Source organism: Acetobacter oryzoeni, assembly GCF_004014775.2.
GTDB classification, from domain to species: Bacteria; Pseudomonadota; Alphaproteobacteria; order Acetobacterales; family Acetobacteraceae; genus Acetobacter; species Acetobacter oryzoeni.
The window spans coordinates 2,562,672-2,655,000 of record NZ_CP042808.1 but is presented as its reverse complement, the minus strand read 5'-3'; the positions used below and the strand labels follow the sequence as shown (position 1 = coordinate 2,655,000).

Below are 92,329 nucleotides of genomic sequence, written 5' to 3'. Positions count from 1 at the left end.
GTAGCTCAGCTGGGAGAGCACCTGCTTTGCAAGCAGGGGTCGTCGGTTCGAACCCGTCCGTCTCCACCAAGGATCCAGAGTGGTTTTGTGGTGTTGAGAGTATCTGTTGCAAGGGAGTTTGTGGATCGGACTTCATTTATACGGCGCTGCGATAGCGGCACGTATGATTGTGTGTCTGGTGTTGATCTTTGTCAGTGTGAATCGGTTGGTGCGCGTCTGGGCGTATCAGAAATGTGGGTTGGTCTGACCCGTATTGAGTAGAGAGATTTACTCATGCGTTAAGCATTTCTGGTGTAAGCGTTCAGAAGCGTTTTGAAGAAGTAGACGTACTCGGATGCGTCATGCTTTGGAGCTGTTTGTATCTGCGTTTGTAGGTATGGATGGTTTCTGTGCATGGGGTGAGTGAGTATGAGAAGGGCATTCGGTGGATGCCTTGGCACTAGGAGGCGACGAAGGACGTAGCACGCTGCGATAAGCTGTGGGGAGCCGCGAGCAGGCATTGATCCGCAGATTTCCGAATGGGGCAACCCACCCAGCGATGGGTATCGTGATCTGAATACATAGGGTTACGAGGCGAACCCGGGGAACTGAAACATCTCAGTACCTGGAGGAAAAGACATCAATTGAGATTCTGCTAGTAGTGGCGAGCGAACGCGGAACAGGCCAGTCATTTTTGAAGAAGAAGCAGAACAGTCTGGAAAGGCTGACCACAGTGGGTGATAGTCCCGTATGTGTAGTGTCTTTGAGAATGCTTGAGTAGGGCGGGGCACGTGAAACCCTGTCTGAACATGGGGGACCACCCTCCAAGCCTAAATACTCCCTAGTGACCGATAGCGAACAAGTACCGTGAGGGAAAGGTGAAAAGCACCCCGACGAGGGGAGTGAAAGAGACCTGAAACCGGATGCCTACAAGCAGTCGGAGCCTCTTATGGGGTGACGGCGTACCTTTTGTATAATGGGTCAGCGAGTTTCTGTTTGCAGCGAGCTTAAGCCGATAGGTGTAGGCGTAGCGAAAGCGAGTCTGAATAGGGCGCATAGTTGCTGGCAGAAGACCCGAAACCGAGTGATCTAGCCATGGCCAGGCTGAAGGTGCGGTAACACGCACTGGAGGCCGAACCCACGCCTGTTGAAAAAGTCGGGGATGAGCTGTGGCTAGGGTGAAAGGCCAATCAAACTCGGAGATAGCTGGTTCTCCGCGAAATCTATTGAGGTAGACCGTCAGGTGGTTACCCCGGGGGGTAGAGCACTGGATGGGCTAGGGGGGCCCAAAGCCTTACCAAACCCAACCAAACTCCGAATACCCGGAAGTATAGCCTGGCAGACAGACAGTGGGTGCTAAGGTCCATTGTCGAGAGGGAAACAGCCCAGACCACCAGCTAAGGCCCCAAATCGTGGCTAAGTGGGAAAGGATGTGGGGATTCCATAACAACCAGGAGGTTGGCTTAGAAGCAGCCATCCTTTAAAGAAAGCGTAATAGCTCACTGGTCTAATAGAAACCCTGCGCCGAAAATGTAACGGGGCTCAAGCCACGTGCCGAAGCTGTGGGTGCATATCTATGATATGCGCGGTAGCGGAGCGTTCCGTAAGTCTGTGAAGGAGATGGGGTGACCCTCTCTGGAGATATCGGAAGTGCGAATGCTGACATGAGTAGCGACAAACAGTGCGAGAAACACTGTCGCCGAAAGTCCAAGGGTTCCTGCGCAAGGTTAATCCACGCAGGGTTAGTCGGCCCTAAGGCGAGGGCGAGAGCCGTAGTCGATGGGAAACAGGTGAATATTCCTGTACCTGCCAGAAGTGACGAATGCGATATGTTGTCAGGTCTTAACGGATTGACCTGGCTTTTGGAGCATTCCAGGAAATAGCTCTGGCGTATAGACCGTACCCGAAACCGACACAGGTGGACTGGTAGAGAATACCAAGGCGCTTGAGAGAACGATGCTGAAGGAACTAGGCAAATTGCTCGTGTAACTTCGGGATAAGCGAGACCCGTTGGTGGGCAACCATTGGCGGGTGGCACAGACCAGGGGGTAGCGACTGTTTATTAAAAACACAGGACTCTGCGAAGTCGAAAGACGACGTATAGGGTCTGACGCCTGCCCGGTGCCGGAAGGTTAAGAGGAGGTGTGAGAGCGCTGAATTGAAGCCCCGGTAAACGGCGGCCGTAACTATAACGGTCCTAAGGTAGCGAAATTCCTTGTCGGGTAAGTTCCGACCTGCACGAATGGCGTAACGACTTCCCCGCTGTCTCCAGCATCGGCTCAGCGAAATTGAATTCCCCGTGAAGATGCGGGGTATCCGCGGTCAGACGGAAAGACCCTATGAACCTTTACTGCAGCTTTACAGTGGCATCAGAGACATTCTGTGTAGGATAGGTGGGAGGCTTTGAAGCAGGGGCGCCAGTTCCTGTGGAGCCATCCTTGAAATACCACCCTGAATTTTTCTGATGTCTAACCGTGGTCAGTTAGCCTGATCCGGGACCCTGTATGGTGGGCAGTTTGACTGGGGCGGTCGCCTCCCAAAGTGTAACGGAGGCGCGCGATGGTGGGCTCAGGCCGGTCGGAAACCGGCTGTTGAGTGCAATGGCATAAGCCCGCCTGACTGCGAGAGTGACAGCTCGAGCAGAGACGAAAGTCGGCCATAGTGATCCGGTGGTCCCGCGTGGAAGGGCCATCGCTCAACGGATAAAAGGTACTCTAGGGATAACAGGCTGATCTCCCCAAGAGTCCACATCGACGGGGAGGTTTGGCACCTCGATGTCGGCTCATCACATCCTGGGGCTGGAGCAGGTCCCAAGGGTTCGGCTGTTCGCCGATTAAAGTGGTACGTGAGCTGGGTTTAGAACGTCGTGAGACAGTTCGGTCCCTATCTGCCGTGGATGTTGGAGACTTGAGAGGATTTGTCCCTAGTACGAGAGGACCGGGATGAACATACCTCTGGTGCACCGGTTGTCGCGCCAGCGGCACCGCCGGGTAGCTAAGTATGGAAGGGATAACCGCTGAAAGCATCTAAGCGGGAAACCCACCTCAAAACTAGGTCTCCCTGAGGGTCGTGGTAGACCACCACGTTAATAGGCCAGGTGTGAAAGCGTGGTAACACGTGCAGCTAACTGGTCCTAATCACCCAATAGGCTCACTCTCTTACTGTCCCCTTAAAAGGACAGCCCGTGCACAGAAATCATCCATATAACGCCTACTTCTTCATAACCAACCGTCCTCCACACCCCTTACAGGGTGGACTGGATGACCTGGTGGCCATGGCGGGGAGAGATCCACCCGATCCCATCCCGAACTCGGCCGTGAAAACCCCCAGCGCCTATGATACTGTGGCTTAAGCCACGGGAAAGTCGGTCGCCGCCAGGTCTTCCAATCCACCCTACACAAATCTTACCCCTACAAATTTCAACACATCTTCAACCGCGGGGTGGAGCAGCCCGGTAGCTCGTCAGGCTCATAACCTGAAGGCCGCAGGTTCAAATCCTGCCCCCCGCAACCATCTCAAAAGCCCCGCTCAACCAATCGGTTGGCGGGGCTTTTTGTGTCTCAAAAAAGCCCTGGCTAATTTGGTGTCCGCGGCGGGATTCGAACCCACGGCCCCAGGATTCATACCACTTCAGCTTTCACTGCCGTTGCATCTTATTGTGCAACGTTCGTGGTCTGGACTGTCCCTTTACCATAAACCTAATCATCTCAGGTCGTTAGGCACTGCCCGTCCAGTCTCTACACCTTCCTTGATCTATAAAGGCCAAGGCTTGGCTCGGGATTGGCACAATCTGGTTGCCCAGATTAAGCGTTCCCCGACTTTGAGCAGATTCACTATAATGTTTCCAATTATAGTGCCCAATTCAATAGGAATCCTGTGCTCTATCCTGCTGAGCTACGCGGACACACGCTTTTCGTATACTGAAAGAGGTTATCAGGAACAAGAGATAAAACGAACAAGCCTATCGTCTCGCCTGCATGGCTGCCCGTGCTGTTAAAGTGGAAACATACCGTCGGCACAGCAAAGCATCGGGGCTTCCTGTTTGTTTACAAGCGTATTCCAGTGCCTGCGTTTCTTCCACGGCTTTAGTAAGGGCCGGGAGAGACCACAACTCTAATGCCCTGTTAAAACTTGCTGTACGTTTAAAAAAAATTGGGGGACGAAGTAATTTAATAGCATCACTCCGACTAATCCCCGCAGCCATAGCAGCTCTTACACGGCGAAGCCTGTGCAGATGCCCTAGAAAAGACCTTGCGATGGCAATGGGGCTTATATCTTCAGCCAATGCTCTTTCTAGGGCCGTATCTGCAGCAACACGGTTGCCCTCTGTTGCTGCAAAGGCGGCATCTTCCAAAGAGACACTACCTGCATCTCCTATGCTTGCACGAACATCATCTAATGTCAGATTGCCAGCATCACCGGCATACAAGCATAATTTTTCTATTTCGCTACGCGCTGCTGCACGGTCTGCACCAAGCCGACTGGTTAACCAATGCAGAGCATCAGAATCAATACGCACATTATGCTCTGCGAGCATACGCGTAATAGAGGATTCCAGATTGCGACCTTCTTCAGGGTAACAGCCTATACTGGCGCAGTTAGGGTGTTTTTCCAGAAAGTTACGAAGCTTGGAGCGGGATGAAAGACCCGGAGCTTCCAGAATAACAAGCGTATCACTGTTTTGAGCCAGAAAGGCTTCTAATGGCTTGAGCAGGGAATCGGACGCATCACGCACACGCACCACACGGCGCCCTCCCATAAGGGAAAGGGCCGTGGCTTCTTCCATCAGCTTGTCATGAGTTTCACGGTCAAGAACAGCAACCCGAAATGGATCATCAGCTGACTCGGCTATTTTAATAACAGCATCCTGAGCGCGTTCTTTAATAAGCCCTGTATCTTCACCATGCAGAAGAAGGATGCGCCATGCGCCGGGGTCAGCCAGAACGCGGGATAAGTTGCGGGCGTCTATCTTCATGAAATAAAAGCCGGTTTAATACTGGCTGGGCCCACCACGTCCGGTTGCCATATCTGGAATCGCATCTGCACCTTCCTGTTCCATAGGCACTTCTTTGTCGGATTCTGGCATGGCTGTTGGAATGGGATAAAAAGCTTTTGGCCCTTGGTCACGTGAGACAGCAGGGGCTGCCTGAGTACGGAACCACGTAGAAACCTGCTGAGTAATTTGCTCACCAAGGGTTTGGGCTACGCGTCCCATAGCTGTTTCATTGTTCAATGTCTGAGCAAAATACTGTTCGTACGTATTGGTGTAACCATCCATTGTGGTGGTATCACCCTGTGCCAGCAACTTGGGGTTTTGCTCTACAGTAAGCAATTGCCAATGGGCATGGCCGGTAATACGCGTGCGCCCAGATGTGTTGTCTGAGTGAATGTCGATCGCTTCTGCATTGAAGGAAGGCATTACCATCAATGTGTATTTATGTGGATCTTCTGGCCCATCTGCAGACATTTGTTGTTGCAGGGCCAAACGCAACTGTTGGCCTGTGCGTTCTGGTATATTGGCAACGTAGATTTCTTTAAGCTCAGAATTAACATCTACGTTGTTCTTCCCGTTTTCTCCATACAAAGGCTGAAAGCCGCAACCGCTCAGCACAACTGGCAAAGCAACCAGTGGCGCCATTGCCAGCGCAAGACGTGCGGAGCGAAGGAGAAAACGGGAATGAGCCATTAGCCTGCCGTTACAAAGTTAACAATACGGTTAGGAACATGCACGCGTTTTACAATGCGCTTGCCTTCCAGAAGCCGCGCCACGTTAGGCTCTGCTTCTGCGCGGGCTACAACAGCTGCGGCATCTTCATCTGGTTGCGCTTCAATAGTGCCGCGCAGTTTGCCCATAATTTGCACAGCAATTGTAATATGCGTTGCTGTAAGCAGTTCCGGGTTGGCTTCTGGCCATGTTTGCTGAGCTGCCAAGCCAGCAGAAGGCAGAACCAGTGCAAACATTTCTTCAGCCAGATGCGGCATCATCGGTGCACAAAGAAGGCACAGTGTTTGTGCAGCTTCACGGCGTGCAAAGGCCATGCCAGAAACAGTTGCGGATTTTTCAGCTTCAGCTAGAGCAGATGTCAGTTCGTGGATACGGGCAACAGCCACGTTAATGGCAAAACCTTCCAGAGCTTCCGTTACAGCAGCAATGGTGCGGTGCGTGGTGCGGCGTAGCGTATCGGCCTGACGGTCAATGTCTGCGGGGCATTCTGTTGTGGCGGGAATATCCTGTGCAACTGTACGAATGGTGCGGAACAGGCGCTGGCTAAAGCGGGCAGCACCAGCCACACCAGCTTCTGTCCATTCCATGTCGCGTTCAGGCGGGCTGTCAGAAAGCACAAACCAACGGGCGGTATCGGCACCAAAGCGCTCAATAATGGCCACAGGCGCAACCGTATTCCGCTTGGATTTGGACATTTTTTCCACACGGCCAACGGTTACGGGCTCGGTGGTGCCGCGTTTCACACAGCCATTTGCTGTGCGCTCCACTTCTTCTGGATACAGCCAGTTACCTGAAGAATCCTTATAGCTTTCATGGCTCACCATGCCTTGGGTGAACAGTCCGGCAAAGGGTTCGTCCACATCCAGATGCCCAGTGCGGTGCATGGCGCGGGTGAAGAAGCGAGCATACAGCAGATGCAGAATGGCGTGTTCAATACCGCCGATATACTGATCGACAGGTAGCCAGCCATCAGCAGCTTCTCTCACCGTGGGGGTAGGTGCATGCGGTGCTGTAAAGCGGGCGAAATACCAGGAGCTATCTACAAATGTGTCAAACGTGTCTGTTTCACGCGTGGCGGGTTTGCCGCATTTCGGGCAGGTCGTGTGCTTCCATGTGGGGTGATGGTCCAGCGGGTTGCCGGGTTTGTCAAAGGACACATCATCCGGCAGCTCAACAGGAAGTTGCTCATCCGGCACAGCAACCGGGCCGCAATCTGCGCAGTGAATGATAGGGATAGGGCAACCCCAATAACGCTGGCGGGAAACACCCCAATCACGCAGGCGCCAATTAACCACACCTTGCCCGATGCCCAGACCTTCCAGGCGGGAAATAGCTTCTTTCCGGGCTTCTTCAGTAGAAAGGCCATCAAGGAAGCCGGAATTGATCATGGTGCCATCGCCGGTATAGGCGGTGGTGGTGATAGCAAAATCAGCCTGATCTTTGCCGGCAGGCAAAACAACAGGTGTGACAGGCAGGTTGTATTTATGTGCGAAGTCCAGATCGCGCTGGTCACCGGCCGGGCAGCCAAACAGCGCGCCTGTGCCATAATCCATCAGCACAAAATTGGCGATCCAAACCGGAAAGCTTTTATCCATAAACGGATGGTTTACCCGCAGGCCCGTATCAAAGCCGCGTTTTTCCGCTGTTTCTACAGCTTCTACAGATGTGCCAAGCCGGCGACATTCCGCCACAAACTCTGCGGCTTGTGGGTTCTGCTGAGCAGCCCATGCAGCCAGTGGGTGATCTGGTGCAATAGCCAGAAAGGACATGCCAAACAACGTATCTGGCCGGGTGGTGAACACTTCTACAGCGTTCAGGTTTTCATCAAGCCCGGCAGGTGGCTGATGCAGGGAAAAGCGCAACTTTGCCCCTTCAGAACGGCCAATCCAGCGTTCCTGCATGGTGCGCACGCGTTCTGGCCAGCGGTCTAGCGTTTTAAGCCCGTTCAGCAGATCTTCGGCAAAGTCAGTGATTTTCAGGAACCACTGTGAAAGCTGCTTTTTCTCAATAGGGGCGCCAGAACGCCAGCCCTTGCCATCAACCACCTGTTCATTTGCCAGAACGGTCTGATCAATCGGGTCCCAGTTGACCCAGCTTTCACGCCGTTCAACCAAGCCACCTTTCAGAAAATCCAAAAAGAGCTTCTGCTGCTTGCCGTAGTAGTCTGGCAGGCAGGTTGCAATTTCTCTATCCCAGTTCAGAGAAAAGCCCAGACGCTGCAATGTGCCGCGCATGGTGGCAATGTTGTTCAGCGTCCATTCCTTGGGGTGCACGCCACGTTCACGCGCTGCGTTTTCTGCTGGCAGGCCAAACGCATCCCACCCCATGGGGTGCAGCACAGAAAAACCGCGCGCACGCTTATAGCGGGCAATCACATCCCCCAGTGCGTAGTTGCGCACATGCCCCATGTGCAACTGCCCAGACGGATAGGGGAACATTTCCAACACATAGTATTTGGGCTTGTTCGCTGGGGGAACGTCAGGAACGGTGAAAATACCGGCATCTGCCCAGGCTTTCTGCCATTTGGGTTCAACCGTATTGAAATCATAGGACGTGGGCGTGCTGGAAGACTGGGACATGAATATTCTGTGTCTGAGACCTGAATGAAAGGGAATGTGAAAAAGGCGCCGGAATAAAATCAGCTATCCCGGTTGCCATTATCGGCCCGCAGTTTACGTGCGCGGGAGAGAATACGTGCTGCAATATCAGATGCAGTATTGGGGGCAGGTGGGGTATCTACCCATTCTTCCCCTTGCTTGATCTGGCGGAACACGCTCAGGCGCAACGCATCGGACCGCAGGCGCTTGTCCAGAATAAAGGCGGTCACCTTAAAGCGTTCATCATGTGCAGCAGGTGGGGTGTACCAGTCTGTCAGGATAATACCGCCTTCTGCATCTGCGGTAGAAACCGGCAGGAAGGAAAGGGTATCAAGGGTTGCGCGCCACAGATAGGCGTTTACGCCCCCTTTGAGTTCTGCATCACCACCAGATGCTCCGCGGTCTTCGGCCAGCAGATGGTTGCGTGGTGCTGTCAGACCATTGTCTGATCTATCACCTGAAGAGCACGCAGCTAACAGGCCAAGGCCTGCACATGCGGTAAGCATGGTGCTGGCGCGGCGGAACCCGGCAGGCGCATGGCTGGCGGCGGGACGGCAGGGCATGAGACGACGAAGCATGGTGTCGGTACGGCTCCTTCAGCGCTGGGTATCCGTGTTTCCCGGTCGCCTTTGCAAATGTTCAGGTCTGGCTTCGGGGTCAAGAGAGTATTCTGCTTATCTCATATCCTTTCAGTTCTGTCCCGCCAAGCATTTGCTGGGGAGAGATGTTCAGCCGCGTGTTGAAAACGGGGGTAAGGCAGGAGAAATCACGCCTCGGATACGTATGCGCGGTTGATGCCGAAGGGATGCAATATAACTCAGCGCGTCACGGCCACACAGTTTAACCCTTGCTGCTTCAAGGACATGCAAATTGTATCTGTCTGAGCAGAGGGAAGGCCTGCCAAGCGTGAGCGCCACACAGATTGCCCGCTATTTTTAAGGGCAATCCGGTCTATGCGATCTTCTGCGCCAGCGAGAGCAGGCGTGGCTTGATGCGCGATCTGGATGGCATGCTGCGCTCTCTCCTGTGAGGAAAAAGCCCCAATTTGGATAATGGCTCCACCAGAGGGCGTATTTTGCTGCCATACCATTGCAGGCCCAGAAATGGGTGCGGTGTTGGCGGCCGGATAAGCTGGCGGGGTGTCTGTTACTGGTTGGGTATCAGCGGAAGATGATACCGCAATAGCATTGCCATCAGTAGCAGAGGGCGCTGGGGGCTGTATGTCATCTGTAATAGGCGGCGCAATGCCCGGTGAGGCAATGCTGGCAACCTGTTGAGCGGGCGCCACCGCCACAGCGGGTGCGATTGTTGGGGTTTGCGTGTCTGCAATGGCAATTGCGCTTGCGGGCGTAATGCCATTAGGCACCGGATCATTCAGATGCGGAGAAACGGACGCCAGATAAGCTTTGGCATAAGAAGGCAGGGCTGTATGGCGAGAACGGTGGTTTTCCATACATTGGGGGCCGCAGCTATAGGCCGCCAGAAAATCGGGAGAACCAAACCTGTCATACAACTGGCGGATGTAACCACTGCCCGCCATAATGTTGTCGTGCGGATTATAGGGATCCGAGCCAAGCTGGTAGCGTTTGGCAAGCTCCCGGTAGGTATCTGGCTTAATCTGCATCAACCCCACGGCACCGTGCACAGAGCGTGTGAGATGGCCATGCATGTATTGGTGGCCCCCAGATTCCTGTTGCATGACAGCCCTGATCCATGCCTGTGGAATGGAAAAGCGGGTGGAGGCTTCCTGAATATAAGGCCCCCATTTATCTACGGCGGGGCCGGGTGGATTGTAGCTGGAACGAGGTTGGTTCGCGCAGCCTGCCAACATGGCAAGGCTGGCAAAAGCCATTAAAAACCGCTTTTTCTGACGCAAGAAAACAGCCAAAGAACAACCCATACGCAAAGACATGCTGCTTATGGTGCGCTGTGCGCCTGTGTGATGCAATCCTGATTTTACGCGAATAATGAAGAACTGGTATTTTACGGCGTTTTATGTGTTTTGGCCGCGACTTGGCGCATCAGATCCGGGTTGGTCCGGCGGATCTGCCCTGCCCGTAAAACACTGGCAGTGGAATAGGCAGGAGAAGCCACCCATTCTTGCAGAAACTGCAAGTCGGACAGGCTATCCCGTGTTTTATGCCCAGTGGAAATATTTGTGTTCTGGTGTGTCATGTTCAGTGTCGTATTAGGTTTACGCAACATGGCGCAGATCCTGTGATTATCCTGTATTTATTGTTTGATTGTCAGGCAAAGGCCCAAAAGAGGTTTGGGTTCACCCAGCTTTTGAAAAACTGGGGTTTGTAAGGCAATAAGATTATGTCAATTTCAAGAACAGAAGCTCAAAATAACTTTTTTATTATCATGTTATTCAGCTGATTTCTTTTTTAGGTCACGAACGCTTTTTATTCTGACTTTTCAAAATATCCGTGCCCAAAGTTTCCAAGGCCTGCCGTAAAGGGCCTTCTTCCATTTCTGGAAGTGTGCAAATTACGCCGGTTTTCTGGGGTTTTTTGCGTTGTGGGCGGGGGCGCATACCTGCGGCTGGGTCCTGCACAAAGCGCAGGCGGCTCACCAAAGGCTCTCCACACCATGTGTTGATACGTGCAATGAGCGTATCTCCCAGATGCTGAAGTTCCATGGCAACAGGGCCTGCGCATGCAATGGTTAATGTGCCAGCAGAAAGACGGCGCGGGCTTGTAACCGCCGCATGTGCCGGGCCCACCACATCTGGCCATTGGCTCATCAACAAAGCGCCTGTAGGAGAACGCCGCCGAAAAGCCGGTGCCGTAACGGCTGGCAGCAGTGCGGCAAGGCTGCGCAGGTTTCTGGCCCGTGGCGGAGGGGCTGCTTCCGTCTTTTGAGGGCTGCGGCGCGTGCTGCGGCTTTTAGGTGTTGTTACAGCCTTGCCGCCGTTGGCTTCCTTCTTCATAACTGCCTCCGTGACACATCCATCAGCCCATGCATTGCTTCATTGGTATGACCGACACCGCCGCACTTTGCCGTGGCGTGTTGTTGGCCAATCTCATCCAGACCCGTATCGGGTATGGATGAGCGAGATCATGCTACAGCAGACCACTGTTAAAGCGGTTGCCCCATATTATCTACGCTTTACGGAAAAGTTTCCGACTGTGCAGGCGCTGGCTAGTGCTGATCGGGATGACGTTTTGGCAGCATGGGCCGGACTGGGTTATTATTCCCGCGCGCGTAATTTGCACGCCTGTGCGCAGGCCGTGGTGGCGCTTGGCGGGTTTCCGCAAGATGTTGAGGGTTTGCGCGCCCTGCCGGGTATAGGCCCATATACGGCGGCTGCAGTGGCGGCCATTGCTTTTGGGGTGCCCGTGGTGCCTGTAGATGGCAATGTGGAGCGTGTAACGGCGCGCTTGTTTGCCATTACGGAACCATTACCCCCAGCCCGTAAAAAATTGGCGCAACTGGCCAGAACATTAAATGCAGACGCAGAAGCGCAGGAACGGCCATCGGACTTTGCTCAGGCTTTGTTTGATTTGGGTTCTTCCCTGTGTTCCCCACGTGCACCTGCATGCGGCTTGTGTCCATGGCAGGGGGAATGCGCAGCCCACAAACAAGGTATTGCAGCCGAATTGCCGCGTAAGCTGCCTAAGGCAGAGCGACCCGTACGCTATGGCGCAGTTTTTCTTGCGCAAGATGCTGCAAGGCAGGTTCTGCTACGTAAACGGGCGGAGAAAGGACTTTTGGCAGCCATGACGGAACTGCCTGGCACCGAATGGCGATTAGAAAACTGGAGCGAGGCAAATATTTTGCAAGCGGCTCCATTTGCAGCAGGTTGGAAGTTGGCTGGGCGTATTAAGCATGTGTTTACACATTTTACCTTATATCTGGATGTGTATGTGGCCCAGATAAAGCATTTTTCCAATCAGGCTGTGAGTGATGGTTTTTTGGTGCCTGTGGAATGTGTGAAAGATACAGCGTTACCTTCTGTGATGCAGAAATGCTTTGAAAAAGGTTTAAGCTGTTTGAAAGAAAAGAAGTCATAAACATGGTTTTTCATCATATTCCGACTCAGCCACAACATGCACAGGCTGCTCCGCGCGTTGGTATCCTACTGGTTAATCTGGGCACACCGGATGATACAGGCTACCGGGCTGTTCGCCGTTATCTTTCCGAATTTCTGTCTGACCGCCGGGTAATAGAAGGGCCCCCAGCACTTTGGCAGCCCATCTTGCAAGGGGTTGTGCTAACAACCCGCCCGCGTAGGAGCGGGAAAGCCTACGCGCGTATCTGGAATACCCATAAAGATGAAAGCCCCTTACGCACCTATACGCGCCATCAGGCTGAAGCACTGAGTGAACGGTTTGCGGCACAAAACGTGCCTGTTGCGTGGGGGATGCGTTATGGCACGCCCACTATTGCGCAAGCGCTGCACGAATTGCTTGAAAAAGGGTGTGATCGCGTTTTGTGCATGCCGCTTTATCCGCAATACAGTGCTACAACAACAGCCACTGCAAATGACCAGTTGTTTCGTGCGCTGATGCGTTTGCGTAATCAGCCTGCCATACGCACCCTTCCATCATTTCCGGATAATCCAGCTTTTATTAAAGCTATTGCAGATTCTATCCGTCTGGCTGAGGCAGAAGCTGATATTCCTTTCCAGATGGTTGTCGCCTCCTTTCACGGTTTGCCAGAAGAATATGTGCGCAAGGGTGATTCCTATCGGGCGGAATGTGAAAGAACTGTTGTGGCTTTACGCAAGGAGTTGGGGCGGGATGAAACAACCCTGCCCATGACATTCCAATCCCGGTTTGGCCCTACCAAATGGTTGGAGCCTTACACGGCGCCATTTATTGCTGGTTTGCCGGAAAAAGGCATTACCAGCATTGCCGTTGTAACGCCCTGCTTTATGGCGGATTGTCTGGAAACACTGGATGAAATCGGCAACGAAGTGCGCGAAGAATTCATACAAGCTGGTGGGCAGGAATTTACGCTGGTGCCATGCCTGAATGATACGCCTGCCAGCATTGATTTGCTGGAGGCTTTAGCGCATCAGGAACTTGCAGGCTGGCTATAAGGGTTTTGCCATCTGGTTATGTAGGGCCTGTGTGGGCTTCTACTCGGCTAGGGTTTTGGGGGCCTTTACACGTGGCGCGGGTGTTTTGTCTGGAAACAGGCAGGGGTTTTTAGCATTGCAGCGCCAGCACTCAGGTTTTCTGGCTTTGCAAACATATCTTCCCTGAAGAATCATCCAATGGTGGGAAGGCTGGATCATTTCCAGAGGAATGCGGGCTTCCAAAGCTTTTTCAACAGCCTCTACTGTTTTGCCTCGTCCCAGCCCGGATCTGTTGGCCAAACGGAAAACATGCGTATCTACCGGCACGGTAGGTTTGTGGAACGCAACATTCAGCACGACGTTTGCTGTTTTGCGCCCTACACCAGCTAATTTTTCCAATTCCTCTCGCGTGCCGGGCACTTCCCCACGATGGTCTTCTACAAGTTGGCGGGAAAGTTCGACAACATTCTTCGCCTTATTGCGCCATAGCCCAATGGTGCGAATAAGTTTGCCCACTTCTTCTTCCCCCAGTTCCACCATGGCGGCAGGGGTGGGGGCGGCGTCAAACAAGGCGGGTGTTACGCGGTTGACGGATGCATCTGTTGCTTGAGCTGAAAGTACAACGGCCACCAATAGCGTAAAGGGTGTGGTGTAAAGCAGTTCCGTTTTGGCATCTGGCCATGCTTGGGAAAGGTCTGTCAGAAAACTGTATATTTCCTGAGGTGTCATATCCCGTGGTGCAATAGCAGCAGGTTTATTCCCCGGTGTTGCTGGGGCCGGTTTTTTGGCTGCCGTACGTTTTTTTGCGCGCGGCTTATCCGTCGGTTTGTCTGAGGTCACGGGGGCTGCTGTGGTGGGTTTTTTGGCCATGGGGCAGTGTAACGCGTCTGGCCGTATGGCGTCCATGCTGATGCGTATTCCAGATTTGCAGGGCTTTATGTCTCGGGATACACAGCGCATCGGTTCTGTTTTTTCAGGTTTTTATCATGTCACAAACTTCAGAAAGTCATGTCGAATCCGGGCGTAAGGCATCGCTTTTTGTAGATGTGCTGAAGTTTGTGGTGCGGCGCTGGCTGGCGTTTCCTCTGCCTTTAACCATAACAGCCGGAAGCATTTTGGCCGCAACGGTAGCTGATGTGCTGATGCCTTTGGCCGCCGGGCGTTTGGTAACAGATGTTTCCGCCCCGGCAGTGCAAGCAGGCAAAGTGCATGATGCGCTCTGGATGCTTGGCGCCATGGCGGCATGTGGGTTCGGGAATGTGCTGTTAAAGCGGTACGCTTATTTGGGCATTACGCACCTGACCACTCAGGTCATGCAGAAAATAGGTTCTGAAGCTTTTGCGCATGTACAAAAGCTTTCTGCAGAATGGCATGCCAATACGTTTGCAGGTTCCACGGTGCGGCGGTTAACGCGCGGTATGTGGGCTGTGGATATGCTGGATGATACACTGCTTTTAATGCTGATACCCGAAGCGTGCCTGCTCGTGCTGACAACCTTGGTGCTGGGGTGGCATTGGCCGTTTATGGGGGCCATTCTGGGCGTGCTTTCCATTTTGTTTATTGTGCTTTCCTGCACGTTAACGCTGCGTTACGTGGCACCATCTGCTCGCGCTGCCAATGCGTGGGATAGCCGTATGGGGGCAGCTTTGGCAGACGCCATAACCTGCAATACGGTTGTAAAAGCTTTTGGCGCAGAAAAGCGTGAAGAAAGCCGACTACAGGCACTTATTTCTAAATGGAGAGAGGCCACCGTTCATACATGGACCAAAGGCACAAACAGCGCCAACATTCAGGCAACCGTTGTAATGTGCATGCGCCTTGTACTGGCCGGTGCTGCTGTTTGGTTGTGGTGGAAGGGGCGTGCGGGCCCGGGTGATATCGCCTATGTGCTGACCATGACCTTTTTGGTGCAAGGATACCTGCGCGATATCGGGCAGCAGGTTTCTGTCGTGCAGAGATCTGTGAATGAAATGGAAGAATTACTGGCGTTGTGGCGCACGCCTGCGGCGGTAGCAGACCCCGCCAACCCAGTGCCCTTGCAAGTGAGTGCGGGGGAAATCCGTTTTGAACATGTCTTGTTCAAATATCCGCGGCAGGAGCGGGCTCTTTTTACAGATCTTTCCGTTACCATTGCAGCAGGTAGCCGGGTGGGGTTGGTGGGGCCTTCTGGTTCAGGAAAATCAAGTTTCATTAAACTGCTACAGCGCTTTTATGTGCCGCAGTCAGGCAGAATTTTAATTGATGGCACAGATATTGCGCGCGTGCGTCAGTCTGATTTGCGGGCCAACATTGCTTTAGTGCCGCAGGAAGCTGTGCTGTTTCATCGGAGTCTGGCAGAAAATATTGCTTATGGCAGGCCGGATGCCACGCCAGAGCAAATTGCGCAGGCGGCTCAATTAGCCAATGCCGCTGGTTTTATTGATAGGCTTCCCGAAGGATACCAAACGCTAGTGGGTGAGCGAGGGGTCAAACTTTCGGGCGGGGAGCGTCAGCGTATTGCCATTGCGCGCGCCTTTCTGGCTGATGCCCCCATTCTTGTGTTGGATGAAGCCACTGCCAGCTTGGATTCCGAATCCGAAGCGTTGGTGCAGGAGGCAATGGAGCGCCTGATGACAGGCCGCACAGTGTTGGTGGTGGCGCACCGCCTTGCCACTGTTGTGGGGCTGGATCGGATTCTGGTTTTTGAACACGGCCAGATTGTAGAAGATGGCGCACATACAACGCTGATTCAGCAACAAAATGGGCTGTACCGTCGGCTGTATGACTTGCAGTCTCTTTAACGCGCCTTGGCGCGGAAGAGACCAAAAAATATGTGCATAGGAAGTTTGGGGAGATTTTCATCTCTGGCGGAGGGGAAGGGATTCGAACCCTCGATACGACTTGACATCGTATAACGGTTTAGCAAACCGCCGCCTTCAGCCACTCGGCCACCCCTCCGCCGAAGAGTGCGAACATACACGACGTTTGCACCGCTGCTTTTAGGGGGTTCAACGCGTTCCGTCAAACCCCCTGAAAACTTATTTTTTCAAATTGTAGATTTTAGCCGTCTAGCTGAGCCTTCAGGGCCGAATTTACCAGGGCCGGGTTTGCCTTGCCTTTGGTTTCCTTCATGACCTGACCCACAAAGAATCCGAACAGCTTGTCTTTGCCGCCACGGTATTCTGCCACCTTATCCGCATGTTTTTCCAAAATAGCGGCAATGGCAGCATCAATCACACCTGTATCGGTGACCTGCCGCAGGCCTTTGCGTTCCACAATGGCATCCGGGCTATCACCGGTTTCCACCATGTCTTCAAACACTTCCTTGGCGATCTTGCCGTTGATGGTGCCATCAGCAATCAGATCAAGCATTTTGCCCAAGGAGGCCGCGCTGACAGGGCTGGTTTCAATGATGTTGCTGGTGCGGTTAAGGGCCGCAAACAGATCACCAATCACCCAGCTTGCCGCCAGCTTGCCATCGCGCCCTTTGGCCACGGTTTCGTAAAAATCCGCCACAGCCTGTTCTGCAACCAGCACGCCAGCATCGTAGGATGGAATGCCGTAGTCTTTCTGGAAGCGCGCACGCTTTGCATCAGGCAGTTCTGGCAGCTTGGATTTCAGCTCATCCACCCATGCCTGTTCTACCACCAGCGGCAGCAGGTCAGGATCTGGGAAGTAGCGGTAATCATGCGCATCTTCCTTAGAGCGCATGGTGCGGGTTTCACCGCGGCCCGGATCAAACAGGCGTGTTTCCTGATCAACTTCGCCACCGTTTTCCCAGATTTCAATCTGGCGCGTGGCTTCCACTTCAATGGCCTGCATAACAAAGCGGATGGAGTTGACGTTCTTGATCTCGCAACGGGTGCGGAAAGGCTCACCCGCCTTGCGCACAGAAACGTTTACGTCCGCACGCATGGAGCCTTCTTCCATGTTGCCATCACACGTGCCCAGATAGCGCAGAATCTGGCGCAGCTTACGCAGGTAAGCCCCAGCTTCTTCTGGTTCGCGAATATCGGGTTCGCTCACAATTTCCATCAGGGCCACGCCGGCGCGGTTCAGGTCCACGAAGGATTTTGTGGGGTCCTGATCATGCAGCAGCTTACCGGCGTCCTGTTCCAGATGCAGGCGGGTAATGCCAATCTGGCGCGTTTCACCGCTCTGAAGCTCAATTTCGATAGAGCCCTTGCCGATGATGGGGTGCTCGAACTGGCTGATCTGGTAACCCTGCGGCAGGTCGGCGTAAAAGTAGTTTTTACGGTCAAACCGGCTGAACAGGTTGATCTGGGCATTCAGCCCCAACCCGGTGCGGATGGCCTGCGCCACGCATTCTTTGTTGATAACAGGCAGCATGCCGGGGAAAGCCGCATCAACAAGGCTGACCTGTGTGTTCGGGTCACCCCCAAACTTTGTGGAAGCACCGGAAAACAGCTTGGACTGGCTGATAACCTGTGCATGCACTTCCAACCCCACCACAATTTCCCACGGGCCGGTTTTACCTTCAATTACGTAGCTCATGCGCCTGCTCCCGCATGTACGGACGGAAGGTGCGTAAAGCCTGCCGCCGCTTCTAACGCGCCGCCAATGGACAGCACGGTTTCTTCATCAAAATGTTTGCCAATGACCTGCAGCCCCAGCGGCAGGCCATTACCATTCAGCCCAACCGGAACGGAAAGGGCAGGCACCCCGGCCATGCTGGCGGGCACGGTAAAGATGTCGTTCAGATACATCTGCACCGGGTCATCCATGTTTTCACCCTGCGCAAAGGCAGTAGACGGCGCGGTGGGGGTTAGCAGCACATCCACATTTTCAAACGCCTGTTCAAAATCGCGCTTGATAAGGGTGCGGACTTTCTGGGCTTTCAGATAGTAAGCATCGTAATAGCCAGCAGAAAGCACGTAGGTGCCCATCAGGATACGGTTGCGCACTTCTGCACCAAACCCTGCGGCGCGTGTGGCTTCATACACACCATCCAGCGTAGGCGCATCCTTGCGGATACCAAAGCGGATGCCATCATAACGCGCCAGGTTGGAGGAGCATTCAGCCGGAGCAATAATGTAGTAAGTGGTCAGGCCGTATTTGGTGTGTGGGAGAGAAACATCCACAATCTCGCAGCCTGCTTCTTTCAGCCACGCAATGCCCTGTTCCCACATGGCCACAACTTCTGCTGGCAGATTGGGGGAGCGATATTCTGTAGGAATACCCACGCGCAGGCCCTTTACGCTTTTGCCAATAGCTTTGCTAAAAGCGGGCACAGGGCGGTTTGAGCACGTGCTGTCTTTTTCATCAAAGCCAGCCATGGCTTCCAGCATCAACCCGGCATCTGCCACGCTGCGTGTCATGGGGCCTGCCTGATCGAGCGAACTTGCGAAAGCAATGGTGCCCCAGCGGCTGCAACGGCCATAGGTGGGCTTCAGCCCCACAATACCGCAATACGCGGCAGGCTGGCGGATGGAACCACCTGTATCCGTGCCTGTGGCAGCAAGGCCCAAGCCCGCAGCAACAGCGGCGGAAGACCCACCGGAAGATCCACCCGGCACCAGTGTGGCGGAGGGATCATCCTTGCGCTTCCACGGGCTTGCCACGGGCCCGAAAGCTGATGTGATGTTGGCAGAGCCCATGGCAAATTCATCAAGGTTGGTTTTGCCAAGGAAAACCGCACCCGCTTTCAGCAGGTTGGCCGTTACTGTGCTTTCATAAGGCGGTACAAAGTTTTCCAGCATCTTGCTGGCAGCCGTGGTGCGCACGCCTTTGGTGCAGAACAGATCTTTTACGCCAATGGGCAGACCATCCATAAGGCCGGCAGTGCCTGCGGCGTAACGGGCATCTGCTGCATCTGCCGCGGCCAGAACTGTTTCTGCTGGCAACACGGTAATATAAGCGTTCAGCACCGGGTTCAGGCGGGCAATGGCGTCCAGTTGGGCTTTGGCCAGTTCCCGTGCAGAAAATTTGCGGGCGGCAAGCCCTTCACGCGCTTGGGTGAGCGTCAGTCCGGTCAGCATTATTCCACCACCTTGGGTACTGTATAGAAGGGGCCAGATGTTTCTGGCGCACAGGCCAGCAGGGCATCACGGCAGTTGCCGTCTGTTACCTTGTCTTCCCGCTGGCGCAGGGTTTCGGTTTCTGTCCCCACCATGGGGGGAACGCCTTCCACATCCACTTCGGCAAGCTGGTCAATCCAGCCCAGAATACCGTTCAGCTTCTGGCGTGTGGCTTCAAGCTCATGCTCTTCCAGCCCGATACGGGCCAGTTTGGCAATGCGGCGGGTGGTCGCAAGGTCTAGCGACATGAAAGCGGACCCCTCTTTTCTTGATCTCAATAGGAAGAAAGCACCTAGCATAATCGCGCGAAAGGCAACATACCGTCCGTATGACACTGCTTAGCCTGACAGACCTTGTTGCAACCCTGCCCAGACACGCACGCCTGCTAGGGATAGACCCCGGCAAAAAGCAGGTGGGGCTGGCGCTTTCCGATGTTTCCCGCATGGTGGCCTCACCATTCCAAACGGTAAAACGCGGGAAACTAGGGCAAATGGCCAGCTTTATTCGTGATCTTGCCAAAGAACACGAAATTGGCGGCATGGTTGTGGGGATTCCCCTTTCCTTAGATGGGTCCTTTGGTCCAGCGGCGCAGGCCAGCCGAGATTGGGCGCTTGCGCTTTCAGAACAGACAGGCTTGCCTGTATGCCAGTGGGATGAACGCCTTTCTTCATCCGCAGTGAATCGTATGCTTATTGATGAAGCTGATCTCTCCCGCGCGCGGCGGGCAGAAATGGTGGATCGGCTGGCTGCGGCCTATATCTTGCAGGCCGCGCTGGACTCTCTGCCGCGTTAAACGTGTTTGGCAGAACTGCCACGGATGTGGCGTACATTTGCCATAAAGCCTTTGAATACTTACCTTTAGCAATAAGGTTTTCACTTAAGAGGATGTATCTCGTGTCTCATAATTCTTTTCGGACGGCCGCTACAACTCTGCTGGGTGCTGCCATGTTTGCTTTAAGCCTGCCTTGCGCTCACGCTGAGGAAGGCATGCTGGGCCGCGCATGGGATAACACCCGCCAAGGAACCGAGCATGCTTGGAACAAGACCAAGGAAGGCACGAACAAGGCTTGGGAAAAGACAAGCAACGGCACAGAAAAAGCGTGGGACAAAACCAAGGACGGCACCCGCAAAACTTGGGACAAGACCACCGAGGGCAGTGAAAAGGCATGGGATAAGACCAAAGAAGGCACCCATAACGCCTGGGATAAAACCCGCGAAGGTACGGAAAAAACTTGGGACAAAACCAAAGAGGGCTCTCACAAGGTTTGGAACAAGACAAGCGAAGGGACCGAGCACGCTTGGGACAAAACCAAGGACGGTTCTCGCAAAGCTTGGGATAAAACAAGTGAAGGCACCGAGCACGCTTGGAACAAGACCAAGGAAGGTACAGAAAATGCCGCGCACGATGTTGGCCGGTGGGGTCAGAACACGTTTTCTGATGACAAAAAATAACGCTGCATAACGGCGCTAAAAAAGCCCGCTCTACCTTTGATGGTAGGCGGGCTTTTTTGTTGTTTGCGCAAGAACAGGAGGGATGGCGTATTTAATGTTTGATATGTGCGGCTTTGCGCATTTTTAAATTGTGCAAAGTTTGCAGTAATTTGCGAAAAGAATTTTGTATTTGCAGCCAATACGCGCCAAATGCTGTCATTCTGGCCTCCTGTTTTTCTTGATCGTTATTTTCAAGAGTAAGCAGGAATGATGGCCTGACTATGACGATATATTTGGTGAAATGAATTCTGATTTTAAAAATATATGACAAGGCAAAGAAAAAGGCGGCCCCAAGAAAGGCCGCCTTTTTGCTGATGACTGCAGAAAAATGCAGATCAGGCTTTTGCTTCTTCCAGCAGAATCTGTTCGATGATGTCCAAGCCTTCATCAACCAGTTCATCAGATGCGGTCAGCGGTGTCAGAATGCGGATGGTAGCGCCCTGCACACCACAGGCCAGAAGGATCAAGCCTTTTTCACAGGCACGGGCACATAGTTTGGAACCAAAGCCTTTGCGCTGTTCCACACCAGCATGATGTTCCAAAATATCAAAGGCAACCATTGCGCCCAGCCCACGTGGCATGCTGACAGGCAGCATATCTGTGCGCTTGTGCCAGCCTGCAATGCGGGCTTTCAGGCGTTCACCCATGCTGTTGGCGCGGTCCAGAAGCTTTTCTTCTTCAATAATATCCAGCACGGCCAAGCCAGCAGCACAGCCCAGCGGCGCGCCAGCATATGTGCCACCCAAGCCACCCGGAGGCACGGAATCCATCAGTTCTGCACGGCCAATCACGCCGGAAAGCGGGAAACCGCCTGCCAGAGATTTGGCAATGCACACCAGATCGGGTTCTACGCCAGAATGCTCAATACCAAATAGCTTGCCAGTACGGGCAAAGCCGCTCTGCACTTCATCTGCAATCAGCTTAATGCCGTGCTGGTCGCAAATAGCGCGCAGGTGTTTGAGCAGTGCTGTAGGGGCAACGCGGAAGCCGCCTTCACCCTGCACAGGCTCAATAATAATGGCAGCCACATTGTTGGGGGAGATATCAGCTGCAAACAGGAAGTTCAGCATCTTCAGGCTGTCTTCCACCGTGATGTCATGATCATCGGGGAAGGGGATGTGGTAAACTTCGCCCGGCAATGTGCCGAAGGGTGCTTTGTAAGGCAGAACCTTACCCGTAAGCGCAGAAGCCAGCAGCGTGCGGCCATGGAAGCCGCCGCAGAACGCAATCACGCCATTGCGGCCAGTTGCTGCACGCGCAATTTTTACGGCGTTTTCTGTAGCTTCACCACCCGTGGTGAAAAAAATGGTTTTGGCATCGCCAGAAAACGGTGCGCGGGCATTCAGCTTTTCAGCCAGCTCAATATAGGGCTCGTAAGCAGAAACCTGAAAAGCCGTATGAGTAAAACGGTCTAGCTGCTTTTTAACAGCATCCATCACTTTTGGGTGGCGATGGCCAACGTTCAGAACGGCAATGCCGCCGGCAAAGTCAACATAGCGCTTGCCTTCCACATCCCAGATTTCGGCATTTTCTGCGCGGTCTGCAAAAACGGGGGTGGAGGTAGCAACGCCGCGTGGCACAGCATTGGTGCGGCGGTTCAGAAGGTCTTTATTCGTGGCCATTAATATGGGCTCCCGGGAACTATGTTGCGGGCAAAGTTGTTTCTGTTCCGTAAAATGTTTCGCGGGGGAGGGGGAGGAGATTTTTTGTTGCCTCTGTGGTGATAAAAAGTCACCAGCAATTAAGCACGTTCATATCGTTGCGTAGGCGCTTAACTGCATTTTAAGGGAGGGTATGTGTACTTTGCGTTTTCAGTTCCACCTGTTCTAAAAGCCAGTTTCGGAACGTGATGAGAGATTTTTTCTCCCATGTGGCAGTAGAAGCGCGCAGAAGATAGGCCCCTAGGGCTACTTCTCGCAAAGGGGTTTGCGTAGGCTGCACCCGCACAAGGTGGCCTGTTTCAAGATCATTTCCCAGCAGGAAAATATTGCCAAGAGCAATGCCTTCTCCGGCGCGGGCAGCCGCCAATGTAATATGGGCCTGCCACAGGCGTGTTGCGGCAGGTAGTTTTGTGCAGGCTACATTTTGTGCGTGAAACCAAAGTTTCCACTCGGCTTCATCTTCTTCCTGCAATAAGGGTGCGCGGAGCAAATCTGCTGTTGTGCGGGGCTGCCCGCCCAGTTCTGTAAGACATGTGGGGGCAGCTACCGGAAAAACATCTGGCCGGGCAATAATCATGCTGCGTGTGTTGCGGGGTTCAGCTAACGGGGCATCATCACGCACATAACCGATATGAGCATGATTATCTGTTTCCACGCCCGTAACGTGGAAAGCCGTATTCGCATCTACTGGGCGCAGCATGATTTCCAGTTGAGGGTGCGCGCGCCGAAAGGAGGAGAGCCGAGGTAGCAACCAATGGTATGCAAAACCATGCGCGCAGGTAATGGTAAGGGGGGGCGTGTGGTTGCGGATATCTGCCGTGGCCGTGGCCAGTTCTTCCAGCAATGGGGTGATGCGGGAATAATAAGTGTGACCCGCTAATGTAAGGGTTCCTGTTTCCTTATCCCGTAAAGGTGTGCCTAAAATATTTTCCAGATCCCGAATGTGGCGGCTTATGGCTGCGTGATCTACGCGCAGTTCTGCTGCGGCCCGTCTGATACCGCCTGTGCGTGCAAACGCCGTAAAGGCATTGAGCATGGCTAGTGGGGGAATGCGGTATCGTTGGTCCATAAGTCGCCAGTCAGGGAAAAGTCTGCAGAAACAGGTGGGTTAAAATGGCGGCTCTGGCAAGAGTTATACCTGCATAATCAGGCAAAGATTGAAATATGAAGCAAAAATAAGGTAAGGGTTGCGCCATCTTACAACGGTCCCGCGCAAGCGGGTTTGAAAGGGAATGCCGGAGGTTCCTGCTTTGGAACCCAGTCGGCAACTGCCCTCGCAACTGTAGGCGGAGAGCCTATTACTCCTTAGCCGCATAAAGCGGCAGTCACTGGTGTTCGCATCGGGAAGGCTGAGTAATGCGCAATGACCCGCAAGTCAGGAGACCTGCCGTTGTTGTCTTGTTTAATCGCCGGGCGAGGGAACCGGAGATGGATGATTTGCGATGTTTACTCCTCTGCCCTCGGCAGATTTCTCCTTAAATACATTCTGGGCTTTTGTCTTCACGCGGCGTGGTGAAGTGTAACAATGCTTTGTGTTCCAAATAGAATTTGGAAGAGGTTTTGGTATGCTCTGCACCGTTGATTGCTGGTTGGTGAGAGGCTGACGGATGGAGCAGGCAAGTATCTCACATGGAATGACGTTCCTTTCGGGTGCCTCTTTGCTCAAGGTGGGAGAACAGCAGGCGTGTTCGGAATGCCCTTGCTGTTAGGCTTCGTCCTTCTATGATGAGGGCCGACCAAACCATGAAGTTCTGTTTCACACTCTTTTGTGCCTGCTCTGGCGGGCTTTAAATTTAAAAAGGATACAACATCATGAGCACATCTGTTCATACAGCTATGCCGGTTGCGGCAGCGGGCCAGAGCATTCCGGTTCGTGCCATTCTGCCTTGGGCTGTTTTCGGCCTGATTGTTTCTGCACTGCTGATCTACTTTGTAGGCGCAGAGCAGGGCGCCACTTCCCTGATTTCCGGACATGCTGTGCATGAATTTGTGCATGATGGCCGCCATCTTCTTGGTTTCCCCTGCCACTAAGGCACGAGAGGAAAGTTTTACTCATGGTTGGTCGTCTTTTAGCCCGCGGCATGGTCGCGGGCATTCTGGCTGCATTGCTTTCTTTTGTATTTTCAAAAATTTTTGGTGAACCGCAGGTCGCTTTGGCTATTGCGTTTGAAGCCGCTCAGGATGCTGCCGCAGGTGCCGCGCCAGAACCTGAACTGATAAGCCGTGGTGTGCAGGCATCTTGGGGCTTGCTTACTGCTGTGCTGATGTACGGTGCCGCATATGGCGGTATTTTTGCGATTGTTTTTGCATTTGCCTATCAGCGTCTTGCAACATTAAGCCCACGCGCTATGGCATTATTGCTGTCTGGCGTTGGGTTTTTAACGTTTGTGCTGATACCAGATTTAAAATATCCACCTAACCCACCCGCAGTTGGGCAGGAAGAGACCATCGCGCTGAGGACAGAAATGTATTTTGCAATGGTTGGCCTTTCTATCGCCATTTCCATGATTTGTTTGTTGGTGGGGCGCGCACTGTCTAACGTAATCGGGCATTGGAACGCTGCTGTATGTAGCATTATTCTGGGTATTGCGCTTGTCGCTGCTGTGCAATTTGGTCTGCCAGATTTTAATGAAGTGCCAGACAATTTTCCTGCTGTAGTGCTTTGGCGTTTTAGAGAAGCATCTATCGGAATGCAGATTGTTTTGTGGTCTGTATTGGGGCTGGTTTTTGGCGCTTTGGCTGAAAAATGCCTGTCATCAGCAAACGGTGTGGCGCGGAAGACGCTCTGATTTTTCCGAGCGGCCTTCTATACAAATTTTGCGTGTATAAAAAAGCATTTCCTAACGTTGCCACTTTTTCCATTTATGAAATGGCAACCGAAAGGGAATGCTTTTTTATTTATAATTTTTAGAAAGTGATGTTGGAATGGAGCCCAAAAATGGCTTCATTCCCGACAAGGCGGTTGCCTGTCCAATCCGTTACACCGCCAGAGGGATGCCAGACATACTGGAAGTCTGGCTGCATGACCCACCAAGGGGTGACCTGTGCCTGATAGGTAAGTTCCAGATGGTTTTCATTGCCTTGTACAGGTGCGCCAGAGTTGCGGTCATACCGTCGCTGGCCAGAAGAAGCACGGCCAATGCCCCAGCCTAGGCCCACCGTATCATTATCACGTCCCTTGAACGGGGCTTTAAGGTTGATGCCCGCATCAATGGCAAAGCTGATCATGTTTCGGTCCCCACCATTACCTGTGGCGCGTGCAAAAATGCCAACAGATTGTGGAGATTGGAGTGAAGGACGCCAGATCATCTGGTCAATAATACCATAGACCATCCAGTTGCCCCGGTCCCACCGCGGAATACCTGTGGTGTCAGCCGCACTACCTAAAGCTTTCCCCTGATTGTTGTAGCGATAATCAGGGAATTTTGCCGTATCGTAATATCCACCCAGCTTGTAGATGCCCGGCAGGCCGGGATCCTTGGTGACATGTGACATGTCATCAGGCTGAGGGTTGAGAGCATACTGCAATTCGGTAATCAGCAGTGCGCCAGTGCCCATGTTGAAGTTGGCACCATCCTCATCATGAGTGTTCTGATTGGTGGGGTCTGCGCTGTTACCACCGTTCTGGATGCCAAAAGAGTTGTTGCGGTTGCCCGGTGGGTTGTCATCTGCTGCCGCAAACATGAATGTAAACTTGTCTGAAGGACGGTAGCGGATGCGGATAGCTGGCGAAGACAGGGGCCAAGATGGTCCACCTGCGTACAGGTTAACCGAAGGTGCCATGGGCCAGCCAAAGTTGGAGTTTAGATATAAGGCCCCGTAATCACTGATCAGGAACTCGGTATCCAAATCCTGCTGCCCGATTTTGACATCCAGTTTGCCGTCCAGAAAAGACTGCTGATACCATAGCTCGAACAGGCGCGTGGAACGATCGGCCTCAAATCCACTGACCGGGTTGAAGTTGGCCAGATGATCCTGAGAGATGGAGCGCCCGCGCAACTGTAGGGCGCTGACATTAAATGTGCCCCCTTTCAGGCCAATCAGTTTTTCCAAATCTACCGTCAAGGTTGGCATAGTTACACCGTCATAGGCTGGGCCGGTGCCCGAACCACTGGCGCCATCGGCCCCTGATGCTGTGCCACCTGTGGCGTTGCCCCACAGTTCATCCACTTCCTGAATATCAAAGCTGATACCGTGTTTGGCCATCCAGTCCCGAGCGCCCCACATATTACCCAATAGGTGGTCGCTCATGTCTGGTGTGTCATCGCCCTTTTTCTCGGTAGCTGCCGCTTCTGCTGCGCGTTGGGAATCTCGCACTGTTGCTGGATCAATTTGCTCAATCAGTGGCCCAGAATTGCCCAACCGGCGGCGGTCCTGCTCAACCTGCGTCTCTTCTGCATGTGCTAAAACAGGGGTGGTGGTGAGAATGGTTGCGCAAAGACAAAAAAATTTCAGAAATGTTCTGTTATATCTATGATGTTTTTGCATGGTCACAGGTTGCTCTGATGGTAGGTATGGATGATTGATATTCGGTAATGGAGAATCATTCTCAATTAGAGCGTCTCAAAATGCAATTAGAATACGACCTTCATAAGTGCAGGGCAGGGGTGTTAAAAAGAGAGGGTAAAGCCCTCTCTTTTGGAAGTTTCTTATTATTTCTCAGGGTATGAGAAAGTGAATGATTCCGTAAAGGGCTGCCAAAAGCCGGGTGTGCCGGTTTCTTTATCTGTGTGATGAAGGAAACCATTGGTTTCTGGTGAGCTATAGCTGAACACCACCGTATAGCTGCCGGGGCCATCCATTTTAACATTATTGGCGTAATGCGGGCCATCTTTTGCTGTCATCGGGTGCAGCGTGCCCTGGTTTTTCCAGTCAGATCCCTTTTTGGTAAGGGTGTAATCAACCTTCAGGTAGGGAACCCATGCACCATCGGGAAAGCCCCACTGGTTATCTGCTGTAGCATGTACATCTGTTTCCAGATGGATGGTATCCTTGCCCATGGCCATGTCTGATGTCATAGGCATCATGTCTACATCAAGCAGATAGTTTGCGGCTATTTCCATGTCATGTGCATGTACGGGGCCACCCACCGGGTATTCACGCGCGGCAGCGGGAAGCGCAATGGCAAGGGTAAGAACCGATGCTGCGGAAAGAATTGAAAGATAGGATTTCATATGTCTGCACCTCAAGTTTTTGTAAGGCACAGTGGCAGATATTTTCTGCACACCTGTGACAGATTATGAAGCGCTGGATTGAGGACGTGTGCGAACAAAGCGTTCAACCACAATCAGTCCGGCAAGTGTCAGCACCCATACAAGCAGTTGAATGCCCATTGGTCTGTCTGTGTATCCAATCAGAACTTTGGCCGTACGCCCAAGCATACTACCATCAGACAGCAGCCAGGATGTATCCCAGATATCGTATCCCAGAGCGGGGATCAGATCATCATTTGCCAAGATGGCAGCGGCCTGACTGGCCATGCCAGCAGCCAGAAAGGAGACCAGAACATTCGTGACTGCAAAAAGATGTTTTAGAGGAATGATAATCAAGCCTCTATAAAGCGCCCATGAAAGTGCAGCTCCGCCCACAACACCAAGCAGGCCGCCTGTAAACATGGGCACAAAACCAGTATGTGCGGATACGGCAATACCATACAGGAACAACACAACTTCCATACCTTCACGCAAGACAGCTACGGCAACAACTGTAGCTAAAGCGAAAAGGGAGCGGCTTCCTTCTGATACTTCCTTACCAACACTACGCATTTCCTGAGCAAGCTCACGACCGTGGCTTGCCATCCAGATAACATGCCAAGAAAGCATAAGAACAGCGATGCATAGGATAGAAGCAGAAAAAATATCCTGCCCGTTGCCAGAAAAAGCCTGAGAGAGTTGCCCCGCAAACATGGCCACAATGGCTGCGCCAACAACACCTGCTCCAATGCCGCCGGAAACCCACCATCCGCGCCCCGGAATGCCCCGCGTGGCTGCAAGCACGATGCCAACAATCAACCCGGCTTCCATAACCTCGCGAAAGACAATAATCAGGCTTCCAAGCATAATTTACTTCTTTTCTTCTGCTGTAACGGTACCCTTGGCCTCGTCTGGATGGTAATCATCAAAAAAAGTATAGGTTCCAGGGTGTAGAGGCCCGGCATGAACTTTGATTGTTCCTTGTGGAACAACAATTTTTTCAAATTTCATATCGTAGCTTTCGAACTCATCAGTTGTCGTGTCCTGATTATTGAGTTCGATCATGAATCGCTCACCAGCTGGAACGGTGATATGATCAGGCTCGAAATGATGATCTTTGACAGTAAGCTGAAAAACTGTTTGAGAATGGGCCTGCTGAGGGAAACATATCCATGCACCTGCTAACAGAGGAATGGCTGCTACAAGCAGTTTCATTGTATGATACTCCATCAGTCATGCCGTTTGGATTAGTGCGAATCATTGTCAAAGTCAATCACACCAGATAACCCGCGAGCCTAACGCTTATGTCATCTCATCCCTTGGCGTTCCTACGCCTGCCCAACTCCTTGCTTATGGCGTTAGATAGTCGGGCTTATCATTTCTGGTTCCAGCCAGTGCATTACCTTGCAAGAATTGTGCATATTCTTACAATGGCAGCGTTTTTTGGTCTGGAATTTCTGTTTATTCTTGCTGTTATTCAAAATCTGGATCGGCCAACAGTGGTGCGTATTTCACGGTTTATGGTGAAACCACTGCATATCAGTTATGCTTTGGCTATGATCTCTGGCTTTGCTTTGTTTTTTTATGATCCAGTGCATATTGGCAATCGGGCCTATCTTTCCCCCAAACTTATCGCACTGGCCGTGGCTGGTGTTCTGGCGTGGTTTGGGCACAAATCCATTTACTGGCCAGTTATGGCTGGGCGCGACAATGAACTGCCAAAATGGACAAAGGCATTTTGCGTGGCATCCTGTGTGGTATGGGCCGCTGTTATTGTGTTTTCGTGCCTGAATAGTGAAGGCGTGCCGAAAGTTTATTTAAGACACTATTTCTAATAACAGTGATTTTTTGCGACATAAAAAAGCCCCGGACATATTTGCCCGGGGCTTTTTTAGTATCAATTTGGCAACTTACTCTGCTGGCACATAAACTTTGCCACCAGCTTGCCGGAACTCTTCGGTTTTCTGTTCCATGCCAGCAATGCGTATGGCGTCTTCTTTCAAATCCTGACTAATCCGCATTGAGCAGAATTTGGGGCCGCACATTGAGCAGAAATGTGCGCTTTTATGGGCCTCACGCGGCATGGTTTCATCATGATACGCACAGGCTGTATCAGGGTCCAAAGAGAGGTTGAACTGATCTTCCCACCTAAAGGAGAAGCGTGCGCGGCTTAGGGCATCATCCCGGTATTTTGCAGATGGGTGACCTTTTGCAAGGTCAGCGGCATGTGCTGCAATGCGATAGGTAATTACGCCTGTTTTCACGTCATTGCGGTCTGGGAGGCCCAGATGTTCCTTGGGTGTGACGTAGCAGAGCATGGAGGTGCCAAACCATCCGATCATGGCGGCGCCAATGGCGGATGTAATGTGGTCGTATCCTGGTGCAATGTCTGTGGTCAGCGGGCCAAGCGTATAGAAGGGGGCCTCCTTACATTCTTTTAGCTGCTTATCCATGTTGGCCTTGATCTTGTGCATGGGCACATGGCCCGGCCCTTCAATCATGACCTGGCAGCCTTTTGCCCAGGCAATCTCTGTTAGTTCACCCAGGGTTTCCAGTTCGGCAAACTGTGCAGCGTCATTCGCATCTGCAATGCTGCCGGGGCGCAGACCATCCCCCAAAGAGAAGGACACATCATAGGCGCGCATGATGTCGCAGATGTCTTCAAAATGTTCGTATAGGAAGCTTTCACGGTGACCATTTAGGCACCAGCTTGCCATGATGGAACCGCCGCGTGAAACAATACCTGTAACGCGGTTGGCTGTGAGTGGCACATGCTGCAACCGTACGCCGGCATGAATGGTAAAGTAGTCCACTCCCTGTTCTGCCTGTTCAATCAGAGTATCACGGAACACTTCCCAGCTCAGTTTGCTGACATCTCCGCCCACTTTTTCCAAAGCCTGATACAGGGGCACTGTGCCGATAGGTGTGGGGGCGTTTCGTAAAATCCAGTCACGGATATTGTGAATGTTCCGGCCAGTGGAAAGATCCATTACGGTATCCGCACCCCAGCGGATGGACCATACAAGCTTTTCCACTTCTTCTGCTGCAGATGAAGTGATGGCGGAGTTACCGATATTGGCGTTAATTTTTACAAGAAAATTACGCCCGATAATAACGGGTTCCAGCTCTGGGTGGTTGATGTTTGCCGGAATAATGGCGCGTCCGCGGGCAATTTCCTGACGAACAAATTCAGGTGTGATGAATTCTGGAATGCTGGCACCAAAGGATTCACCATCTTCCAGACATTGGGCAGCATCATCCGCTGCCTTCTGGCGGCCCAGATTTTCGCGGTGGGCCACGTAAATCATTTCGTCAGTAATAATGCCAGCCTTGGCGAACTCATACTGCGTAATAAGCTGGCCTTCTCGCCCTTTGAGCACGGTATGTGGGGCAGGGCAGGGTGCGACAAGGTAGTTACCTTCTGCATTGCCATTGTCTTCTGGCTTAATGTCGCGTGGTTTGATGTGCTCAAAGCCACGTGCAGCCAACCACGATGCCCGAATTTTTGGCAGCCCTTTGTTAACGTCAATTTCTACAGTGCTGTCTGTGTAGGGGCCGGACGTATCATACACACGCACAGGTGGTTCATTTGCGGAAGGTTCCAGCATGATTTCGCGGAAAGGCACGCGCATGTCCGGCCGATCGGCAGGGCTGGAATAGACTTTGCATGAGCCACGGATGGCACCGGTTGTAACATGCCCCGGAGCGGGTGCAGCCGTATTGGCGGGTTTAGGGTTGCCCCCTACAGTAGGAGAGGCCGCATTTTGTTTGGAATCAACTGAAGACATGACGTTATCGTCTCCTCTGCCGAGAGGAGGACAGGTCTGAAAAAGACTCCGCTTGTATGGGCGGCTAGGTTCGGAAAGAACATAACTGTCTTTTCAGGCACCAGTCCCTCCGCCGGTATAAGCCGGATCAGGTTCCCCACCAAAACATCATGTTCTGGCGGCAGGGTCGCCACGGTGCCCGAAAGAATCGTGCAAAAAGTGGCCTCTCAGTTCCTTACCGGAACCCCCCTTGGTATCGGACAGCAGATAGCCTTAAGCGCGATTATGTCAAGAAAAATCAAAGGGAAACGAAAAACGTATGCGTGCGTTTTGTAAGGGTAAAATGCGTAAGGCATAAAAGCCTATTTGTGACATAATAAATAAAATTATGTCAGCTATGCAATAATTTTCTGATTGTGGCATAATCACGACATGAAATCTGAAAAGAAACGAGCTCAAGAAGCTATACAAAATCTCGAAATTTCTCCGTATGCCAAGCACGTGTTGTGGATTGCAGCATTTGTTTCTGCCATTTGCGGCGGTCTTTACGGCTACGATACCGGTATTATTTCTGGCGCCCTTCTTCTTATTACAAAAGATTTCCATCTGACTTCTGGTCAGGAGGAAATTGTTACATCAGCTATTCTGGTGGGTGCTGTTATTGGTGCCATGGGCATTGCCAACCTGTCAGAACGTTTTGGCCGCCGTGTTTCGGTTATGGTCGTTACCGCAGTTTTTGTTATTGGCGCATTAGCGTGTTCCTACGCACCTAATCTTACCAGCCTGATTATTGCCCGCGTGTTTTTGGGCTGTGCGGTAGGTGGTGCCACGCAGGTGGTTCCAACATATATTTCGGAATTGGCTCCAGCCAGTAAGCGCGGCAATCTGGTAACGCTGTTTAACGTGGCTATTGGGATCGGCATTTTTCTGGCCAACCTTGTTGGCTTTACCATGCGTGAAAAATGGGGTTGGCGCCCCATGATTTCTGTGGCCGCCATTCCTGCTGCCTTTGTTTTCATCAGCATGTTTTTCCTGCCCAAAAGCCCACGTTGGACTGCTGAAAATGAAGGGCTGGAATCTGCGGTGGAGCAACTGGGCCGCGTGCGTTCTTCCCGCAAGGTCATTCAGCGTGAGATCAATGAGATCCATGCCAATGTTGTAAATCTGGATGAAGATGAACGCGGTTGGAAAGGCTTGATGCTACCGTGGGTGCGCCCTGCACTGATAGCAGCATTAGGGATTGCTTTCTTCACCCAGGCAGGTGGGTTAGAGATGATGATCTACTATACCCCTACCTTTCTGTCTGATGCTGGGTTTGGAAATTCATCCGCGCTGCTGACCAGTTTAGGGATCGCGCTTGTCTATCTGATCATGACTCTGCTTGGCTGCCTGTTTGTAGATAAAATTGGTCGTCGGCGCTTGGTGCTGATTATGGGGCCGGGTTCTGTTGTCAGCCTTATTGGCTTGGGCATTGTGTTTGCCATGCACCCCGCTCAGGGCAGTGTAGGAAGTTGGCTGATTGTGGCCTTCCTGCTGCTGTTCATGCTGTTTAACTCTGGCGGTATTCAGGTTGTGGGTTGGCTGTTGGGCGCTGAACTGTTCCCGCTGCCTATGCGTGCTGCGGCAACCAGCATACATGCGGCCATGCTGTGGGGGGCAGACCTTCTGGTAACATCCACAGCCCTTACGCTGGTGCAAACAGTCTCTCTGGGTGGCACCATGTGGATTTATGCAGGGGTTAACCTTGCTTCGGTGTTGTTTGTTTACTTCTGTGTGCCGGAAACGGCTGGCGCAACATTGGAAGATATTGAAACTGCTCTGCGCCGCGGAGAGTTCCGCCCGCGTGTTGGGCAGGATCCTCGCATTCGTTCTTATGATGAGGAAGAAGAGGAAGCAGTTGGTGTGATGCCCAACGCCTAATGGCTTGTTCTGCTTCCTGAGCATAAAAAACCCGGCGACATCTGGAAAGATGTGCCGGATTTTTTATGGCTGCCAGAAAAGAGCCGAACCACAGTTTAGTGTGGCTTGGCTGTAAACTGTTCCAGCCAATGAATGGTGTAATCACCCTTCTGGAACTCAGGATCTTCCAGAATACGGCGATGCAGCGGAATAACGGTTTTAATACCTTCCACCACAAACTCATCTAAAGCGCGCTGCATGCGGGCAATGGCCTGCTCACGCGTGGGGGCATGCACGATCAACTTGGCAATCATGCTGTCGTAAAAAGGCGGCACACGGTAGCCGGTGTAAAGGGCGCTATCTACACGCACACCCAAGCCACCGGGTGGGTGGTAAACAGCAACCGTGCCGGGGCAGGGGGTAAAGCTGTCTGGATCTTCCGCATTGATACGGCATTCAATGGCGTGGCCAGAAAATGAAATATCTTTCTGCGTATAACCAAGCTGCTCACCAGCGGCCAAGCGAATCTGCTCACGCACCAAGTCCACATCGCAGACCATTTCGGTCACTGGATGTTCCACCTGAAGGCGTGTGTTCATTTCGATGAAGCAGAATTGCCCATCCTGATACAGGAACTCCAGCGTGCCTGCGTTGCGATAGCCCATTTTAGAGAGAGCCTGCGTGGCTGTATGGCCAATGGCATCACGCTGTTCTGCTGTCAGGGCCGGAGAGCCGGCTTCTTCCAGAAGTTTCTGGTGACGGCGCTGGAGAGAGCAGTCGCGCTCGCCAAAATGAACCACGTTGCCGTAATTGTCTCCCAGAATCTGGAGTTCAATATGGCGCGGCCGATCCATGTATTTTTCCAGATAAACGGCATCGTTGCCAAAAGCAGCGCGTGCCTCGGCGCGGGCCATTTTCCAGGCGTCTTCCAGATCGCCAGCCGTTTGAGCCACCTTCATGCCACGGCCACCACCGCCAGCGGCAGCCTTGATCAGCACCGGATAGCCGACTTTGTCAGCAACTTCGCGGGCTTGTTCCAGGCTTGTCAGTTCACCATCAGAACCGGGCACCAAGGGCACGCCCAGCATCTGCATGGTGGTTTTGGCGGTAATCTTATCCCCCATCATGCGGATATGTTCCGCCGTTGGGCCGATAAAGGTCAGACCATGTGCTTCTACCGTTTCGGCAAAATCAGCATTTTCTGAAAGAAAACCATAGCCGGGGTGAATGGCTTCCGCTCCTGTAATGGTGGCTGCAGAAAGAATTGCAGCCACATTCAGGTAGGAATCGCGCGAGGCTGGCGGCCCGATGCAAACAGCTTCATCTGCCAGCCGAACGTGCATGGCGTCTTCATCCGCAGTGGAATGTACCGCTACGGTCTTGATCCCTAGCTCCCGGCAGGCGCGCAGGATACGAAGGGCAATTTCGCCTCGGTTGGCGATAAGGATCTTGGAAAACATTACTCAATAATAGCAAGCGGCTGGCCGTATTCCACCGGGTCGCCCGAAGCCACCAGCAGGGCCTTGAGCGTACCACCTTTGGGGGCCTTGATCTGGTTGAAGGTTTTCATGGCTTCAATCAGCATCAGGGTCTGGCCGGCGGTTACAATCTGGCCTTCGCTTGCAAAAGGAGGGGAGGACGGATCTGGCGTCAGGTAAGCCACACCCACCATTGGGCTGTTGACAGCACCGGGGTGGCGGGAAAGATCTGCCGGAGCGGCAGGTGCTGCGGCTTCAGCCGGAGCGGCGGCGGGAGCCGGTGCCGGAGCAGCAACAGCCTGCGGCGCTGCGGCCACAGCCTGCACAGGGGCTGGCATGCGGGCAACGCGAATGCGGCTGTCCTTTTCCGATACTTCAATTTCAGTCAGGCCTGTTTCGGCCAGAATTTCAGCCAGAGCCCGAATGGCCTCCGCATCCACGAGCAATCCGCTCATCAGTCATCCTCATTCAGAATAAGATCGGTCATTGCCTGCAATGCCAGAGAATACCCCGCCACGCCTAGCCCACAGATAACGCCTGTAGCGGCGCGAGAGACATAGGAATGATGGCGGAATGGCTCGCGGCGGTGAATGTTGGAGATATGAACCTCAATCACAGGCAAGTCTGTTGTCAGCAGGGCATCCAGCAAAGCGATAGACGTATGCGTATAGCCCGCCGGATTGATGATGATGCCCTGTGCCCGCTTGCGGCAGTCCTGCACCCAGGAAATCAGCTCACCTTCAATGTTGGTCTGGCGGAAATCTATGGCCAGGCCCAGCTTCTCAGCTGTTTGCAGGCAAAGTTGTTCCACGTCGTCCAGCGTTGCCCGCCCGTATATTTCGGGTTGGCGCTGGCCAAGCATATTTAGGTTGGGGCCGTTGAGCACAGCAATAAGAGGTCTTTCCATAACAGGAAGGGGCCGTAGCACGATGCTGCCCCGTATCCAAGAGAAGAGGCAGGCTGGGGGACAGGAAAATGCACTCTAGCAAAAAAGCATGCAGCGGAGTTACGCGCTTTAAGGCCATATTTTTGTCACGATAAGCGTGTTGAACATAAGTGACTATAGATCTGTATTTGCAACTCGAAGGTCGAAAAAGATTGCTTTTACAGTGTGAACACGGTCTTCTGGCGAACAGAACGATGTCAGAAAATGGAGTAAACAGGCGGATGTCAGCCCTGCGCCGGGCACTTCTTGGAAGTGTGTTTGTTATGTCTTCTCTTTTGTCGGCTTCAGCTGTTCAGGCAGCAGAGGCTGGGCAAGGCGGCACAGCGTGGGCAGATTCTGTCCGCCGTGCTTTGGCTGGGCGTAGCGCACAGACAGTCGCCACTGCGGATTCTGATACCAATCAGGCCCGTCGCATTTTCCAGAAAGGTGTTGCTAGTTGGTATGGGGGGCGCTTCCATAACCGGCGCACATCTTCGGGTGAACGGTTTGACAAGGGTAGCCTGACAGCCGCGCATCCTACGGCTCCGCTAGGGAGTAAACTCCGCGTTGTTTCAGAAGATACAGGCCGCTCTGTGGTGGTCACAATCAATGACCGTGGGCCTTATAGCCGTGGGCGCATTATTGATGTGTCCAAAGCCGCAGCCGCAGAACTGGGGATGTTGAACAGCGGCATTGCCCATGTGCGGGTAGAGCCTGCTCCGGTTGAAGTGGCTTCTGCACCAGATGATGGTGGTTTGGCGGATAATACCCTTTCCTTGCAGAATACGGCGCCGCACACGGGCCGCACCCTTCATAGGGCGCGTCATCGTCGTTAAGAGATAGCGCAATCAATTTTTACGAGAAGCAGATTGCGGTGAATTAAAAAAGGGTGTTCCGATCGGAACACCCTTTTTTAATGAGTTTTGAGAGGCTGATAGGTCAGACTTCTAAAGGCTGCCGTGTAATGCCGCGGGCATAGCTTTCCATTTCAGCATTCAGTTCGGCGCCCATCAGCACAACCCATGCGGTTACAAAAAACCACATCATGATGGCGATAAACGCGCCTAATGGCCCATAGGTGGCGCTGTAACTGGCAATGTGTGCCACGTAGTAGGAAAAGCCGAGTGATGCCGCAATCCACGTTAATGTGGAACATAAGGCACCGGGCAGAACCCAACGCCATTGGGTGGCGATGTGCCGATTGGGGCCAAATCTGTATAGCGCAGAAAGGGCTAGGGTTTCGAAAGTAAACATCACCACCGGGCCGCTCCACCGGGCCATAAATTCAATGGAACCGGGCGGGGTGGGAATATGCAGCCATGCGGGCAGGTTAAGCAGCAAGGGCATAGCCACCATAAGTGCCAACGTGAGCACAGCCCCCAAAATGCCCGAAAGCGTAAGGGCAAAGGCGGTAATCTGGAACACAAAGAAATTACGATTTTCCCGTGTATTATACGCAATATTCAGGGCCGAAATAATAGAGCGCGTTGCGGCAGAGGCAGACCACAATGCCACACTAACCGAAATAATCAGGTTGAATGTGAGCGAGGATGGCGGCTCAGCTACAAGTGTCTGCACGCGATCATACAGCAGATTGAAGGCATTGGGTGGCAGCAGGCTGCGCAAGACTTCCATCTGTGGCGCCACGGTCTGCACATCAAAAGCCAGCCCGTAAATGGAGATCAGGGAGCTGATGGCGGGGAACAGAGAGAGCGTGGTATAAAATGCGCAGCCCGCGGCAACCAGCGTAGTAGGGCCGGAAATAAGGCTTTTGACGGTGCGCTGTAAAATGATCTTCCAATCTTTCCGCCCCAGTTCAGAAGGGCGAGAAAAATTGGGCTGCACATTTTCATGAATCGTGTGGGGTGGGGAATCCGGGTGCACAGATGGGCGCGTATCGGGCTGACAGATAACCTGCATCGGGATTGGAGCGTCCTTCGTTAAGGTAAAAGGTACCTTCTGCGGCACCAGCGATAAACTTGTAGCGGCACACCAAACACTAACGACCTGGTGTGAGGTAAAGAGGCATACTTTTTTGCAGGAACAAAAAGTTAACACTGCATGCGTTTGCCAAAAACGACATAAATGCCGTGTATAAAGCTTGCCTTGTCTTATCGGGCATGATGGCCAAGTGCCATGTTTTTTTATTTTTTGCGTGTTTTTGACTTGCACTTGTTGCGCTTTGGCCTCATATGCACGCCCCTACGCAGCAACGCACGTGCCACTGGCCCTCTGAGGTTACGCAACGACGTCAAGCGTTCTGGCAATCGGGATGTTTCGTGCATCTGCCTTTGGTCGCTGGTCCGTTAGACCGTTTCGCAACGTCCTTCTCCGCGCTGTTCAGTCGGGGGAGCCTGATCTGGGGGAGTGGGGATATGAATCCCAAAATCACCCGTTTTCTCGCCGAGCAAAAGCCGGCAACGCCTTGCCTTGTTCTTGATGTGGATGCAGTGGCAGACCGCTATCATGCTTTGGGCAAAGCTTTGCCGCAGGCTCGCATTTACTATGCCGTTAAAGCCAACCCGGCGCAGCCTATTCTGCGGCGGCTGGTTGAACTTGGCTCCTGCTTTGATGCCGCTTCATGGGAAGAAGTTTCCCTGTGCTTGCAGGCAGGTGCCAGCCCGGATGCCATTTCCTTTGGTAATACGGTCAAAAAAGTTTCTGCTATCCGTGCTGCTTATGAGGCCGGTGTGCGGATGTTTGTTTTTGACTGCCGGGAAGAACTGGAAAAACTGGCCGCTCATGCGCCGGGAAGCCGCGTTTACTGCCGCCTTCTGGTAGATAACTACGGGGCTGAATGGCCGCTTTCCCGCAAGTTTGGCACCACAGTGGAATCCGCCAAGGAACTGATGTTGGCCGCCAGAGAACTGGGGCTGGATCCGTATGGTCTTTCCTTCCATGTGGGCAGCCAGCAGCTTTCTGCGGAAGCTTATGAGGTGGCCATTGCCCGTGCGGCCGCCCTGTTTACAGACTTAAGCGCCGATGGTCTGGATTTGCGCATGGTCAATCTGGGCGGCGGTTTTCCTATCCGCTACCGGGATGACGTGCCAGAGATTGATCATTTCACCACGGCCATTTTCCGCGCCATGACAGAGCACTTTGGCAATGCGTTGCCAGAAATGCTGGTGGAACCCGGCCGCTTTATTGTGGGGGAAGCCGGCGTGGTGCGCTCGGAAGTTGTGCTTGTCAGTGCGCGTGGGCGCAAGGATGGGCTGCGCTGGGTGTATCTGGATATCGGGCGGTTTGGTGGTTTGGCGGAAACAGAAAACGAATCCATCCGCTACGCGATTCGTACCAGCCGTGATGGGTCTCCCACAGGGCGTGTGGCGTTGGCCGGGCCAACCTGTGATGGTGCGGATATCATGTATGAGAAAACGCACTACGAACTGCCGTTGGACCTGGCCGCAGGAGAGCAGGTCGATCTGCTGGGGGCGGGTGCTTATGTCTCCACTTACTGTGCAACGGGGTTCAATGGTTTTGCACCCTTAACCGAGCATTATATCTGATCCGATGTGAGGGCAGGCCAGCCTTGTGTTTGCCTGCCTTTGCTTTCGTGCTTTCTCGCTTAACAATCAGAACGCAAACAAGGCCATTATGGATGGCGTTCGGAAAGGGAGAAATCATGAAAAAAACGGGTATGCTGTTGGGGGCTCTACTGGCAGCAACAACGGCTGTTGCGCCAGCATGGGCACAACAGCAGGCAGCATCTACGGCTGCTGTGCCTGCAACAAATGCTGCAACTGCCGCAGCAACGCAGGACTTCGGCCGCCTTTCAGACGATGGTAACACAGCGTTTGAAGAACTGATGCTGGCACGCCGCGCCATTTTTGATGGTGATCTCAAAGGGGCTAAAACCCTGATTACAAGCGCACAGCAGGCGCTGGATCGGGCGCGGGCAGACAACACAGCTTTCCAGAAGGCAGAAGCTGAACTGATGCCAGTAAAAACCAAGCAGGCTCAGACAGCTAAAAAAGGTACGGGCAGCACTACGCCAGTAGCTTGGTTGCCGATTGATGGCGAACTGGTTCTGGATGAAACAGTTGAACCCACAACAGAAAAAAGCGCTGCTGTTGCTGCGGCAAACCGCCACCTGCGCGCAGGTGACCCTGACCGTGCTTCTGAAGTGCTGAAAGTTTCTGGCGTAGATGCAGATTACGTGATTGCTGCAGTGCCGTTGGAACAGACACGGCAGGATGTAAATCGTGCTGCTGACTTTATTAAAAATGATCCGTACAAGGCCAGTGAAGCGCTGCGTGATGCAGAAAATTCAGTGCGCTATGCCTCGGTTGATATTCAGGCTGTAAGCCATCAGCAGGCTGCATCTGGCAATACATCTAAGTAATTTTGCCAAACATGCTGCTGTTATGGCCCCTGAATGGGCCATAACAGCAGGTGTATAAATCTCTAGGTTTATTCTGCTGCGGCCCTTAAGCCTGCACCGGCTGCCAGAGGGCAGAGTGGTAAGGCGCCAGCAACAAATGCTGCCAGAAGTTCTAAATCTGGCTGCCAAGGCAGGCCGGTGGATGCGGCATCAATAGCCGCTGCCCCAAAAATCAGTGCAGGAGTTGCAAGCGGCAGCGTGAGCAGCGGCAAGAGGACCCCGCCGCGTCGTGCGCCCAGCACGATAGATGCACCCATTCCCCCAATAAGGGACAGCACAACAGACCCAAGGAAAAGCCCGGTCAAAAGCACAGGCAGGGCAGAGGCAGGCAGGCCCAACATGGTTGCCAGTGGAACAGCCGCCAGAAGCAAGGGGATGCCGGTGGTGAGCCAATGCGCGGTTATTTTAGCCAAGGCTACAAGAGAAGCCGGAACGCCCAAAAGCAGAAGTTGGTCCAGAGATCCATCTTCAAGCTCCGCACCAAATAGCCGATCTAGCGGGAGTAGAGCTGCCAGTAAGGCGCAGACCCAGATAATGCCCGGCGCCATATGGCGCAGCAATTCAGGGGATGGGCCAAGCGCAAGCGGGAACAGGGTGGCTGTGACAATAAAGAAAAGGATGGCCCCCATTGTGTCTGCCCCATGCCGGAGGGCAAGGCGGAGGTCACGCCCAACAATGGCCCAGAACAGCCCGATCATGCGTTATCTTCCTGCTGGTAAAAGGGAGAAGCGGACGAATCGCCCGCGCCCGGCAATGTAAGAGGCTGCACATTTTCTAGCGGCAGGGGCACATGCGTGGTGGCAATAACCAACCCGCCTTGCTGCCTGTGGGCCGTAAACGCTTGCCCTAAAAGGGTAATGGCATTGGCATCCAGGCCAAGGCTGGGTTCATCCAGCAGCCATAAAGGTGCGTTGGCCAGCAGAACACGGGCGAGTGCCGTGCGCCGTTTCTGCCCAGCAGAAAGCAGGCGGGCTGGCAGATTGGCAAGGGGCAACAAATCCATGGCTTCAAGGGCTGCGTGCATATCGCCTTGGCCTGCACGCGCGAACAGGGCGAGGTTTTCTATAACGGTTAGCCCCGGCTTAAGCGCATCCTGATGCCCCAGATAAGCCACCTTGCTGGCATGGGCTGCGCGATCAGTAAAAATCGATTCGCCATGCCAGAGCAGCTGGCCGGAATCGGGTTTGCGCAGGCCCGCCAGAACGCGCAGCAAAGTGGACTTTCCGGCGCCGTTGGGGCCGGTCAACAGCATGGCGGCTCCGGCTTCCATCTGAAAGCTGACACCATCCAGCACCAGTCTTTCCCCACGGAAAACACAAAGATCCTCAGCATAAAGTGCCGGAAATGCACCAGTTTCAGGCCTGGTTGGGGCAGATTGCCCGGCAGGGAAAGGACTGTCGGCGATAACACTTCTCCTTATTGTTACCGTGCAAGGCCGCAAAAGCCGGGGTGCTCGCGTTCTCGTGGTCGCTCCCTGGCTTGTGCCTTTTCCAACTGCCGGTATGTTCTAGGCCCAACGGGATATCAAGCCGGTTGCCCGGCAGATCAGGCAGGCACTCGGCGCCGAATGGCATATTTACGGTGTCCTGAACGCATCACCAGCCATCGGCTGTGATCGGGGAGAGAGCGATTATGAAAACGGTTGGGCACGATACGCTAAAGACAGGCCGCACCCTTGAGGTTGACGGCAAGACCTACCATTATTTTTCCATTCCCGAAGCGGCAAAAACCATTGGCGACGTAAGCCGCCTGCCGGTTTCGCTGAAGGTTCTTCTGGAAAACATTCTGCGGTTTGAAGATGGGCGTTCCTACAATGTGGAAGACGCCAAGGCCATTGCAGGCTGGTTGCCAAAGGGCAGCAGCAGCAAGGAAGTGCCTTTCAAGCCTTCACGCATTCTGATGCAGGACTTCACCGGCGTGCCGGGTGTGGTGGATCTTGCAGCCATGCGTGATGGGATTGTGAGCCTGAAGGGTGACCCGCAGAAGGTGAACCCGATGGTTCCGGTCAACCTTGTGATCGACCATTCCGTGATGGTGGACTATGCAGGCACAAAAGATGCGCTGCAGGAAAACATTACGCTGGAATTTGAACGCAACGCAGAACGTTATGCCTTCCTGCGCTGGGGCCAGGAAGCGTTTGAAAACTTCTCTGTTGTGCCGCCTGATACGGGCATCTGCCATCAGGTGAACCTGGAATACATTGCCCAGGTGGCATGGACCGCTAATGTTGGTGGCAAGGAATACGTTTATCCGGATTCCCTGTATGGCACAGACAGCCACACCACCATGATTAACGGTCTGGGCGTTCTGGGCTGGGGTGTTGGTGGTATTGAGGCTGAAGCCGCAATGCTGGGCCAGCCCATTGCCATGCTGATCCCCGATGTGATCGGCTTTAAGCTGACAGGTAAGCTGCCAGAAGGCGCAACTGCTACCGATCTGGTGCTGACAGTCACCCAGATGCTGCGCAAAAAAGGCGTGGTTGGTAAGTTTGTTGAATTCTTTGGCCCGGCACTTGACCATCTGCCAGTTGCTGACCGTTCAACCATTGCCAACATGGCTCCGGAATATGGTGCAACTTGCGGGTTCTTCCCGGTTGATGCTCTTACGCTGGACTTCCTGCGTCAGACCGGCCGTGATGAACATCGTATCAAGCTGGTTGAAGAATACCTGCGTGCACAGGGCATGTTCCGCACGCATGAAACACCCGAACCGGTGTTTACAGATGTTCTGGAACTGGATCTCAGCACGGTTGTGCCGTCTCTGGCAGGCCCCAAGCGCCCGCAGGACCGCGTGGAACTGAAGAGCGCCAAGACTGCGTTTGAAAAAGAACTCACCAGCTCTCTGGGTGTGGCCGCAAACGATGCCGATAAAAAGGTGCCGGTTGCCGGAACCAACTATGATCTGGGGCAGGGCGATATTGTTATTGCCGCCATTACCTCCTGCACCAACACATCCAACCCGGCTGTGCTGATTGCGGCTGGTCTGGTTGCCCGCAAGGCACGTGCTCTGGGCCTTACGCCTAAGCCGTGGGTGAAAACCTCTCTGGCTCCGGGGTCTCAGGTTGTTACAGATTACCTGAACCGTTCAGGCCTGACGACAGATCTGGATGCCATGGGCTTCAACACCGTTGGGTATGGTTGCACCACCTGTATCGGTAACTCCGGCCCGCTGCCTTCCCACATTGTAGATGCGATTGAAAACAACGACCTGGTTGCTGTTTCTGTCCTGTCTGGCAATCGTAACTTTGAAGGCCGTATTTCCCCCAACGTTCGGGCCAACTATCTGGCAAGCCCGCCGCTGGTGGTTGCATATTCCCTGCTGGGCACCATGCGTAAGGATATCACCACGGAACCGCTGGGCACATCCAAGGATGGCAAGCCGGTTTACCTGAAGGATATCTGGCCCACCAATAAGGAAATTGCAGACCTTATTGCTTCTGCCATCAGCCGTGACGAGTTTATCAACCGTTACAAGAACGTGTCCAAGGGCACGAAGGAATGGCAGGGCCTGAAGGTTGCTACGGGTTCTGAAACCTATAAGTGGGATCCGAAATCTACCTACGTGCAGGATCCGCCGTACTTCAAGCATATGGACGTTGAGCCCAAAGCTCCCGGCAATATTGAAGGTGCGCGCATTCTGGCTCTGCTGGGTGACAATATCACAACTGACCACATCTCTCCGGCTGGTTCCATCAAGAAGGACTCACCGGCTGGTCGTTACCTGATGGAACACGGGGTTGAACCGAAAGATTTCAACTCTTACGGCTCCCGTCGTGGGAATGACCGCGTGATGGTGCGTGGTACTTTTGCCAATATTCGTATCAAAAACGAAATGTTGCCGGGTACGGAAGGTGGGTATTCCAAGCACTTCCCAGATGGGAAGGAAGGCGCCATTTACGATGTGGCCATGGAATACAAAAAGGAACACACCCCGCTGGTGGTGATTGGTGGCAAGGAATACGGCATGGGTTCTTCCCGTGACTGGGCCGCAAAAGGCACCCTGCTGCTGGGCGTAAAGGCCGTTATTGCTGAAAGCTTTGAGCGTATTCACCGTTCCAACCTTGTGGGCATGGGCGTTCTGCCGCTGGTGTTCAAGGATGGCACAACCCGCAAGACCCTTGGTCTGAAGGGTGATGAGGTGATCAGCATCAAGGGTGTTGATAAACTTTCGCCGCGCATGGATGTAATTATGACAATTACAAGAAATGACGGCTCCACGCAGGAAGTACCACTGCTTTGCCGTGTCGATACCCTAGACGAAGTCGAGTATTATAGGCATGGTGGCATTCTTCAGTACGTCTTGCGAGGGATGACGAAAGCTGCCTGAGAACCAATTCGTTCAAGGTGAACGTCAAGATGCCGACCCGGTACGCACCGGGTCGGCGTTTTCTGTGGAAGACCCAGTCGTTTTGAGTGCGGAACATCTGCACAAAAGTTTCGGCGAGGGGGATGTCCTGTGTGGTGTATCCATGCAGGTGCGAAAGGGTGAGCTGGTTTCTATTATCGGCCCATCCGGTTGCGGAAAATCCACTTTTTTACGGTGTTTGAATTTTCTGGAAATTCCCGATAGCGGCAAGATCACCGCCATGGGGGTGACCATAGAGCGCAAAGATGCCGTCTGGCGTCGCGCTGATGAGCATATGGCACATCGCTTGCGCACTCACGTGGGCATGGTGTTCCAGAGCTTTAACCTTTTTCCCCACCTTACAGTTCTGGACAACGTTCTGCTGGCCCCCCGCGTGGTGAAGGGTGAGGGCGGAGAAGTTGAACGTGCCGAGGCCATGGCCCTGCTGGAAAAAGTAGGGTTGGCCCGTGTTGCGCAGCGTTACCCTGTTTCGCTTTCTGGTGGGCAGCAACAGCGTGCCGCCATTGCACGTGCTTTGGCCATGCGGCCAGAAATTATGCTGTATGACGAACCCACGTCAGCGCTTGACCCGATAGTTGCGGAAGAAGTGCTGGGGGTCATGCGCACCCTTGATGATGAAGGGATGACGCAGATTATCGTCACCCACGATATGCGTTTTGCCCAAGTGGCATCGGATACCATTGTCTACATGGATGGCGGCCATATTGTTGAATCCGGCCCGCCGGAGGTTCTGTGTGTGAACCCGGCTCATGAACAGACACGCCGCTTTTTGAGGACACTTCTGTGAAACAGAATGCACAGTATTGCCCGCCCCGCTTTTGGGGTTTGTTTCTGCGCTGTGTCTGTATGCTGCTGGCCGTAAGCTGGTTGGGTGCTGGCGCGCATGTGGCACACGCACAGGAAGAAAAGCCGATCCGCTGGGCTGCGGATGCTTCATCGGATGTGCCCTATACGTTTCATGATCTGAAAGATCAGGACAAGCTGACCGGGTTTGAATATGACCTGATGCAGGAATTGGGCAAGCACATGGGTGCGCCGCTTCAGTTCGTGCAGAATGACTGGGATGGCCTTATTCCTGGCTTGCAGCGTGGTCTTTATGAGATGGTCATCTGTGGCATCGAGATGACAGATGAGCATGCTGAAGGCATTGATTTTTCAGACCCGTACTACATCACATCAGAACGTATTGTGGTGCGGCGTAATGGCCCGCAACTGAAAACCCTTGCGGACCTGAACGGCCATGCCATTGGCACCATTAAAGATACGCAGGCTGAACGTATTCTTACCGAGAACGCCAAGGTTCAGCTTCGGACGTATGATGAAGAAACCGATGCGTTTATGGATCTGGCAAACGGGCGCACGGATGCCATTCTGATTGATGGCCCCATTGCCAAATATTACGGTGATACCAACCCGGCCCTACAGGTGGTGGGTGAACCCATTGGCCGTGTGGAATATGGTATTGCTTTTGCTAAAGGGCAGAATGTTGCTCTGCGCACAAAAGTAAATGCCGCACTGGCAACCATGCAGCATGATGGCACACTCCATCGCGTTTTGCTGCGGTGGGACCTATGGACGCCAGAAATGGCGCAGCTGACCAATGATCACACCACCTTAAACGTTACACCAGCGGCGTGGAACGCATATGTGGCGGAGCTGGAAGGCAAGGGCGGCTGGCGCGTTAAGCTGGAACGCTATATGGGTTTTCTGCCGCAATTGGCAAAAGCTGCATGGCTGACGTTGCTGGTTTCACTATGCGCAATGGTGCTGGCTGTTGGTGCAGGTTTGGCTCTGGCGCTTCTGCGTCTGTATGGCCCTACACCTTTGCGGTGGGTGGCGACCACATATGTGGAAGTAGTGCGTGGCACCCCATTGCTGATTCAGGTTCTGTTTATTTTCTACGGTCTGCCTGAATTTGGTATCAGTCTTACGCCCTTCCTGGCCGGTGTTGTCAGCTTGGGTATGAACTACGCGGCATATGAGGCCGAAAACTATCGGGCCGGCCTGCAATCTGTTGCGCATGGGCAGATGGAAGCCGCATTGGCCCTGAACATGACGCACGCTCAGGCACTGCGTTATGTTGTGGTGCCACAGGCTTTCCGTCTGGTTATGCCTGTCATGACAAACGATTTTATCTCGTTGTTGAAAGATTCGTCACTGGTCAGCGTGATTACGCTGACAGAATTGACCCAGACTTACATCCGTCTGTCCTCTTCCTATTTCGATTATTTTGGAACAGGGCTGATGGTTGGTGCGGCTTATCTGCTGCTGGGCCTGCCTTTTGTGCGTTTGGCACGTATGGCAGAAAAAAAGCTGGCACAGCCGCATATGCGGCGCCGGTAAAACCTGTTTGGGATATCTGTTCCGTCTTGCGAGACAAATGCAAGTGCATCTGTCACATGGCGGAACAGAGCCTGACGGATGTTGTGCGACCAGCCAGCTTGTTCCAAAATTGTCGATAAATCAGGAATACGCGCAACATTAGATACACTTCTTGCTGGTAAGGGGTTGTAATGTAATGTGCGCGTGTTCGCAGGGACAGTGCTGGACTTCAATGGATCTTCTTTCCGCGCTTCACAGCTTTGTTCGCGTTGCGGCTACAGGCTCGTTTTCTGCCGTCTCGCGTGAGACAGGTGTTAGTCAGCCTACAATTTCCCGCCATATTGCGTTGTTAGAGGCGCATTACGGCACAACGCTGTTTGCGCGCACCACACGCAGCCTCACCATGACGGAAGATGGCAGAAGCCTGCTTCCACATGCCTATGAAGTGCTGGAAATTCTGGAAACAGCAGAAACAGTGCTGGGCCGCCGCCGGGCTTCTGTTTCTGGTTTGGTTCGCTTAGGGGTCACCACAGCTTTCGGCCTGTGTCTGACACGGCGGATAGGGGAACTGCTGGAACGGCACCCTGATCTGGCTATTGAAGTGGTTATGCGCGATGCGTTTGGTGATCTGGTAGAAGAAGGGCTGGATCTGGCCGTTCGTGTAGGAGAGATTGCCGAGGGGTCTCTTATCGCCCGCAAATTGGGTGTCGTGCGCAAATGGTTGGTGGCCGCGCCATCTTGCCTGAACCGTTGCGGCACGCCTACGCACCCACGTGATCTGCCGGAATATCCGGGAGTCGTCTATAATTACGGCTCCAGCAGGCTGGACTGGAACTTTGAGCGGGATGGCGAAGAAAGCGTTATTGCGCCTTCTGCTGTTTTCCGTGCCAATAGCAGTGAAGCGGTGCTGTATGCTGTAGAATCTGGGTTGGGCATAGGGCTGCTACCAGAGTTTCAGGTGCGTGAGGCTGTTGCTAGCGGTCGGCTCACCCGTTTGTTTGCAGATTGGCAGATTCCATCTTTGCCGTTTTACGCTGTGCATACTGGCCCGCGCACGCTCCCCTTGCGAACGCGGACGGTTCTGGACTTTCTGATCGAAGTTTCTGCAGATCTTCTGCGTGAAGGCAAACTTCACCAAGCTGTTTAACGGTTTTCTATACCTTACAGAAAGCGTTCTAACGGTTGCTTAACCGTGAAACGCAGGATCTGCCGATACAGTTGTGGGCAGCGCAGTGTCAGGAAGCTTGCTGTCAAACCCTTGGCGCAGATAAGGGCTCCATCCGCGTAGCCATGCGTTGGTGCGGCGGACAAAGTCTGACACAGCAGTGGAATCGGACATACCTGCGCGGGACCAGTTTTCTGGCGCACCCGGTACGGTTTTGCTGCCAGCTTCTGCCGGGCTTGTCAGCATGTGAACACTCATGAAATCCACACCGGGGCCGGATTTGCTTTTTTCAATCCGGTTCCACCCTGCATCCACCAGAACGGGGGGCAGATCAAAGCCCATACCCGTCAGGCGTTGCACAGCCGGGGGAATAAACATCGGGCTTCCCAACAAAGCCTGTAATGCGGGATTGGATGTTAGAAAAACGTTGTTCACCACACGGATGGGGGATGTCATCCAGCATTCTGTATGCGTGCCATCCTGCGGCAAGGCTTCGGACATAAAGTTAAAGTTGCTGTGGCATTCATCCTGCACCAACTGCGTATCCGTAATGGGTAAGGATTGTGTGGTGGCCTGCGCAACCAATAGGCCTGTGACAATGCCTTGTTCAGAACGCACGTAAAGGGATGTCAGAATCTCTCCATGAGCAACATCATCCTGATAATTCAGGAGCGGGTGCCATTTGCCCGCGGGTAAAGGGAGCTGGCGGCCCGCAAAGGATAACGTGCCTTCAAATTGTGCATCCATAGGGGGTGCGGAAACGGTGCGCCGGTCTTCATCCGGCCGCAACGCATCTTCTGACGAATCGGCAGATGATGCACCGCTCGGCAGCATATGGCTGATTTTAGAGGTAAGCTTTGCATAGGCTGGCAGGCGTGATGTTAGCCAAGGGGCTGGAAACATCACGGAAAACACACTGCATGCGCCAGCGGTAAACAGCGCAACACGCCATACAGGAGCGCGTTGCCACAATCGGGTAAAAGCAGACATGCAGAAAGCCTTGTGCCGGAAGAATAAACAGTAAGGGACCGCTTATGGGATCAGGCGCGCATGGATGCTATCGCCTTCATCCGTGCGGTTATCCGCCACTTTTGCAACCACAGCGCCATCATCTTCCTTTACCAGCCGCACCATATTGGCGCCCTGCTGGCGGGCTACAATCAGGGATTCGCTGATCATATCTTCAATGGAGCGCACCAGATCGCGGGCAGAAGCTGCATCTCCCATGCGGCTCTGGCGGCGCATGACATCCATCAGCAAGGTAGCATCAATCCCGCCGGTTTCTACCTTCAGGCCGTAGCTTTCAATCATGGTTTCAATTTCCAGCGCGGCCACGCGGGCAATATCCAGACCCTGTAGCGGACGGAAGACGAAAATTCGGTCCAACCGGTTTAGAACTTCCGGGGCAAACCCGGCCTGACGCAGGGCTTCTACCGATTCGGCACGCATACGGTCCGGGTCATCATGCAGGCGGTCTGCAATTTCTGTGAGCGCATCCGTGGCAATGTTCGATGTCAGCACAAAAATGGCGCGTACGGTAGAAATCTGCTGCCCGGTAGAGGCTTCGGTAATGTGTCCGTCATTCCAGGCTGTCAGGAATTTTTTGAACACATCTGGGTGCGCCTTTTCAATTTCGTCCAGCAGCACCACAGCATCCGGTTTTTCCTTCAGGCCGCCCGTCAGCTTCCCGTAAGTGTCTGAACCTACATAACCTTTGGGGGAGCCAAACAACTGGGTTGCGGCATGGGGGCTGCTCATCTGTGTCATGTCAAAATGCAGCAAGGGGCGTTCAAGCTGGCGGGCAAGCTGCTTGGCCAGATAGGTTTTGCCTGTGCCCGGGGGGCCTGCCAGCAGAAAAATGCCTACTGGTTTACCGCGCACCTGCAAGGCGAGGCGGCGGCGCAACTGCACAGCCACATCCTCACATACCTGATCCTGCCCAATAACGCGGGCCCGCAGGTTGGCTGCCAGTTCTTCCGCATCAATGGTGGTTTCACGCTGCTCGCGCGCCATCATTTCTTCCAGTGCGGCGCGGTTGGTCAGTCTGGCAAGAACGTCCATGATGAATCCCCGTCGGCGTAAAAGCCCTTTGCGCGCTAGCTTTTCGGCGCGTGTTTCAAACAGCAGCCCTGCTACCGTAAGTATAATGCCACTTGCGGCCAAAATTGGCCACGCGGGAGCGCACCACTGCAAAACATGCGTAATGGAATGCAGGGAAAGATGCAGGCTGAGGGCAATCTGTATGCTGGCGAGCACCAGAAAGATGACCATCATCAACGGCATCAGCCGGTTTAGGGCGGGTAACAGTCCCTTCATTGCGCAATCACCGTTAGTGGCAAAGTATCCCCTTTATACATAATCGGCAGTGTTTGTGGGCCAAATACCGTAATAGCGCCGCTACCAATGCCAGCAGGCCCAGGATCTGATGCTGGTATGATATCAACATTACCGCTGATCGTAATGGGTAGAATGACGGTTTGCGGGGTAGGGGACAAATGCACAGTTTGGTGCCATGCTCCGCAAATAAGGGTAATGGTGCCCCCAGCGCCTGTGGCGTCGTAAACAGGCATAGCCACCAAGCGAATGTCCCGCCGTTTTATGCCGGCCAGAATATCTGCCTGCTCCTGATCCGTGTAATTCGATTTTGCCAAGGTTTGAGCCGCTTTTTGCGAGGCAATGAGCGTAAGGGGAATCCCCATCCGGTTGGCGCTGTTATCGTGGTCTTGCGTATTGTTTTCTGCTGCGGGGGTAGAGGTATTTCCATGTCCTCCACCCATAAAATGCACACCAGCTCCAGCCATGATAACGCATGTAGCTAGCCCTATCAGAGCCATGCGCACGCCAGAGGGTTTATCTGCTGCCTGAGGTTGCGGCTGTGGCTTCCATGCGGGTTCTGGCTCTTTGTGCATATTGAAAGGTCAGCCCTTAGTGGTGTGTAGGATGGTAAAAATGTCGCAATAGAGGTAATAAAAGCATGTCCGGCGCACCCTGCAATGCGCAATTTGCATCCAGCCCGTAAAATTGTTTTTTATAAATGGTAAAGATTTGCATAACGGGCAGTAACTTTATTCTGCCCTTGCGGTTTCACTCTGCATCCCTTACATAAAGAACCATCCTTCTCAATTTGTTTTACGTTTCGGGGGGTGGCCTTGACGGCCGCCTTTTTTGCATTGGATACAGACCTTTCTACTCACTCTGGCCTAGAAGCCCGCGTTGCTGCGCTGATAGCCCCTGCCGTTGAGGATATGGGTTATGAGATTGTGCGTGTTGCTGTGCTGGGGCGTGAGCGTCCGACTGTGCAAATCATGGCAGACCGCAAGGACGGTTCCCTGATCAATGTGGAAGATTGTGAACGGATCAGCCACGCGGTAGGTGCCGTGCTGGATGTTGAAGACCCCATTCCCGGGGCGTGGACGCTGGAAGTTTCCTCTGCCGGGATAGATCGGCCCCTTACCCGTGCGAAGGACTGGAACCGCTTTGCCGGGCACCAGGCCAAGGCAGAAGTGCTGCTGCCGGTAAATGGGCGCCGCCGCTTTTCCGGTACGGTTCTGGGGTCTGATGGAACTGTTGCGCGGATGCGTCTGGATGATGGCACGGAAGTTGCCTTGCCGCTGGAAGAACTCCGGCGTGCACGGTTGGTGCTGACAGATGCTCTGATTGAAGCTAGTGCCCGTATGGTGCAATCTGCGCCCGGCACTGATCCCGCCCAGAAGAATGACGACGATTCTTCCGGGCCCAAGGTGCATTGATAAAGCTGCCTGTTTTGGAGAGCTGAGAGTATGGATACCTCTGTTTCCCGTCCTGAACTTTTGCTGGTTGCAGACGCTGTCTCGCGCGAGAAAGGTATCGAGCGTGAAGAAGTGCTGGAAGCCATGGAACAGGCGATCCAGAAAGCCGGACGCGCCAAATATGGGCACGAAAAGGACATTCGTGCCACCATCGACCGCAAGACAGGTGATGTGCGTCTGTCCCGCTGGACGGAAGTGGTGGACGAAGTGGAAAATGAAGATACGCAGATTGCGCTCTCCATTGCCCGCAAGTTTCGCCCTGAAATTCAGGCAGGCGAATATCTGATCGATCCACTGCCTCCGATCGATTTTGGCCGTATTGCTGCGCAAACCGCCAAACAGGTGATTGTGCAGCGCGTGCGTGAATATGAACGCAAGCGCCAGTATAATGAATTCAAGGATCGCGTTGGCGAAATCGTAAACGGTACCGTTAAGCGGACCGAATACGGTAACCTGCTGGTTGAAATTGGTTCGGCAGAAGCGCTGCTTCGGCGTGATGAGCTGATCCCGCGTGAAACGTTCCGTAACTCAGACCGCGTGCGCGCTTACATTTATGATGTGCGTGATGAACCACGTGGTCCGCAGATTTTCCTGTCTCGCACGCATCCGGCCTTTTTGGCCAAGCTGTTTGCGCAGGAAGTGCCTGAAATTTATGATGGCATTATTGAAATTAAGGCCGTTGCGCGTGACCCGGGTTCTCGTGCCAAAATGGCTGTGATTTCTCGTGATGCGTCTATTGACCCTGTTGGGGCTTGCGTTGGTATGCGCGGTTCCCGTGTGCAGGCCGTTGTGGCCGAGTTGCAGGGCGAAAAGATCGATATCATCCCGTGGAGCCCGCAGGCCGCTACTTTTGTGGTGAATGCACTGGCTCCGGCTGAAGTCAGCAAAGTGGTGATGGATGAAGAAGCCGGACGCGTAGAAGTGGTTGTGCCGGATGAGCAGCTTTCTCTGGCTATTGGCCGCCGTGGGCAGAACGTCCGTCTGGCCAGCCAGCTGACTCGTTGGGATATTGATATCCTGACAGAAGCGGAAGAATCCGAGCGCCGCCAGGAAGAGTTCCGTCGTCGGACAGCGCTGTTTGTTGAAGCTCTGGATGTGGATGATGTGATTGCAGGTCTGCTCGTCACAGAAGGTTTCCACTCCATCGAAGAACTGGCTTTTGCTGATCCTGATGAACTGATTGGCATTGAAGGTTTTGACGAGTCGGTGGTTCAGGAGCTGGTTCAGCGCGCTGAATCTTATCTGGTTCAGCAGGAACAAAAGCTTGATGATCGGCGGAAAGAGCTTGGTGTTGTGGACGAGATTGCCGATATGGGCGTGTTTACAAACCAGATGCTTGTGACATTGGGTGAAAAAGGTGTAAAAACCTTAGACGACCTTGCAGATCTGGCTGGCGATGAGCTGGTTGAGATCTTGGGCACCGATGCCATTGAGGAAGATGCCGCCAATGAAATTATCATGGCAGCACGTGCTCATTGGTTTGAGGATGAAAATCAGCAGCCTTCCGATATCAAGGAAGGTGAGGCCAACGCCTGAGGCCTGATATAAAGTGGGTGGTGATTTCTTGCCAGAAACAGAAGAGAAAGGCAGCCTTCGGAGGTGCGCGGTAACGCGTGAAGAAGGCGAACCTTCTTTAATGATCCGGTTTGTAATTTCACCATCTGGTGAAGTGGTGCCTGATCTGGATGCACGTCTGCCGGGGCGGGGAATATGGTTGAGCCCCCGCCGGGATGTGATAGAACAGGCGCGTGCCCGGGGCGTTTTTTCACGCGCCGCACGCCAGCAGGTTAAGGTGCCGGAAGATATAGTAGCCCGTGTAGAAGCGGGGCTACTCCGGCGGATGAGTGAACTTGTAGGGCTGGCTCGCAGAGCTGGTCAGGCTACAAGTGGATTTATGAAGGTGCGAGAATGGCTGGTACAGCGTAAAGCTGCCATTGTTGTTCATGCGCTGGATGGAAGCAGGGAAGAGCGGGAAAGGCTGGTTTCCGGCCAACGCGATATTCCTGTCGTTGAGGCGTTGTCATCTGAAGATCTGGCAAAGATTTTTGGGCGGGAACGAGTGGTGAACGTAGCGCTTTCAGCCGGTGGGCTGGCACAGCGCTTACGTTGTGAGAATAAGCGTTTTACGGGGGTTGCTGAAGGCGGCCCTCGCATGCCCCGGACCTTTCCGGCGCATGGGTGTGAACAGGCGGGTCAATGAGCGAAGGCAAGGATCAGGATCAGGGTAAGGGGCGTTTGTCCCTTCGGCCGGCAGGGCGTTCGGAGGTCGGACGGACGGTTGATGCCGGGTCCGTGCGGCAAAGTTTCAGTCATGGCCGCTCCAAGGTTGTGCAGGTTGAAGTGCGCAAAAAACGTGGTGCCGGGCCGGGTGGCTCTGGCGGACGTGCCGGTGGAGCGCGCGGTGGCGGTCGTACGCTAACAGCCGCTGAACTGGCCATGCGTCAGCGTGTGCTGGCGGAACAGAAAAAAGCAGCGGAAGAAGCCGCACGGCGTGAAGCCGAGCAGCGCGAAGCTGAAAAAATTCGTATTCTTTCGGCTGCTGAAGAAGCACGTCGTAAGGAAGAAGAAGATAAGCGCGCGGCTGAAGAAGCCGAAGCCGCAAAGGCTGCGGCTGAAGAGGATGAGCGCAAATCGCGCATTGAATCCATTCAGCCTATTGCCGTGAAAGAACCAGTTGTTTCTGCTGTGCCCATTCCGGGTGAAGTAACGCTGGCTCCGCCGGTTGGGCGTCTGCGTCCGTTGGCTGAACGTGCAATTATGCCAGCCAAGCCGCTGAAGCCTGTTCCTTCACGCTCTCAGCCTGCTGAAGCCAAGGAAAAAGAACCAGCGTCTGCGCAGACATTGCGTCTGCGTAGTGGTCGTGACATGGAAAGTGATGATGCGCCGCGCCGTGGTGCATCTCGTAAAACACCTGCTGGTAACCATCGCAAAAGTGGTGGCGGTCGTAAGTCCGATGTCGGCGGTGGCCGTCGTGCAGGCCGTATTGACGTGCAGGCCGCGATTGAAGGTGATGACGATAAGACGCGTTCACTCGCATCTGTCCGTCGTCAGCGCGAACGTGAACGCCGTCAGGCTGAACTGGAACGTCTGCGCTCCGATCAGGTGAAGGTTGTGCGTGATGTGGTTCTGCCGGAAAACATTACCGTGCAGGAACTGGCTAACCGTATGGCAGCCCGTCAGGGTGAAGTTATCAAAGCGCTGATGAAAATGGGCGTAATGGCAACTGTCACTCAGACCATTGATGCTGATACGGCTGAACTGATTGTTGAAGAATTCGGCCACCGCGTGCGCCGTGTTTCTGAAGCAGACGTTGAACTGGGGATTGAAGGTGTGGAAGACGCACCGGAAGATCTGCGTCCACGTCCGCCGGTTGTGACAATCATGGGGCATGTTGACCACGGTAAGACATCTCTGCTGGATGCTCTGCGCACAACAGACGTTGCGGGTGGAGAAGCCGGCGGTATTACCCAGCATATCGGGGCTTACCAGGTTACGCTGCCTTCCGGCTCCAAGATCACATTCCTGGATACGCCGGGCCATGAAGCCTTTACGGCTATGCGTGCCCGCGGTGCTTCCATTACGGATGTGGTGGTGCTGGTTGTGGCGGCTGATGATGGTGTTATGCCGCAGACGGTTGAAGCCATTAAGCATGCCAAGGCTGCAAACGTGCCGATGATTGTTGCCATCAACAAGATCGACAAGCCGGGTGCCAAGCCTGATCGGGTGCGTCAGGAACTTCTGAGCCACGAAATTGTGGTAGAATCCATGGGCGGTGACGTTCAGGATATCGAAGTTTCCGCGCTTAAACGTACCGGGCTGGACAAGCTGGAAGAAGCTATTCTTCTGCAGGCAGAAATTCTGGAACTGAAGGCAAACCCGGACCGGGCTGCTGAAGGTGCCGTTATTGAAAGCCGTCTGGATCGTGGTCGCGGTTCTGTTGCCTCTGTGCTGGTGCAAAAAGGCACGCTGCATAAAGGCGATATCGTGGTTGCTGGCACCGAATGGGGCCGGGTGCGTGCTCTGCTGGATGATCGTGGCCGTCAGGTTACGGATGCAGGGCCTTCCATGCCGGTTGAAGTGCTGGGTCTCTCTGGTGTGCCATCTGCTGGTGCTCCGTTCGTGGTGGTTGAAAACGAAAACCGCGCACGTGAGATTTCCGAGTTCCGTCAGCGTAAGCTGAAAGAACATCAGGTGGCTGGTCAGGTGGCGGCTCGTGGTACGCTGGATCAGATGCTGGCCCGTATTCAGGCGGGTGATCAGAAAGAGGTTTCTGTTCTGATCAAGGCAGACGTTCAGGGTTCTGCAGAAGCTATTCAGACAACTGTGCTCAAGCTGGCAAATGAAGAAGTGGGCGTTCGCGTTCTGAATGCTTCTGTTGGTCAGATCACGGAAAGCGATGTGCAGCTTGGTAAGGCGTCGGATGCAGTGATTATTGCATTCAACGTGCGCGCCACAGCACAGGCACGCCAGCTGGCGCAGCGCGAAGGTGTAGATATCCGCTACTATTCCATCATCTATCAGGTTGCTGATGATGTGGAACAGCTTGTGCGTGGTAAGCAGGCACCTAAGCACCGTGAAAAGTTCCTGGGTTATGCCGAAATCCGCCGTGTGTTCGAAATCAGCAAGGTGGGCAAAGTGGCTGGCTGTTACGTTACGGAAGGCGTTGTCAAACGCGGCTGTGGCGTGCGTCTGCTGCGTGATGGCGTAGTGGTTCATGAAGGTGATTTGAGCCAGCTCAAGCGCTTCAAGGACGATGTGAAGGAAGTCAGCAAGGGTTACGAATGTGGCCTTTCCTTTGCAGGCTACAATGATCTGCGCGAAGGCGATGTGGTGGAATGCTTTGAAAGTGAGCTGGTTCCAGCATGAGCCGTAAGAACGGATCAGGCAGTAAAGTAGCAGGACCGGCGGGGTATCTCGCCGGTCTTGCTCCATCTGGCCCCTCCCAGCGTCAGTTGCGGGTGGGGGAAGAAGTGCGGCGTGTGCTGGCTGAAATTTTTGCACGCACCACGTTTCGTGATCCGGATCTGGCAGACGTTGACCTTACGGTTACAGAGGTTCGGCTTTCTCCAGATTTTCGTCACGCAACAGTTTTTATTACTCGTTTGGGTCGTAGCGATGTTGCGGAACTTCTGCCCGCTTTAAAACGAGTAGCTCCGTGGTTGAGAACACAGCTTGCGCATAAAATACGTGCGCGTACTGTGCCGGAACTGCATTTCCAGCCAGATACAGCGCTGGATACGGCCATGCATATGGATACACTGCTGCGTTCTCCAGAAGTGCAGCGTGATCTCAATGCATCATCGGAAGATGAAGAGTCGGAAGACTAGTTATTCAGCTACATTTGCCCTGTTGCACAACGGGGCGAATGGCAAAGTTGCTTTGAATACGCACTACACCCGGCATGCGGGATAATTCCTCTTTGTGGATACGCTCATAATCCTGCATGTCTCGGGCTTCTACGCGTAGTAGATAATCAGCATCACCTGTCATCAGGTAACATTCCTTAACATCAGCACATTCTTTAATGCGGCTTTCAAAACGCCGAAGGCATTCCTCTGTCTGCTTTTCCAGCGTGATCTGCACAATAATGGTGGCAACTGCCGGGCTTTTCTGCCGAGCAATAATGGCGTGGTAGCCTTGTATGGTGCCCTGTTGTTCAAGCATGCGCACGCGGCGCAGACAGGCAGAAGGAGAAAGCCCCACTTTTGCAGCCAGCTCTGCATTGCTCAAGCGGCCATTGTGTTCAAGGTGCCGTAAAATGGCTTCGGTTACACGATCTGGCATAATCTGTCTTTTATGGTCTGGTATTGAAATTTTATTCTAAAATACAGGAAAAATAATATGTTCTGCAACACACAGGCAGGATATCTTACAAAACACCTGTTAAAATTCTGAAACCGAAACAAATAAGGGTGGCGGTTGTGAATACTGTTTCGTCCTCAGCTAGAACAATGTGGCCTGCATCTCGCGCGGGGGCGGTTCTCACGGTTAATCTGTCCGCTATTGCTGAAAATTATCGCTACCTTGTAAGCCGGTTGGGCAAAACGGCTTGTGCTGCAGTGGTTAAGGCTGATGCCTATGGGCTTGGTGTTGCGCAAGTGGCCCCCGTTTTGGAAAATGTCGGTGCAAAGCATTTTTTTGTCGCACATGTAGATGAAGGGCTTGCCCTTAGGCCCTATTTATCTCCTCATACATCTATCACGGTGTTACATGGCCCTCGGCCAGAAGCTGCTGAAGTATGTGTACGCAACAACCTGCGGCCTGTTCTCAATAGTTTGGAACAAATTGCAGTTTTGCGAAATCTGGCTGCCAAGATAGGCAAACCCTTGGATGTCGCCATTCAGCTTGATACGGGTATGTCCCGTTTTGGGCTTTCAGAAGCTGATATTGATACGCTAGCAGCGTCTCCAGAACTTCTTACAGGTTTGTCTGTCAGTTTGGTTATGAGCCATCTGGCTTGTGCCGATACCCCTGAAAATCCAGCAAATACCATGCAGCGTGAACGGTTTGAGGCCTATGCGCATGTGCTCCCCAAAGCTGCTTTAAGCCTTTCTGCATCATCCGGTATTTTTCTGGGGCCGCAGTTTCATTTTGATCTTGTCCGCCCCGGTGCTGCTTTATATGGCGTGGCACCACAGAATGAGGGTGATAACCCGCTTAAGCCTGTGGTTGGCCTGCAAGCGCATATTCTGCAAATTCGTCATTTATCCAAGGGAGACCGGGTAGGTTACGGGCTGACATGGCAAGCCAGTGGCCCGTGCCGTGTTGCCACTATTGCTACCGGTTACGCAGATGGTTTTGCCCGCGCCGGGGCTGCTGCAGGATGCGCTTGGTATAAGGGCTATCGGCTGCCAATTCTGGGCCGAATTTCTATGGATTCCATGACTGTTGATCTTTCTGCGGTGCCGGAAGGCCTGCTGGAGGAAGATAGCATGGTGGAACTTCTGAACGAGTCTTACGGCGTAGCTGCTGTAGCCAAAGCAGAAGGCACAATTGGTTACGAAGTACTGACATCTCTGGGGCGGCGCTATCATCGCGTTTACACAGCGGCTGCCTGAACAGTTTACCCAACAGAAAGATAAGCAGAAATGAAAATTCTGGTTCTGGGAAGTGGTGTTGTAGGGGTTACATCTGCCTGGTATCTGGCTAAGGCCGGGCATGAAGTTACAGTGGTGGACCGCCAGCCGGAAGCTGGTATGGAAACCAGTTTTGCCAATGCGGGGCAGGTTTCTCCCGGTTATTCTGCGCCATGGGCTGGCCCGGGTGTGCCGCTTAAATCCATTAGCTGGCTGCTGATGAAGTATCGGCCATTTGTATTTTGGCCCATGCCAGACCCGCATTTGTGGAAATGGCTTTTTCAGATGCTGGAAAACTGCACGGCCGCTGCGTATGACCGTAACAAGGGCCGTATGGTGCGTTTGGCTGAATACAGCCGTGATGTCATGCAGGATTTACGTGCGACCACAGGCATCACGTATGATGACCGCCAGCAGGGCACGCTACAGGTTTTTAGAACCCAGAAGCAGCTTGATGCAACAGCCAAGGATATTGCTGTTCTTAAACAGTATAATGTCCCCTACGAACTTTTGGATGTAGATGGCTGCGTAGCGGCAGAGCCGGGTCTTGCAGCATCTCGCCAAAAGATTGTTGGTGGTTTGCGTTTGCCGGGTGATGAAACCGGAGATGCCTTTAAATTCACACAGCGTCTGGCCAGCATGGCGCAGGAAGCCGGCGTAAAGTTTCTGTATGATACGGTTGTGCGCCGTGTTCGGTCTGAAAGTGGGCGTGTAACGGGTATAGAAACCTCTCGCGGCGTATTAACGGCAGATTCCTATGTGCTGTCATTGGGCAGTTTCTCTCCCGCACTGCTACGGCCTTTGGGGATTGATCTTCCAGTTTATCCCGTAAAAGGTTATTCGCTCACAGCATCTATTCAAAATGCAGATGCAGCGCCTGTTTCTACAATTATGGATGAAACCTTCAAAATTGGTATTACCCGTTTGGGGGATAGGGTGCGTATTGGGGGCACGGCAGAACTGGCTGGTTTTAGCCGCCGTTTGCGTAAACCCCGGCGTGAAACATTGGAACATTCTGTAACAGATCTGTTTCCCGGATGTTGCGATGTAGAGCAGGCACTTTTCTGGACAGGTCTGCGCCCGATGACTCCAGATGGCACACCGGTTATTGGACGCACAGGTTTGGACAATCTGTTCCTTAACACCGGGCATGGCACGCTTGGGTGGACCATGGCATGTGGTTCCGGCAAAGTGTTGGCAGATCTTATGTCCAACAAAAAGCCTGATATTGATGCGGCAGATTTGAATATCTTCCGCTATCGTCAGTCATAATTCTATCATCTAAAATTATTTTCAGGCACGGACGGAAAGCGCTTTATGCGTTTTCCGCTTGTGCGCACCGCAAAAAATCTACCCTCAAAAGCATTGTTTTTGCATACGCTGTGTTTCATGCTCACGTTTGTGGGAACCTTACACAGTTGCTGGAATGTTTTCATGCGTCTTGCATACAGGCCGCTTAGCTGGGCGGTTGTGTAACGTAATGGTCGGGACGGTCTGGGGTAACAATCGGATTTTTGGCGGTTATGAAAACAAAGTGCGTGCCTGATGTGTGGAAAAACAAGAAGCCGGATATTTCAGAAAAAAGAAAATCCTTTCTAAAAACTGGGGCTTTGCTTCTTGCCGGAAGCCTCTTTCTAGGTGTTGCCAGTGTTGGCGGGCAGGCTTATGCGCTTGCCCCTTCTGTGCAGGCACCACAGGCTTATACGCCCACACCGGCTGATGTGGCGATGGTATCGGATCTGGAGCAACGAACATTCCAGTGGTTCTGGGATTCAGCAGATCCGGCTACGGGGCTTATTCCAGATCGTTATCCATCAGATCAGAAGCAGGATAGTGTTGCATCTGTAGGTTTTGGTCTGACTGCTTATGGTATTGGTGTTAAGCGCCATTATATTACGCGCCAGCAGGCTGTAGAGCGTACGCTTACAACGCTGCGCTATATGTGGAAATTGCCGCAAAATGAGAGTGCGGATAAAGCCTCTGGCTATCACGGGTTTTTCTATCACTTTCTGGATAACCGTACAGGTTTGCGCCTGAACCCAGATATTGAACTTTCCAGTATTGATACCGCATTATTAATGCAGGGTGTTCTGTTCTGTCGTAATTTTTATACGCAGGATACTGCGCAGGAAAAAGAAATTCGCCAGCTTTCAGACCAACTTTTTAATAGAGTGGACTGGAAATGGATGGAACGTCCAGACCATCGGCTGAGCATGGGTTGGTCACCCGAGCATGGCTTTCTTCCTAATTATTGGGAAGGGTACAGCGAAGGTATGATGCTGTACATTCTTGCCTTGGGGGCTCCCGAACATGGGTTACAGCCTGTTTCCTGGCAAGCATGGCTGGCAACAAATGATAAGCGCTGGGGTGAAGAATACGGGCAAACATTCCTGAACTTTGCACCTTTGTTTGGGCATCAGTATTCCCACGCATGGATAGATTTCCGGGGGATTCAGGATAATTGGATCAGTGGCAAGGGGATTGATTATTTTGAAAACAGCCGACGTGCTGTGTATGCGCAACGTAATTATGCTGTGTCCAACCCCGGAAAATGGCAAGGTTACGATGCCAACACATGGGGCTTAACAGCCAGTGATGGCCCCGGTGATGTGACCAAAACAGAAAACGGGCAGACACGTCACTTCCTGTCTTACAGTGCCCGCGGTGTGGGGCGTGACTATACACAGGATGATGGCACCATTGCGCCAACGGCCGCTGGTGGTTCTGTGGCTTTTGCGCCGGAAATTGCCATTCCGGCATTGCGCACCATGAAAGAAAAATATGGAAACCATATTTACGGCAAATATGGTTTTGCAGATTCGTTTAATCCCAGCTTTCATGATGAGAAGCAGGATTACTGGGCCGATAATACTTACTTGGGTATCGACCAAGGCCCCATTTTGCTGATGGTGGAAAACTGGCGCAGCGGCCTTGTGTGGGACACAATGCGGCAAAGTGCTGTTATTCGCCGCGGTTTGCTGCAGGCTGGTTTTCATGGCGGATGGTTGCAGCAGGTCGCGCAGCAGCCTTCATCCGTTGTGCGTCGTAAGAGCTGAAAGTAAAAAGCCCCCCTCTTTTATAAGTTTCAAAGAGGGAGGCTTTTTTTAACCTTGATAAGATGCAATTTCGATCAGATTTTCATCCGGATCATGGCAGTAAACGGATGTAATGGGGCCTAGCGCACCAAGGCGGGCCACAGGGCCTTCTACAATTGTTACGCCGCAGGTTTTAAGGTGTTCGCAAACATCTTCACTGGTAATGGCGGTTACAAAACATAAATCGTTTCCGCCGGGCAGGGCATGTGTAGCTGTTTCCCAGCCTTCGGCATTATAAGCACGCAGGTTTAGCTTCTGGCCCCCAAAACGCAGCGCAGTGCGATTGTTGCGGCCATATTCTTCCCGGTCCATTCCCAGCACGCGCTGGAACCATGAAGCGGAAATTTCTACATCTCTTACAGTCAGCACCACATGGTCTAACCGATCTACTGTAAAACGCATGAAACCGCATCGCTCCCTTGCTGTTGGCCCCTTTGCTGCAAAGGGGCCAAGGCTGCTGTCTTACAGCTCAGCGTAGAAGTCGTTGCCCTTATCATCAATAACAATAAACGCAGGAAAATCTTCCACTTCAATTTTCCATACGGCTTCCATGCCCAGTTCAGGGTATTCCAGCACTTCCACCTTGCGGATGCAGTCCTTGGCAAGCCGTGCTGCTGGCCCACCAACAGAACCCAGATAGAAGCCACCATATTTCTGGCAGGCATCCTTCACGGCCTTGGAGCGGTTGCCCTTGGCCAGCATGACGTAGGAACCACCATTGGCTTGAAGTTCCGCCACGTAAGAATCCATACGGCCAGCCGTTGTGGGGCCAAAGGAGCCTGTAGGCATGCCAGCAGGGGTTTTAGCCGGCCCAGCGTAATAGACGGGATGATCTTTCAGATACTGCGGCAGGCCTTCGCCTTTTTGTAGGCGTTCGCGGAATTTGGCATGGGCGATATCACGCGCCACCACCACAGTACCCGTAAGGGCCAGACGGGTTTTGACAGGGTATTTGGAAAGCTCTTTGCGGATTTCATCCATCGGCCGGTTCAGGTCGATCTTGATGGCTTCGCCTTCCAGATGTTCATCTGTGGTTTCTGGCAGGAAGCGGGCAGGGTCATGCTCCAGCTGTTCCAGAAAGAAGCCTTCTGCTGTTACGCGTGCCTTGATCTGCCGATCTGCCGAGCAGGAAACACCAATACCAACCGGCAGAGATGCACCGTGCCGGGGCAAGCGGATAACGCGCACATCGTGGCAGAAATATTTGCCGCCAAACTGAGCGCCAATCCCCAGCTTGCGGGTAAGCTCCAGCACCTTCTGTTCCATCTCAACATCACGGAAGGCGTGGCCAGTCATATCCCCTTTGGTTGGCAGGGAATCATACCAGTGGGTAGATGCCAGCTTAACTGTTTTGAGTGTCTGTTCAGCAGACATGCCACCGATAACAATGGCCAGATGGTAAGGCGGGCAAGCGGATGTGCCGAGTGTCTTGATCTTGGTATCCAGCCAGTCCAGCAACTGCTGTTCAGACCCCAACAGGGCGCGCGTTTCCTGAAACAGGAAGGTTTTATTGGCAGAGCCACCACCCTTGGCAACGAACATCAGGTCCATCTGCTCATCGTGCTCACCAGCTGGGCTGGCAAAAATATCGCACTGAACGGGCAGGTTGGTGCCGGTGTTCTTTTCATCAAACATGGTGAGTGGCGCCATTTGGGAATAGCGCAGATTGGTGCGTGTATAGGTTTCGTACACACCTTTGGAGAAGGCAACTTCCTCGTTCCCTTCTACCCAGACACGCTGGCCTTTTTTGCCAAACACAATGGCGGTGCCGGTATCCTGGCACATGGGCAGCACGCCCCCTGCGGCAATGCAGGCGTTTTTCAGCAGATCAAGCGCCACAAAGCGATCGTTATCCGAAGCCTCGGGGTCTTTCAGGATGGAGGCAAGCTGTGTCAGATGTGCGGGACGCAGAAAATGCGCCACCTCATGAAAAGCCTGCGCAGTGAGTTCCGTAAGGGATTCGGGCGTAACGTGTAGAACAGTTTTGCCACCGCACTGTGATGTGCTCACACCTGCAAGATCCAGCTTGCGGTAGGTGGTTTTATCCTCCCCCATCGGGAACAGGGGAGAATAGGCAAATTCCGGCACCGGGGGGCGAGGGGGCTGGCTGGTCATTTCTTCGTGTCTTCTCCGTCAACCTGGCCCCGTTTGCGCCGGGGCTTCAGGCGGGTGATGGTCCTTTCTTACGGAAAGCGTCAAGACTCACGACCTGTGAGGACGAGTCGCTTTCCTCCGGCCCGTCCTGTTCGGGCTGGCCGGTGGTGGGTTCTTCCGGCGCGGGTTCCTCTGTTGGCTCCACGGCAGCAAAATGCAGGCTGAACCTTATGGCAGGATCAGCAAACCCAGTAATAGCCTGCACAGGAATAACCAGTATGGAGCCAACACCCCCAAAGGAAAGACCGACAGAAACAGTTTTTGCTTCCCGGTCCACCTTCAGATCCCAGAACTGGTGCTGGAGCACGATGGTCATTTCATGCGGATACTGGGCGCGAAGTCTGGCAGGAATATCCACGCCGGGAAAATCCGTAAGGAAAGTCAGATAGAAATGGTGCTCTCCTGCAAGCCCTTCGCGGCTCACATGTTCGAGCGCATTCAACATCACACTGCGGGAGGCTTCATTCAGCCAGCGTTCATACGGCAGCAGGCTGGGAGCCGGAAAAAGGGATTCGTCCTGTGTGGGGTCGTGGTCATCAGCCATATTATTTGCTCCTTGCCGCCACCGGGGTTGCCCCGGCTTTTTGATCGAATATTTATATAACGCAGGGATGCGCGAAAGATCACGCCAGTGCAAGCACGCCGGACATGTTTGTTGCAACACCAGCCATGCAGGCCAAAGTATAGCGTTTAAAACAGAGCTGAATTTGGAAAATTGAGGTGGGAGGGCTTCTGTTGCCCGGTGCCCTCCCGAACCGCGCTTATCGCTTATGCAGCAACAGCGAGCACCTCAGAGTTATCATTGGCACTTGTAAAAATAGCCCGATAACGGTGGTACAATACCGGGCAAAAAGAATATCTTTACTGCGCGTGTCGAGCCTATTTCGTCCCCATCTGTCCAAACCCTTGAGAGGCCGGATGATTGGTGGAGACGCCGGGTACCGCCCCCGGGTCCACTACGCCTATTCCATATTCCGTTTATTGCCATAGTCAGAAGCGAACTTCTAACACCTCAAACATAGGCGGGAGTGTAAGGCTGCGCAAGGTGTTTGCAGTAAGAAAATTACAGGGTGCAACAGTAGCATCCATGGTGCTCTATGGAGTATGGAGGTCTGAATTCAGACCACGGTTAGGAATAAGGCGGCATGGCACTTACGGAAGAACAGCGGGCGGAAATAGCAGCTCACGGGCAGGAAACCTTTGCCACGCGCAGGCCTACCGTGCCAGCGCTGGAAGCCATGCTGTATGAACCGCAGGAAGTGCTGGATCATGGGTTCCTGCGCGTTATTGACTACATGGGGGATGATGCTGCCATTGTGCAGGCAGCGCGTGTTTCATACGGTCGGGGCACTCGCAAGGTTTCAGAAGATGCGGGGCTGATCCGATATTTGATGCGCCATCGCCATTCTTCACCGTTTGAAATGTGCGAGATGAAATTTCACGTCAAACTGCCCATTTTTGTGGCACGGCAGTGGATTCGGCATCGCATGGCCAGTGTGAATGAATATTCTGCACGTTATTCCATTCTAGACAGTGAATTTTACCTGCCAGCACCAGAACATATGGCCGCACAGAGTGAAGTGAACCGTCAGGGACGAGGACAGATTCTGGCTCCACAGCAGGCTGCTGAAGTTCTGGATATCCTGCGTGACGATGCCATGCGGACGTATCGTGATTACGAAAAAATGCTGGATGCAGAAAACGGGTACGGTCTGGCCCGTGAACTGGGCCGTATTAACCTGACCCTGAACACCTACACCCAGTGGTACTGGAAGATAGATCTCCATAACCTCATGCATTTTCTGGCCCTGCGGATTGACCCGCATGCGCAGTATGAAATTCGTGTTTATGCAGAAATTATGCTGAAGATTCTGCACGCGTGGGTGCCGGTAACAGCCAGTGCTTTTGAAGAATATCGCCGTGGAGCAGTCACATTCTCTGCAACCATGATGCAGGTTCTGCGTCGTATGTTGGCCGGAGAGAATGTGGAGCAGAAAGGTTCTGGCCTCAGCCGCCGTGAATGGGACGAAATGATGGCCAGTTTAAAAGGCTGATTGCCAGAGTGTTACCCTAACCATGACAAGCAAGTTGGACGATAAAAACGCATCAAAGAAGGAAGCCCCCTTCTTTGAGCAGATTAAGAAGGAAGGCTTGCGCGGTAAAAAGTTACGGCAACCTTTTAGCACGGCACATCTGCCGCCGTTGTGGCCTTTCGTGGTTATTGCTGTTGTGCTGGTGGTTGTATGGGGTGTTCTGTTTATGAATGCCCCAGCCACCAAAGATAAGTGGCATTTTGAGTTTTGTGATCAGGCGCAGGGTGGAATGAAAAATATTTGCCCTAAGCTGGGTCCGTAAGAATGGCATGTTATAGATGCCTCGTAATTTCTAAAATTTAATGGAGTATAGAATGACAAATTTTATGCGACGTATCTCTATAGTGTTTTCCGGTATGGCTCTGCTCGGGCTGGCATATCCTGTTCATGCAGACACATTGCGGGAAAAACAGACAGAAGCTTGCAAAGGGGATGCTCTGCGCCTTTGTGCGCTGGCTATTCCCAATGAAAAGAAAATCACACAATGCATGGAGCGTAAGCAGGATAAGCTCAGCCCCAAATGTCGTGCTTTTTTTAAAAAAGGTTCAAAAACACCTTCGGCACATAAGCCAAAATCCAAATAATTACTTGTTCAGTTTGTAAGAAAACCGGCCGCCCGTTGAATGAAGGGAACGGCCGGTTTCTCTTTTAAAACTGTTTACTTTTGCAGTTGTGGCCGCAGCATTTCTGCAACTGTATGTGCGATGTGGCGCCATGCTTTGGCACCTTCACCATCCGGGTTTTCAATAATACCGGGCACGCCTTTGTCCCCACTGGCGCGAATATCTGCCAATAGTGGAACTTCACCTAGGAAAGGCACACCCATGGCTTCGGCTTCTTTCTTGGCGCCGCCATGGCCAAACAGTTCTGTATTGTGTCCGCAATTCGGGCAGCAGAAATAGGACATGTTTTCAATCAGGCCCAATACGGGCACATTTACTTTTTCAAACATTGTCACGCCGCGGCGCGCATCAATCAGTGCGATATCCTGCGGGGTAGAAACAATAACAGCGCCGGTTAAAGGCACTTTTTGTGTAAGAGAAAGCTGCGCATCGCCGGTGCCGGGTGGCAGATCCACCACCATTACGTCCAGATCTCCCCAGGTTACATCTGTCAGCAGCTGATTGATGGCGCCCATCACCATGGGGCCGCGCCAGATCATGGCGGCCTTTTCATCAACGAGCATACCCAGGGAAACAGCTTTAATCCCCCATGCTTCAACAGGCTGCAGTTTGCCGTCTATAACCTCGGGCTTGCCTGTTGCGCCCAACATGCGGTGCAGGGAAGGGCCATGAATATCTGCATCCAGCAGGCCAACTTTCAGGCCCTCCAAACCAAGCCCAACGGCCAGATTGGTTGCAGTGGTGGATTTGCCCACGCCCCCTTTGCCCGAGGCCACGGCAATAATGGTTTTTACACCGGGAAGAATAGGGGCATTGCCATCAGCCGGGGCCACACCCCCTAAAGGACGATGCCCACCAGATGCTGCTTTGGGTTTTGCTGCGGCTCCGGCAGGGCGATGTGCTGTAAGAATAATACTGGCACTTTGCACACCCGGAAGGGTTTCTAGCTGACGGGCAGCGCCATCGCATAAAGCAGAAATGGTTTGGGCATGTTCCCGCGCGACAGCAAAAGCGACAGAAAGTTTGCCTTCCGTAAGTGAACAGCCTTCCAGATGCCCATAAGCCAGCAGGTTTTTGCCCGTTTGTGGGTCTTTTACATTTTCCAGAACACGAGTGATGTCCTGAGAGGAAACGGAGGGAGGCTGGGCCACAATTTTGCTCCTGTTAAGGGTGATGAGGTCTGTTGTGTTGGCAACAGCAAGTATGGCTTGCCGTCAAGGGGAAGGCCTGCGCGGGATGTTGTGCAGGTTCAGTATGTTTCCTGCGTGTGACAGATTTTTTCTGGCACAGAACAGGCGAGGCCGGTAGATGACGCACATGGTAAATGCAGTGGCGGATGGCCGGGTGGATAAAATGACCTCACAGGCTGAAAAAACTTCAGGATCTGGTGTTGTCTCTGCACCGCCTTCCAAGTTGACTGTTGGCCGAGGGCGAGATCATCGGATTGATGCCATGCGTGGTGTGGCGTTGCTGATGATGTTTATAGACCACATCCCTCAAAACCTGCTCAACCGTTTTACCATGCGCAATGTCGGGTTTGCAGATGCGGCGGAAGTGTTTGTGCTGCTTGCGGGCTATGCATCATGGTTGGCATATGGGCGTGGCTTTAAAAAATATGGTGTGCCCACAATTCTCAAGCGGATTTTCCGCCGGTGTGTGCAGCTTTACATTGGCCAAACCATTATGGTGGCAGCTTACGTCTTTACTGTACGGGCATGGCGCCATTTTACGCCGGTTTCAGTCGATTATCTGGAGCCAGAACTAGCACATGGCATGGGCTGGGTCTGGCGTGTGATGATGTTTGATGCCTTGCCCAGCAATCTCAATATTCTGCCACTTTATATCGTTCTGCTGGGTGGGTTCCCGCTTTTTTATGTGTTGATGCGTGTGCACCGCTCACTTGCGCTCGTGCTGTCTGGTGCTGTGTGGCTGTTTGTCAATTTTGATCCGGAAATAAACTTTCCCAACTGGCTGGACCCGGATGGATGGTATTTTAATCCGTTTGCATGGCAGTTTCTGTTTGCGCTGGGGCTGACTGCTTCTGCCGAAACAGAACGGCGGGGGGGGGATCTGCCACGTAAGCGGTTACTGGTGATCGCCAGTATTTTGTATCTGGTGTTTTCTGCCATTCAGGCGTTCCCATGGACATTGTGGGGGCTGCCAGATTTCCGCCCGTTTGGAGATTCCATAGCGCCTGCCAAAACATGGCTTTCTCCGTTTCGTCTGCTGGATGTTGTGGCCATTTTTTATCTGGTTCAGTCTTCAGATAAAGCGCGGCAGTGGGCAGCAGAAAGCAAGCTGGGGCAAATTCTGGCGCGGGTTGGCCGTCATTCGTTGGAAATCTTTGTGGTTGGCACGGTGCTGGACCTATACGCGCGGCTCATTTTCAGCACGTTTGGTGAAGGCTGGGGCTTGCAGGTGGCGGTTAACATTGTGGGGCTGGCAGTTCTGTTCTGGCTGGCAGCTTGGCTGGATGCCCGCCGCACACGCCAGCGTGCTGCGTTGGCGGCCAGTAAGTAACGCAGTGTTGGCCGTATTACGTAAGGAAACACCATGTCTTTCACCAAGCTTTCTTCCCTGTCGCATGTGGCCCGGCTTTTGCGGCATAAAAAGCCTGTAAAAATGACGTTGTTTGGCTCTTCCTCTACAGAAGGCGTGGGCGCTTCATCAATTGCGGCCAGTTACGCAGGTGTTTTTGAGCAAACATTGCGTGCTGCCGTGCCGGATAAGCTGGAAGTCATCAATCGCGGTATTGGTGGGCAAGGGGCTGTGCAGATGCATGCTCGCTTGGCGCAGGTTCTGGCAGACAAGGCTGATCTTGTAATCTGGCAGGGCGGTGTAAATGACCCGCTAACAGGCGTAAATCTGGCAGACTTTGAGCAGCTAACGCGAGATGATCTGCAAGCGCTGCGCGAAAACGGAGCAGACATTGCGCTTATGGATTTGCAATGGTGCCGTTTGCTGGATGAATGCCCTCTGGCCCCGGCTTTTCAGACATCTGTGCATGCACTGGGGCGGGAACTGGAAATGCCTGTGTTCCCACGTTTTGATTTAATGAAACAGTGGAGCAAAACATATGGTTTGGGGCGGGAAGATCTTTCGCCCGATGGCATCCATATGGGTGATATTGGTTACCGATTGTTAGGTGAGGCCGTAGCGAAGTGGGTACTGGAACTGGCGGAGGGGTAACGGCTTTAAAACCGGGCTGATAGAAGCGGAACAACAAGCCGCCTGTGCAAAGCGGGCTGACCTTTCAGCATGTTCATGCCATAAACTCAGAATACATTTTCCTGCCGCTGTCTGACAGAAAGACTGTTTCTTCCATGCATATATCTGTCCGTTTTGCCCGTGTTTTTTCTCTGTCTGGCCTTTTGCTGGCAGGTGCAAGTTTTGTGCATCCTGCACAGGCAGATCAGGCTGCCACGGCTGCGCCGCCTGTAGTGGTTGCGCAGCGCGTGCCAGAAAGCTTTGCAGATCTGGCCGCAAAACTTCTGCCTGCTGTGGTGAATGTATCTACCACCCAGACTGTGCGGGCAGATTCGGACGATGATGAAGAAGATGACCAACTGCCACAGATGCCCAATTTTCCGCAGGGCTCTCCGTTCGAGAAATTCTTTCATGATTTCATGAACAGGCAGACAGAACCGGATGCACCGCCACGGCGGATGCAGGCATTGGGTTCTGGCTTTATTATTGATCCTACCGGTTACATTGTAACCAATAACCACGTTATCCGTAAGGCAGACCGTATTACAGTTACCTTGCAGGATAACACGGTGCTGACAGCCAAAGCTGTGGGCCATGATGACAGAACAGACCTTGCCCTACTGAAGGTGGAAAGCAAAAAGCCTCTGCCTTTTGTGCAATTCGGTAATAGTGACAGCCACCGGGTAGGGGATTGGGTGCTGGCCATTGGCAACCCGTTTGGTCTGTCTGGCACTGTTACGGCAGGTATTATTTCCTCACGCGGGCGCAATATTGATCAAGGCCCGTATGATGATTTTATCCAGACGGATGCGCCCATCAACAAGGGCAATTCCGGTGGCCCGCTGTTTGATATGAATGGGCAGGTTATTGGCGTAAATACAGCCATTTATTCGCCCTCCGGTGGGTCTGTTGGTATCGGGTTTGCCATTCCTTCCAACGAGGCCCGCAATGTGGTCGAACAGCTGCGTAAAACCGGTAAGGTGTCACGCGGGTGGCTGGGTGTCAGAATCCAGAATGTCACGCAGGATATCGCCGATGGTCTGGGCCTTACGCCAGCACGTGGCGCTTTGGTGGCTGGGGTGGAAAAAAATGGCCCAGCAGCCAAAGCAGGATTGCAGACAGGGGACGTGATTCAGGCGCTTAATGCGCAACCGATTGAAGGCAAGGCATTGCCACGCCTTTCTGCCCAACTGCCGGTGGGAAGTGTGGCGCATCTTGGCGTATGGCGGCATGGCAAAACTCTGGATCTGCCTGTTACTATTGCGGCCTTGCCTGAACCTGCGGATGAAACGCCTCAGAAACCAACGGCTCCATCTAAAACCAAGGAAACTGTCAGTTTTGCAGATTTTGGTTTTTCTGTTGGCATCATTGATACGGCAGCCCGGCAGAAATACGGTCTGTCTGCCAATCAGAAAGGGGTGCTGGTCACATCCGTGCAGGAAGATGGCCTTGCCGCAGACCGAGGGCTAAAGCCCGGAGATGTGATTACCGAAGTGCAACAGGCTGAGGTGAACACACCAGCAGATCTGAAAAAGCGGATTGAAGCCGCCAAGAAGGACAAAAAGCGGTCCGTACTGCTTCTTGTGCATGATTCGGACGGTTTGCGCTGGATTCCGTTTTCCTTAACGGGTGAAGATACGTCTCAATAAATGGTTCCATTTTCTATTCAGGCGCCATGGCTGAACAACGCCGTGGCGCGGCAGACCGTACGGCTACTGAGTGCCGTTGGCCTTTCTGGTTTTATGGTGTGGCTGACTAATCTGCAGGAGCCGGGCTGGGCCATTATTACGTCCGTTATTGTCACGCAGAACAGTATCACGGATACCATTTCCAAAGGACGGGATCAGATTGTTGGCACCCTTATTGGGGCGGCTGTCAGCATTGTACCTATTACACTGATGATGTTTTTGCATTGGCCTTTGTGGGAGGCCTTTGCCATTGCTTTTATACCACTTGCCGTATTGGTAAGCTGGAAGCCCGCCGCGCGCATGGGTGTGGTGACACTCATGATTGCGACTTTGTTCCCCACAGAGGGAGATCCCTATCTTCGCCCCATCGAGCGTGTGCTGGCTATTCTGATTGGGGTGGGGGTTTCCACGTTGGTAACGTACGTTGTGCTGCATGAGCAGGCACGGCGAGATGCTTTTCGCAACGCAGCGGAAACAGTGACGCAAATTGTGGCCATGTTGCAGAAAGCCCGTTCTGGAGACACAGATTGGGTGACCATTCAGGATATGAATGATGATTGCGCAGCTTCTTTGCGCAAGGTGCAGGCCGCGTTGGAAGAAGCGCGGCGTGAACACTGGAAGCCGTTAGAGCAACGAGACCCCATGCTGGCGCAACTTCCCAAGGAAGTGCGGCAATTGCAAATGGACGCATTGGTGGTGGCCCGTGCCATGCTGCGTTTTCCACACTCTGGCGCCACTATTCCTGCACAACAGGTGGCCACCATTAGCGCTGGTCTTTTGCGTGGGTTTCAGTGGGTTATCCAGCGTTGTAATGATGAAGCCACAGCCCGTTCAGGGGATGACAGCCGCGTGGCCGCAGAAGTTATTTCAGCCCTTCCGGCTGAAGATGAAACGGCAGACCCTATTATACGTTTTGTTGTGGGAATCCTGCTGACAGATCTGAAACATATTATCAGTTTTCTGGGCGAGGATGATGCAGATCGGCCTTGATCTTCAGGTAGGTCAATCTGTTTGAAACGCTATAAACCTGTCTGGCGGCCGGAGTGCTTGAGGCATGATGAAGCCCCATTGCGGCTGACAGCGGAGAAATGGGGCAGGCAATGGTGAGTGATCTCAACACGGTTGTGCGTGTGCATCAGACAGGCTCCCCCGAGGTATTGCGTGTTGAAACGTTACCTGTGCCAGAACCTCAAAAAGGAGAGGTTCTGCTGCGGCAGGAGGCCATAGGTGTTAATTTTATAGATACTTATTTCCGTTCCGGCCTCTATCCATTTCCGACTTTGCCAGCAACTCCCGGAAATGAGGGGGCAGGTATTGTGGAAAAACTGGGTGAAGGCGTACAGCATCTTCAGCCTGGAATGCGGGTTGCCTACGCTGGAGTTTTGGGGGCCTATGCCCGTTATCGCACCATTCCAGCAGACAGGCTTGTGGTGCTGCCAGATACTATTCCGTTTGATATTGCAGCAGCAGTGACCTTACGTGGCCTTACGGCCCATATGTTGTTGCGCCAAGTTTACCATGTGCGGGCAGGGCAGGATATTCTGGTTTATGCCCCAGCCGGAGGGGTAGGGCAGCTTGTCTGCCAGTGGGCGCGTCGCTTGGGGGCCCGTGTGATAGGCGTAACATCTACAGAGGAAAAAGCGGTCATTGCCAAAGCGTGTGGCGCTTCAGACGTTGTGATTGGAACGTCAGATTTACCTGCCCGGATAAGAGAGCTGACTGACGGGAAAATGGTGCCTGTGGTATATGATAGCATTGGGCGCGATACCTTTGAAACCAGCCTGAACTGCCTTGCCCCACGTGGGCTTATGGTCAGTTATGGAAATGCATCCGGGCCGGTGACGGGGATATCTGTGGGCACCTTGAGTGCGCATGGCAGCTTGTATCTGACACGCCCTTCTCTGACGACATATATTGCAGATCGTAAGGAGTTGGAGGCAAGCGCGCAGGAATTGTTTGCGATGGTAGCGCAGGGTGTGTTGAAGCCAGAAATTGGCCAGCGTTTTGCGCTTAAAGAAGCAATGCAGGCCCATAGGGCGTTGGAATCGCGCAGCACAACAGGCAGTACGATTCTGACAGTCTAGGTTTTTGCGCAGCTGTCATGAACATGCGCCAACACGCATTTCAATGGCATGACGTGCAGGCGCGTATAGGGTAGGATAACTTATCTGCCTGATTGTAATGGGCGGAATAGATCAAGGATAACAGAACATGTCCAAGTGTGCGGTTAAGTGCCCGAAATCTCCGTGTGTGCGTGGTCTTCTGGTTGCCGGACTGATTGCAACAGTGGTGTATTTCCTGCGTAAGAAGAAGTCCTGCGCATAAAATTTGCTTCTTGCAGATTTCATGCAGCAAAGCCCGTCTGGTCTGCCAGACGGGCTTTCTGTTTTCTGCTCGCGCCGTTGTCAGACCCCATAACATGGCGTCATGGCTTGTGTTATGGTGAAACCATTGTATCACGGGCATTAAAATAACCCAGTGTCTGGCGCATGGCTGCATCAGACTGATGTTGGAAAGGATTAAGAGCGTTGCATCCTCTCGTTTCCCGTATGTCTTCTTTGGTCACAGGTTCAGTGGCCGTGTGCACGCTCGCTGTAGCTGGCTTGGCTGCTGCTCCTTCCGCAGCTCATGCTCAGGCTTCCGTGCTTCTGAAAAACCAGACCGCAACCGCTGTGGTTGAAACAGTGGACCGTGATGCGCGTGAAGTGCTGCTGCGCGAAGGCAATGGGCATCTGATTACCGTTGAATACGGTAGCGCTGTGCGTGATCTGCCGCATTTGCATGAAGGTGATCACCTCAAGATTCGGTTTGTGGAAACGCTGGGCGCACAGATGGCTCCGCCGGATAGCCCGCTGCCCGAATCCACGCTCACAACAGCACGTGGTTATGCGCATGGTCATCCACGCGGCGTGATTGCAGCTTTCAACCGTGAACGTGGCACCATCAAGGCAATCGACCTGAAAACGCACACGGCTTCCTTTGTGACGGACGATGGCGCGCTGCATGTTGCTGTTCTGCGCACACAGGCCATGCAGGATTTTCTGGCGACCCTGAAAATTGGCGATGTGGTGGATATTACGCGTGCGGAATCCATCTCCTACGTTATCACCAATGAAAACGTGCCGCAGCCGCCAACCAATGGTCAGCAGCTTGCTGTTCCGGCTGGTGATAGCGTAGCCGCTACGCCTGCTCCGGCAACACAGGCTGCCCCTCCGGCGGCTCCGCTTGAAGCGCCTCCTGTCGCTGGTCAATAAGTTTCATTGTGTTCGGGATATCATCTCTGTTGCGGTGATATCCGGCTTGTTTGAAACATCATAAAAAAAACCCCGGTGGATTATTTTCCACCGGGGTTTTTTGTAACTTATACGCTCACAAACTGCGTTTTAACGAGGTGTGCGCCGCGTAAGCTGGCTGACATCCCTTACAGCACCACGGGCAGCACTGGTGGTGAGGGCTGCATAGGCTTTCAGTGCGTTGGAAACCACGCGGTTACGCTTGGGCTGCCATGCCTGATCACCCTGATCATCCATGCGGGCGCGGCGGTCAGATAGCTCGCTTTCTGGTACAGCTACAGCCAGTTTGCGGTTCGGGATATCAATTTCAATAATATCACCTTCCTCAACCAAGCCGATCACGCCACCTTCGGCAGCTTCAGGGGAGATATGGCCAATAGAAAGGCCAGAACTACCGCCTGAAAAACGTCCATCCGTAATCAGAGCGCATTTTTCAGCCAGCCCTTTGGATTTCAGATAGCTGGTGGGGTAAAGCATTTCCTGCATGCCGGGGCCGCCTTTGGGGCCTTCATAGCGGATCAGCACTACATCACCAGGTTTGATTTTGTCGCCCAGAATGGCGGAAACAGCGGCATCCTGGCTTTCAAAAATACGGGCCGGGCCAGAAAATGTTTCCAACCCTGCGGCAACGCCTGCTGTTTTAACAATGGCGCCATCTTCAGCCAGATTGCCGTACAGAACAGCCAGACCGCCATCCTGATTATAGGCGTGTGCCCCGTTACGGATGGCACCGTTTTCCGTATCCATATCCAGTTCATGATACTGGCTGGACTGAGAGAACGCTTCCGTAGTGCGCACACCGCCCGGAGAAGCACGGAAGAAGTCTCGCGCTGTGGTGTTGGTTTCAGCACCCGGAGCACGAATGTCCCATTTTTTCAGGGCTTCGGGCAGGTTGGCAGAATGCACCATAGGCACATCGCGGTGTAACAGGCCAAGCCGATCCAATTCACCCATAATGGCCGGAATGCCACCCGCACGGTGCACGTCTTCCATATGCACATCCGGGCGGGAAGGCGAAACCTTGCACAGATGCGGCACCTTGCGGGAAAGGCGATCAATGTCCTTCATGGTAAAGGGCACATCGCCTTCATGCGCAGAAGCCAGAAGATGCAGCACAGTGTTGGTGGAACCACCCATGGCGATATCAACAGACATCGCATTTTCAAACGCATCCATGGTGGCAATGCTGCGTGGCAGCACAGAGGCATCTTCCTGCTCATAATAACGGCGGGCCATATCCACAATGCGCTGCCCGGCTTCTACAAACAGGCCACGGCGTGCGGAATGTGTGGCTACAAGGCTGCCATTGCCGGGCAGGGAAAGGCCCAGAGCTTCTGTCAGGCAGTTCATGGAATTGGCGGTGAACATGCCGGAACAGGAGCCGCAGGTAGGGCAAGCCGAACGTTCAATGGCGAGCGAATCGGCATCGCTTACATTCGGGTTGGCTGCAGAAACCATGGAAGTGACAAGGTCTGCCCGCTGTTCAATATCCGCCAGTGTTACGCGTCCGGCTTCCATCGGGCCGCCGGAAACAAAAATGGTGGGGATATTCAGCCGCATGGCGGCCATAAGCATGCCCGGCGTAATTTTATCGCAGTTGCTGATGCAAACCAGTGCATCCGCACAATGTGCGTTCACCATATATTCCACGGCATCGGCAATCAGCTCGCGCGAGGGTAGGCTGTACAACATGCCGCCATGGCCCATGGCAATGCCATCATCCACCGCAATGGTGTTGAATTCACGGCCAATTCCGCCAGCTTCGGCAATGGATTGGCACACAAGCTGGCCCATATCCTTAAGATGCACATGGCCGGGCACAAATTGGGTAAAGGAGTTGGCAACCGCAATAATGGGTTTGCCAAAATCGGAGTCTTTCATCCCGGTGGCGCGCCACAGGCTGCGAGCGCCTGCCATGTTGCGCCCGTGTGTGGTGGTGCGGGATCTGTAACCGGCCATGGTGGGGTCTTCTCTCTGGTTTCTGTCTGCTGTGTGGTTCCGGAGCAATCTGGCGTCCGCCAGATATATGGGGGCTGCACATTAGACTACAAAGAAACTTCTGTCAGGCCAGGATTACGGCCGAAGGGCGGATAGTGGTTTTTCCTGCTACAGTTTTATGACAAATCTGCTTTTCTCCAGCTTTCTTGCGGGGATTATGTTGCAGGAGACGGAGGCGTTCAGTATTCCTCCTCGCATCCGGCGGACGTTCGGAACGGAGAGCAGATGGAAATTTCCGCAAGGCAGCCCCTGCCCGCAACAAAAAAGAACCACCCAGCCGGAGGTGTTCGCACAGCAGATCCTTTCTTTAGGATGCTGGTGATGGCAACCGGTATTGGTGTTCTGGTGGTGCTGGGGGCCATTATTGGTGTGATGGCAGTAGGAGGCTGGAAAGCCTTTGCTGTTTTTGGCCCTGAATTCCTTATATCTGCGGTGTGGAACCCTGTTACCCAGCATTTTGGGGCAGCGGCACCCGTTTTTGGCACCATTGTTAGTAGTGCGATGGCGCTTGTTGTGGCCGTGCCATTGGCTTTTGGTACTGCATTCTGGCTTGCAGCACTTGCCCCTCCGGCAGCCGCAGCTTTTATTGGCATGGCTGTGCAGCTTCTGGCTGCTGTGCCTTCCATTATTTTCGGGATGTGGGGCTTTTTTGTGGTGGTGCCGTTGGTGGCCCACTATGTGCAGCCTACGGCCCGGCATCTGTTCGGGCACGTGCCTGGGCTTTCTGCGCTTGTAGCTGGTGCACCATTTGGCACGGGCTTGTTCACCGCCAGCCTTATTCTGGCAATCATGATTACGCCTTCCATTACCGCCGTGATGCGGGACGTGTTTGTTTCCATGCCAACGGTATTGCGTGAAAGTGCCTACGGCCTGGGCGCTACGCGGTGGGAGGTTATGCGCAACGTGGTGTTGCCGTGGTCTCGGCAAGGTGTGATTGGCGCGGTTGTGCTGGGCATGGGCCGCGCCATGGGTGAAACAATGGCTGTGACCTTTGTTATTGGTGATAGCAACCATATCGGTTGGTCACTTTTCGCCCCGGCTAACACCATTGCTTCTCTTATCGCTCTGGAATTCCCTGAAAGCGCGGCAGGTAGCTTGAAGTTGGCGTCTCTCATGGCGCTGGGGGCTATCCTGATGGCAATTTCATTCCTGACACTCTGGTTCTCTCGCTGGCTTCTGGCCCGTGGGCAAAAAGCTGCGGGAGGTTAAGAATGGCTACGTCACGTTCTCTCCTTCGGTCTGATCGTTCTGCCTCGCTTCTATTGCGCAGAAAAATCACCGACAGAATGGCAACCGGTCTGAGCTGGCTGGCCATGCTGATTGTTGTGTGTGTTTTGGGGTCCATTTTGTGGACACTGATTAAAAACGGGTTGGCTGGGCTGAGCATTAACCTGTTTACGCATTCCATGGCGGCACCGGGCCAGAATGGTGGGCTGGCAAACGCCATTATGGGTAGCCTTTTGCAAACCGGGCTGGCCATTTTGCTGGGCACACCAGCCGGGCTGCTGACAGGTATTTATCTGGCAGAATACGGAGCAAATAGCGTGCTGGCGCGCACGGTGCGCTTTGTTTCTGACATGCTGCTTTCTGCCCCATCCATTCTGATCGGTCTGTTTATCTATATGGTGCTGGTGGCGCCGCTGGGGCATTTTTCTGGTTATGCGGGGTCTTTGGCTCTTGCCATTCTGGCTATGCCGATTGTGGTGCGCACAACAGAGGACATGCTTTATCTGGTGCCCGTTGCCATGCGCGAAGCAGGTATTGCGTTGGGTGCCCCCAAATGGCGGGTCATTCTGTTTATCTGCCTACGTGCAGCGCGCGGTGGCATTCTTACTGGTGTGTTGCTGGCCGTGGCACGTGTGGCGGGTGAAACAGCACCGCTGCTGTTTACATCACTGGGGAACTCCGAGTGGTCTGTTGATATGAACAGGCCCATGGCCAGCCTGCCCGTAGCTATCTACCAGTATGCAGGTTCCGCTTATCAGGATTGGATGCAGCAGGCCTGGACAGGTGCGCTGCTGGTTACACTTGGTGTATTGGTCATTAATATTGTGGTGCGGGTAGGAACCCGTGGAGGACGGACATGAGCGTAGAGGTCCAAACGGAAACCGTTGCCGCAGAGCAGACAGTGACTGTTGCTGAGACAGAAAAAGATGCCCGCCCGATTGCCTTGCAGGTGCGGGATCTGAATTTCTATTACGGCAAGTCACACGCGCTGCACGATATTTCTCTTAATTTTCCCGAACGCAGCGTAACGGGCATGATCGGTCCATCAGGGTGTGGTAAATCTACCCTGCTGCGTGTGTTAAACCGGATGTATGACCTGTATCCGGGCCAGAAAGCCACGGGCGAAGTCATATTTGATGGCCAGAATATTCTGGCCGCCGGGGTGGACTTGAACGTTCTGCGTTCTCGCATTGGTATGGTGTTTCAGAAACCCACGCCATTCCCGATGTCCATTTACGATAATATTGCTTTTGGTATTCGGCTGCACGAGCGTGTTTCCCGTTCAGAAATGGATGGACGGGTAGAGGATGCTCTGCGGCGCGTGGCTTTGTGGTCTGAGGTGCAGGACAGGCTCAGCAGTTCTGCTACGGCCATGTCTGGCGGCCAACAGCAGCGTTTGTGCATTGCGCGCACAATTGCTGTACGGCCTGAAGTTATTCTGCTGGATGAACCTACAAGTGCGTTGGATCCAGTTTCCACAGCCCGTATTGAAGAACTTTTGGATGAACTGAAAACGGAGTTCACCATTGCTATTGTAACGCACAACATGCAGCAGGCTGCGCGGTGTGCGGATCAGGTGGCGTTTTTCTATATGGGCAAGCTGATTGAAGTGGACAGCACGGCACGTATGTTCACAACCCCGCGTGAGCAGCAGACGCAGGATTATATTACCGGCCGCTTTGGGTAAGCAGAAAGGAACACGTTATGGGAAACGAACCCGCACATACCGTTACCCGATACGATCAGGAGCTTGATCGGCTGCGTGGAATTGTTGCCCGCATGGGTGGTTTGGTGGAACGCCAGACAGCGCAGGCCATTGCCGCAGTGGTGGATCAGGACGAAGAAGCCGCGATTGAACCACCTGAACTGGATACAGAGGTGGATGCGCTGGAGCGTGAGGCAGAAATGCTGGCGATCCGCATTCTGGCTCTGCGCGCGCCAATGGCGGTGGATTTGCGCATGATTGTTGCCGTTCTGAAAATGAGCGGTGATCTGGAACGTATTGGCGATTATGCCTCCAGCATTGCCCGCCGCGCCATGAAGGTGGAACCGCTGGACGGTGCATTTTCCTTTAGCCCATTACGGGCCATGGCGCGCCTTGTTCAGGAAAACCTGCACAAGGCTATTGAGGCTATGGTGGAAAATGACAGCACCCGCGCCATGGAAGTGTGGAATGCGGATACGGCTGTGGATGAGCTGTATACAGCCATGTTCCGCGAACTAGTGACGTATATGATGGAAGACCCGCGCAAGATTGGCCCGTGTATCCATCTTCTGTTTGTCGCGAAAAATCTGGAACGCATTGGTGATCATGCCACCAATATTGCAGAACGGGTTTATTACGCTGTTACCGGCAATATGCTGCCTGCAGTGCGCCCGAGAGGCGGAGCTGCCAGAAAAGACGCCAACAAACAGTCTTGATTGTCTAAAAGTAAGGATTGGCGGGTTTTTACCTTTTAAAGGTACGCGCCAATCCTTCTTGCAGGTCTATGGGGTACACACCCAGAAAATCCTGCATCTGCGAAATATCAAAATTTTTGTTTTCAAGTAGACGCCGAATTTCATCCGGCCCAATTTCAGGTAGCCTGGGAACCCGAGCTGTTATACGGGCACACGCCATAAGCAGTTTGGCGGATAATGAAATAAATGGGCGCGAGCGTAATCCGCTAGCCTGTTCTACCAACGTTACAAACTGTTTGTAGGTTACGGCATTTTTCCCGGCAATCACAAGGCTGCGTGGGCCATGCCATGTTTGTGCAAGTGCGGCCAGAATACTGGCAGTCACATCTCCCTGCCAGATGGGTTGCACCAAAGCTGTGCCGCCATTGGGCAAAGGGATAACAGGCAAAAAACGTAGGAGTGCCGCCAGACGCTGCACGTTATTTTCACCCTGTGCACCATAAATCATGGTGGGGTGTAAAATAATGCCATCTCGCCCGGAATCCAGCAGGGCTTTTTCACCCAACAGAACCCCATTACCGTGTGCATCGGGCCAGCGGGTAAATTTGCGCGTGCTGCCCAAACATACCAATTTGGCAGAAGCAGGTGCCGCAGCTAGCAAGGCTGGGATATTACGCGCATGCGCTGTGCAAACAATACGCGTGGCATCTGCCAATGCGGGTTTTACCAGCTCAGTAGGGGCTGTGAGATCAGCAACGCGGATATTTTCTAATCCTGCTGCCCGACTGGCGTTACGCACAATCGGAACAACAGGAATACCCTGATCTCGCAAAGCCTGACACACAGCTTGCCCGGAGCGGCCTGATGCCCCGATAACATGCACAGGCTCTGCCGCAGGTTGGGATGTCTGAGGAGGCAGCATTACGGCGTATGCAGGGAAAGGCCGACCTGCTGCGCAATTTGTGGTGCCACGCCCACAGCCCCCAAAGAAGCCAGAACTGTCATGAGGGGAAGAGGGCGCTGTGGCTGGATATAGATGTCCAGCGGGCCTTTTTCAGGGTGCAGAGCATAGGCAAGTGCTTGCGTTAGAATCGGGTTGTTGCCCTGTTTGGTCTGTTCCTGCCAGCCGGACAGCATATCCTGCAGGTTCATGTTGCGTGCCTTGGCAGCCTGATCCAGTATTTTAGGCACAAGCCCATGATCCATATAGTTCATGTGCATGTGTAAAACCTGCATATCTGCATTTGCAGCTACCACAGTATGAGAACCTGCCTGGGCAAAATCTCCATCCAGATGCAGGCGGCCCATCTGGGCGGCATCTACACTCAATTCTTCAATATGCAATTTGTCTGTTTTGAGATCATGCGTGTCGTTCAGAACCACAGAGGCACGTAGGCGATCATAACCTAGGGCGGGTAGCCACGACATATTGGGCAAGCTGGGCCAGAGTTCTGCATCCTGTACGCTGGAAACTTCCTGTTCAGCCGCTTCAGACCTGCTGGAATGGGAAAGAATTTTTACAGCGCGTAGAAGCGGGCTGTCACCATCAATGGCAAGGTGGTCAATCTGGATATCGCGGGTGCCATTGCGGCCGGTATAAGCTGTTCCGGTTGTAAGGCTATTGTACAGTCCGGCCAGATCCAGCCCATCAATGCCCACATGGTCAGCAGAAACATGGCGTGCAGGCGGCACATCCGCAGAAAATTGTAGCTTTGTGGCCTCAAGGTGTGAGGCCATGCTTTCTCCAAAGTCATCTACCGTAACGGTATCGGCTGCAATATCGGATTGCAGGCTATCAATAAACCCGTGCAGCTTTGTGGCCTCTGCATGCTGGATAGAAAGCGTATGCGCTGGTGTGTGCACATCTTCCTTTACAGGGAGTGTCACGCCCTCCATGGCCAGTTTTGCCAGATGCAGGCTGCCTGCCGTATCTGCCATTTGAAAGTTGCGGAAGGTAAGATGCTCAATAAGTGGAGACTCGGAGCCTTTGGTAACAGGCTTGGAAACCTCTGCTTCATCTGCAGTTATGGTTTCTGGCCCTTGGCGGAACACGAGGCTGGTAAACTTTACACTGCGCCCCAGCACACCGGGTGTGGCTTTCTTATATGTAAAAGAAGCATCAGGCCCCAAGGTTTGCCTAAAACGCTCTATGCTTTTGTCCAGCATAAGGTGTTCGGCATGGCGTGCACCAAGCCAACCAATGCCACCTAGAATGGCAATGCCGGAAATCATGACCAGAACGTTCTTCTTCACCCGTTGGAAATCCTACTGTTTCGGGACACAAAACCAGCTTTAGTGCATGGCGGATGGGGCTGCAAGCGCCGATACGGTAATATGTTACCTATAGAAAACCCCCTGAAAATACAGACATCAACGCAAACAGTGCTTGACCTTTTGTTTTGAGCACCGCATAAGGCGCCATCTTGGATACACAACTGTTCTAGTATGGAATCAGTGTCATGAAGACCACCCTCTCGCTGAAGCCCGCGGAGGTGACGAAGAACTGGATCCTGATCGATGCCGAAGGTCTCGCTCTAGGTCGTCTCGCCGTCATCATTGCCCAGCGCCTGCGCGGCAAGCATAAGCCTCAGTTTACTCCGCATGTTGATTGCGGTGACCACGTTGTTGTCATCAACGCGGAAAAAGTTGCCCTGACAGGCCGCAAGGCTGATCAGAAGCTCTTCCACTATCACACCGGTTACCCCGGCGGCATCAAGGAACGTACTGTAAAGCAGCGCCTTGAAGGCAAGAATCCGGGTCAGCTGGTTGAAAAAGCTGTGGAACGCATGATCACACGCGGTCCGCTGCAGCGTCAGCAGATGCGCAGCCTGCATGTTTATGCTGGTTCAGAACACCCGCATGCTGGCCAGAACCCCCAGCAGCTTGATGTTGCGGCCATGAACCGCAAGAACGTTGTTAACGTGCAGAAGGGCTGAGCAGAATGTCTGAAACTCAGGAACGTACAGGCACGCTGGCCGATCTGAAGACCGTGGTTCCAGAAATTGCTTCTGACGCCCCGGTTTATGAAGCCAAGCGTGACGCTCAGGGCCGCTCCTATGCAACGGGCCGTCGTAAAGACGCAGTTGCTCGCGTGTGGATCAAGCCTGGCAAGGGTGAAATCACCGTTAACGGCCGCCCGGTTGGCACCTACTTTGCGCGCCCCGTGCTGCGTATGCTGCTGACCCAGCCTTTCCTTGTATCTGACCGCTACAACCAGTTCGATGTGGTTTGCACCGTAACCGGTGGTGGTCTGTCTGGTCAGGCAGGTGCTGTTCGTCATGGTATCAGCCGTGCGCTGACACATTATGAACCAGAACTGCGCAGCATCCTTAAGGCTGCTGGCTTCCTTACGCGTGACTCCCGTAAGGTTGAACGTAAGAAATACGGTCGCGCCAAAGCACGTCGTTCCTTCCAGTTCAGCAAGCGCTGATCTGTCGGGAAAAACGGTTTACCGTTTGGCAAAAACGGGTGGGGAAGAAATTCCCCACCCGTTTTTTTTATGGCGTCATGAAAGTTTTGGCATCTTGCGCAAGGGCTGCGCGGCTGTCTGCACGGATATAAAGCATATGCCCGCCGGGGTAGGTATGCAGAGCAATACGGTTTCTGCCTACAGGGATATGCTCAGCAACCCAGCGTGATGAAGCAAAGGGGCAGACCAGATCATAATACCCGTTGGCAATAAAAACCCGTAATGTCGGGTTAAGTGCTAAAAGACGGCGGAGAGTAGGAATGGGGCGGATAAGAGGGGTGCTTCCATCTCGATAGTCCCACGCTTCATTCACCTTCATGTTCAATAGTGAATAAGTCAGTGGCGTGCGAAAGTTCAGGTTTGTTGCGGCATATTGCTCAAATGCACTGCCATAGGCACGCGTAAAGCCATCCAGAATCGGGTCTGGGCTTGCACCATTTTCCACACCTTCGGGGAATGGATCGGCAATAGAAAACGTACCATCGTACAAAGAATAAAGTCGCCCACCACGGCTGCGCACATCATGAGCTTCTGGTTGCAGCATGCCGCTTTCTTTTACGACAGTTTCAAGCGGTATGCCGGAATGCGCGGCAACGTCTTCATAAAAATCTTGTGCAGCATTTCCGGCAAGTGGCGTATTGGCCAAGGTGCTGAGGTATGGGCCAATGGCGTAATGGTATGCGCTATCCAAATGTCCGGCGGCATTTTCTGGTGTGAGCTTATGTTGGAGCGCCAGTTGGGATGCTTCCAGAGAGGGCAGGACAAAGCTGGTTGCCAGAATATCGTTGGTTGTGTCCAGCAGTGTCATATCCAGTGCAGGTGAGATCATGATGATCCCGTTGACCAGAATGTTTTGTTCTTGCGCGAGGGCATCTGCAACTTCAATTGCTCGTAGGCCACCGTAACTTTCACCCGCAAGATAGCGTGGAGAAATCTGCCGATTATTGCTTTGTGCCCAAAGTTGAATGGCCTTGGCAAATGCGTGGGCATCCTGTTTGACACCGTAAAATGTCTTGGCGGCTTTTTTGGCATCTGTGGGGATAGACCAGCCCGTGCCGGGTGCATCTATAAACACAAGATCCGCTGCAGCCAGCCAACTTTCAGTGTTGGGAGTAAGCTGGGCATTGGCACCATCTGCCGGGTTGCCATTGGGGAAAGAGAGAACGGAAGGTCCAGCTGCACCTAAATGCAGGTAAGCCGTGCCTGCACCCGGGCCGCCGTTAAAGAAATAGGCAACGGGCCGATGTGCCGGATCTACACCATCCTGCGTATAGGCAACGTAAAAAACACGTGCTGTAGGGGCGCCCTCATCATCCCGTAGCGTCAGGGTGCCGGTATGGGCTGTGTAAGAGATCTTGCGCTTATCAAAAATGCCAGTGTGATGCGTGATGGCATCCTGAGGCAGCAGGGCTGCTTCATTGTGAAATGTATCTGTTTGCGTTTGTGCCGGAGCTGGGCCTGTTAATGGGGGTATGGGCTTGGTTGGCGGTGGTGATGGCTCGGTTGCGGCTATGGCTGCGGTAGATAGGCTAAGGGCAACCGCCAAAGAGCCAGCAAGCTTCAGCTTGCTAAAACTTGGCCATTTTGCCGGGTAGAAAACAGATTTTATCACGATACGCATGATCCTTGAGTTTCTCGAAAATACTTGTCGCTATGCTGCGTCTGCAATCGTGTTCTCGCAAGGGCCGGGGTGGACTATTTTTTGCCAGAATTACATGTCTAAAAATTCATTAACGCTCCACTTCGTGTGGACAGAATTGAAGAAAGAATAGGTTATTATGAGGTTTATTCAGAAATTTGCGGTGATGAGTTTATCTGTGGCAGCGTTGGCTGGCACGGCATCTTTGGCACATGCTGATCCATGCCTGTCTCTGACAGGTTGCCTGCAACAGGACGCACAAGACCAACTGAATGCAACGCGTGATAGCGTGCGTAATGATGCCAATAATCTGACATCTGGTTTTAGAAACAGTGGTCAGGCTGCGCGGGATCAGGTGCGCAACAGTTGGAATAACAGCACTGAAGCAACGCGTGAACAGCTGCAGGCACAGCGTGACCGTGTCACCAACGCGGAAAAGAATGTGCGGGATCGCTGGAATAATAGCGGTGAGGAAGCACGTGAGAAACTGCAGGCACAGCGTGACCGTGTCACCAATGCGGAAAAGAGCGTTCGGGATCGTTGGAACAACAGCGGTGAGGAAGCGCGTGAAAGACTACAGGCGCAGCGTGACCGCGTAACCAACGCAGAAAAGAACGTTACAGACCGTTGGAACAATGCGGGGGAAAATACGCGTAAGGCTTGGAAGGCTCAGAAAGACCGGGTTTCTTCAGACCTGCGCGATGCAACCACTCTGCCGCCTTTGTAAGGCTGGCTCAAACTGCATCAGGCCGCTTGAATGCGGCCTGATGGGTTGAGGAGTACAAAGTTATTTTGACTTACGCTTGCGGGAAGAACCGTTTTTGCTGGCACCTTCCCGACGTGGCGCAAAAGAGCGGCCACCTTTTGGTTTTCGATCAGCATAAGCTGGGCGAGGCCCGCCACCACCACCGCCGCCTTTGCGGGGTGCTGCTGCTGGTTCTACTGTAATTTCATCCGGGTCCGTGGCAGAGGCGCAAGACGCAAACTGCTCGGCTTTATCAGGAGAAATTTCAACCAGTGTGTGGTCCTGCGTGATACGGATAGAGCCGATATCCTGCTTTTTAATATTCCCCAAGCGGCACAGCATGGGCACCAGCCATTTGGGGTCTGCCCGATCTTCACGGCCAACAGAAAGGCGGAACCATTTGCCATCCATCGCAGGGGCGCGTTCTCTTTCGCGCACAGGGCGGTTTGGATCACGCTCACGCGGAGCACGACGAGCATCTGGTGTAATGACGCGCACAGAAACAGGTGCCGGCAGGCTTTTATGCCATAGGCCAACAAGGGCTGCAGCCAACTGTTCTGGCGTGTGTTCAGCTGTAAGGCGGCCGATTAGCGTTTGCGTTTCTGCATCTTCTGGTGCTGGAGCAGAAAGGAACGGAGCACCTAACAGGCGTTCGGCATCGGCCGTGGCAATGGCAGCCGGGGTAGGGGCACCACTCCATTCTGCGGTAACCTTGGCAGCCTGAAGCAGGCGCTCTGCCAATCTTCTACGTGCGGGCGGTACCAGCAACACACAGGTACCTTTTTTGCCCGCACGGCCTGTACGGCCGGAACGATGCAGCAGGGTAGCTGGGTTGGAAGGCAGGCTGGCATGAATAACCAGCCCCAAATCTGGAATATCAATACCGCGGGCAGCCACGTCTGTTGCCACGCACACACGGGCTTGGCCGTGGCGCAGGCTTTCTATGGCGCGGCTACGCTCGTTCTGCCCCAGATCACCTGAAATGGCGACGGAGGAAAAACCGCGTTCTGTCAGAATCGCCTGCAACTGGCGCACCGCTTCACGTGTGTGGCAGAAAACGATGGCAGCGGAGGATTCCATCAACCGCAGCACGTTTACAACCGTGCCAGCCATATCGCCCTGTTCTGTCAGAACGGCGCGGTAGGTAATGTCGGCATGGGGAGTGTTAGCACCTACTGTATCAATGCGCAGGGCATCGTGCTGATAGCGGCGTGCAAGGGCTGCAATATCGCGTGCAATGGTTGCGGAAAACAGCAGGGTGCGCCGCTCTTTGGGCATGGCGTCCAGCAGGGTTTCCAGCTCATCACGGAAGCCGAGATCAAGCATTTCATCTGCTTCATCCAGCACCACTGCTTTGAGGTGTGAAAGATCAAGCGCACCGCGGCGCAGATGGTCACACAGGCGGCCCGGTGTGCCCACAACAATGTGGCAGCCAGAGGCAAGAGCGCGGGCTTCCTTGCGGGGTTCCATGCCACCAACGCAGGAAACAATGCGTGCACCGGTTTCGGCATACAGCCATTCCAGTTCACTGCGCACCTGCAAGGCAAGTTCACGCGTGGGAGCAATAACCAGAGCGATAGGCGCGCCAGATGGCACGCAGCGGCCTGCATCATTCAGCAGCAGGTCAGCCAGCGTTAGGCCGAAAGCAACAGTTTTGCCAGATCCGGTGCGGGCTGAAACCAGCAGGTCGCGATTTTTGGCATCATCGGCCAGAACGGCGGCCTGAACAGCGGTAGGAGCAGTAAAGCCACGTGCAGCAAGAGCACGAGCGAGAGGGGCAGGAGCATTCTGAAAAGGCATACAATCCGGATCCGGGCAACGGGAATAGAAATGCGAGATAAAGGTTCCTGCCCGGAAAAGCTAGTAGTTTGACGGCAGAACCCTGTACTGCATGATTTTATAGCACAGGAATTATGCGCTTTTACTGGAAAGGAAGATAGCGGAAATCCATAAAAACCTGGCTCATACCAGCACTTGGGGCGCCACCCAGCCCTTCCCAGGCCTTGCGGCGGGAATAAGCAAGCTGCAAACCGGCTTCTACAGTGCCGTAATGGCCCTTGAAGAAACGATACCACGCGCCAACGGTTGCTTCCATAACGCTGCGGGTGTTGCCTGTGCAGCCAAGGGTTGAAAGCTCTGTGGCCATTTCAACATTACAGCCGCTGTTATCAAACGATGGGTTGCCATACCCATAGGCAGAGCCATTGGCATCAAAGTAACGACGTCCAGCCTGTTGGTAACCAAAATAGCCATACACATCGATAAGCTGGTTGGGGTGGGCAATCACGCCAGCCGTGCCTTGTACGGATGGAATGGGTGAGGGCTCGCCTCTGGAATTGAGGGTGGCATCAGGAAGCAGCACGGAGCCATAGCGGCCAATACCTACCCCAGCCAAACCAGCAAGCCGTACTTCCACCTTATGCGGAAGGACGGGAAGCACCACAGAGCCACCGCCACCGCCAGCAATGGCAGTATGGTTGCGTCCGCCACCAAGTTCGGAAACGCGGGTATGGGGGAAGTGCAGAATACCCTCAACTTCGTAATGGCCCCAGTGTGGGTCCCATGCCAGTTTACCAATAATGTCTGGGGCAATTTCGTTGGGGAAGAGGGCATTGTTTGTCAGACCGGTGCCGTCATACCCAACAGTTGCTATGCGTCCGTTTGGCAGGCGTACCTGCCCGTCTGTCACGCTTGAAAAGCTATCAACATTATACAGCGTGGCCGAGTTTTCGATGGAAAGACCTGCCCATAGTCTGTGCTGGAAGAAGTCTTTTACAAAGCGGAACTGGAGCTGCCGCGCCCATGTCTGGCCTGCCAGCATGGAGGATTCGATGGTGAGTGGCAGATTTTCCTGGCGAGGAATAATACCCACGCGGCCCGGTGTCAGCATGCTCCATGCTTGTCCGGCCAGAAAGTGGAAGTTCAGAGCACTGTTATCGTAGGCCATATAAAGCTGACGCATACGGAAGGTGTAACTGTTACTTTCGTATGGATCTGTTGTGGAAGCACCTGCCCCAAAGTCCATTTCGTAAAACCCGGAAATGGTGGAGTTCTTATCTACGTTTCCGCGGGCCATAAGGGATATACGGCTGTAACGTGCGCTGCCTTCAAAGTTATCGGTATGATAACGGGCATCGCCTTTGTAAGGCATGTCTGCCCAATAGTTAAAGGTGCCGGTAGATGTGTGGCGGTTTGATTCCACAGCTGCCGCATCCAGAAAACCACCCAAAATCAAGGTTATTGGCCCTAGGTGGAACACGCCGTGGTCACCCAGCGCACCGGCGGCCTGTGCGCCAGCCGTTTCACGCTGGTGCGGGCCAACCTGGTTTTCTGCAATGCGGGCAATCATGTCTTCCGCACGGTGCCCAACAACAGATTCCACTTCAGGGGTATCATTTTTACCAGAAAATACCGGCTGCGCATCTGGGCCCATGGCATGGCGCATGGAGCGTGTGGAAGCTGGTGCGCTAATGCCCGGATCTGTGGAGGCGGTGCTGGCAATCGTGCCATCCTGCATGGCAACAGTAACGCCAGAGCCAGAACTGGCAACGGCATGGTGGCTGCCAGAAACAGCCCGCGCTGTAGTGGAAGTGCCATTACCGGCGTGTACAGTGCCGCGGCGCTGGGCAATCTGTTTTTGCACGCTTACGAGTGCTTTTTGCAATTCGCGCTGTTCGGTTTGAATGCGCGCAATCTGCTGTTCCAACGCATCAAGCGAGGCCGCATCATCCGCTGCCGCATAGGCGTAGTTCATGGCCATTCCGCCAGAGGCCAGCACAGTGCCCATGCATAGGCCTGTTTTGATATGACGTGCCATGCGGCAGGAAAACTGGCGGAAGATGCGCATTCGCTTTTCAAATATTGTTGAAGTGGTTCTTGTATGAAGGTGAACCATTTTCCTTAGCTTGTCGTAAAGAGCTCTCTCCTTAAAAAATAATTTCAGGGAAAAAAGATGTGCGTTAAGCAACAGGCGTTGGTTTTTATTATGCTCTGTTTGGTAAAGGAATATTTTTATGGCCAAGATGATCCACAGCATGTTGCGGGTGTTGGACGAGGCGCGTTCCACGCATTTTTACGCAGATACGCTTGGCATCAAACCTGTGGGTCGGTTTGAATTTGAGAGTTTTACATTGGTGTATCTGGCCAATGATGAGCAGACTTTTGAGCTTGAACTCACAATCAATCACGGACGTACAGAACCTTATGATCTAGGGGAGGGTTACGGCCATCTTGCTGTGTCTGTTGCGGATGTGCAGGCAGAACACGATCGTATGGAAGCAGCCGGACATCCGGTTACACCGGTTAAAACGCTGGAAAATAAAGGTCAGGTGGTTGGGCAGTTCTTTTTTCTGACCGACCCGGACGGTTATAAAATTGAAGTATTGCAGCGCGGTGCCCCGGGGCGCTTCCTGTAAGCACGTTACAATTATGCCAGTAGAGCGCGGGAAAGACCGATTTCCGGGCCTGCTGGCTGCTTTCTCTCATGGCATCGGCGCTTAAAGTGGCGTATAAGCCACAGCATGCTGACATCTTTCCGTAAAATGCATGGTCTGGGGAATGATTTCGTCATTCTGGACGAGCGCGGTGGGCATTTGTCCCTTACGCCAGCCCGTATAGCTGCCTTGGCGCATAGGCGCCGTGGTATTGGGTGTGACCAGTTGGTGACGCTGCGCCCTGCCTGTGCAGAAGGGGCAGATGTTTTTGTGCGTTTTTTCAATCCTGATGGATCAGAAGCAGGTGCGTGCGGAAATGCTTCACGTTGCGTGGCAGATCTGATCTGGCGGGAAACGGGAAACAGAACACCTGTATTGCAAACGCGTGCCGGGTGTTTGCCTGCCCGGATAGAAGAAAACGGCCTGATTACGGTAGATATGGGTGAGCCCCGCCTGAATTGGCAGGATGTGCCTTTGGTTGCGGAAATGGACACCCTGCATCTGCCATTGGAGGGTGATCCTGCCGCGGCATCTATGGGGAACCCGCACGCAACGTTTTTTGTGGAAGATTTTGCACGTCTCTCGCAAGGGGATGCGCTGGAACATGATCCGCTTTTTCCTGAACGGGCGAATATCGGGTTTGCGCGTATTGATGGGCCTGCACGTATGCGGCTCAAGGTGCATGAACGCGGTGCCGGTGTAACAGAAGCCTGTGGTTCAGGTGCATGTGCTGCCGTGGTGAACGCAGCACGGCGCGGTTTGATCGAGCGTGTGTGTGAAGTGGAGTTGGACGGTGGCGTTCTGCGGATTGAATGGGCAGCCAACAATCATGTGCTCATGACAGGGTCTGCAACAACAGCTTTTGAGGGGGCGGTTGATCTGGCCGCGTACCCGGAATGAGCAAGCCAGAAATTCTCACATTTGGCTGCCGTCTGAACACATGGGAAAGTGAAGTGATGCGTAACCACGCAGCTTCCCTGGATAATGTGATTATCGTGAACACCTGTGCCGTTACGGGAGAAGCAGAGCGGCAGGCGCGGCAGGCTATTCGGCGTGCGCATCGTGAAAACCCGGATGCCCGCATTGTGGTTACTGGATGTGCGGCCCAGATTAACCCCGAAAGCTGGAGCGATCTGCCCGGCGTAGCCCGTGTGCTGGGGAATGAGGAAAAGCTGAAGGCCGAAAGCTGGTCTGCTTCAGCCTTGTCTGAGCCACTTGCTGTGTCCGATATTATGGCAGCCAAGGAAACGGCCGCGCATCTGGTGACTGAGTTTGCAGGTCGCACACGGGCCTTTGTGCAGGTTCAGCAAGGGTGCAATCATCGGTGCACGTTCTGCATTATTCCTTTTGGGCGTGGGCCGTCTCGGTCTGTCCCTGTGGGGGCAGTGGTGGAGCAGGTGCGGGCTCTGGT

Annotated in this window: 81 protein-coding genes, 3 tRNA genes, 2 rRNA genes, 1 other RNA gene and 1 riboswitch (2 of these 88 only partly in view); of the genes, 47 read left to right on the top strand and 40 right to left on the bottom strand. The window is 53.4% G+C overall.

The features are described from left to right. The 4 genes from EOV40_RS12385 to EOV40_RS12370 all read left to right on the top strand — a co-directional run. Positions 1-69: transfer RNA gene (locus EOV40_RS12385), tRNA-Ala, on the top strand; it begins 6 nt to the left of the window's first position. Positions 70-400: 331 nt separating this feature from the next. After that, a 23S ribosomal RNA gene (locus tag EOV40_RS12380) occupies positions 401-3,137 on the top strand. 106 nt (positions 3,138-3,243) lie between these two features. Then, positions 3,244-3,359 (top strand): 5S ribosomal RNA (rrf, locus tag EOV40_RS12375). Positions 3,360-3,414: 55 nt separating this feature from the next. Beyond that, positions 3,415-3,492: transfer RNA gene (locus EOV40_RS12370), tRNA-Met, on the top strand. Positions 3,493-3,940: 448 nt separating this feature from the next. On the opposite strand, the gene holA is transcribed toward EOV40_RS12370, so the two are convergent. The 7 genes from holA to EOV40_RS12335 form a co-directional block, all read right to left on the bottom strand. Next, positions 3,941-4,954 carry a DNA polymerase III subunit delta gene (holA, locus tag EOV40_RS12365; protein WP_128106117.1) on the bottom strand — a complete coding sequence of 338 codons (1,014 nt, stop codon included), beginning with the start codon at positions 4,952-4,954 and terminating at the stop codon, positions 3,941-3,943. 15 nt (positions 4,955-4,969) lie between these two features. Further along, positions 4,970-5,665 (bottom strand): LPS assembly lipoprotein LptE, encoded by a 696-nt coding sequence (locus tag EOV40_RS12360; protein WP_050818763.1) that lies wholly within the window; start codon positions 5,663-5,665, stop codon positions 4,970-4,972. Continuing rightward, the gene (gene leuS / locus EOV40_RS12355; RefSeq protein ID WP_128106116.1) at positions 5,665-8,283 is read right to left on the bottom strand and encodes a leucine--tRNA ligase; all 2,619 of its coding nucleotides are present in this window, start codon (positions 8,281-8,283) and stop codon (positions 5,665-5,667) included. Before leuS ends, EOV40_RS12360 begins: the two co-directional genes overlap by 1 nt. 59 nt (positions 8,284-8,342) lie before the next feature. Continuing rightward, on the bottom strand, positions 8,343-8,879 hold the full coding sequence (locus tag EOV40_RS12350; RefSeq protein ID WP_128106115.1) for a DUF3576 domain-containing protein: 537 nt from the start codon (positions 8,877-8,879) through the stop codon (positions 8,343-8,345). Between the two features lie 239 nt (positions 8,880-9,118). Further along, entirely contained in the window at positions 9,119-10,213 is a 1,095-nt protein-coding gene (locus tag EOV40_RS12345; protein ID WP_128106114.1) for a lytic transglycosylase domain-containing protein, read from the bottom strand. A gap of 71 nt (positions 10,214-10,284) precedes the next feature. Beyond that, positions 10,285-10,506 (bottom strand): hypothetical protein, encoded by a 222-nt coding sequence (locus EOV40_RS12340; protein ID WP_128106113.1) that lies wholly within the window; start codon positions 10,504-10,506, stop codon positions 10,285-10,287. Between the two features lie 187 nt (positions 10,507-10,693). After that, entirely contained in the window at positions 10,694-11,233 is a 540-nt protein-coding gene (locus EOV40_RS12335) for a DUF721 domain-containing protein (RefSeq protein WP_128106112.1), read from the bottom strand. Positions 11,234-11,243: 10 nt separating this feature from the next. Here EOV40_RS12335 and mutY point away from each other — a divergent pair, with 10 nt between their 5' ends. Together mutY and hemH are read left to right on the top strand one after the other, a co-directional pair. Beyond that, positions 11,244-12,317, top strand: coding sequence for an A/G-specific adenine glycosylase (gene mutY, locus EOV40_RS12330; RefSeq protein ID WP_128106111.1), 1,074 nt, complete (start codon positions 11,244-11,246; stop codon positions 12,315-12,317). 2 nt (positions 12,318-12,319) lie between these two features. Next, complete coding sequence (gene hemH / locus EOV40_RS12325; RefSeq protein ID WP_050818756.1) at positions 12,320-13,348, top strand: ferrochelatase; 1,029 nt, start codon at positions 12,320-12,322, stop codon at positions 13,346-13,348. Positions 13,349-13,387: 39 nt separating this feature from the next. Here hemH and nth read toward each other — a convergent pair whose 3' ends face one another. After that, positions 13,388-14,245: an endonuclease III gene (gene nth / locus EOV40_RS12320; RefSeq protein WP_128106264.1), complete on the bottom strand. Its 858-nt coding sequence runs from the start codon at positions 14,243-14,245 to the stop codon at positions 13,388-13,390. A 68-nt stretch (positions 14,246-14,313) separates the two neighbouring features. Here nth and EOV40_RS12315 point away from each other — a divergent pair, with 68 nt between their 5' ends. After that, a complete protein-coding gene (locus EOV40_RS12315; protein ID WP_128106110.1) occupies positions 14,314-16,107 on the top strand; it encodes an ABC transporter ATP-binding protein in 1,794 nt (597 codons plus the stop codon). A gap of 64 nt (positions 16,108-16,171) precedes the next feature. Here EOV40_RS12315 and EOV40_RS12310 read toward each other — a convergent pair. From EOV40_RS12310 to gatC, 4 genes are all read right to left on the bottom strand, one after another. Then, a tRNA-Ser gene (locus EOV40_RS12310) sits at positions 16,172-16,264 on the bottom strand. Between the two features lie 102 nt (positions 16,265-16,366). Next, positions 16,367-17,821: an Asp-tRNA(Asn)/Glu-tRNA(Gln) amidotransferase subunit GatB gene (gene gatB / locus EOV40_RS12305; RefSeq protein ID WP_128106109.1), complete on the bottom strand. Its 1,455-nt coding sequence runs from the start codon at positions 17,819-17,821 to the stop codon at positions 16,367-16,369. Beyond that, entirely contained in the window at positions 17,818-19,305 is a 1,488-nt protein-coding gene (gene gatA / locus EOV40_RS12300; protein WP_128106108.1) for an Asp-tRNA(Asn)/Glu-tRNA(Gln) amidotransferase subunit GatA, read from the bottom strand. Before gatA ends, gatB begins: the two co-directional genes overlap by 4 nt. Next, positions 19,305-19,592 carry an Asp-tRNA(Asn)/Glu-tRNA(Gln) amidotransferase subunit GatC gene (gatC, locus tag EOV40_RS12295; RefSeq protein ID WP_003626251.1) on the bottom strand — a complete coding sequence of 96 codons (288 nt, stop codon included), beginning with the start codon at positions 19,590-19,592 and terminating at the stop codon, positions 19,305-19,307. The genes gatA and gatC overlap by 1 nt, the downstream gene beginning before the upstream one ends. An 80-nt stretch (positions 19,593-19,672) precedes the next feature. Here gatC and ruvX point away from each other — a divergent pair, with 80 nt between their 5' ends. After that, complete coding sequence (gene ruvX, locus EOV40_RS12290) at positions 19,673-20,137, top strand: Holliday junction resolvase RuvX (RefSeq protein WP_003626252.1); 465 nt, start codon at positions 19,673-19,675, stop codon at positions 20,135-20,137. Positions 20,138-20,139: 2 nt separating this feature from the next. After that, positions 20,140-20,796: an endoglucanase gene (locus tag EOV40_RS12285; protein WP_128106107.1), complete on the top strand. Its 657-nt coding sequence runs from the start codon at positions 20,140-20,142 to the stop codon at positions 20,794-20,796. 374 nt (positions 20,797-21,170) lie between these two features. Here the strand turns inward: EOV40_RS12285 and gabT are convergent, their stop codons facing one another. After that, complete coding sequence (gene gabT / locus EOV40_RS12280) at positions 21,171-22,457, bottom strand: 4-aminobutyrate--2-oxoglutarate transaminase (protein WP_050818700.1); 1,287 nt, start codon at positions 22,455-22,457, stop codon at positions 21,171-21,173. Between the two features lie 160 nt (positions 22,458-22,617). Then, positions 22,618-23,565, bottom strand: a complete 948-nt coding sequence (locus EOV40_RS12275) for a LysR substrate-binding domain-containing protein (RefSeq protein ID WP_208729201.1) — start codon at positions 23,563-23,565, stop codon at positions 22,618-22,620. A 117-nt stretch (positions 23,566-23,682) separates the two neighbouring features. Continuing rightward, positions 23,683-23,902, top strand: a riboswitch (cobalamin riboswitch). Positions 23,903-24,308: 406 nt separating this feature from the next. Here EOV40_RS12275 and EOV40_RS12270 point away from each other — a divergent pair. Both EOV40_RS12270 and EOV40_RS12265 read left to right on the top strand, forming a co-directional pair. After that, complete coding sequence (locus EOV40_RS12270; protein ID WP_050818696.1) at positions 24,309-24,527, top strand: CbtB domain-containing protein; 219 nt, start codon at positions 24,309-24,311, stop codon at positions 24,525-24,527. Between the two features lie 23 nt (positions 24,528-24,550). Continuing rightward, positions 24,551-25,285 carry a CbtA family protein gene (locus tag EOV40_RS12265; RefSeq protein WP_128106106.1) on the top strand — a complete coding sequence of 245 codons (735 nt, stop codon included), beginning with the start codon at positions 24,551-24,553 and terminating at the stop codon, positions 25,283-25,285. A gap of 118 nt (positions 25,286-25,403) precedes the next feature. Here the strand turns inward: EOV40_RS12265 and EOV40_RS12260 are convergent, their stop codons facing one another. The 4 genes from EOV40_RS12260 to EOV40_RS12245 all read right to left on the bottom strand — a co-directional run bounded on the left by EOV40_RS12260 (position 25,404) and on the right by EOV40_RS12245 (position 28,918). Then, positions 25,404-26,984 carry a carbohydrate porin gene (locus EOV40_RS12260; RefSeq protein WP_050818692.1) on the bottom strand — a complete coding sequence of 527 codons (1,581 nt, stop codon included), beginning with the start codon at positions 26,982-26,984 and terminating at the stop codon, positions 25,404-25,406. A 164-nt stretch (positions 26,985-27,148) separates the two neighbouring features. Then, a complete protein-coding gene (locus EOV40_RS12255; RefSeq protein WP_208729199.1) occupies positions 27,149-27,700 on the bottom strand; it encodes an iron transporter in 552 nt (183 codons plus the stop codon). A gap of 33 nt (positions 27,701-27,733) precedes the next feature. After that, positions 27,734-28,555 carry an FTR1 family iron permease gene (locus EOV40_RS12250; protein ID WP_087651604.1) on the bottom strand — a complete coding sequence of 274 codons (822 nt, stop codon included), beginning with the start codon at positions 28,553-28,555 and terminating at the stop codon, positions 27,734-27,736. A 3-nt stretch (positions 28,556-28,558) separates the two neighbouring features. Then, entirely contained in the window at positions 28,559-28,918 is a 360-nt protein-coding gene (locus EOV40_RS12245; RefSeq protein WP_014457553.1) for a cupredoxin domain-containing protein, read from the bottom strand. A 74-nt stretch (positions 28,919-28,992) separates the two neighbouring features. Here EOV40_RS12245 and EOV40_RS12240 point away from each other — a divergent pair, with 74 nt between their 5' ends. Then, complete coding sequence (locus EOV40_RS12240) at positions 28,993-29,523, top strand: hypothetical protein (RefSeq protein WP_128106104.1); 531 nt, start codon at positions 28,993-28,995, stop codon at positions 29,521-29,523. Positions 29,524-29,598: 75 nt separating this feature from the next. Here EOV40_RS12240 and thiC read toward each other — a convergent pair whose 3' ends face one another. Beyond that, positions 29,599-31,476: a phosphomethylpyrimidine synthase ThiC gene (gene thiC / locus EOV40_RS12235; RefSeq protein WP_128106103.1), complete on the bottom strand. Its 1,878-nt coding sequence runs from the start codon at positions 31,474-31,476 to the stop codon at positions 29,599-29,601. Between the two features lie 411 nt (positions 31,477-31,887). On the opposite strand from thiC, the gene EOV40_RS12230 reads away from it, so the two are divergent. After that, the gene (locus EOV40_RS12230) at positions 31,888-33,375 is read left to right on the top strand and encodes a sugar porter family MFS transporter (protein WP_128106102.1); all 1,488 of its coding nucleotides are present in this window, start codon (positions 31,888-31,890) and stop codon (positions 33,373-33,375) included. Positions 33,376-33,470: 95 nt separating this feature from the next. Here EOV40_RS12230 and accC read toward each other — a convergent pair whose 3' ends face one another. From accC to aroQ, 3 genes are read right to left on the bottom strand one after another with little or no spacing between them, the layout of a single operon-like run. After that, complete coding sequence (gene accC, locus EOV40_RS12225; RefSeq protein ID WP_128106101.1) at positions 33,471-34,814, bottom strand: acetyl-CoA carboxylase biotin carboxylase subunit; 1,344 nt, start codon at positions 34,812-34,814, stop codon at positions 33,471-33,473. Continuing rightward, positions 34,814-35,287 carry an acetyl-CoA carboxylase biotin carboxyl carrier protein gene (accB, locus tag EOV40_RS12220; RefSeq protein ID WP_014457552.1) on the bottom strand — a complete coding sequence of 158 codons (474 nt, stop codon included), beginning with the start codon at positions 35,285-35,287 and terminating at the stop codon, positions 34,814-34,816. Before accB ends, accC begins: the two co-directional genes overlap by 1 nt. Continuing rightward, the gene (aroQ, locus tag EOV40_RS12215; RefSeq protein WP_003626846.1) at positions 35,287-35,739 is read right to left on the bottom strand and encodes a type II 3-dehydroquinate dehydratase; all 453 of its coding nucleotides are present in this window, start codon (positions 35,737-35,739) and stop codon (positions 35,287-35,289) included. Before aroQ ends, accB begins: the two co-directional genes overlap by 1 nt. A 302-nt stretch (positions 35,740-36,041) precedes the next feature. On the opposite strand from aroQ, the gene EOV40_RS12210 reads away from it, so the two are divergent. Then, positions 36,042-36,593, top strand: coding sequence for a septal ring lytic transglycosylase RlpA family protein (locus EOV40_RS12210; RefSeq protein ID WP_408740502.1), 552 nt, complete (start codon positions 36,042-36,044; stop codon positions 36,591-36,593). Positions 36,594-36,696: 103 nt separating this feature from the next. Here EOV40_RS12210 and EOV40_RS12205 read toward each other — a convergent pair whose 3' ends face one another. Next, positions 36,697-37,677, bottom strand: a complete 981-nt coding sequence (locus EOV40_RS12205) for a YihY/virulence factor BrkB family protein (RefSeq protein WP_244296931.1) — start codon at positions 37,675-37,677, stop codon at positions 36,697-36,699. 272 nt (positions 37,678-37,949) lie between these two features. Here EOV40_RS12205 and EOV40_RS12200 point away from each other — a divergent pair, with 272 nt between their 5' ends. Together EOV40_RS12200 and EOV40_RS12195 are read left to right on the top strand one after the other, a co-directional pair. After that, complete coding sequence (locus EOV40_RS12200) at positions 37,950-39,263, top strand: type III PLP-dependent enzyme (protein ID WP_208729197.1); 1,314 nt, start codon at positions 37,950-37,952, stop codon at positions 39,261-39,263. Positions 39,264-39,310: 47 nt separating this feature from the next. Continuing rightward, the gene (locus EOV40_RS12195) at positions 39,311-40,099 is read left to right on the top strand and encodes a YfdX family protein (protein WP_196332625.1); all 789 of its coding nucleotides are present in this window, start codon (positions 39,311-39,313) and stop codon (positions 40,097-40,099) included. Positions 40,100-40,167: 68 nt separating this feature from the next. Here the strand turns inward: EOV40_RS12195 and ccmB are convergent, their stop codons facing one another. Continuing rightward, positions 40,168-40,836 carry a heme exporter protein CcmB gene (gene ccmB / locus EOV40_RS12190; protein ID WP_003624591.1) on the bottom strand — a complete coding sequence of 223 codons (669 nt, stop codon included), beginning with the start codon at positions 40,834-40,836 and terminating at the stop codon, positions 40,168-40,170. After that, positions 40,833-41,579: a heme ABC exporter ATP-binding protein CcmA gene (gene ccmA / locus EOV40_RS12185; RefSeq protein ID WP_128106097.1), complete on the bottom strand. Its 747-nt coding sequence runs from the start codon at positions 41,577-41,579 to the stop codon at positions 40,833-40,835. Before ccmA ends, ccmB begins: the two co-directional genes overlap by 4 nt. Before the next feature lie 191 nt (positions 41,580-41,770). Between ccmA and acnA the strand changes: the two genes are divergently transcribed. The 4 genes from acnA to EOV40_RS12165 all read left to right on the top strand — a co-directional run bounded on the left by acnA (position 41,771) and on the right by EOV40_RS12165 (position 47,972). Then, entirely contained in the window at positions 41,771-44,464 is a 2,694-nt protein-coding gene (gene acnA, locus EOV40_RS12180; RefSeq protein WP_050818674.1) for an aconitate hydratase AcnA, read from the top strand. A 64-nt stretch (positions 44,465-44,528) separates the two neighbouring features. Further along, positions 44,529-45,290 (top strand): amino acid ABC transporter ATP-binding protein, encoded by a 762-nt coding sequence (locus EOV40_RS12175; protein ID WP_128106096.1) that lies wholly within the window; start codon positions 44,529-44,531, stop codon positions 45,288-45,290. After that, complete coding sequence (locus tag EOV40_RS12170) at positions 45,287-46,846, top strand: ABC transporter substrate-binding protein/permease (protein ID WP_128106095.1); 1,560 nt, start codon at positions 45,287-45,289, stop codon at positions 46,844-46,846. Before EOV40_RS12175 ends, EOV40_RS12170 begins: the two co-directional genes overlap by 4 nt. A gap of 211 nt (positions 46,847-47,057) precedes the next feature. Further along, a complete protein-coding gene (locus EOV40_RS12165; RefSeq protein WP_050818671.1) occupies positions 47,058-47,972 on the top strand; it encodes a LysR family transcriptional regulator in 915 nt (304 codons plus the stop codon). Positions 47,973-48,011: 39 nt separating this feature from the next. Here EOV40_RS12165 and EOV40_RS12160 read toward each other — a convergent pair whose 3' ends face one another. The 3 genes from EOV40_RS12160 to EOV40_RS12150 are packed head-to-tail and all read right to left on the bottom strand — an operon-like array spanning position 48,012 to position 50,899. Further along, positions 48,012-48,980 (bottom strand): hypothetical protein, encoded by a 969-nt coding sequence (locus tag EOV40_RS12160; protein ID WP_128106094.1) that lies wholly within the window; start codon positions 48,978-48,980, stop codon positions 48,012-48,014. A gap of 42 nt (positions 48,981-49,022) precedes the next feature. Continuing rightward, positions 49,023-50,306, bottom strand: coding sequence for an AAA family ATPase (locus EOV40_RS12155; RefSeq protein ID WP_128106093.1), 1,284 nt, complete (start codon positions 50,304-50,306; stop codon positions 49,023-49,025). After that, positions 50,303-50,899, bottom strand: coding sequence for a hypothetical protein (locus EOV40_RS12150; RefSeq protein ID WP_128106092.1), 597 nt, complete (start codon positions 50,897-50,899; stop codon positions 50,303-50,305). Before EOV40_RS12150 ends, EOV40_RS12155 begins: the two co-directional genes overlap by 4 nt. Before the next feature lie 234 nt (positions 50,900-51,133). On the opposite strand from EOV40_RS12150, the gene rimP reads away from it, so the two are divergent. Genes rimP through rbfA form a run of 5 tightly spaced genes read left to right on the top strand, consistent with a single transcriptional unit; the run spans position 51,134 to position 57,105 of the window. Next, positions 51,134-51,739 carry a ribosome maturation factor RimP gene (rimP, locus tag EOV40_RS12145; protein WP_003624600.1) on the top strand — a complete coding sequence of 202 codons (606 nt, stop codon included), beginning with the start codon at positions 51,134-51,136 and terminating at the stop codon, positions 51,737-51,739. A 30-nt stretch (positions 51,740-51,769) separates the two neighbouring features. Further along, positions 51,770-53,314, top strand: coding sequence for a transcription termination factor NusA (gene nusA / locus EOV40_RS12140; protein ID WP_050818664.1), 1,545 nt, complete (start codon positions 51,770-51,772; stop codon positions 53,312-53,314). 13 nt (positions 53,315-53,327) lie between these two features. Then, positions 53,328-53,978 (top strand): RNA-binding protein, encoded by a 651-nt coding sequence (locus EOV40_RS12135; protein ID WP_003624602.1) that lies wholly within the window; start codon positions 53,328-53,330, stop codon positions 53,976-53,978. Then, a complete protein-coding gene (infB, locus tag EOV40_RS12130) occupies positions 53,975-56,644 on the top strand; it encodes a translation initiation factor IF-2 (protein ID WP_128106091.1) in 2,670 nt (889 codons plus the stop codon). The genes EOV40_RS12135 and infB overlap by 4 nt, the downstream gene beginning before the upstream one ends. Beyond that, positions 56,641-57,105 (top strand): 30S ribosome-binding factor RbfA, encoded by a 465-nt coding sequence (gene rbfA, locus EOV40_RS12125; RefSeq protein ID WP_128106090.1) that lies wholly within the window; start codon positions 56,641-56,643, stop codon positions 57,103-57,105. The genes infB and rbfA overlap by 4 nt, the downstream gene beginning before the upstream one ends. 4 nt (positions 57,106-57,109) lie before the next feature. Here the strand turns inward: rbfA and EOV40_RS12120 are convergent, their stop codons facing one another. After that, the gene (locus EOV40_RS12120) at positions 57,110-57,562 is read right to left on the bottom strand and encodes an Lrp/AsnC family transcriptional regulator (protein WP_050818658.1); all 453 of its coding nucleotides are present in this window, start codon (positions 57,560-57,562) and stop codon (positions 57,110-57,112) included. A gap of 128 nt (positions 57,563-57,690) precedes the next feature. On the opposite strand from EOV40_RS12120, the gene alr reads away from it, so the two are divergent. The 3 genes from alr (at position 57,691) to EOV40_RS12105 (ending at position 61,910) form a co-directional block, all read left to right on the top strand. Beyond that, entirely contained in the window at positions 57,691-58,836 is a 1,146-nt protein-coding gene (gene alr, locus EOV40_RS12115; protein WP_128106089.1) for an alanine racemase, read from the top strand. 30 nt (positions 58,837-58,866) lie between these two features. Continuing rightward, entirely contained in the window at positions 58,867-60,126 is a 1,260-nt protein-coding gene (locus EOV40_RS12110) for a D-amino acid dehydrogenase (RefSeq protein ID WP_128106088.1), read from the top strand. A gap of 251 nt (positions 60,127-60,377) precedes the next feature. Beyond that, the gene (locus EOV40_RS12105) at positions 60,378-61,910 is read left to right on the top strand and encodes a glucoamylase family protein (RefSeq protein ID WP_128106087.1); all 1,533 of its coding nucleotides are present in this window, start codon (positions 60,378-60,380) and stop codon (positions 61,908-61,910) included. A gap of 48 nt (positions 61,911-61,958) precedes the next feature. Here the strand turns inward: EOV40_RS12105 and EOV40_RS12100 are convergent, their stop codons facing one another. From EOV40_RS12100 to ssrA, 4 genes are all read right to left on the bottom strand, one after another. Beyond that, entirely contained in the window at positions 61,959-62,351 is a 393-nt protein-coding gene (locus tag EOV40_RS12100; protein WP_003624614.1) for a VOC family protein, read from the bottom strand. A gap of 60 nt (positions 62,352-62,411) precedes the next feature. Beyond that, a complete protein-coding gene (locus tag EOV40_RS12095; RefSeq protein ID WP_128106086.1) occupies positions 62,412-64,064 on the bottom strand; it encodes a fumarate hydratase in 1,653 nt (550 codons plus the stop codon). 46 nt (positions 64,065-64,110) lie between these two features. Next, positions 64,111-64,647 (bottom strand): SspB family protein, encoded by a 537-nt coding sequence (locus EOV40_RS12090; protein WP_128106085.1) that lies wholly within the window; start codon positions 64,645-64,647, stop codon positions 64,111-64,113. A gap of 177 nt (positions 64,648-64,824) precedes the next feature. Next, positions 64,825-65,151: a transfer-messenger RNA gene (gene ssrA / locus EOV40_RS12085) on the bottom strand. A gap of 97 nt (positions 65,152-65,248) precedes the next feature. Between ssrA and thyX the strand changes: the two genes are divergently transcribed. Genes thyX through EOV40_RS15340 form a run of 3 tightly spaced genes read left to right on the top strand, consistent with a single transcriptional unit; the run spans position 65,249 to position 66,780 of the window. After that, positions 65,249-66,157, top strand: a complete 909-nt coding sequence (gene thyX / locus EOV40_RS12080; protein WP_050818649.1) for an FAD-dependent thymidylate synthase — start codon at positions 65,249-65,251, stop codon at positions 66,155-66,157. Between the two features lie 22 nt (positions 66,158-66,179). Next, a complete protein-coding gene (locus EOV40_RS12075) occupies positions 66,180-66,458 on the top strand; it encodes a hypothetical protein (RefSeq protein WP_050818647.1) in 279 nt (92 codons plus the stop codon). A gap of 40 nt (positions 66,459-66,498) precedes the next feature. Next, positions 66,499-66,780: a hypothetical protein gene (locus EOV40_RS15340; RefSeq protein ID WP_128106084.1), complete on the top strand. Its 282-nt coding sequence runs from the start codon at positions 66,499-66,501 to the stop codon at positions 66,778-66,780. 74 nt (positions 66,781-66,854) lie between these two features. On the opposite strand, the gene EOV40_RS12065 is transcribed toward EOV40_RS15340, so the two are convergent. Continuing rightward, entirely contained in the window at positions 66,855-67,970 is a 1,116-nt protein-coding gene (locus EOV40_RS12065; protein ID WP_128106083.1) for an Mrp/NBP35 family ATP-binding protein, read from the bottom strand. A gap of 157 nt (positions 67,971-68,127) precedes the next feature. Here EOV40_RS12065 and EOV40_RS12060 point away from each other — a divergent pair, with 157 nt between their 5' ends. From EOV40_RS12060 to EOV40_RS12030, 6 genes are all read left to right on the top strand, one after another. Next, a complete protein-coding gene (locus EOV40_RS12060) occupies positions 68,128-69,339 on the top strand; it encodes an OpgC family protein (protein ID WP_050818643.1) in 1,212 nt (403 codons plus the stop codon). A gap of 33 nt (positions 69,340-69,372) precedes the next feature. Continuing rightward, positions 69,373-70,008, top strand: coding sequence for an SGNH/GDSL hydrolase family protein (locus EOV40_RS12055; protein WP_128106082.1), 636 nt, complete (start codon positions 69,373-69,375; stop codon positions 70,006-70,008). A gap of 134 nt (positions 70,009-70,142) precedes the next feature. Then, positions 70,143-71,675: a DegQ family serine endoprotease gene (locus EOV40_RS12045; protein ID WP_050820280.1), complete on the top strand. Its 1,533-nt coding sequence runs from the start codon at positions 70,143-70,145 to the stop codon at positions 71,673-71,675. Continuing rightward, positions 71,676-72,704: an FUSC family protein gene (locus EOV40_RS12040; protein WP_128106080.1), complete on the top strand. Its 1,029-nt coding sequence runs from the start codon at positions 71,676-71,678 to the stop codon at positions 72,702-72,704. Positions 72,705-72,802: 98 nt separating this feature from the next. Then, on the top strand, positions 72,803-73,798 hold the full coding sequence (locus tag EOV40_RS12035; protein WP_128106079.1) for a quinone oxidoreductase family protein: 996 nt from the start codon (positions 72,803-72,805) through the stop codon (positions 73,796-73,798). Positions 73,799-74,263: 465 nt separating this feature from the next. Next, positions 74,264-74,968, top strand: a complete 705-nt coding sequence (locus EOV40_RS12030; RefSeq protein ID WP_050818639.1) for a hypothetical protein — start codon at positions 74,264-74,266, stop codon at positions 74,966-74,968. 129 nt (positions 74,969-75,097) lie between these two features. Here EOV40_RS12030 and ilvD read toward each other — a convergent pair whose 3' ends face one another. Then, the gene (gene ilvD / locus EOV40_RS12025) at positions 75,098-76,966 is read right to left on the bottom strand and encodes a dihydroxy-acid dehydratase (protein ID WP_128106078.1); all 1,869 of its coding nucleotides are present in this window, start codon (positions 76,964-76,966) and stop codon (positions 75,098-75,100) included. Positions 76,967-77,230: 264 nt separating this feature from the next. Between ilvD and pstC the strand changes: the two genes are divergently transcribed. From pstC to phoU, 4 genes are read left to right on the top strand one after another with little or no spacing between them, the layout of a single operon-like run. After that, on the top strand, positions 77,231-78,214 hold the full coding sequence (pstC, locus tag EOV40_RS12020) for a phosphate ABC transporter permease subunit PstC (protein WP_014457531.1): 984 nt from the start codon (positions 77,231-77,233) through the stop codon (positions 78,212-78,214). Positions 78,215-78,216: 2 nt separating this feature from the next. After that, a complete protein-coding gene (pstA, locus tag EOV40_RS12015) occupies positions 78,217-79,092 on the top strand; it encodes a phosphate ABC transporter permease PstA (RefSeq protein ID WP_050818637.1) in 876 nt (291 codons plus the stop codon). Next, the gene (pstB, locus tag EOV40_RS12010; RefSeq protein WP_003624643.1) at positions 79,089-79,919 is read left to right on the top strand and encodes a phosphate ABC transporter ATP-binding protein PstB; all 831 of its coding nucleotides are present in this window, start codon (positions 79,089-79,091) and stop codon (positions 79,917-79,919) included. The genes pstA and pstB overlap by 4 nt, the downstream gene beginning before the upstream one ends. Before the next feature lie 17 nt (positions 79,920-79,936). Continuing rightward, complete coding sequence (gene phoU / locus EOV40_RS12005; protein ID WP_050818636.1) at positions 79,937-80,653, top strand: phosphate signaling complex protein PhoU; 717 nt, start codon at positions 79,937-79,939, stop codon at positions 80,651-80,653. A gap of 28 nt (positions 80,654-80,681) precedes the next feature. On the opposite strand, the gene EOV40_RS12000 is transcribed toward phoU, so the two are convergent. Both EOV40_RS12000 and EOV40_RS11995 read right to left on the bottom strand, forming a co-directional pair. Further along, a complete protein-coding gene (locus EOV40_RS12000; protein WP_128106077.1) occupies positions 80,682-81,554 on the bottom strand; it encodes an SDR family oxidoreductase in 873 nt (290 codons plus the stop codon). Next, a complete protein-coding gene (locus tag EOV40_RS11995) occupies positions 81,554-82,885 on the bottom strand; it encodes a hypothetical protein (protein ID WP_128106076.1) in 1,332 nt (443 codons plus the stop codon). Before EOV40_RS11995 ends, EOV40_RS12000 begins: the two co-directional genes overlap by 1 nt. Positions 82,886-83,091: 206 nt before the next feature. On the opposite strand from EOV40_RS11995, the gene rplM reads away from it, so the two are divergent. Together rplM and rpsI are read left to right on the top strand one after the other, a co-directional pair. Next, the gene (gene rplM, locus EOV40_RS11990) at positions 83,092-83,568 is read left to right on the top strand and encodes a 50S ribosomal protein L13 (RefSeq protein WP_128106075.1); all 477 of its coding nucleotides are present in this window, start codon (positions 83,092-83,094) and stop codon (positions 83,566-83,568) included. Between the two features lie 5 nt (positions 83,569-83,573). After that, a complete protein-coding gene (gene rpsI / locus EOV40_RS11985; RefSeq protein ID WP_003624653.1) occupies positions 83,574-84,062 on the top strand; it encodes a 30S ribosomal protein S9 in 489 nt (162 codons plus the stop codon). Between the two features lie 67 nt (positions 84,063-84,129). Here rpsI and EOV40_RS11980 read toward each other — a convergent pair whose 3' ends face one another. Beyond that, on the bottom strand, positions 84,130-85,722 hold the full coding sequence (locus tag EOV40_RS11980) for a S10 family peptidase (RefSeq protein WP_128106074.1): 1,593 nt from the start codon (positions 85,720-85,722) through the stop codon (positions 84,130-84,132). A gap of 184 nt (positions 85,723-85,906) precedes the next feature. Between EOV40_RS11980 and EOV40_RS11975 the strand changes: the two genes are divergently transcribed. Beyond that, positions 85,907-86,467 (top strand): hypothetical protein, encoded by a 561-nt coding sequence (locus tag EOV40_RS11975; RefSeq protein ID WP_230844588.1) that lies wholly within the window; start codon positions 85,907-85,909, stop codon positions 86,465-86,467. A 60-nt stretch (positions 86,468-86,527) separates the two neighbouring features. On the opposite strand, the gene EOV40_RS11970 is transcribed toward EOV40_RS11975, so the two are convergent. Together EOV40_RS11970 and EOV40_RS11965 are read right to left on the bottom strand one after the other, a co-directional pair. Further along, on the bottom strand, positions 86,528-88,285 hold the full coding sequence (locus EOV40_RS11970; RefSeq protein ID WP_128106073.1) for a DEAD/DEAH box helicase: 1,758 nt from the start codon (positions 88,283-88,285) through the stop codon (positions 86,528-86,530). A gap of 121 nt (positions 88,286-88,406) precedes the next feature. Beyond that, positions 88,407-90,452, bottom strand: coding sequence for a hypothetical protein (locus EOV40_RS11965; protein WP_128106262.1), 2,046 nt, complete (start codon positions 90,450-90,452; stop codon positions 88,407-88,409). A 46-nt stretch (positions 90,453-90,498) separates the two neighbouring features. Between EOV40_RS11965 and EOV40_RS11960 the strand changes: the two genes are divergently transcribed. From EOV40_RS11960 to mtaB, 3 genes are all read left to right on the top strand, one after another. Next, positions 90,499-90,900, top strand: coding sequence for a VOC family protein (locus tag EOV40_RS11960; RefSeq protein WP_003624126.1), 402 nt, complete (start codon positions 90,499-90,501; stop codon positions 90,898-90,900). Positions 90,901-91,005: 105 nt separating this feature from the next. Beyond that, on the top strand, positions 91,006-91,818 hold the full coding sequence (gene dapF, locus EOV40_RS11955; RefSeq protein WP_128106072.1) for a diaminopimelate epimerase: 813 nt from the start codon (positions 91,006-91,008) through the stop codon (positions 91,816-91,818). Beyond that, positions 91,815-92,329, top strand: partial view of a tRNA (N(6)-L-threonylcarbamoyladenosine(37)-C(2))-methylthiotransferase MtaB gene (gene mtaB / locus EOV40_RS11950; protein WP_128106071.1) — the 5' portion only. Its footprint extends 730 nt past the window's final position; 515 of the gene's 1,245 nt are visible here — the first part of the coding sequence; the start codon lies at positions 91,815-91,817; the stop codon falls past the right edge of the window. Before dapF ends, mtaB begins: the two co-directional genes overlap by 4 nt.

Bases quoted from the DNA above. Each gene is read 5' to 3' on its own strand.
- EOV40_RS12340 (WP_128106113.1), bottom strand. From the start codon at position 10,506: ATGTTGCGTAAACCTAATACGACACTGAACATGACACACCAGAACACA.
- accB (WP_014457552.1), bottom strand. From the start codon at position 35,287: ATGAGCGGATTGCTCGTGGATGCGGAGGCCATTCGGGCTCTGGCTGAA.
- rplM (WP_128106075.1), top strand. From the start codon at position 83,092: ATGAAGACCACCCTCTCGCTGAAGCCCGCGGAGGTGACGAAGAACTGG.
- thiC (WP_128106103.1), bottom strand. From the start codon at position 31,476: ATGTCTTCAGTTGATTCCAAACAAAATGCGGCCTCTCCTACTGTAGGG.
- EOV40_RS12200 (WP_208729197.1), top strand. From the start codon at position 37,950: ATGCACGCCCCTACGCAGCAACGCACGTGCCACTGGCCCTCTGAGGTT.
- EOV40_RS12360 (WP_050818763.1), bottom strand. From the start codon at position 5,665: ATGGCTCATTCCCGTTTTCTCCTTCGCTCCGCACGTCTTGCGCTGGCA.
- EOV40_RS12000 (WP_128106077.1), bottom strand. From the start codon at position 81,554: ATGCTGCCTCCTCAGACATCCCAACCTGCGGCAGAGCCTGTGCATGTT.
- EOV40_RS12075 (WP_050818647.1), top strand. From the start codon at position 66,180: ATGACAAGCAAGTTGGACGATAAAAACGCATCAAAGAAGGAAGCCCCC.
- EOV40_RS11970 (WP_128106073.1), bottom strand. From the start codon at position 88,285: ATGCCTTTTCAGAATGCTCCTGCCCCTCTCGCTCGTGCTCTTGCTGCA.
- EOV40_RS12205 (WP_244296931.1), bottom strand. From the start codon at position 37,677: ATGCAGGTTATCTGTCAGCCCGATACGCGCCCATCTGTGCACCCGGAT.
- EOV40_RS12230 (WP_128106102.1), top strand. From the start codon at position 31,888: ATGAAATCTGAAAAGAAACGAGCTCAAGAAGCTATACAAAATCTCGAA.
- EOV40_RS12315 (WP_128106110.1), top strand. From the start codon at position 14,314: ATGTCACAAACTTCAGAAAGTCATGTCGAATCCGGGCGTAAGGCATCG.
- gatB (WP_128106109.1), bottom strand. From the start codon at position 17,821: ATGAGCTACGTAATTGAAGGTAAAACCGGCCCGTGGGAAATTGTGGTG.
- phoU (WP_050818636.1), top strand. From the start codon at position 79,937: ATGGGAAACGAACCCGCACATACCGTTACCCGATACGATCAGGAGCTT.
- EOV40_RS12250 (WP_087651604.1), bottom strand. From the start codon at position 28,555: ATGCTTGGAAGCCTGATTATTGTCTTTCGCGAGGTTATGGAAGCCGGG.
- EOV40_RS12105 (WP_128106087.1), top strand. From the start codon at position 60,378: ATGAAAACAAAGTGCGTGCCTGATGTGTGGAAAAACAAGAAGCCGGAT.
- EOV40_RS12060 (WP_050818643.1), top strand. From the start codon at position 68,128: ATGACGCACATGGTAAATGCAGTGGCGGATGGCCGGGTGGATAAAATG.
- infB (WP_128106091.1), top strand. From the start codon at position 53,975: ATGAGCGAAGGCAAGGATCAGGATCAGGGTAAGGGGCGTTTGTCCCTT.
- EOV40_RS12030 (WP_050818639.1), top strand. From the start codon at position 74,264: ATGTCTTCTTTGGTCACAGGTTCAGTGGCCGTGTGCACGCTCGCTGTA.
- thyX (WP_050818649.1), top strand. From the start codon at position 65,249: ATGGCACTTACGGAAGAACAGCGGGCGGAAATAGCAGCTCACGGGCAG.
- EOV40_RS12160 (WP_128106094.1), bottom strand. From the start codon at position 48,980: ATGTCTGCTTTTACCCGATTGTGGCAACGCGCTCCTGTATGGCGTGTT.
- gabT (WP_050818700.1), bottom strand. From the start codon at position 22,457: ATGGCCACGAATAAAGACCTTCTGAACCGCCGCACCAATGCTGTGCCA.
- EOV40_RS12210 (WP_408740502.1), top strand. From the start codon at position 36,042: ATGTCTTCTCTTTTGTCGGCTTCAGCTGTTCAGGCAGCAGAGGCTGGG.
- hemH (WP_050818756.1), top strand. From the start codon at position 12,320: ATGGTTTTTCATCATATTCCGACTCAGCCACAACATGCACAGGCTGCT.
- pstB (WP_003624643.1), top strand. From the start codon at position 79,089: ATGAGCGTAGAGGTCCAAACGGAAACCGTTGCCGCAGAGCAGACAGTG.
- EOV40_RS12155 (WP_128106093.1), bottom strand. From the start codon at position 50,306: ATGAAGGGACTGTTACCCGCCCTAAACCGGCTGATGCCGTTGATGATG.
- EOV40_RS12090 (WP_128106085.1), bottom strand. From the start codon at position 64,647: ATGGCTGATGACCACGACCCCACACAGGACGAATCCCTTTTTCCGGCT.
- acnA (WP_050818674.1), top strand. From the start codon at position 41,771: ATGAAAACGGTTGGGCACGATACGCTAAAGACAGGCCGCACCCTTGAG.
- EOV40_RS12345 (WP_128106114.1), bottom strand. From the start codon at position 10,213: ATGTCTTTGCGTATGGGTTGTTCTTTGGCTGTTTTCTTGCGTCAGAAA.
- EOV40_RS12270 (WP_050818696.1), top strand. From the start codon at position 24,309: ATGAGCACATCTGTTCATACAGCTATGCCGGTTGCGGCAGCGGGCCAG.
- EOV40_RS12335 (WP_128106112.1), bottom strand. From the start codon at position 11,233: ATGAAGAAGGAAGCCAACGGCGGCAAGGCTGTAACAACACCTAAAAGC.
- EOV40_RS12275 (WP_208729201.1), bottom strand. From the start codon at position 23,565: ATGGACCAACGATACCGCATTCCCCCACTAGCCATGCTCAATGCCTTT.
- EOV40_RS12245 (WP_014457553.1), bottom strand. From the start codon at position 28,918: ATGGAGTATCATACAATGAAACTGCTTGTAGCAGCCATTCCTCTGTTA.
- nusA (WP_050818664.1), top strand. From the start codon at position 51,770: ATGGATACCTCTGTTTCCCGTCCTGAACTTTTGCTGGTTGCAGACGCT.
- EOV40_RS12035 (WP_128106079.1), top strand. From the start codon at position 72,803: ATGGGGCAGGCAATGGTGAGTGATCTCAACACGGTTGTGCGTGTGCAT.
- dapF (WP_128106072.1), top strand. From the start codon at position 91,006: ATGCTGACATCTTTCCGTAAAATGCATGGTCTGGGGAATGATTTCGTC.
- EOV40_RS12110 (WP_128106088.1), top strand. From the start codon at position 58,867: ATGAAAATTCTGGTTCTGGGAAGTGGTGTTGTAGGGGTTACATCTGCC.
- EOV40_RS12240 (WP_128106104.1), top strand. From the start codon at position 28,993: ATGTCATCTCATCCCTTGGCGTTCCTACGCCTGCCCAACTCCTTGCTT.
- gatC (WP_003626251.1), bottom strand. From the start codon at position 19,592: ATGTCGCTAGACCTTGCGACCACCCGCCGCATTGCCAAACTGGCCCGT.
- EOV40_RS12040 (WP_128106080.1), top strand. From the start codon at position 71,676: ATGGTTCCATTTTCTATTCAGGCGCCATGGCTGAACAACGCCGTGGCG.
- gatA (WP_128106108.1), bottom strand. From the start codon at position 19,305: ATGCTGACCGGACTGACGCTCACCCAAGCGCGTGAAGGGCTTGCCGCC.
- EOV40_RS12095 (WP_128106086.1), bottom strand. From the start codon at position 64,064: ATGACCAGCCAGCCCCCTCGCCCCCCGGTGCCGGAATTTGCCTATTCT.
- ruvX (WP_003626252.1), top strand. From the start codon at position 19,673: ATGACACTGCTTAGCCTGACAGACCTTGTTGCAACCCTGCCCAGACAC.
- EOV40_RS11960 (WP_003624126.1), top strand. From the start codon at position 90,499: ATGGCCAAGATGATCCACAGCATGTTGCGGGTGTTGGACGAGGCGCGT.
- EOV40_RS12055 (WP_128106082.1), top strand. From the start codon at position 69,373: ATGTCTTTCACCAAGCTTTCTTCCCTGTCGCATGTGGCCCGGCTTTTG.
- ccmB (WP_003624591.1), bottom strand. From the start codon at position 40,836: ATGATCGGGCTGTTCTGGGCCATTGTTGGGCGTGACCTCCGCCTTGCC.
- ilvD (WP_128106078.1), bottom strand. From the start codon at position 76,966: ATGGCCGGTTACAGATCCCGCACCACCACACACGGGCGCAACATGGCA.
- EOV40_RS15340 (WP_128106084.1), top strand. From the start codon at position 66,499: ATGGAGTATAGAATGACAAATTTTATGCGACGTATCTCTATAGTGTTT.
- EOV40_RS12260 (WP_050818692.1), bottom strand. From the start codon at position 26,984: ATGCAAAAACATCATAGATATAACAGAACATTTCTGAAATTTTTTTGT.
- EOV40_RS12100 (WP_003624614.1), bottom strand. From the start codon at position 62,351: ATGCGTTTTACAGTAGATCGGTTAGACCATGTGGTGCTGACTGTAAGA.
- EOV40_RS11980 (WP_128106074.1), bottom strand. From the start codon at position 85,722: ATGCGTATCGTGATAAAATCTGTTTTCTACCCGGCAAAATGGCCAAGT.
- pstA (WP_050818637.1), top strand. From the start codon at position 78,217: ATGGCTACGTCACGTTCTCTCCTTCGGTCTGATCGTTCTGCCTCGCTT.
- leuS (WP_128106116.1), bottom strand. From the start codon at position 8,283: ATGTCCCAGTCTTCCAGCACGCCCACGTCCTATGATTTCAATACGGTT.
- EOV40_RS12150 (WP_128106092.1), bottom strand. From the start codon at position 50,899: ATGCACAAAGAGCCAGAACCCGCATGGAAGCCACAGCCGCAACCTCAG.
- pstC (WP_014457531.1), top strand. From the start codon at position 77,231: ATGGAAATTTCCGCAAGGCAGCCCCTGCCCGCAACAAAAAAGAACCAC.
- EOV40_RS12045 (WP_050820280.1), top strand. From the start codon at position 70,143: ATGCATATATCTGTCCGTTTTGCCCGTGTTTTTTCTCTGTCTGGCCTT.
- EOV40_RS12165 (WP_050818671.1), top strand. From the start codon at position 47,058: ATGGATCTTCTTTCCGCGCTTCACAGCTTTGTTCGCGTTGCGGCTACA.
- EOV40_RS12350 (WP_128106115.1), bottom strand. From the start codon at position 8,879: ATGCTTCGTCGTCTCATGCCCTGCCGTCCCGCCGCCAGCCATGCGCCT.
- aroQ (WP_003626846.1), bottom strand. From the start codon at position 35,739: ATGGAAAGACCTCTTATTGCTGTGCTCAACGGCCCCAACCTAAATATG.
- accC (WP_128106101.1), bottom strand. From the start codon at position 34,814: ATGTTTTCCAAGATCCTTATCGCCAACCGAGGCGAAATTGCCCTTCGT.
- EOV40_RS11975 (WP_230844588.1), top strand. From the start codon at position 85,907: ATGAGTTTATCTGTGGCAGCGTTGGCTGGCACGGCATCTTTGGCACAT.
- EOV40_RS12120 (WP_050818658.1), bottom strand. From the start codon at position 57,562: ATGCCAGATCGTGTAACCGAAGCCATTTTACGGCACCTTGAACACAAT.
- rbfA (WP_128106090.1), top strand. From the start codon at position 56,641: ATGAGCCGTAAGAACGGATCAGGCAGTAAAGTAGCAGGACCGGCGGGG.
- EOV40_RS12265 (WP_128106106.1), top strand. From the start codon at position 24,551: ATGGTTGGTCGTCTTTTAGCCCGCGGCATGGTCGCGGGCATTCTGGCT.
- rpsI (WP_003624653.1), top strand. From the start codon at position 83,574: ATGTCTGAAACTCAGGAACGTACAGGCACGCTGGCCGATCTGAAGACC.
- holA (WP_128106117.1), bottom strand. From the start codon at position 4,954: ATGAAGATAGACGCCCGCAACTTATCCCGCGTTCTGGCTGACCCCGGC.